The 115343-nt window shown below is 70.4% G+C and carries 104 protein-coding genes, 1 tRNA gene and 2 pseudogenes (2 of these 107 only partly in view); 52 read left to right on the top strand and 55 right to left on the bottom strand.

Annotated features, from left to right (window positions below; all coding sequences use genetic code 11):
- From ACOOHC_RS16325 to ACOOHC_RS16305, 5 genes are all read left to right on the top strand, one after another.
- Nucleotides 1–299: the 3' portion of an AMP-binding protein gene (locus ACOOHC_RS16325; protein ID WP_420451454.1), read on the top strand. Its footprint begins 1210 nt before the window's first position; the window shows 299 of its 1509 coding nt (coding positions 1211–1509); the start codon falls outside the window, past its left edge; it ends in the stop codon at nucleotides 297–299.
- Between the two features lie 170 nt (nucleotides 300–469).
- Entirely contained in the window at nucleotides 470–3268 is a 2799-nt protein-coding gene (locus ACOOHC_RS16320) for an ATP-binding protein (protein WP_420451453.1), read from the top strand.
- Nucleotides 3265–3690 carry a roadblock/LC7 domain-containing protein gene (locus tag ACOOHC_RS16315; protein ID WP_420451452.1) on the top strand — a complete coding sequence of 142 codons (426 nt, stop codon included), beginning with the start codon at nucleotides 3265–3267 and terminating at the stop codon, nucleotides 3688–3690. The genes ACOOHC_RS16320 and ACOOHC_RS16315 overlap by 4 nt, the downstream gene beginning before the upstream one ends.
- Nucleotides 3687–4082: a DUF742 domain-containing protein gene (locus tag ACOOHC_RS16310; RefSeq protein ID WP_420451451.1), complete on the top strand. Its 396-nt coding sequence runs from the start codon at nucleotides 3687–3689 to the stop codon at nucleotides 4080–4082. The genes ACOOHC_RS16315 and ACOOHC_RS16310 overlap by 4 nt, the downstream gene beginning before the upstream one ends.
- Nucleotides 4083–4162: 80 nt before the next feature.
- On the top strand, nucleotides 4163–4804 hold the full coding sequence (locus ACOOHC_RS16305) for a GTP-binding protein (RefSeq protein ID WP_420453816.1): 642 nt from the start codon (nucleotides 4163–4165) through the stop codon (nucleotides 4802–4804).
- On the opposite strand, the gene udk is transcribed toward ACOOHC_RS16305, so the two are convergent.
- A complete protein-coding gene (gene udk / locus ACOOHC_RS16300) occupies nucleotides 4790–5452 on the bottom strand; it encodes a uridine kinase (RefSeq protein WP_420451450.1) in 663 nt (220 codons plus the stop codon). The genes ACOOHC_RS16305 and udk overlap by 15 nt on opposite strands.
- A 99-nt stretch (nucleotides 5453–5551) precedes the next feature.
- Here udk and ACOOHC_RS16295 point away from each other — a divergent pair, with 99 nt between their 5' ends.
- The gene (locus tag ACOOHC_RS16295) at nucleotides 5552–5824 is read left to right on the top strand and encodes a DUF3263 domain-containing protein (protein WP_420451449.1); all 273 of its coding nucleotides are present in this window, start codon (nucleotides 5552–5554) and stop codon (nucleotides 5822–5824) included.
- Nucleotides 5821–6507: a LytR C-terminal domain-containing protein gene (locus ACOOHC_RS16290; protein ID WP_420451448.1), complete on the top strand. Its 687-nt coding sequence runs from the start codon at nucleotides 5821–5823 to the stop codon at nucleotides 6505–6507. The genes ACOOHC_RS16295 and ACOOHC_RS16290 overlap by 4 nt, the downstream gene beginning before the upstream one ends.
- Nucleotides 6508–6558: 51 nt before the next feature.
- Here the strand turns inward: ACOOHC_RS16290 and ACOOHC_RS16285 are convergent, their stop codons facing one another.
- On the bottom strand, nucleotides 6559–7578 hold the full coding sequence (locus tag ACOOHC_RS16285; protein WP_420451447.1) for a glycerate kinase: 1020 nt from the start codon (nucleotides 7576–7578) through the stop codon (nucleotides 6559–6561).
- 87 nt (nucleotides 7579–7665) lie between these two features.
- On the opposite strand from ACOOHC_RS16285, the gene ACOOHC_RS16280 reads away from it, so the two are divergent.
- Nucleotides 7666–7941, top strand: a complete 276-nt coding sequence (locus ACOOHC_RS16280; protein WP_420451446.1) for a MoaD/ThiS family protein — start codon at nucleotides 7666–7668, stop codon at nucleotides 7939–7941.
- Between the two features lie 57 nt (nucleotides 7942–7998).
- Nucleotides 7999–9609: a chaperonin GroEL gene (groL, locus tag ACOOHC_RS16275; RefSeq protein ID WP_420451445.1), complete on the top strand. Its 1611-nt coding sequence runs from the start codon at nucleotides 7999–8001 to the stop codon at nucleotides 9607–9609.
- Between the two features lie 58 nt (nucleotides 9610–9667).
- Here groL and ACOOHC_RS16270 read toward each other — a convergent pair whose 3' ends face one another.
- Nucleotides 9668–10585, bottom strand: a complete 918-nt coding sequence (locus ACOOHC_RS16270; RefSeq protein ID WP_420451444.1) for an aquaporin — start codon at nucleotides 10583–10585, stop codon at nucleotides 9668–9670.
- Between ACOOHC_RS16270 and ACOOHC_RS16265 the strand changes: the two genes are divergently transcribed.
- From ACOOHC_RS16265 to ACOOHC_RS16255, 3 genes are all read left to right on the top strand, one after another.
- Entirely contained in the window at nucleotides 10550–11464 is a 915-nt protein-coding gene (locus ACOOHC_RS16265) for an ATP-grasp domain-containing protein (RefSeq protein WP_420451443.1), read from the top strand. The two genes, ACOOHC_RS16270 and ACOOHC_RS16265, sit on opposite strands and share 36 nt — an antisense overlap.
- Before the next feature lie 40 nt (nucleotides 11465–11504).
- On the top strand, nucleotides 11505–12290 hold the full coding sequence (gene fdhD / locus ACOOHC_RS16260; RefSeq protein WP_420451442.1) for a formate dehydrogenase accessory sulfurtransferase FdhD: 786 nt from the start codon (nucleotides 11505–11507) through the stop codon (nucleotides 12288–12290).
- An 81-nt stretch (nucleotides 12291–12371) separates the two neighbouring features.
- The gene (locus ACOOHC_RS16255) at nucleotides 12372–13031 is read left to right on the top strand and encodes a chlorite dismutase family protein (RefSeq protein ID WP_420451441.1); all 660 of its coding nucleotides are present in this window, start codon (nucleotides 12372–12374) and stop codon (nucleotides 13029–13031) included.
- Nucleotides 13032–13044: 13 nt separating this feature from the next.
- On the opposite strand, the gene ACOOHC_RS16250 is transcribed toward ACOOHC_RS16255, so the two are convergent.
- Nucleotides 13045–14331 (bottom strand): ABC transporter substrate-binding protein, encoded by a 1287-nt coding sequence (locus ACOOHC_RS16250; protein WP_420451440.1) that lies wholly within the window; start codon nucleotides 14329–14331, stop codon nucleotides 13045–13047.
- 24 nt (nucleotides 14332–14355) lie between these two features.
- On the opposite strand from ACOOHC_RS16250, the gene ACOOHC_RS16245 reads away from it, so the two are divergent.
- Nucleotides 14356–16692: a [protein-PII] uridylyltransferase gene (locus tag ACOOHC_RS16245; protein ID WP_420451439.1), complete on the top strand. Its 2337-nt coding sequence runs from the start codon at nucleotides 14356–14358 to the stop codon at nucleotides 16690–16692.
- A gap of 79 nt (nucleotides 16693–16771) precedes the next feature.
- Nucleotides 16772–17467 carry an NUDIX hydrolase N-terminal domain-containing protein gene (locus tag ACOOHC_RS16240; RefSeq protein ID WP_420451438.1) on the top strand — a complete coding sequence of 232 codons (696 nt, stop codon included), beginning with the start codon at nucleotides 16772–16774 and terminating at the stop codon, nucleotides 17465–17467.
- A gap of 4 nt (nucleotides 17468–17471) precedes the next feature.
- Here the strand turns inward: ACOOHC_RS16240 and ACOOHC_RS16235 are convergent, their stop codons facing one another.
- Nucleotides 17472–18341 (bottom strand): PAC2 family protein, encoded by an 870-nt coding sequence (locus ACOOHC_RS16235; RefSeq protein ID WP_420451437.1) that lies wholly within the window; start codon nucleotides 18339–18341, stop codon nucleotides 17472–17474.
- A 96-nt stretch (nucleotides 18342–18437) separates the two neighbouring features.
- On the opposite strand from ACOOHC_RS16235, the gene ACOOHC_RS16230 reads away from it, so the two are divergent.
- Nucleotides 18438–18884 carry a GNAT family N-acetyltransferase gene (locus tag ACOOHC_RS16230; protein ID WP_420451436.1) on the top strand — a complete coding sequence of 149 codons (447 nt, stop codon included), beginning with the start codon at nucleotides 18438–18440 and terminating at the stop codon, nucleotides 18882–18884.
- A 141-nt stretch (nucleotides 18885–19025) separates the two neighbouring features.
- Here the strand turns inward: ACOOHC_RS16230 and ACOOHC_RS16225 are convergent, their stop codons facing one another.
- Together ACOOHC_RS16225 and ACOOHC_RS16220 are read right to left on the bottom strand one after the other, a co-directional pair.
- Entirely contained in the window at nucleotides 19026–19649 is a 624-nt protein-coding gene (locus ACOOHC_RS16225) for a HEAT repeat domain-containing protein (RefSeq protein WP_420451435.1), read from the bottom strand.
- 3 nt (nucleotides 19650–19652) lie between these two features.
- Nucleotides 19653–19976, bottom strand: a complete 324-nt coding sequence (locus tag ACOOHC_RS16220) for a hypothetical protein (RefSeq protein ID WP_420451434.1) — start codon at nucleotides 19974–19976, stop codon at nucleotides 19653–19655.
- Here ACOOHC_RS16220 and ACOOHC_RS16215 point away from each other — a divergent pair.
- The 3 genes from ACOOHC_RS16215 (at nucleotide 19966) to ACOOHC_RS16205 (ending at nucleotide 26650) form a co-directional block, all read left to right on the top strand.
- A complete protein-coding gene (locus ACOOHC_RS16215) occupies nucleotides 19966–21207 on the top strand; it encodes a S16 family serine protease (protein ID WP_420451433.1) in 1242 nt (413 codons plus the stop codon). The two genes, ACOOHC_RS16220 and ACOOHC_RS16215, sit on opposite strands and share 11 nt — an antisense overlap.
- Before the next feature lie 89 nt (nucleotides 21208–21296).
- Entirely contained in the window at nucleotides 21297–23522 is a 2226-nt protein-coding gene (locus ACOOHC_RS16210; RefSeq protein ID WP_420451432.1) for a DivIVA domain-containing protein, read from the top strand.
- Between the two features lie 11 nt (nucleotides 23523–23533).
- Nucleotides 23534–26650 carry a UPF0182 family protein gene (locus ACOOHC_RS16205; protein ID WP_420451431.1) on the top strand — a complete coding sequence of 1039 codons (3117 nt, stop codon included), beginning with the start codon at nucleotides 23534–23536 and terminating at the stop codon, nucleotides 26648–26650.
- Nucleotides 26651–26692: 42 nt separating this feature from the next.
- Here ACOOHC_RS16205 and ACOOHC_RS16200 read toward each other — a convergent pair whose 3' ends face one another.
- Nucleotides 26693–27559, bottom strand: a complete 867-nt coding sequence (locus ACOOHC_RS16200) for a hypothetical protein (RefSeq protein ID WP_420451430.1) — start codon at nucleotides 27557–27559, stop codon at nucleotides 26693–26695.
- A gap of 36 nt (nucleotides 27560–27595) precedes the next feature.
- Here ACOOHC_RS16200 and ACOOHC_RS16195 point away from each other — a divergent pair.
- Together ACOOHC_RS16195 and ACOOHC_RS16190 are read left to right on the top strand one after the other, a co-directional pair.
- Nucleotides 27596–28396, top strand: a pseudogene (locus ACOOHC_RS16195) (hypothetical protein).
- Between the two features lie 28 nt (nucleotides 28397–28424).
- Nucleotides 28425–28760, top strand: a complete 336-nt coding sequence (locus ACOOHC_RS16190; protein ID WP_420451429.1) for a helix-turn-helix domain-containing protein — start codon at nucleotides 28425–28427, stop codon at nucleotides 28758–28760.
- Here the strand turns inward: ACOOHC_RS16190 and ACOOHC_RS16185 are convergent.
- Together ACOOHC_RS16185 and ACOOHC_RS16180 are read right to left on the bottom strand one after the other, a co-directional pair.
- Nucleotides 28704–29351 carry a ClpP family protease gene (locus ACOOHC_RS16185; RefSeq protein ID WP_420451428.1) on the bottom strand — a complete coding sequence of 216 codons (648 nt, stop codon included), beginning with the start codon at nucleotides 29349–29351 and terminating at the stop codon, nucleotides 28704–28706. The two genes, ACOOHC_RS16190 and ACOOHC_RS16185, sit on opposite strands and share 57 nt — an antisense overlap.
- Entirely contained in the window at nucleotides 29348–29944 is a 597-nt protein-coding gene (locus tag ACOOHC_RS16180) for a ClpP family protease (RefSeq protein WP_420451427.1), read from the bottom strand. The genes ACOOHC_RS16185 and ACOOHC_RS16180 overlap by 4 nt, the downstream gene beginning before the upstream one ends.
- Before the next feature lie 86 nt (nucleotides 29945–30030).
- Between ACOOHC_RS16180 and ACOOHC_RS16175 the strand changes: the two genes are divergently transcribed.
- Entirely contained in the window at nucleotides 30031–31023 is a 993-nt protein-coding gene (locus tag ACOOHC_RS16175; protein WP_420451426.1) for an endonuclease/exonuclease/phosphatase family protein, read from the top strand.
- Nucleotides 31024–31055: 32 nt separating this feature from the next.
- Here ACOOHC_RS16175 and ACOOHC_RS16170 read toward each other — a convergent pair whose 3' ends face one another.
- The 3 genes from ACOOHC_RS16170 to ACOOHC_RS16160 all read right to left on the bottom strand — a co-directional run bounded on the left by ACOOHC_RS16170 (nucleotide 31056) and on the right by ACOOHC_RS16160 (nucleotide 34605).
- A complete protein-coding gene (locus tag ACOOHC_RS16170; protein ID WP_420451425.1) occupies nucleotides 31056–32012 on the bottom strand; it encodes a DMT family transporter in 957 nt (318 codons plus the stop codon).
- Between the two features lie 215 nt (nucleotides 32013–32227).
- Nucleotides 32228–33496 carry a DUF222 domain-containing protein gene (locus ACOOHC_RS16165; protein ID WP_420451424.1) on the bottom strand — a complete coding sequence of 423 codons (1269 nt, stop codon included), beginning with the start codon at nucleotides 33494–33496 and terminating at the stop codon, nucleotides 32228–32230.
- A gap of 248 nt (nucleotides 33497–33744) precedes the next feature.
- Nucleotides 33745–34605, bottom strand: a complete 861-nt coding sequence (locus tag ACOOHC_RS16160) for a TauD/TfdA dioxygenase family protein (protein WP_420451423.1) — start codon at nucleotides 34603–34605, stop codon at nucleotides 33745–33747.
- Between the two features lie 120 nt (nucleotides 34606–34725).
- On the opposite strand from ACOOHC_RS16160, the gene ACOOHC_RS16155 reads away from it, so the two are divergent.
- The 5 genes from ACOOHC_RS16155 (at nucleotide 34726) to ACOOHC_RS16135 (ending at nucleotide 38223) form a co-directional block, all read left to right on the top strand.
- Nucleotides 34726–34802 (top strand) — tRNA-Met (locus ACOOHC_RS16155).
- 201 nt (nucleotides 34803–35003) lie between these two features.
- A complete protein-coding gene (locus ACOOHC_RS16150; RefSeq protein WP_420451422.1) occupies nucleotides 35004–35126 on the top strand; it encodes a hypothetical protein in 123 nt (40 codons plus the stop codon).
- Nucleotides 35127–35134: 8 nt separating this feature from the next.
- Nucleotides 35135–35497: a hypothetical protein gene (locus ACOOHC_RS16145; RefSeq protein WP_420451421.1), complete on the top strand. Its 363-nt coding sequence runs from the start codon at nucleotides 35135–35137 to the stop codon at nucleotides 35495–35497.
- Between the two features lie 94 nt (nucleotides 35498–35591).
- Nucleotides 35592–36890 (top strand): ISL3 family transposase, encoded by a 1299-nt coding sequence (locus tag ACOOHC_RS16140; protein ID WP_420450218.1) that lies wholly within the window; start codon nucleotides 35592–35594, stop codon nucleotides 36888–36890.
- Between the two features lie 40 nt (nucleotides 36891–36930).
- Nucleotides 36931–38223 (top strand): hypothetical protein, encoded by a 1293-nt coding sequence (locus ACOOHC_RS16135; protein WP_420451420.1) that lies wholly within the window; start codon nucleotides 36931–36933, stop codon nucleotides 38221–38223.
- 39 nt (nucleotides 38224–38262) lie between these two features.
- Here ACOOHC_RS16135 and ACOOHC_RS16130 read toward each other — a convergent pair whose 3' ends face one another.
- Complete coding sequence (locus ACOOHC_RS16130; RefSeq protein WP_420451419.1) at nucleotides 38263–39411, bottom strand: tyrosine-type recombinase/integrase; 1149 nt, start codon at nucleotides 39409–39411, stop codon at nucleotides 38263–38265.
- Nucleotides 39412–39723: 312 nt separating this feature from the next.
- On the opposite strand from ACOOHC_RS16130, the gene ACOOHC_RS16125 reads away from it, so the two are divergent.
- The 10 genes from ACOOHC_RS16125 (at nucleotide 39724) to ACOOHC_RS16080 (ending at nucleotide 53947) form a co-directional block, all read left to right on the top strand.
- Nucleotides 39724–40970 (top strand): IS3 family transposase gene (locus tag ACOOHC_RS16125; RefSeq protein ID WP_420451160.1). Its coding sequence is split into 2 segments (ribosomal slippage): nucleotides 39724–39997 and nucleotides 39997–40970, totalling 1248 coding nucleotides; the frame shifts between segments, so codons are not numbered across the junction.
- Nucleotides 40971–41047: 77 nt separating this feature from the next.
- Nucleotides 41048–41398, top strand: coding sequence for a helix-turn-helix transcriptional regulator (locus tag ACOOHC_RS16120; protein ID WP_420451418.1), 351 nt, complete (start codon nucleotides 41048–41050; stop codon nucleotides 41396–41398).
- An 85-nt stretch (nucleotides 41399–41483) separates the two neighbouring features.
- Nucleotides 41484–44396: a MobF family relaxase gene (gene mobF, locus ACOOHC_RS16115; protein ID WP_420451417.1), complete on the top strand. Its 2913-nt coding sequence runs from the start codon at nucleotides 41484–41486 to the stop codon at nucleotides 44394–44396.
- A gap of 118 nt (nucleotides 44397–44514) precedes the next feature.
- Nucleotides 44515–47124, top strand: a complete 2610-nt coding sequence (locus ACOOHC_RS16110) for an N-6 DNA methylase (protein ID WP_420451416.1) — start codon at nucleotides 44515–44517, stop codon at nucleotides 47122–47124.
- On the top strand, nucleotides 47117–48295 hold the full coding sequence (locus ACOOHC_RS16105) for a restriction endonuclease subunit S (RefSeq protein ID WP_420453815.1): 1179 nt from the start codon (nucleotides 47117–47119) through the stop codon (nucleotides 48293–48295). Before ACOOHC_RS16110 ends, ACOOHC_RS16105 begins: the two co-directional genes overlap by 8 nt.
- Nucleotides 48292–48978 (top strand): type I restriction endonuclease, encoded by a 687-nt coding sequence (locus ACOOHC_RS16100; RefSeq protein WP_420451415.1) that lies wholly within the window; start codon nucleotides 48292–48294, stop codon nucleotides 48976–48978. The genes ACOOHC_RS16105 and ACOOHC_RS16100 overlap by 4 nt, the downstream gene beginning before the upstream one ends.
- A 45-nt stretch (nucleotides 48979–49023) precedes the next feature.
- Complete coding sequence (locus ACOOHC_RS16095; protein WP_420451414.1) at nucleotides 49024–51531, top strand: type I restriction endonuclease subunit R; 2508 nt, start codon at nucleotides 49024–49026, stop codon at nucleotides 51529–51531.
- A complete protein-coding gene (locus ACOOHC_RS16090) occupies nucleotides 51528–52241 on the top strand; it encodes a M48 family metallopeptidase (protein ID WP_420451413.1) in 714 nt (237 codons plus the stop codon). Before ACOOHC_RS16095 ends, ACOOHC_RS16090 begins: the two co-directional genes overlap by 4 nt.
- Before the next feature lie 31 nt (nucleotides 52242–52272).
- Complete coding sequence (locus tag ACOOHC_RS16085) at nucleotides 52273–53172, top strand: HipA domain-containing protein (protein WP_420451412.1); 900 nt, start codon at nucleotides 52273–52275, stop codon at nucleotides 53170–53172.
- 13 nt (nucleotides 53173–53185) lie between these two features.
- Nucleotides 53186–53947 carry an HIRAN domain-containing protein gene (locus ACOOHC_RS16080; RefSeq protein WP_420451411.1) on the top strand — a complete coding sequence of 254 codons (762 nt, stop codon included), beginning with the start codon at nucleotides 53186–53188 and terminating at the stop codon, nucleotides 53945–53947.
- Between the two features lie 177 nt (nucleotides 53948–54124).
- Here the strand turns inward: ACOOHC_RS16080 and ACOOHC_RS16075 are convergent, their stop codons facing one another.
- The 3 genes from ACOOHC_RS16075 to ACOOHC_RS16065 form a co-directional block, all read right to left on the bottom strand.
- A complete protein-coding gene (locus tag ACOOHC_RS16075; protein WP_420451410.1) occupies nucleotides 54125–54553 on the bottom strand; it encodes a hypothetical protein in 429 nt (142 codons plus the stop codon).
- Complete coding sequence (locus tag ACOOHC_RS16070; protein WP_420451409.1) at nucleotides 54550–54816, bottom strand: hypothetical protein; 267 nt, start codon at nucleotides 54814–54816, stop codon at nucleotides 54550–54552. The genes ACOOHC_RS16075 and ACOOHC_RS16070 overlap by 4 nt, the downstream gene beginning before the upstream one ends.
- 404 nt (nucleotides 54817–55220) lie before the next feature.
- Nucleotides 55221–56519 (bottom strand): ISL3 family transposase, encoded by a 1299-nt coding sequence (locus ACOOHC_RS16065; protein WP_420450218.1) that lies wholly within the window; start codon nucleotides 56517–56519, stop codon nucleotides 55221–55223.
- 282 nt (nucleotides 56520–56801) lie between these two features.
- Between ACOOHC_RS16065 and ACOOHC_RS16060 the strand changes: the two genes are divergently transcribed.
- Nucleotides 56802–57964 (top strand): IS3 family transposase gene (locus tag ACOOHC_RS16060; RefSeq protein ID WP_420451408.1). Its coding sequence is split into 2 segments (ribosomal slippage): nucleotides 56802–57086 and nucleotides 57089–57964, totalling 1161 coding nucleotides; the frame shifts between segments, so codons are not numbered across the junction.
- A gap of 76 nt (nucleotides 57965–58040) precedes the next feature.
- Here ACOOHC_RS16060 and ACOOHC_RS16055 read toward each other — a convergent pair.
- Complete coding sequence (locus ACOOHC_RS16055) at nucleotides 58041–59060, bottom strand: LLM class F420-dependent oxidoreductase (RefSeq protein WP_420451407.1); 1020 nt, start codon at nucleotides 59058–59060, stop codon at nucleotides 58041–58043.
- A 46-nt stretch (nucleotides 59061–59106) separates the two neighbouring features.
- Here ACOOHC_RS16055 and ACOOHC_RS16050 point away from each other — a divergent pair, with 46 nt between their 5' ends.
- The 4 genes from ACOOHC_RS16050 (at nucleotide 59107) to ACOOHC_RS16035 (ending at nucleotide 65209) form a co-directional block, all read left to right on the top strand.
- Nucleotides 59107–60636: a class I adenylate-forming enzyme family protein gene (locus ACOOHC_RS16050; protein ID WP_420451406.1), complete on the top strand. Its 1530-nt coding sequence runs from the start codon at nucleotides 59107–59109 to the stop codon at nucleotides 60634–60636.
- Nucleotides 60637–60661: 25 nt separating this feature from the next.
- Nucleotides 60662–61981: a TetR/AcrR family transcriptional regulator gene (locus ACOOHC_RS16045; RefSeq protein ID WP_420451405.1), complete on the top strand. Its 1320-nt coding sequence runs from the start codon at nucleotides 60662–60664 to the stop codon at nucleotides 61979–61981.
- Between the two features lie 143 nt (nucleotides 61982–62124).
- Nucleotides 62125–63453: an ABC transporter substrate-binding protein gene (locus ACOOHC_RS16040; protein ID WP_420451404.1), complete on the top strand. Its 1329-nt coding sequence runs from the start codon at nucleotides 62125–62127 to the stop codon at nucleotides 63451–63453.
- A gap of 166 nt (nucleotides 63454–63619) precedes the next feature.
- The gene (locus tag ACOOHC_RS16035) at nucleotides 63620–65209 is read left to right on the top strand and encodes a class I adenylate-forming enzyme family protein (protein WP_420451403.1); all 1590 of its coding nucleotides are present in this window, start codon (nucleotides 63620–63622) and stop codon (nucleotides 65207–65209) included.
- Between the two features lie 127 nt (nucleotides 65210–65336).
- Here ACOOHC_RS16035 and ACOOHC_RS16030 read toward each other — a convergent pair whose 3' ends face one another.
- On the bottom strand, nucleotides 65337–65987 hold the full coding sequence (locus tag ACOOHC_RS16030; RefSeq protein ID WP_420451402.1) for an SDR family NAD(P)-dependent oxidoreductase: 651 nt from the start codon (nucleotides 65985–65987) through the stop codon (nucleotides 65337–65339).
- Between the two features lie 617 nt (nucleotides 65988–66604).
- On the opposite strand from ACOOHC_RS16030, the gene ACOOHC_RS16025 reads away from it, so the two are divergent.
- Nucleotides 66605–66967, top strand: a complete 363-nt coding sequence (locus ACOOHC_RS16025; protein ID WP_420451401.1) for a sigma factor-like helix-turn-helix DNA-binding protein — start codon at nucleotides 66605–66607, stop codon at nucleotides 66965–66967.
- The gene (locus ACOOHC_RS16020) at nucleotides 66964–68505 is read left to right on the top strand and encodes a hypothetical protein (protein ID WP_420451400.1); all 1542 of its coding nucleotides are present in this window, start codon (nucleotides 66964–66966) and stop codon (nucleotides 68503–68505) included. The genes ACOOHC_RS16025 and ACOOHC_RS16020 overlap by 4 nt, the downstream gene beginning before the upstream one ends.
- A gap of 271 nt (nucleotides 68506–68776) precedes the next feature.
- Here the strand turns inward: ACOOHC_RS16020 and ACOOHC_RS16015 are convergent, their stop codons facing one another.
- The 3 genes from ACOOHC_RS16015 to ACOOHC_RS16005 all read right to left on the bottom strand — a co-directional run bounded on the left by ACOOHC_RS16015 (nucleotide 68777) and on the right by ACOOHC_RS16005 (nucleotide 72064).
- Nucleotides 68777–69355: a TetR/AcrR family transcriptional regulator gene (locus tag ACOOHC_RS16015; RefSeq protein WP_420451399.1), complete on the bottom strand. Its 579-nt coding sequence runs from the start codon at nucleotides 69353–69355 to the stop codon at nucleotides 68777–68779.
- 8 nt (nucleotides 69356–69363) lie between these two features.
- Nucleotides 69364–71067, bottom strand: a complete 1704-nt coding sequence (locus ACOOHC_RS16010; protein ID WP_420451398.1) for an MFS transporter — start codon at nucleotides 71065–71067, stop codon at nucleotides 69364–69366.
- 190 nt (nucleotides 71068–71257) lie between these two features.
- Complete coding sequence (locus ACOOHC_RS16005; RefSeq protein WP_420451397.1) at nucleotides 71258–72064, bottom strand: DUF1353 domain-containing protein; 807 nt, start codon at nucleotides 72062–72064, stop codon at nucleotides 71258–71260.
- Here ACOOHC_RS16005 and ACOOHC_RS16000 point away from each other — a divergent pair.
- The 3 genes from ACOOHC_RS16000 to ACOOHC_RS15990 all read left to right on the top strand — a co-directional run bounded on the left by ACOOHC_RS16000 (nucleotide 72054) and on the right by ACOOHC_RS15990 (nucleotide 75182).
- Nucleotides 72054–72359: a hypothetical protein gene (locus ACOOHC_RS16000; protein ID WP_420451396.1), complete on the top strand. Its 306-nt coding sequence runs from the start codon at nucleotides 72054–72056 to the stop codon at nucleotides 72357–72359. The genes ACOOHC_RS16005 and ACOOHC_RS16000 overlap by 11 nt on opposite strands.
- On the top strand, nucleotides 72346–73734 hold the full coding sequence (locus ACOOHC_RS15995) for a 4-hydroxyphenylacetate 3-hydroxylase N-terminal domain-containing protein (protein ID WP_420451395.1): 1389 nt from the start codon (nucleotides 72346–72348) through the stop codon (nucleotides 73732–73734). Before ACOOHC_RS16000 ends, ACOOHC_RS15995 begins: the two co-directional genes overlap by 14 nt.
- Before the next feature lie 134 nt (nucleotides 73735–73868).
- Nucleotides 73869–75182 carry an amidohydrolase family protein gene (locus tag ACOOHC_RS15990; protein WP_420451394.1) on the top strand — a complete coding sequence of 438 codons (1314 nt, stop codon included), beginning with the start codon at nucleotides 73869–73871 and terminating at the stop codon, nucleotides 75180–75182.
- A gap of 33 nt (nucleotides 75183–75215) precedes the next feature.
- Here ACOOHC_RS15990 and ACOOHC_RS15985 read toward each other — a convergent pair whose 3' ends face one another.
- Complete coding sequence (locus ACOOHC_RS15985; protein ID WP_420451393.1) at nucleotides 75216–76193, bottom strand: Rieske 2Fe-2S domain-containing protein; 978 nt, start codon at nucleotides 76191–76193, stop codon at nucleotides 75216–75218.
- A 127-nt stretch (nucleotides 76194–76320) separates the two neighbouring features.
- Between ACOOHC_RS15985 and ACOOHC_RS15980 the strand changes: the two genes are divergently transcribed.
- Nucleotides 76321–77742 carry an amidohydrolase family protein gene (locus tag ACOOHC_RS15980; protein WP_420451392.1) on the top strand — a complete coding sequence of 474 codons (1422 nt, stop codon included), beginning with the start codon at nucleotides 76321–76323 and terminating at the stop codon, nucleotides 77740–77742.
- Nucleotides 77743–77772: 30 nt separating this feature from the next.
- Here ACOOHC_RS15980 and ACOOHC_RS15975 read toward each other — a convergent pair whose 3' ends face one another.
- The 14 genes from ACOOHC_RS15975 to ACOOHC_RS15910 all read right to left on the bottom strand — a co-directional run bounded on the left by ACOOHC_RS15975 (nucleotide 77773) and on the right by ACOOHC_RS15910 (nucleotide 92431).
- The gene (locus ACOOHC_RS15975) at nucleotides 77773–78546 is read right to left on the bottom strand and encodes an urease accessory protein UreD (RefSeq protein ID WP_420451391.1); all 774 of its coding nucleotides are present in this window, start codon (nucleotides 78544–78546) and stop codon (nucleotides 77773–77775) included.
- Between the two features lie 64 nt (nucleotides 78547–78610).
- A complete protein-coding gene (gene ureG, locus ACOOHC_RS15970; protein WP_420451390.1) occupies nucleotides 78611–79354 on the bottom strand; it encodes an urease accessory protein UreG in 744 nt (247 codons plus the stop codon).
- A 42-nt stretch (nucleotides 79355–79396) separates the two neighbouring features.
- Nucleotides 79397–80068: an urease accessory protein UreF gene (locus ACOOHC_RS15965; RefSeq protein WP_420451389.1), complete on the bottom strand. Its 672-nt coding sequence runs from the start codon at nucleotides 80066–80068 to the stop codon at nucleotides 79397–79399.
- Between the two features lie 76 nt (nucleotides 80069–80144).
- Complete coding sequence (locus ACOOHC_RS15960; protein WP_420451388.1) at nucleotides 80145–81875, bottom strand: urease subunit alpha; 1731 nt, start codon at nucleotides 81873–81875, stop codon at nucleotides 80145–80147.
- Complete coding sequence (locus ACOOHC_RS15955; protein WP_420451387.1) at nucleotides 81872–82582, bottom strand: urease subunit gamma; 711 nt, start codon at nucleotides 82580–82582, stop codon at nucleotides 81872–81874. Before ACOOHC_RS15955 ends, ACOOHC_RS15960 begins: the two co-directional genes overlap by 4 nt.
- A 31-nt stretch (nucleotides 82583–82613) precedes the next feature.
- Nucleotides 82614–83687: an acetamidase/formamidase family protein gene (locus ACOOHC_RS15950; protein WP_420451386.1), complete on the bottom strand. Its 1074-nt coding sequence runs from the start codon at nucleotides 83685–83687 to the stop codon at nucleotides 82614–82616.
- A gap of 89 nt (nucleotides 83688–83776) precedes the next feature.
- Complete coding sequence (locus tag ACOOHC_RS15945) at nucleotides 83777–84511, bottom strand: sulfite exporter TauE/SafE family protein (protein WP_420451385.1); 735 nt, start codon at nucleotides 84509–84511, stop codon at nucleotides 83777–83779.
- A 28-nt stretch (nucleotides 84512–84539) separates the two neighbouring features.
- Complete coding sequence (locus tag ACOOHC_RS15940; RefSeq protein ID WP_420451384.1) at nucleotides 84540–85952, bottom strand: amidohydrolase family protein; 1413 nt, start codon at nucleotides 85950–85952, stop codon at nucleotides 84540–84542.
- A complete protein-coding gene (locus tag ACOOHC_RS15935) occupies nucleotides 85949–87049 on the bottom strand; it encodes a methyltransferase (protein WP_420451383.1) in 1101 nt (366 codons plus the stop codon). Before ACOOHC_RS15935 ends, ACOOHC_RS15940 begins: the two co-directional genes overlap by 4 nt.
- Nucleotides 87050–87056: 7 nt before the next feature.
- Complete coding sequence (locus ACOOHC_RS15930; RefSeq protein ID WP_420451382.1) at nucleotides 87057–88097, bottom strand: zinc-binding dehydrogenase; 1041 nt, start codon at nucleotides 88095–88097, stop codon at nucleotides 87057–87059.
- A 34-nt stretch (nucleotides 88098–88131) separates the two neighbouring features.
- Complete coding sequence (locus ACOOHC_RS15925) at nucleotides 88132–89163, bottom strand: aldo/keto reductase (protein WP_420451381.1); 1032 nt, start codon at nucleotides 89161–89163, stop codon at nucleotides 88132–88134.
- Nucleotides 89164–89188: 25 nt separating this feature from the next.
- The gene (locus ACOOHC_RS15920) at nucleotides 89189–90562 is read right to left on the bottom strand and encodes an amidohydrolase family protein (RefSeq protein ID WP_420451380.1); all 1374 of its coding nucleotides are present in this window, start codon (nucleotides 90560–90562) and stop codon (nucleotides 89189–89191) included.
- 8 nt (nucleotides 90563–90570) lie between these two features.
- Entirely contained in the window at nucleotides 90571–91173 is a 603-nt protein-coding gene (locus ACOOHC_RS15915) for an HD domain-containing protein (RefSeq protein WP_420451379.1), read from the bottom strand.
- Nucleotides 91174–91252: 79 nt separating this feature from the next.
- Nucleotides 91253–92431 (bottom strand): mandelate racemase/muconate lactonizing enzyme family protein, encoded by a 1179-nt coding sequence (locus ACOOHC_RS15910; RefSeq protein WP_420451378.1) that lies wholly within the window; start codon nucleotides 92429–92431, stop codon nucleotides 91253–91255.
- A 67-nt stretch (nucleotides 92432–92498) separates the two neighbouring features.
- On the opposite strand from ACOOHC_RS15910, the gene ACOOHC_RS15905 reads away from it, so the two are divergent.
- Nucleotides 92499–92957, top strand: coding sequence for a VOC family protein (locus tag ACOOHC_RS15905; RefSeq protein ID WP_420451377.1), 459 nt, complete (start codon nucleotides 92499–92501; stop codon nucleotides 92955–92957).
- A gap of 11 nt (nucleotides 92958–92968) precedes the next feature.
- Here ACOOHC_RS15905 and ACOOHC_RS15900 read toward each other — a convergent pair whose 3' ends face one another.
- The 9 genes from ACOOHC_RS15900 to ACOOHC_RS15860 all read right to left on the bottom strand — a co-directional run bounded on the left by ACOOHC_RS15900 (nucleotide 92969) and on the right by ACOOHC_RS15860 (nucleotide 104124).
- Nucleotides 92969–93907, bottom strand: coding sequence for an ABC transporter permease (locus ACOOHC_RS15900; protein ID WP_420451376.1), 939 nt, complete (start codon nucleotides 93905–93907; stop codon nucleotides 92969–92971).
- Entirely contained in the window at nucleotides 93904–95115 is a 1212-nt protein-coding gene (locus ACOOHC_RS15895) for an ABC transporter permease (RefSeq protein ID WP_420451375.1), read from the bottom strand. The genes ACOOHC_RS15900 and ACOOHC_RS15895 overlap by 4 nt, the downstream gene beginning before the upstream one ends.
- Nucleotides 95112–96743: an ABC transporter ATP-binding protein gene (locus ACOOHC_RS15890; RefSeq protein WP_420451374.1), complete on the bottom strand. Its 1632-nt coding sequence runs from the start codon at nucleotides 96741–96743 to the stop codon at nucleotides 95112–95114. The genes ACOOHC_RS15895 and ACOOHC_RS15890 overlap by 4 nt, the downstream gene beginning before the upstream one ends.
- Nucleotides 96733–98001: a BMP family lipoprotein gene (locus ACOOHC_RS15885; protein WP_420451373.1), complete on the bottom strand. Its 1269-nt coding sequence runs from the start codon at nucleotides 97999–98001 to the stop codon at nucleotides 96733–96735. The genes ACOOHC_RS15890 and ACOOHC_RS15885 overlap by 11 nt, the downstream gene beginning before the upstream one ends.
- Before the next feature lie 125 nt (nucleotides 98002–98126).
- Nucleotides 98127–99326 (bottom strand): aromatic ring-hydroxylating oxygenase subunit alpha, encoded by a 1200-nt coding sequence (locus tag ACOOHC_RS15880; RefSeq protein ID WP_420451372.1) that lies wholly within the window; start codon nucleotides 99324–99326, stop codon nucleotides 98127–98129.
- Between the two features lie 60 nt (nucleotides 99327–99386).
- Nucleotides 99387–100988 carry a hydantoinase B/oxoprolinase family protein gene (locus ACOOHC_RS15875; RefSeq protein ID WP_420451371.1) on the bottom strand — a complete coding sequence of 534 codons (1602 nt, stop codon included), beginning with the start codon at nucleotides 100986–100988 and terminating at the stop codon, nucleotides 99387–99389.
- 39 nt (nucleotides 100989–101027) lie between these two features.
- Entirely contained in the window at nucleotides 101028–103133 is a 2106-nt protein-coding gene (locus ACOOHC_RS15870; RefSeq protein WP_420451370.1) for a hydantoinase/oxoprolinase family protein, read from the bottom strand.
- The gene (locus ACOOHC_RS15865) at nucleotides 103130–103579 is read right to left on the bottom strand and encodes a cupin domain-containing protein (protein WP_420451369.1); all 450 of its coding nucleotides are present in this window, start codon (nucleotides 103577–103579) and stop codon (nucleotides 103130–103132) included. The genes ACOOHC_RS15870 and ACOOHC_RS15865 overlap by 4 nt, the downstream gene beginning before the upstream one ends.
- On the bottom strand, nucleotides 103576–104124 hold the full coding sequence (locus tag ACOOHC_RS15860; RefSeq protein WP_420451368.1) for a VOC family protein: 549 nt from the start codon (nucleotides 104122–104124) through the stop codon (nucleotides 103576–103578). The genes ACOOHC_RS15865 and ACOOHC_RS15860 overlap by 4 nt, the downstream gene beginning before the upstream one ends.
- A gap of 229 nt (nucleotides 104125–104353) precedes the next feature.
- On the opposite strand from ACOOHC_RS15860, the gene ACOOHC_RS15855 reads away from it, so the two are divergent.
- Nucleotides 104354–104878, top strand: a complete 525-nt coding sequence (locus tag ACOOHC_RS15855; protein ID WP_420451367.1) for a VOC family protein — start codon at nucleotides 104354–104356, stop codon at nucleotides 104876–104878.
- 49 nt (nucleotides 104879–104927) lie between these two features.
- Here ACOOHC_RS15855 and ACOOHC_RS15850 read toward each other — a convergent pair whose 3' ends face one another.
- Nucleotides 104928–105671 carry a FadR/GntR family transcriptional regulator gene (locus ACOOHC_RS15850; RefSeq protein WP_420451366.1) on the bottom strand — a complete coding sequence of 248 codons (744 nt, stop codon included), beginning with the start codon at nucleotides 105669–105671 and terminating at the stop codon, nucleotides 104928–104930.
- Nucleotides 105672–105816: 145 nt separating this feature from the next.
- On the opposite strand from ACOOHC_RS15850, the gene ACOOHC_RS15845 reads away from it, so the two are divergent.
- Genes ACOOHC_RS15845 through ACOOHC_RS15835 form a run of 3 tightly spaced genes read left to right on the top strand, consistent with a single transcriptional unit; the run spans nucleotide 105817 to nucleotide 107614 of the window.
- Entirely contained in the window at nucleotides 105817–106317 is a 501-nt protein-coding gene (locus tag ACOOHC_RS15845) for a VOC family protein (protein ID WP_420451365.1), read from the top strand.
- Nucleotides 106308–106841 carry a nuclear transport factor 2 family protein gene (locus ACOOHC_RS15840; RefSeq protein WP_420451364.1) on the top strand — a complete coding sequence of 178 codons (534 nt, stop codon included), beginning with the start codon at nucleotides 106308–106310 and terminating at the stop codon, nucleotides 106839–106841. The genes ACOOHC_RS15845 and ACOOHC_RS15840 overlap by 10 nt, the downstream gene beginning before the upstream one ends.
- Nucleotides 106838–107614, top strand: coding sequence for an HpcH/HpaI aldolase family protein (locus tag ACOOHC_RS15835; RefSeq protein ID WP_420451363.1), 777 nt, complete (start codon nucleotides 106838–106840; stop codon nucleotides 107612–107614). Before ACOOHC_RS15840 ends, ACOOHC_RS15835 begins: the two co-directional genes overlap by 4 nt.
- A 113-nt stretch (nucleotides 107615–107727) precedes the next feature.
- On the opposite strand, the gene ACOOHC_RS15830 is transcribed toward ACOOHC_RS15835, so the two are convergent.
- The 8 genes and pseudogenes from ACOOHC_RS15830 to ACOOHC_RS15795 all read right to left on the bottom strand — a co-directional run.
- The gene (locus tag ACOOHC_RS15830) at nucleotides 107728–109005 is read right to left on the bottom strand and encodes an MFS transporter (RefSeq protein WP_420451362.1); all 1278 of its coding nucleotides are present in this window, start codon (nucleotides 109003–109005) and stop codon (nucleotides 107728–107730) included.
- Nucleotides 109006–109208: 203 nt separating this feature from the next.
- Nucleotides 109209–110216 (bottom strand): nucleoside hydrolase, encoded by a 1008-nt coding sequence (locus ACOOHC_RS15825; protein WP_420451361.1) that lies wholly within the window; start codon nucleotides 110214–110216, stop codon nucleotides 109209–109211.
- A pseudogene (gene add, locus ACOOHC_RS15820) lies at nucleotides 110213–111133 on the bottom strand (adenosine deaminase). The gene ACOOHC_RS15825 and the pseudogene add overlap by 4 nt, the downstream one beginning before the upstream one ends.
- Nucleotides 111134–111351: 218 nt before the next feature.
- A complete protein-coding gene (locus ACOOHC_RS15815; RefSeq protein ID WP_420451360.1) occupies nucleotides 111352–111483 on the bottom strand; it encodes a hypothetical protein in 132 nt (43 codons plus the stop codon).
- Between the two features lie 94 nt (nucleotides 111484–111577).
- Complete coding sequence (locus tag ACOOHC_RS15810) at nucleotides 111578–112471, bottom strand: ABC transporter permease (RefSeq protein WP_420451359.1); 894 nt, start codon at nucleotides 112469–112471, stop codon at nucleotides 111578–111580.
- Nucleotides 112468–113328, bottom strand: a complete 861-nt coding sequence (locus ACOOHC_RS15805; protein ID WP_420451358.1) for an ABC transporter permease — start codon at nucleotides 113326–113328, stop codon at nucleotides 112468–112470. Before ACOOHC_RS15805 ends, ACOOHC_RS15810 begins: the two co-directional genes overlap by 4 nt.
- A gap of 2 nt (nucleotides 113329–113330) precedes the next feature.
- A complete protein-coding gene (locus ACOOHC_RS15800) occupies nucleotides 113331–114248 on the bottom strand; it encodes an ABC transporter ATP-binding protein (protein ID WP_420451357.1) in 918 nt (305 codons plus the stop codon).
- Nucleotides 114248–115343, bottom strand: the 3' portion of a protein-coding gene (locus tag ACOOHC_RS15795; protein WP_420451356.1) for an ABC transporter substrate-binding protein. 119 nt of this gene lie beyond the right edge of the window; only the last 1096 of its 1215 coding nucleotides appear in the window; its start codon lies off the right edge, out of view — the gene reads right to left on this strand; it ends in the stop codon at nucleotides 114248–114250. The genes ACOOHC_RS15800 and ACOOHC_RS15795 overlap by 1 nt, the downstream gene beginning before the upstream one ends.

Raw genomic sequence — 115343 nt, 5'->3', positions numbered from 1 at the left:
TGTACCCGAAGGAGGTCGAGATGGTCCTCGACGCCGTCGCGGGGGTGGACGAGAGCGCGGTGGTCGGGGTCGATCACCCGGACCTCGGTGAGGCGGTGCTGGCGATCGTCGTCGCCGACGGCACCGTCGCCGCCTCCGACCTCGAGGATGCGATGGCCGCGTCGCTCGACGGAGTGCTCGCGCGCTTCAAGCACCCGCGCGCGTACGTGGTGGTCGACGAGCTGCCGAGGAACGCGATGTCGAAGGTCCGCAAGTCGGAGCTGCGCACGCGCCACGCCGCGCACTTCTCGACGAGGTGATCGACGAGGTGATCGCCACGGGTGCCGGGTGGGGTGACGTGGCACCACGAGCGCCCCACGTCCGCGCCGACCGGGTCGCCCGCTCAAGTCCCCGGGTGCCGCGTCCGATGTGAGTCGTGAGCCGGTCCCGTCCGCGGGGCGGCCGTCGCCACCACCTCCGAGGAGCGCACGTGTCACCGAGATCCATCCCGCTGCGACTGAAGCTGGTGGCCGCGCTCGTCTTCCCCATGATCATCGTGGTCGCCCTGATCGGGGTCCGCATCGACGACTCGGCCGACCGGCGCGAGACGGCGACGCGCCAGGCCGACGAGGTCGCACGGCTGCGGGCCGTGTCGGCGGTCGCCGATGCGCTCGGCGCCGAATCGGTCGCGGTGAGCGACCGGACCACGACGGCGGACGACCTCTCGAGGGCGCGCGCCGCGACCGATGCCGCGATCGAGGACATCCGCGCCGACGAGCTCGGGCTCCCCGGGCTCACCCGGCGCACCGTGCTCGCGTCCGCGGCCGAGCTGACCGAGCTGCGCGCCACGATGGGCGACGACCCCGAGCGCATCCGCGCCACCTACGACCTCGAGACGTGGCAGGCCGACGCTCCCGGCGAGGAGGGCGCCGACCCGTCCACCGAGGCCGGCACCGTCAGCGCGGCGCTGCGTCGGTTGAACGTGCTGCCGACCGAGGTCCTCGGCGGGTTCGAGGTCTCCGCCTCGGCGATCACCGACGTCGAGACGGCCCGTCTGCTGCGCGACCACGACCTGGTGCGTCGCTTGAGCGGCGACCAGTTCGTCGAGCTCTCCGCCCTCCTGCGCCTCAGCGGCACCCCCACCCTGATCATCGACGACGGCGTGGTCGACTCGGTGCTCGCGGCGCTGCGGGCGACCGACACCAGCCGTGACCTCGTCGACGACCTCGGTTCCGACGAGCTCGCGTCCGCGCTCGTCGCACTGGGCGAGACCGACCTGGCCGAGCGCTACGCGACGTTCCGGCGCTCGGCGGCATCCACGACGGCCGGGGTGAACCCGCTCGCCGAGGCGACGGGGTTGAACGCGACGGGTGCCGCCGTGGCCGCCGAGTACGACGCGATCGCGGACGAGGTCCTCGAGTCGGTGAGCCGCCAGGCCGACTCCACGGTGTCCGACGCGACCCGCGACCTCGTCCTGTGGGCGCTCGTGGGCCTCTGGGTCGTGGTCGTCGCCGGGTTGACGCTGCGGATCCTGTACCGGGCGATCAAGTCGCCGCTCGAGCGCCTCACCGAGCGCTCGCAGCAGATCGCGAACGTCGAGCTCCCCGGCGTCGTCGCGGCGATGCGCCGCGGCGACATCGACGAGATGCCCGAGGTCGTCGAGATCGAGTCGGAGTCGAACGACGAGATCGGCGCCCTCGTCGAGGCGTTCAACGACATGCACCGCACCGCCGTCCAGCTCGCCGCCGAGCAGGCCGGCTCGCGTCGCGTCGTGGCGGACATGTTCGTCAACCTCGGCCGTCGCAACCAGCGCCTCGTGAACCGCCTCCTGCGCCGTCTCACGGCGATCGAGCAGGACGAGAGCGATCCCGACAAGCTCGCCGCCCTCTACGAGATCGACCACGTCGCCACCCGCATGCGGCGCAACGCCGAGTCCCTCCTCGTGCTCGCCGGCGCCGGCCAGTCGCGCAGCTGGGACCACCCGGTCGAGATGTACGACATCGCCCGTGCCGCGCTGTCCGAGGTCGAGGGCTACGACCGGGTGCGCATCGAGGTGGACGACGTCGAGATCCACGGGGACCTCGTCGCGGATCTCACCCACCTGCTCGCCGAACTGGTCGAGAACGCGCTGTCGTTCTCACCGCCGTCGACCGAGGTGCACCTCGGCGCCGACGCCAGCGGCGACGGCCACGTGGTCGTGGTCAGCGACCAGGGCCTCGGGATGACCGACGAGCAGGTCGCCGAGGCGAACGAGCGCATCGAGAGGGCGTCCGACCAGGCCGAGACCCCGTCGGAGTTCCTCGGCCACTACGTCATCGGACGACTCGCCGCGCGCCACTCGATCCGCGTCGAGCTCGGGCGCGGTGAGCTCGGAGGCGTCGTCGCCCGCGTGGTGCTCCCGGTCGGCTCGGTCGTGCCCACGGCGTCGCAGCTGGTCGCGGCGTTCGACACGACCCCCGCCGCTCCGTCGACGCCGGACGCTCCGGCCGTCCCGCTCGCCGCCGTCCCACCGGCCGCCGTCGCGCCGGCGACTCCGCCCCCGCCGGACGCCCCGTGCGCGCCGCGGCCCGAGGCGCCCCCCGCCGCGCCGTCGGCGCCCGAGCCGGTCGTCGAGTCCCCGCCCGTCGTGGCCGAGCCGCAGCCGCAGCCGGATCCGGAGTCCGAGCCGTCGCCGGTCGCCGCGGACCCGGTGCCCGCGGGGCCGACACCCATCGCGAGGACCGTCGAGGAGCAGCCTCCGCGCCCGCGCCTCGAACCCGCGGCGACCGAGTTCCCGAGCGCACCGTCGCTCGGCTCGATCGCCGCCGGACCGAGCCCGGTGCCGTCTCCGTCGCCGACCCCCTCACCGTCGTCGCCCTCCCTCTCGCCGTCGTCGCCGTCCCTCTCGCTGTCGTCGTCGCCCGTGGTCGAGGCGCCGGCGGCCGAGGCGCCGATGTCGCCGGCCGAGGCGTCGTGGCCGACGCTCCCCGGGACGTCCGACGCGCCCGACGCGCCCGACGCCTCCGCGAGCGCCGACCCCGGCGTGACGGACCTCGTGCCGAGCCCGTCCCAGGACGATCCTCTCTCGGTCTTCGCGGCGTCGCGTCGCACCCCCGGCGCGAACCTGCCCGACACCGGCGTCATCGCCTCGCTCACCGGGTCGATGCGCCTCGACGCGGTGAGCGAACCGGGTGCCGATGCGACCCAGCCCGACATCGACCGCCCCGAGGGTGACCCGGACGCGATCCGGTTCCACCTGTCCGGCTTCCAGAGCGGCATCGCCCGCGCCGAACGAGAGGAACGCCCATGACCACCACGACCGGTCACACCGACCCGGATCTCGATTTCGTCCTCGGACGCTTCGTCGACGACACCGACGGGGTGCGCTACGCGCAGACCGTGTCGGCCGACGGGATGCACCTCGCGTCGTCTCCGGGCGTCGACGCCGCCCGCCAGGACACGTTCGCCGCGATCGCGTCCGGCCTCGCGAGCCTCACCGACAGCTCGGTCGACCTGTTCGGCCTCGGCACGATGCACCGCCAGATCATCGAGGCGACCGACGGCTGGATCCTGCTCAGCCGGATCTCGGTCACCGCCTCGCTCAGCGTCGTCGCCGACCGCAACTCGGACCTCGGCATGATCGGCTACGAGATGAGCCGCCTGTCCAAGCAGCTCGGCGACGCCCTGTCGCCGGCGGTGGTCGATCGCCTGAAGGGCTCGCTGCGACTGTGAGCGCGCCCGACGCTCTCGTCGGCCCGTCGTCGGCGGGTCTCCCGTCGAGCGACGACGAGGCCGGTGGCGAGATCGTCCGCAGCTTCATGCTCACCCGCGGTCGCACCCGCGCCGCCGCTCGCGAGCTGTCGATCGAGACGATCGTCTCGGTCCCGTCGGGCCCGGGTGGCGGAGCCCCCGTCCCCGAGCGCGAGCACCGCCGCATCTGCGACCTGCTCACGGGGCCGATGTCGATCGCCGAGGTCTCGGCGCACCTGTCGATCCCCCTGCGGGCGGCGGTGGTGCTGGTCAGCGAGATGGTCGAGGCGGGCACGCTCGCCGCCGGCGACTCCCTCGGTGACGGCGACATCGACCTCCTGCTCAAGATCCGATCCGCGCTTCAAATCCTGTGATGGAGACGTCCGTGAACACCTCTCAGCTCCCGCCGTCCTCTCAGCCCCCGTCGGCGACGCCCGCACCGACGGCGACGGCCATGCCGCCCCCGTCGATCCGGTCCGAGACCCCGGCCGCTGCGGCGTGCGCGACGACCACCCGTGCGACGCGCTCGGCGAAGATCGTCGTGGCCGGCGGCTTCGGGGTCGGCAAGACGACCTTCGTCGGCGCCGTCTCCGAGATCAGCCCGCTGTCGACCGAGGCGTCGATGACCGCGGCCGCCGCGGTCAGCGACGATGCCAGCCGGGTCGAGTCGAAGACGTCGACGACCGTCGCGATGGACTTCGGCCGGATCGCGGTGAGCGACGACGTCGTCGTGTACCTGTTCGGCACACCGGGCCAGAACCGGTTCGCGTTCATGTGGGACCAGGTCGCGCTCGGCGCGCTGGGGGCGGTGGTGATGCTCGACACCGCACGCCTCGCCGACAGCCACGCCGCGATCGACTACTTCGAGGCGAAGGGGATCCCGTTCGTCGTCGCGGCGAACGGCTTCGACCACTCGCCCGACGGCTCGGCCGAGCAGATCCGCACCGCGCTCACGCTCGGCGCGCACGTCCCCGTGGTGCAGATCGACGCGCGCGATCGCGAGTCGGTCAAGCACGCCCTGCTGACCCTCGTCGAGCACCTGCTCGTGCTGCGCGGCGCGGTGGCGTCGGAGGCCGGCGCCTCAGCCGGGCGCTGACGCCGAGATCGGGTCGATCGCGCCGTCGGGGTCGCTCACCAGCTCGCGCACCCGCGCGAGCAGCACGTCGAGCGCTGGTCGGTTCAGCCCACCTTCGGGGATGATCACGTCCGCGTAGCGCTTGCTCGGCTCGATGAAGCGCTCGTGGGCCGGCTTCACGGTCGTGAGGTACTGCTCGATGACGCTCTCGGCGGTCCGGCCGCGCTCGGCGACGTCGCGCCGCAACCGCCGCACCAGGCGCACGTCGGCCGCGGTGTCGACGAAGATCTTCAGATCGAACCGCTCGCGCAGCGAGCGGTCGTAGAGGACGAGGATCCCGTCGACGACGACGATCCGGTTGGGCTCGACGAGGCGCGTCTCCCCCGACCGGTTGTGCTGGGCGTAGTCGTAGATCGGCACCGGCACCGACGCCCCGTTCGCCAGGGCGGCGAGGTGGTCGTTGAGCAGCGTCCAGTCGAACGCCTCCGGGTGGTCGTAGTTCGCCTGGCTGCGCTCCTCGATCGTCTCGTCGCCGCGGTCGAGGTAGTAGGAGTCGAGCTCGATCAGCGAGAGGTGGTCCTCGCCCGTCAGCGCGGACAGGCGCTCCGAGATCGTCGTCTTGCCCGAGCTGCTCCCCCCGGCGACACCGATCATGAAGGGACGAGGCACGGCCGGGAGTGTAGGTGGGGCGACCGGATGGGCGGACGAGGCGACCGATCCGGGGAGGGTGCTTGCAACCCCCTGCCCGGGCGAGCAACCTGTGCGGTGATGCTCTCCGAACGTCACGCCGCCATGCTCGACTTCGAACGGTCGTGGTGGGACAACGACGACCCGCGCGACCAGGTCATCCGGGCGCGCTTCCAGTGCTCACCCGACGAGTACCACGCGGAGCTCACGGCGGTGCTCGACGACCCCGCCGCGCTCGACCACGATCCCCTCGTCGTTCGTCGACTCAAGCGACTTCGACTGCGCGCCCGCCGTCTGCGCCATGATGGGGTCGACCTGGCGTCGTCAGGCGGACGAGAGGGGCAGCAGGCGTGAGCAACGAGGAGACCGGCTACGGCGGCGCCCGACGGACGCCGCGCCAGGGCGTGGGCGGATCACCGGTCGGCTCGTGGCTGACCGTGGCGCTCGCCGTGGTCGCGGTGGTGATCGGGTTCCTGATCCTGCGCAACCTGGTCGACGACGGGACCACCGCCGGCTCGGGCGCCGGGGTCGAGACCTCGGAGGAGACCACCGACGACAGCATCCCGGCGATCGGTGACGTCACCGTGCCGCCCGAGGAGACCACCACGACCACCACCACCGTGCCCCGCGTGGTCGATGGCGCGTCGGTCATCGTCGCGAACGGCAACAGCGTCGGCGGCTCGGCCGGCGACATGTCGAGCGAGCTGATCGAGGCCGGCTACTCGGTCGAGGACCCGACGAACGCGAGCGGCCAGAACCGCGACGTGAGCGCCGTCTACTACGACGAGGCGATCGTGGGCGCCGATCAGGTCGCGCAGTCGGTGTCGCGCGACCTCGGCGGCCTCGAGGTGCAGGTCGTCGAGACCCCCGCGCCGACGGTGAGCGGCGACCTCGGCTCGGCCGGGGTCCTGCTAATGCTGGGCGACAACGAGGCGGGGCGCACCATCGCCGAGCTGTCGGCGAGCGGCGCGGCGACGGCTCCGGAACCCGCGTCGACCGACGGCGAGTCGTCGACCCCGACCGGCACCGACGCCTGATCCGACGGGCCCCGTCGTCGCGCTCCGTCGGGTCGGATCCGCTCCCGGCGCTCAGCGCATCGCCGCGTCGACGATCGCGGTGGCCGCGCGCTCGATCATCTCCTTGGGGCGCTCGAGCGACGCCTGGGGCCCGTAGAGGTCGCTGAGCACGGCCACCTCCGCCAGGCTCGTCGCGCTCTCGACGATCCCGGGGGCCGCGGCGCCGACGATCGCCGCGGCGGCGATCCCGGCGTCGCCGGCCAGCCCGGCGATGCCGCCGACGACCTTGCCGTCGAAGCTCGACCGGTCGAGGTGGCCCTCCCCGGTGATCACCAGCTCGACGCGGTCCGGGTCGTCGGCGTCGAGGTGGTCGAACAGGTCGAGCTCATCGGCGACGAGCTCGAAGCCCGGGACGAGCCGCCCGCCCAGCGCGGCGAGGGCCCCGCCGAGGCCGCCGGCCGCGCCGCCGCCGGGGACCTCGGTGACGTCGACGTCGAAGTCGTCGGCGAACATCTGCGCCAGCCGGTCGAGACGTCGGGTGAGGAACTCGACCTGGGCGGCCGTCGCTCCCTTCTGCGGACCGAAGTCCCGGGCGGCGTCGCGGAACCGGGTGGTGACGTCGCACGCGACGAGCAGCTCGACCTGCGTGATCCGTGCGATCGCGGTGATCGCACGGATCGCGCCGAAGCCGCCGTCGGTCGTCGCCGACCCGCCGAGCCCGACGATGATCCTGCGCGCACCGGCGTCGAGCGCGTGGTCGATCAGCTCCCCGGTCCCGGTGGTCGTGGCGTCGAGCGGGTCGTTGCCCTCGATCCCGCCGGCGACGACGAGGCCGCTGGCGCGCGCCATCTCGATCACGGCGGTCCCCGCGGAGAGCCTCCATCCGGCCTCGACGGGATCGCCGAGCGGCCCGGTGACGGTGGTGCGGCGGTTGACGCCTCCGAGCACGTCGAGCAGGCCGTCGCCGCCGTCGGCCATCGGGATCTCGACGCAGTCCACGCCGAGCTCCCAGCACGCGTGCCCGATCGCGGCGGCGACCTCGTGCGCGGTAGCCGATCCCTTGAACTTGTCTGGCGCCGCCAGGACCCGCATGGCCGCCGACCCTAACCGTCGACCGGTTCGCCCCGCCCCCGAGCGAATCCCGACCGACTCGGTCGGGTTCAGCGGTAGCGTGCCGGGATGGCTGCGACCGTCCGGATCCCCACCACGATGCGCCCCCTCACGGGCGGAGAGAAGCAGGTCCGGGTCGAGCCCGGCACGCTCGGGTCCGTGATCGACGAGCTCGAGAGCGCGCACCCCGGGATGGGGGAGCGGCTCCTCGACGAGGACGGCTCGCTGCGCAAGTTCGTCAACGTCTTCGTCGACGACGACGACGTGCGCTACCTCGACGGGCTCGACACCGCGGTCGGCGACGAGATCACCGTCTCGATCATCCCGGCCGTCGCCGGGGGCTGATCCGCCCCCTCGGGCGGCCGTTGCTCCGCTGGCACTCGACGGCGTAGAGTGCCAGACATGGCAAAGCTCATCTCCTACGATTCCGAGGCCCGTCGTTCACTCGAGTCGGGCATGAACCAGCTCGCGCACGCGGTTCGCGTCACCCTCGGCCCGCGCGGTCGCAACGTCGTGCTGGACAAGAAGTGGGGTTCGCCGACGATCACCAACGACGGCGTGACGATCGCGAAGGACATCGATCTGTCCGATCCGTTCCAGAAGCTGGGCGCGGACCTCGTGAAGGAGGTCGCGAAGAAGACCGACGACGTGGCCGGCGACGGGACGACGACCGCCACCGTGCTCGCTGCCACCATCGTCACCGGGGGCCTGCGCAACCTCGCCGCCGGAGCGAACCCGATGGCGCTCAAGCGCGGCATCGAGGCCGGTGTGGAGGCCGCCGTCGAGGCGATCCGGGCCAGCGCCAAGCCGGCCGAGGACCGCGAGCAGATCGCGTCGGTCGCGGCGATCTCGGCGGCCGACGAGGAGATCGGTCAGATGATCGCCGACGCGATCGACAAGGTCGGCAAGGACGGCGTGATCACCGTCGAGGAGGGCCAGACCTTCGGGATGGAGATGGACCTCGTCGAGGGGATGCGCTTCGACAAGGGCTACCTGTCGCCGTACATGGTCACCGACACCGAGCGGATGGAGGTCGACTTCGACGATCCGTACCTGCTGTTCGTGCCGGCCAAGATCAGCTCGATCAAGGACCTCGTGCCCGTGCTCGAGATCGCGATGCAGGCCGGTCGCCCGCTGGTGATCATCGCGGAGGACGTCGACGGCGAAGCGCTCGCCACCCTCGTGGTGAACAAGATCCGTGGGACGCTGCGCGCCGCGGCGGTCAAGGCGCCCGGGTTCGGCGACCGGCGCAAGGCGATGCTGCAGGACATGGCGACCCTCACCGGCGCCCAGGTCATCAGCGACGAGGTCGGGCTCCAGCTGGAGCAGGTCACCGCCGAGCTCCTGGGCCAGGCCACGCGCGTGGTGATCGCGAAGGGTGAGACGACGATCATCGAGGGCGCGGGCGACAGCGGCGCGATCGCGGGCCGGATCAACCAGATCCGCGCGGAGATCGACAACACCGACTCCGACTACGACCGCGAGAAGCTCTCCGAGCGCCTCGCGAAGCTGACCGGTGGCGTGGCGGTGCTGAAGGTCGGCGCCGCGACGGAGGTCGAGCTGAAGGAGAAGAAGCACCGCATCGAGGACGCGGTCTCCACCACCAAGGCCGCGATCGAGGAGGGCGTCGTCGCCGGAGGCGGTGTGACCCTGCTGCGGGCGAAGGCGAAGGTCGACGCCGTCGCCGACGTGCTCGAGGGCGACGAGGCCACCGGCGCCCGCCTGGTCGCCGACTCCCTCGTCGGGCCGATCTCGCAGATCGCCGAGAACGCCGGGTTCAACGGCGGCGTCGTCGTCGACAAGGTGCTCGGGATGAAGGGTGACGTGGGACTCAACGCGGCCACCGGCGAGTACACCGATCTGGTCGAGCTCGGTGTCATCGACGCCGCGAAGGTGACCCGCTCCGCACTCCAGAACGCCGCGTCGATCGCCGCGCTGTTCCTCACCACCGAGGTGGTCATCGTCGACAAGCCGGAGGCGGCCGCGCCGGCGATGCCCGACATGGACTACTGAGCCGGACGACCGAACCGGACGACCGAGCCGGAGGACCGACGCACCACGGCGGGCCCGCTCACCCGGAGCGGCCCGCGACCCGATCGCCGAGGTCGTCGACGAAGGTGTCGTCGAACACCGTGTCGTCGACGACCGCGTCGTCGATCGCGAGCCACACGAAGACGGCGGCGACGGCGGCGACCAGCGGTACGAGCACGAAGGCCCACAGCTGCCCGAGCGCGCTCGGATCTGTGTCGGAGAAGATCGCCCACCCGATCGAGCGCGCCGGGTTCAGCCCGCCGCCGTCGACGTGGAACAGCACGAGGTTGGCCAGGCCGTAGGTCGCTCCGGTGAACGCGCCGATCGCCGAGGTCGTCATGGCGCGGCTCGTCGCGGACAGCACCACGACCACGATCACCACCCCGAACACGAGCTCGGCCGCGAGCACGGACCCGAGCCCGGGGTACACGTCGCGATCCCAGCCGTTCGCCCCGTCGGAGAACCGGGTCAGGTCGTCGATGCCGAAGACGAGCGCGGCGCCGAGGACGCCGCCGGCCACCTGGCCGACCCAGTCACCGACCGCTTCGCGCACCGAGATCATCCGCGACATCAGCATCGCGAGGGTGAACGCCGGGTTCGCCACCGCGCCGATCACGCCGATCGCGACCGCCATCGCGACGCCGATCGAGATCGCGAACCCCAGCGCGCCGATCCGTCCCTGGGAGAGCACCACCGAGCCCGGCCCGGCGAGCACCACCAGCGTCGTCGCGACGAGCTCGGTCGCGACGTTGCGCGCGAACGTCGTCGGGGCCGCCGCGCTCGCGACCTCGTCACCGGTCGCCGACACCTGCGGGGAGCCGGCCGGGGGCGGTGCCGCGTCGGGCGTCGTGTCGTCCTGCGTCATGGCGCCACCGTAGTTCGCGCCCCCCGAGCGGCCTCCGGTCACCCGTAGGCTGGCGGGGTGCTCGGGCTCGTCACCGCGGAGGTCGCCGCCCACCTCGATCCCGATCTCGAACCGCTGGCGTCGGCGATGCGCGACCGCCTCGGAGGCGACCGGGTTGAGGTGGTCGCGTGGGACGACCTCGGCGTCGACTGGGAGCGCTTCGACGTCGCCGTCGTGCGCTCGACGTGGGACTACACCGACCGGCTCGCCGAGTTCCTCGACTGGACGGACCGCGTGGCCGAGCGGACCCGGTTGCTCAACTCGCCCGACGCCATCCGGTGGAGCTCGGACAAGCGCTACCTCGCCGAGCTCGCCGCGGCCGACGTCGCGATCCCGTCGACGGCGTTCGTCGCGCCGGGCGAGTCGGCCCCGACGGTCGAGGGGGTGCACGTCGTGAAGCCGACCGTGGGGGCCGGCGCCGACGGTGCACGGCGCTGCGAACCCGACGAGGTGGCCGACCACGTCGCGCTCCTCCACGCCCGGGGGCGGACGGCCATCGTCCAGCCCTACCTCGAGCTGCTCGACGAGCGCGGCGAGACCGGCCTGTGCTTCGCCCGGATCGGGGGACGGCTCGAGCTGGTCAACGCCTTCGGGAAGGGCGCGATCCTCACCACCACCGAGGTCGAGCGCGAGGGTGACCTGTTCGCGAAGGAGCGGATCGACCCCCGCGTCCCGTCGGGGTCCGAGGTCGAGCTCGCCGAGCGCGCGCTCGGCTGCCGCGCCGTGACCGACCTCGACGACGTCTTCTTCGCGCGCGTCGACGTCGCGCCGATGCGCGCCGCGTCGGGCGAGGAGTCCTTCGTCGTCGTGGAGCTCGAGCTCATCGAGCCGTCGTTCTTCTTCGCGACCGGGCCGTCGTCGCTCGAGCGCTTCGCGGACGCGCTCGCGTCCACCGTCGAGAGCGCGGACGCGCGCCCGGCCGCCGGGAGCTGACGTGGCGCGTCGTCGCAGCGAGCGTCGGATCGTCACCCGGGTGGGGCCCGAGCCCGGGGAGCGCTCGGCTGCTCGCCGACCCGACGAGCTGATCGTCGAGGAGCCGATGTCGATCCAGCTCGACGGCACCCTCGTGTCGACGACGATGCGCACGCCGGGCCACGACCACGAGCTCGCCGCCGGCTTCTGCCTGACCGAGGGGCTGCTCGCCGGTGCGCCGGTCGTCAACGTCAGGTACTGCGCCGGAGCCAGCGCGATGGAGTCGTCGTTCAACGTGGTCACGGTCGAGACGGGGGGTCGCGCCCCGACCCCGACCCCGCGCCTCGGGAACGTGTCGTCGAGCTGCGGGTGGTGCGGGTCCGAGCAGCTCGACGAGATGTGCGACCGGCTCGCACCGCTCCCGGAGCCCGGCACCGTCGACCTCGACCTGCTCGGTGCGATCCCCGAGCGGGTCCGCGACGGACAGGGCCTGTTCTCCTCGACCGGGTCGGTGCACGCGGCGGCCGCGTTCGACCGCGACGGTTCGATCCTCGTGACGCGCGAGGACGTCGGGCGCCACAACGCGGTCGACAAGGTGGTGGGGGCGATGGTGCTCGGGTCGCGCGGCCTGCCGCCGCTGCCGGCCCGCGGCCTCGGGCTGTTCGTCAGCGGTCGGGCGAGCATCGAGATGGTGCAGAAGGCGTGGGCCGCCGGGTTCTCGACGCTCGTCGCGGTCAGCGCGCCGACCGTGCTCGCGGTCGACGCGGCGCGGCGGGCAAACCTGGTCCTCGCCGGGTTCGGGCGCGGCGACGGGTTCAACCTGTACTCCCCCGAGCGCCTCGGCTGATCGGCGCCCGCTCGGATCCGGGCGCCGGACCCGACCCCGGCCCCGACCGGGCGTGATCGGGGGCGTCGGTAGGATGGACCGATGCTGATGGAAGAGGGCCTGAGCGTCGTCCACCTGTTCGCGAAGCCCACCCCGGGCACCGATCGCGAGGCGGTCGTGGCGGCGGTGAAGGCGGCGCGCGCCGACGACTGCCAGGTGGTCACGGCCGCGATCCTCGGCCACAAGGCCGACGTCTGCTTCATGGCGCTGTCGACGGACTGGCGCGTCCTGCGCCGGCTCCAGACGGCGCTGCAGCACGCCGGTCTGGTCGTCGTCGACAGCTACGTCTCGATCACCGAGGTCAGCGAGTACGCGTCGGGGATGCCGACGGAGATGCTGCAGGCCCGGCTCCACCCCGAGCTGCCCCCGGAGGGCAAGAGCGCGTTCTGCTTCTACCCCATGAGCAAGAAGCGCGAGGCGCACGCGAACTGGTTCGCGACCCCCTTCGACGAGCGGCGCTCGATGATGATGGAGCACGGCACCAGCGGCCGGACGTTCGCCGGCAAGGTCGTCCAGCTGGTGACGGCGTCCACCGGGCTCGACGACTTCGAGTGGGGGGTGACCCTGTTCGCGCTCAGCCCCGAGGTGCTCAAGGACGTCGTCTACACCATGCGCTTCGACGAGGGATCCGCGCTCTACGGCGAGTTCGGGGCGTTCTACGTCGGCTACCTCGACGACGTCGCCGAGGTCCTCGGTCGCTGACGCCGACGACCGCTCAGGGTCCGACGGTGATCGTCCGCTCGTCGTAGACGTCGGCTCCGTCGGCGTCGAAGCGGTAGAGGTCGAACCGCCCCCGGCCGGGGTCGCCGTCGCGAGCGAGGTCGGTGATTCCGGTGAGGCCCTGGTAGTTGATCTGAAGGCGATCGGCGAGCTGGGCGCGGCAGGTGGCGAAGTCGCGGCACACGCTGCCGCTCTCCGACACCGGCGACATCTGCGCGGCGATCGCGGTCGGCGCGTCGGACCCGCCCTGGACGGCCGAGAGCGCGATCAGGTTGACGCAGTCGTCGATCTGGGGGGCGAACGGGACCGGCAGGTCGTCGAGGCCGGCGGGGCGCACGGTGATCTGGGGCGCGACCCCGACGATCCGGTTCCGGAAGTCCGCGGGGAGCGACGACACGATCGGAGCGTTGCCCGGGCTGCGTGCGGCGTCGTTCACGATCACGGCGGCGGGCGACGGCCCGCGCGCGGCGATCGCCTCGAGGAAGCGGGCCGTGTCGGTCCCCCCTCCCAGCACGATCACCACCTGCGCCTCGCCGACCCCGGCCAGGTCGTCGCCGAGCTCGTCGTCGCCCGCCGCGACCGCGATCACGTCGACGACGGTCGAGCCGTCGGAGGCGAGCGCGTCGCGCACCGCCTCCGCGTACGGTCGGCCGTACGCGTCGTCGACGTGGACGATCGCCATCTGGGTCGCCCCCGTCTCGCGTGCCTGCTGCGCGATCGCCACGGCCTGGAGCGAGTCGGTCGGGATCGTCCGGAAGAACAACCCGTCGTCGGGGTAGTCGTCGAGCGCCATCGCGCTCGCGGCCGGTGAGCAGGTGACGACCTTCGCCGACACCGCGGCGTCGAGCGCGCCGATCGCGTTCGTGGACGACAGCGGGCCGATGATCGCGTCGACGCCGCCGGGCGCGCCCTCGGCGACGAGGGTCTCGATCGCGGTGGTGGTGGCGGCCGGCGTCGTCCCCTCGTTCTCGAACACGAGGTCGACGTCACGACCGAGCACCCCGCCCGCCGCGTTCACGTCGTCGACGGTGCGCTGGGCGGCGGTGGTGACCGCGGTGCTGACGCCCGTCGAATCATCGGGGACGAGGACGCCGATGCGCAACACGCCGTCGTCGACCGTCGGGGCCGGCGGCGCGGTCGTCGTGGTCGCCGCGGTCGGAGTCGGATCTCCCGAGCCGTCGCCGGTGCACGCGGCGAGCGTCCCCGCGGCGATCGCGACGGCGCCTGCGGCCCCTCGTGCACGGCGGCGGCCCGCCACGGCGCGGACGTCTCGGCAAGCCATCCCCGCCACGGTACCCTCGCCTCGGTGAGCCCGACGCTGCGCAGCGACCACGTCGAGCAGGCGTCGACCGGGGCCATCGAGCCGGGGGTGGCCGCAGCGGCGGGCGCCCGCCGGGGACGTGACTACTGCGTCGCCCTGGCGACGATCACCGACCGGTGGGTGATCGAGCTGTTCGAGTCGGCCCTGCGCGAGAACCCGAACGAGTCCCGGGTCGCGCTGCTGGCGGTCGGCGGCTACGGGCGCGGCGAGCTGGCACCGTTCAGCGACCTCGACCTGCTCCTCGTCCACGGAGCTCGTCCGCGGCGCGTGAGCACGGAGATCGAGCCGATCGCGAGCGCCATCTGGTACCCGCTGTGGGACTCGGGGGTCAAGCTCGGCCACGCGGTGCGCCGCGTGGTCGAGCAGGTCGACCTCGTCGACGGCGACCTCGACTCGGCCACCGCCCTGCTCACCGCCCGCTACCTCGCCGGCGACACCGAGATCGCCGCCGAGGTCACCGCCCGCGGTCGCTCGGCGTGGGCCGCCAACCGCACGAGCTACCTGTCGTCCCTGCGCCAGCGGATGCGCGAGCGCCAGGCGGAGTCGGCCGACGTCGCCTACCGGCTCGAACCCGACCTCAAGGACGGTCACGGCGGCCTGCGCGACGTGCAGACGGTGTGGTGGGCGATCGCGTCCGGGCTCGACGTCTTCGATCGCGACGTCTCCGAGCTCGACGACCACTACGACACCCTGCTGCGGGCACGGGTCGCGCTGCACCTCGCGACCGAGCGCCCGGGCGACGTGATGCGCCTCGAGGACCAGGACGCGATCGCGAGCTGCGGCGGCTGGTCCGACGCCGACGCGATGATGGCCGACGTCGCCGAGGCCGGTCGCAACGTGTCGTGGCTGTGCGACGAGGCGTGGAACCGCGTCGGCGACCGCGATCGCGCCGCCGACCGCCCGATCGCGCCCGGCGTCGTGCTGCACGACGGCGAGATCTCGCTCACCGAGGGGGCCGACCCGCGCCAGGCGCCCGCCCTCACCCTCCAGGCGGCCGTGGCGGCGGCTCGCCACGAGTGCCGCATCTCCCGAGGGACGCTGGAGCGCTTCGAGGCCGAGGTCGAGCCGTGGCCCGACCGCTGGCCGGTCGGGGCGCTCAACGAGTTGGTCGCCCTGCTGCTCGAGGGGCACCGGGCGATCCCGGTGCTCGAGGCGCTCGACCACTCCGGCCTCATCGGTCGCCTGCTGCCGGAGTGGGAGCCGGTGCGGTCCAAGCCGCAGCGCAACGCGTACCACCGCTTCACCGTCGACCGGCACCTGTGGGAGGCGGCGGCGAACGCGGCGGCCCTCGTCGAACACGTCGGCCGACCCGACCTGCTCGTCGTCGGCGCTCTGCTCCACGACATCGGCAAGGGCTCCCCGGGCGATCACACCGAGGTGGGCATGGATCTGGTGCGCGAGATCGGTCCGCGCCTCGGCTTCGACCGCCGGGACACCGCGACCCTGGTCGCGATGGTCGAGCACCACCTCCTGCTCTCGGAGATCGCGATGCGCCGTGACATCGCCGATCCGGCCACGATCGACCTGCTCGCCGGGCTCGTCGGCTCGGTGGAGCGCCTCGAGCTCCTGCGCGCGCTGACGGAGGCCGATTCGCTCGCCACCGGACCCTCGGCGTGGGGGTCGTGGAAGGAGGGGCTGATCGACGAGCTGACCGTGCGCACCCGGCAGGTGCTCGGCGGCGGCGACCCGACCGAGGCGGTGTGGCGGCTCTTCCCCGACGCCGAGACGCTCGCCCGCATGGCGATCGGCGAGGTCGACCTGCGCCTCGACGACGACCTGGTGACGATCGTGGCTCCCGACACCACCGGCTCGTTCTCGCAGGTCGCCGGGGTCCTGTCGCTGCACGGCCTCGACGTGCTGACCGCCCGTGCGCACTCCGACGCGCACTCGATGGCCGCCTCGCAGTTCCGCATCCGGCCGGGTTCCGGCGAGCTGCGCTGGGAGCCGCTCGAGCGCGACCTGCGCGCGGGGCTCGCCCACGAGCTCGCCATCGAGGCGCGCCTGGTCGAGCGGGCGATGACCTACAACCGGCGCCGGCGCCAGCAGGCGGCCGCCCCCGGTCCGCCGGAGGTCAAGTTCATCGAGGGGGCGTCCAGCGACGCGACGGTCATCGAGGTGCGAGCCGTCAGCAAGATCGGCATCCTGCACCGGATCGCGAAGGCGCTCGGCGAGATGGGCCTCGACATCCGCCACGCGACGGTGCACACCCTGGGCATGGAGGTGGTCGACACGTTCTACGTGCGCACCTGGTCGGGCGAGCTGGTGAACGGGGTGGAGCACCGGGGTGAGATCCGTCGCGCCCTGCTCCACGCGGTCGGCTGACCGGTTCGGGCGAGGTCGTCGCGGGTGGTCGCCGGCGACCGGGTGGTGCCCCGGCGGACGGTGGCCTAGGTTGGCGCAGGTGACGGCCGACGCACGAGACCTGGCGCGCTGGAGCGAGACGCTCGCCGCGATCGCGCGCACCGGGATGGCGTTCACCGAGAACCTCTACGAGCGCGAGCGCTACGAGGAGGTCCTCCACGTGGCCGGCGACATCAAGGCCGCCTCGATCGCGCTCGAGTCGGCCGACGACGCCCTCGAGGCGGCGCACGAGATCGATCACTTCGTCGGGGAGTGGATGGAGTCGATCGGCGAGGGCGTCCCGGGCTACGTCACGCCGAAGACGGCGGTCGGCGCGATCGTCGGCAACGAGGCGGGCGAGATCCTGCTCGTGCAGCGCAAGGACTCGGGCATCTGGCTGTACCCCACCGGGTGGGCCGACGTCGGGTACTCGCCCGCCGAGGTCGCCGTCAAGGAGGTCAGCGAGGAGACGGGGATCGCCTGCGCCGCCGAGCGCCTGCTCGGGGTCGTCGACGGTCAGCGGATGGGCTTCAGCCGCTTCGGGATGTACATGCTGCTGTTCCACTGCACCGCGACGGGGGGCGAGCTGGCACCGCACCCGCTGGAGACGGCCGACGTCGGGTGGTTCGCCCGCGACGAGCTGCCCGAGGCGACGGCGGGAGCCGGGTGGTGGGCGCCGATGGCGTTCGCCGCGATCGACGGGGAGCGCTCGGACGCGACCTTCGACCCGGTGCGCGCCGACGTCTGGCGGGTCTGAGCTCTCAGTCCTGGTCGCGCAGGAAGTTCTCGACCTCGTTCATCAGCTCGTCGGGATCGATCGGATCCGCGGTCCCGAGATCGTCGCCGGGGGCGTCGGCCTCGTCGACCATCTGCTCGAGGCGCGCGACGTACTCGACCATGTCGTCGTCGTCGCCGATCATCGCGGCGACGCGCGCGTCGTACTCGGCGGCGGCCGACGCGAGACGGGTGAGGGGCGCCGGGGTGCCGAGCATCGAGCACGCTCGCTCGACGAGCGCCATCGCGGCCTTCGGCGACGGGAGCTGGGACGCGTAGCCGGGGACCGCGGCCCACAGCGACGCCGTGGGCAGCCCGGAGCGGAACAGGGCGTCCTGCAGGACGCCGACGATGCCCGTCGGGCCCTCGTACTGCGAGCGCTGGAGCTCGAAGCGCTCGACGAGCGCGTCGTCGGAGGCGGTCCCGAACAGCGGGACCGGTCGCGAGTGGGGGACGTCGGCGAGCAGGGCGCCGAGGGAGATCGCCATCGTCGCCCCCGTCTCCTCGGCCACGCCGACCACCTGCTCGGTGAACCCCCGCCACCGCAGGGCGGGCTCGGGACCGAGGAGCAGGATCACGTCGGTCCCCGGCAGCGAGGCGGACCACAGCCCGACCGTCGGCCACACGATCGAGCGGTTCCGGTCCTCGTCGAGGCGGACCTGGGGACGCACCGTGGCGAAGTCGGTGAAGACCTCCGGGTCGATCTCGGCCATGGCGTCGGCACCCCAGGACTCGATCATCGTCCTCACCGCGCTCGACGCGGCGTCACCGGCGTCGTTCCACCCGGTGAACCCGGCGATCAGCACGGGGCGATCGAGGCTCGGCTCGGCGAGCCATCGGACGTGCTCGGTTCCCACGTCCACAGGCTACCCGTGCGCCGCCGCCGTCCCGGACGGACCGCCGTCCGGCGTCGTCGGTCCGGCCCGGTCGGTCCGGTCTCGTAGGATCGCTGCGTGACCGAGACCGAACCCGGCGTCGAGATCGAGATCGCCTCCGACGTCGACGACGAGCTCGTCGACGCCTTCGCGCGCCTCGTCCCCCAGCTCTCCTCGTCGTCGCCGCCCCCCGACCGGTCCCTGCTCGCCGAGCTGATCGAGGGCGACGACACCGTCCTCTTCCTCGCGCGGGCGGACGGGGCGATCGTCGGCAGCCTGACCCTCGCCCTCTACCGCATCCCGACCGGACTCAAGGCCTGGATCGAGGACGTCGTGGTCGACGAGTCGGCCCGCGGGCGCGGCGTCGGTCGGTCGTTGAACGCCGCCGCCCTCGACGAGGCCCGACGGCGCGGGGCGAAGAACGTCAGCCTGACCAGCCGACCGTCACGCGAGGCCGCGAACCGCCTGTACCAGCGGATCGGCTTCGCCCGGCGCGAGACCAACCTGTACCGCTACGACCTCTGAGCCACGACCTCTGAGCCGCGACCTCTGAGCCACGACCTCTGAGCCACGACCTCTGACACGTCCTCGGTCTGCGACGCGTCGTCGGTGACGATCGCCGGCGCCAGCGGCCGGGGTCCGGCCACCGGTGCGTCGCCCGGCACGTCACAGAGCACGGTCGAGGTCCTCGGCGGACTGGCGGACCTGCCAGTCGCGATCCTCGAGGGCGCGCGCGATCGCCTCGGCGACCTCGGCGGCGCGCTCGTCGTGGTCGACGAAGGGTGCGAGCGCGAGGACCGCCCGTCGCCGCACGGCCGGCTTGTCCCGGGTGCCGGCGACGATCGCGTCCAGACCGCGCGGGTCACCGATCGCCCCGAGCGCCGCGATGGCCGATTCGCGCACGAGCGCGACGTCGGAGGTCGTCGCGAGCTCGACGAGGCGCTCGACGACCGCGTCGCGGCGCGACTCGTGCTCGCCGCACGCCCAGGCGGCGATCTCCACGACGCGCGGATCGTCGTCGGCGAGCGCGCCGAGGAGGTCGACGGACGGGTGGCCGGCGGAGATCTCCGCCGCTCTGCGACGGACGTCGAGATGGGGGTCGGCCAGCGCCGCGGCGAGGTCGGCGTCGGGGAGCGACCCGAGCCGTTCGAGCGCCCCGAGCGCCACGGCTCGGACCTGGGGCGCCGGATCGGACAGCCCGGCCCGGGCGGTCGCCGCGTCGCCGCGGTGCCCGGCGACGGCGACGGAGCGTCGACGCCGCTCGGTCTCGGGGTCCGACGGGGCGAGCACGCGCTACGACCTCAGCAGGTCGGTCAGGGTGACCACGACGTAGGTCGCCCCGAACGCGATGATGATCGCCGACGTCACGCCGATGACGACGGCGAGGCCGGCGCTGGCCACGGCCGCCCACAGCCGGCGCAGCGGGTTGGGTGAGCTGTACAGCGGAACCGTCGCCTCGGCGATGCCGATCGGGACGCGCGGGCGGCGCGACCTCGGTTCCCTGCGCTGCGGGCGCGGCACGGCTCTGGCAGTCTTGCGCCAACCCGACAGCACGAGGGCTGCGATGGCCAGCGCTGCCATCCACGCGGCAGAGGTGGTGAGATCCGTGACCGACACGACGACATCGATGGTACCCACGCCGACCCGCACGCCGGGTGGCACCCGTCGCTGGGCGCTGGTGCCCGCCGTGGCCGCGATCGTCGGGCTCGCCGCGATCGCGATCAGCTCGATCGTCCCCGCACGCATCGTCGCGACGGCCACGAACCCGCGCCTCGGCATCGACCAGGCCGCCCCCTACGCCCGGGTGCCCGCCTCGGCGGAGTCGGTGAACGAGCGGATCGTCTACGGCGACCTCCCCGACGACGTCGAGGTGCACTCGACGGGGGGCGACTTCCTGTTCGTCACCGTGAGCGCGCCGGCCCAGTCGCTGCTGTCGTGGCTCGTCGGCCGTGACGAGCCCGTCGTCGAGCTGCTGACCGAGGAGGGACGCAACGGGCGGCTGACCTCGAGCCAGAACCGCCAGATCGGCCTCCAGCAGATGCGCACCGCGACCCAGGAGGCGCAGTACGTCGCGCTCCTGGCCGCCGGCTACGAACCGACGATCCAGCCGGGCGCGGTCGTCGTGGCGGACGTGCTGTGCGCCGTCGTGGCCGAGGACGGGTTCACCTGCGCGGAGTCGTTCCCGGCCGACGAGGTGCTCGACCCCGCCGACACGATCCTCGCCGTCGAGGGGAACCCGGTCGACTCGGTCGAGGACCTCGGCGCGCTGCTCCGGGAGCGCCGCCCGGGCGACCTGATCGGGCTGACGATCGAGCGGCCGGACGCCGGGGTGCGCGACGTGGAGGTCGAGCTCGCCGCCGACCCGTTCGACCCCGCACGCACGATCATCGGCTTCCAGCCCTTCGACACCCGCACCGTCGAGCTGCCCTTCGACGTGTCGATCGACACCGCGGCGGTCGGCGGGCCGTCGGCGGGGCTCGCGTTCACCCTCGCGCTCGTCGACGAGCTGACCGAGGGCGACCTCACCGGGAGGCGAGACGTCGCGGTCACCGGAACGATCGGCCTCGACGGGACCGTCGGCGCGATCGGCGGGCTGGAGCAGAAGGTGAGCGCCGTGCACCAGCACGGCGTCGAGGTGTTCCTCGTCCCGGAGAGCCAGATCGAGCTCCAGGAGGACGATCCGACGACCGCCGTGGACGACGCGGTCTGCCGGCTGGCCTGCCTGGAGGCGGCCGGGGAGGGCAGCGTCGAGATCATCCCCGTGGGTTCGCTCGAGGACGCTCTCGCCGCGCTGCGCGAGCTCGGGGGCGACCCGATCGAGCTCGTCGAGCCCACCGCCTCGGGCTGACCCGCCGCCGTCGCGCCGCCAGCCCGCCGGCCCCGCCACCGGGCGCGGGCGTCCACCACCTGGTGAGCGCGGGCGCGTACCGTCGTGACATGGCCATGTCCTTCTCCCGACCCGACCCGGCGTCGCCCACGCAGGTCGCGGGCGCGTCCTTCTCCACGGGCCGGCGCGGATTCGACCAGAACGAGGTCCGCGACTTCCTGCGCATGGTCAGCGCCGAGCTCGGTCGCCTCCTCGAACGGGAGCGGTTCCTCGAGCGCGAGGTGGAATCGGCGCGCTCGAACCCGGACATCTCCTCGCTCGAGCTCGACGACGGCGCCCTGACGCGCCTCGTCGGCGACGAGACCGCGCGCGTCCTCAACGCGGCGCGCGAGAGCGCGAACGAGATCCGCGATAAGGCCGAGCAGTCGGCCGCGCGCATCCTGATGGAGGCCAGCGAGGAGGCCGCGCGCCTGCGCGAGGAGGCCGAGATCGAGTCGTCGCGCCGCCGTGCCGACGCCACCGCCGACGCCGAGGCCGAGCTCTCGATGGCCAAGCAGCAGGGCCGTGAGATGGTCAACGAGGCGCGCGCCTACCGCGAGCGGGTCCTGGGCGAGCTCGCCCGTCGTCGCGAGCTGGCCCGTGAGCAGATCGAGCAGCTCGTGCAGGGGCGCGACCGCCTGATGCAGGTGTTCGAGCGCGCTCGCCTCGTCGCGGTCGACGTGGTCGCCGAGATGCAGCCGCTGGGCGAGCCCGACGAGTACGTCAACCTGCAGCCCTCCACCGGCCCCGTCCCCGTCATGGTCGCGCGCGCCGACACCGACGACTCGGCCCCCCTGACCCGTCCCGACCTGCCCGACGACGCCGTCCCGGCCGACGAGGATCCGGTCGACGAGGCCCTCGCCGAGGACCCGGTCGACGACGCCCCGGACGAGACAGCAGGCGTACCGGACGAGACCGCGGGCGTGCCGGACGAGACCGCAGGCGTGCCGGACGAGACCGCAGGCGTGCCGGACCCCATCGACGCCGACGAGCAGCAGCTCGACGACGCGGCTCCGGGCATCGACGCCCCCTACGACGTCGACGACGAGCGCCCCGACACCGCCCCCCTCGGTTCGGCCGCGATCGAGATCGATCAGGAGATCGAGCCGGAGGCCGACGGTGCCGTCGCGCCGGATGACGTCGCCGATCCGCACGACGTCGCCGATCCGCACGACGTCGAGGACCCGGCGGCGGCCGAGCCGGAACCGGAGCCCGATGCCGTGCGCGACGAGTCCGCCGTCGTCGACGGGTCGCCGGACGCGGACGCGGAGGCGACGCCATCCGACCCCGACGACGGATCGGTCGACGACGTCGTGGTCGACCTGTTCGCCCGCCTGCGCGCCGACACCGTCTCGGCCGAGGACCCGGTCGCCGACGACGCACCCCTCGACGACCCGACCGCCGAAGCACCCCTCGACGTCACGCCCGCCGAGGACGCACCCGCCGAGGACGTGCCCGCCGAGGTGGCGCCCGCCGAGGTGGCGCCCGCCGAGGTGGCGCCCGCGGAGGTGGCGGCGATCATCGACCTCGACGCCCCGGCCATCGCGGAGGTCCCGATCGGCCACGACCACGCCGCCGGTGACGAGGCGGGCGAGGGAGCCACCGACGGTGACGACCCGGACGCCATCGAGACCCCCTTCGACCGGCGCGAGGCCGACCTCACCCCGCTGATGGTCGCCGGCGCACGCAAGCTCAAGCGCGTGCTCGCCGACGAGCAGAACGAGGTGCTCGACGCGCTGCGTCGCAGCGACCCCGCCCGCAGCCTCGACGACCTGCTGCCCTGGTCGAGCGACCACGCCAAGCGGTACTCGTCGGTCATCTCCGACGACCTCCTGCTCGCGGCGAACGCCGGCGCGGCCACGATCGACCCCGAGCGCGTCACCACGCTGTCGCGCGCCCAGGGACGCCAGGCGGTCGCCGACGCCTCCGAGCTCGTCGCGGCGCGCCTCGTCGAACCGCTGCGCGACCGGCTCGAGCGCTGCGTCGCCGATGGCGACGGCGACAACCCGACGATCGCGAAGAAGGTGCGCTCGACCTACCGCGAGTGGAAGACCCGCCACATCGACGACCAGCTCGACGACATCGTGCGCACCGCCCACGGGCGAGGCCTGCTGGCCGCCGTGGTCGCCGACACGCCGGTCGAGTGGACCCCCGACCCGTCGCAGCGTGCGTGCCCGGACTGCGACGACAACCGCCTCGCCGGCGCGGTCGCGGCGGGCCAGCCGTTCCCGACGGGCCACGTCAGCGCACCGGCCCATCCGGGGTGTCGCTGCATGTTGATCCCGGCGCCCCGGTAATCTCGGCGCAGATGCGGCGCGCCACGGACCTCCCGGTCGATCGTCCACGTCGCCGCCTCAGCGGCCGCGGGGTCCTGATCGCGATCGGCGCGCTGGTGCTGTTCGTCCTGGTCTTTGGACGGGCGATCGCGCGCTTCTACGTGGACTTCCTGTGGCACGACGCGCTCGGCCGCAACGACGTCTTCTGGGGCGCGATCGGCGCGAAGGCGACCCTCTTCGTCGGGTTCCTCGTGCTGTTCGCGCTGCTCGCGGGGATCAACCTGCTCATCGCGGATCGCACCGCGCCGGAGTCGTTCCCGGCCAACGTGCACCCCTACGTCGAGCGGTTCCACGAGATCTTCGGGCGTCGCCTCCGCCTCGTGCGCTACGCGGCCGCCGGGTTCTTCGCGCTGATGCTCTCGGCGCCGGCGATCGCGCAGTGGCAGGAGTGGCTGCTGTTCCGCAACTCGCAGAGCTTCGACACCGCCGACGACCAGTTCCAGCGCGACGTCGGGTTCTACGTCTTCGAGCTCCCCTTCCTGACGTTCGTCCTGGACTGGATGTTCGCGGCGGTCATCGTCGTGCTGCTGCTGACGATCGCGGCCCACGTGCTCAACGGCGGGGTCGTGTTCGTCTCGCCGGTGCCGGTGATCCGCAACGCGACCAAGACCCACGTGGCGGTCCTGCTCGCGCTGCTCGCGATCCTCAAGGCGGGGGACTACTGGCTCGACCGCTTCGAGCTCACCAACGCACGAACCGGGATCGTGCAGGGCGCGACCTACTCGGTGGTGCAGGCGCGCCTGCCCGCGCTGATGCTGCTGATCCTCGTCGCGGTGCTCACCGCGCTGCTCTACCTCTCGGTCGCCCGCACCGGGTCGTTCCGCGCCCCGATCATCGCCTCGGGGTTGTGGCTCGTCATCTCCATCGTCGGCGGGCTGATCTACCCGGCGATCGTCCAGGGCCTCGTCGTCAACCCCGACCAGGAGAGCCGCGAGGCGCCGTTCATCGAGCGCAACGTCGCGGCCACCCGCCTCGCCTACGGCCTCAGCGAGGTCGAGGAGCGCACGGTCGAGTTCGGCGACCTCACGGCGGAGGAGGTCAACGCCGACGTCGAGGCGTTCAACAACGTGCGCCTGCTCAGCCCGGGCCCGCTGCTGTCGCGGTTCATCTTCGACCGCGGCGACGAAGCCGGCCTGACGATCAACGACCTCGACGTCGATCGCTACGCGCTGCCCCTGACGAGCGAGCGGGGCCGTGAGCAGGTGCTGGTCGCGGCCCTCGAGCTCGACCTGGCGAACAACCCGAACCAGAGCTGGCCGAGCCTCCACCTGATCAACACCCACGGCTGCGGCCTCATCGCCGCACCGGCGAGCGCGGTGCGACCGAACCTGCGCCCGGCCTACGTCGTGCCCGAGCTCGAGCGCCCCGAGCTGTACTTCAGCCCCGAGGTCGGCGGCTACGCGATCGTCAACACCGATTCGGTCGAGAACGCCTGCGACGGCGTCGACGACGTCGGCGACGAGGGGAGCGGCGAGTACTCGGGCGACCAGGGGGTCGGGCTGAGCTCGTTCGCCCGGCAGGCGTCGTTCGCCCTCGCCTTCCTCGACTACAACGTCGTGCTCACCGGGGCGACCACCGACGAGTCGCAGATGCTGTGGGTGCGCAACGTCAACGACCGCCTCGAGAAGCTCGCCCCGTTCCTGTCGTACGACGCGGATCCCTACCCGGTCCAGCTCGACGGCCGCGTCGTGTGGGTGGTCGACGCGTACACGACGACCAGCCGCTACCCCTACGCCGAGAGCGTGGGCGACGTGCAGGTGTCGTCGGACTCCGGGCTGTCGCCCAGCGACAACTACGTGCGCAACAGCGTCAAGGCCGTGGTCGATGCGTACACCGGTGACGTCACGCTCTACGTCGTCGACGACGTGGACCCGATCATCCGAGCCTGGCAGAGCGCGTTCCCCGACCTGTTCACCGACTTCGACGAGATGCCCGACGCGCTGCGCGAGCACCTGCGCTACCCCGAGGACCTGTTCCGGGTCCAGACCGACCGCTACTCGAAGTACCGGATCGCGCCCGAGGACTTCTTCCGCCGCGAGGGCGCCTGGTCGGTCGCGCAGGCGCCCGGCGACTTCCCGAACGAGCGGACGACGACCGCGACCGGTGTCGAGGCGCCGACCGCGGCGTCGACGACGTTCGCCAGCGAGTCGAACGTGCGCCGGTTCACGCCGTACTACACCTACTTCGACACCAGCCTGCCCGACGAGGAGCGCGACGAGGAGTTCGTGATCTTCCGGCCCTTCGTCGAGTTCTCGACGGCGGACCAGCGCACCCAGCTGCAGGCGTACATGACCGCTTCGTCGGACCCGGACAACTACGGCGCGCTCACCTCCTACGTCGTGCAACCGGGCGCGGACGGCCAGCTCCCCGACGGCCCCATCCGCGTGGCGTCCAGCGCCGAGACGACGACGGAGATCTCGTTCCGCATCTCGCAGGACAACCAGGACCAGGGAGGCACGCGCGTCCGCTTCGGCGACCTGCAGCTCGTGCCGGTCGGTGATGGGCTCATCTACGTGCGGCCCTACTACGTCAGCGTCGAGACCGAGAGCGCCCTCGTCGGCGAGGCCACCGAGTTCCGCCGCGTGATCGTCACCTACAACGACGTGTCGGTGCTCGCCCCTACGATCGGACAGGCGCTGGCGAACCCGGAGCTGTTCGGAGCCGGGTTCGACGCCGAGATCTCCGACGTCGTCGGCGGCGAGGTGCGCGGCGACCCGGAGGATCCGAGCGCAGGCGACGACGACACGTCCGGCGAGGACTCGGTCGTGCTCGACGAGAACGCCGAGGAGGCGCTGCTGCGCCTCGACCGGCTCCTCGCGGAAGCCGACCAGCTGCGCCTGGACGGTGATCTCGGCGGCTACCAGGACAAGATCGCCGAGGCCAACGAGGCCGCCCGCGCCGCGATCGACGCGCTCGGGCTGGAGCCGGTCGACACCGGCGCCGGTTCCGACGAGGAGGCGACGGCGGGCTCGACCCCGGACTCGGATGACGGATCGGGCGAGGCAGCCGGTGACCCCGACCCCGCCCCCGAGACCGAGACCGCCCCCGAGACCGACCCCGAGAACGAAGAGGTCACCTCCGGCGGCTGACCCGGCGCCCGCCGAACCGGCTCGCGGCTCGGCACCGCCGGCTCAGCGGGCGCCGGGTCGACGGAGGCGGTCGGCGACCTCGGCGAGGTCGCGCCGGAACTGGATCGCGTACCGCGCCTGCTCACCGGCCAGCTTCTCCTGGCCGTCGGTGACCTGCTCGAGGCGCTTGTCGAGCAACCGCTCGAGCTCGGCGACGAGCTCGCCGCGCTCGGCGGCCGGGTCCCCCCCGGCGTCGATGTCGTTGCCGAGCTCGGTGAGCTGGTTCGCGAGCTCGGTGCTGACCTGGCCGATCCGCGCGTCGAGGGTGGCGACCTTCTCGGCGATCTGGCCAGTCCGGGTGCGCAGCTCGTCGTCGACGTCGCGCTCCTCGGCGGCCTCCACGCGGACGGACAGCTCGCCCAGCGCCGCACACGTCTCGTCGGTGCGCCGAGCAGCGTCGGTGGCGACGAGCGCGATGTCGGCGATCTGCTCGCGGTGCACCGCCAGCGACTCGCCGAGCGAGCCCAGCGTGGACCGCAGCTCGTCGAGCGCCGCGGTGGCGCGCTCGGGTTCGCCCGCCGCGCGCTCGACGGCGGCGCCGAGGTGGTCGATCCGCACCGCCAGCTCACCGACCCGCTCGACGTCCGCGCGCAGCAGCTCGACGGCATCGACGCTCGCCGCCTTCGACACGGCGACGTCGATGGAGGAGGCCACGGTGATGATCTGGTCGCGCACCGTCCCGACACCCTCCTCGACCGCGCCGACCTGGGACAGCAGCCGCTGGTTCTCCGCGTCGAGGCGACCCACCTCGACCGACAGCCGGGCCTTGACGTCGTCGGCCTCGTCGAGGCGGGCGCGCATCGAGCGCAGCTCGTTCCGCATCGTCTCGAGCGCCTGCTCGGTCTCGGCTCGTCGGTTGAAGAGTCCCATGTCCCGGTGCGAAACCTAGTCCACCACGGTCCGGCGATGGCCGGACACCAGACCCCGAAGAAGATCCACCTGGACGAATCCGAGATGCCGACACGGTGGTGCGACGTGGTCGCCGACCTCCCGACGGCACCACCGCCGCCCCTCCACCCGGGCACCCACGAGCCGGCCGGCCCCGACGACTTCGCCCCCTGTTCCCGATGGCGCTCATCGAGCAGGAGGTGACGACCGAGCGCTGGGTCGACATCCCCGGCGGCGTGCTCGACGTGTACCGGCTGTGGAGGCCGAGCCCGCTGTTCCGTGCCACCCGCCTCGAGCAGGAGCTCGACACCCCCGCGCGCATCTACTACGAGTACGAGGGGGTGAGCCCGGCGGGGTCGCACGAGCCGAACACCTCGGTGCCGCAGGCCTGCTACAACCACCAGGAGGGCGTCACCGAGCTGACCACCGAGACCGGCGCCGGCCAGTGGGGCAGCGCCCTCGCCTTCGCGACCGCGCAGTACGGGGATGGCGCCGCTGGCGTCGCACGTGTACTCCGAGGGACTGGTCGAGGCGATCGCGATCCCCCAGCGCGAGTGCTCCGCGAGCGCGATCCGGTTCGCGAGGACCGAGGGGATCGTCCCCGCCCCGGAGCCGACCCACGCGATCGCTGCGGCGATCCGCGAAGCGCTGGCGTGCAGGGAGTCGGGTGAGGAGAAGGTGATCCTCACCGCGCTCTGCGGCCACGGGCACCTCGACCTCGCGAGCTACGAGAAGTACCTGTCGGGCGAGATGGTCGACGACGACCTCGCCGACTCCGAGATCGCCGAGGCGATGAAGTCGGTGCCGGTGCTGACGTGAGCGGGTGCCGAGGTGAGAGGCTGCGAACGTGAGCGACGTGATCCCGTTCCCCACCGCACCGCGCGATCGCACCGTCAAGGAGGCGTCCGAGCCGAAGCTGCGCGACGTCCTCGGTGACGTGCTGCGCGACGAGCGTCGGGAGCAGGAGCGCACCCTGGCCGAGGTGGCCGGGGCCGCGGCGGTCTCGCTGCCCTACCTGTCGGAGGTCGAGCGCGGGCGCAAGGAGGTCTCCTCCGACCTGCTCGACGCGATCTGCGGCGCGCTGGGGATCCCCCTCGTCGAGGTCCTCGAGCGGGCGGCCGACCGCCTACGCGTCGAGGGGCGGGCGCAGCGCGGTCCGGGCGTCCAGCTCCTGGCGGCCTGACGGCACGGGCTGGGGGACGAGGTCGGCGGCGCCCCAGTCGACGACCTGTTCGCCGGTCAGCACGAGCGCCCGGTCGGTGTCGGCGCGCACGCGCTCCACGTCGTGCCCGGTGTGGCGGGCGAGCACCGACTCCGCCTGGGACCGGACCCGCTCGATCTCGGCCGCCTCGAGGGCGAGGTCGCTCATCGAGCCCCGGGTCAGCTCGGCGTGGGGCTGGTGGAGCAGGACGCGGGCGTGCTCGAGCACGGCGCGCTTGCCGGGCGCCCCGGCCGCGAGCAGGACCGCGGCCGACGACGCGGCCTGCCCGACGCACAGCGTCGACACGTCGTTGGCGACGAAGCGCATCGTGTCGTAGATCGCCATCATCGCGGTGAACGACCCGCCGGGGGAGTTGATGTACAGCTGGATGTCCTGCGCCGCTCCGTCGCTCGCGAGGTGGAGGAGCTGGGCGACGACGACGTTCGCGACCCCGTCGTCGATCGGTGTGCCGATGAAGACGATGCGGTCGCCGAGCAGGCGGCTGTAGATGTCGGTGGCCCGCTCGCCTCGGGCGGTCGACTCCACGACGGTCGGGATCGTGTAGCTGCTCACCGCGCCACCCCGATCCGACGCACGAGGCGGCGGGGCAGGACGTCGTCGAGGGTCGCGACGACGTGATCGACGAAGCCGTACTCGCGCGCCTCCTCGGCATCGAACCAGCGGTCGCGCCCGACGTCGTTCGTGACCTGCTCGATCGAGCGGCCGGTGTGGCGGGCGATGATCGCCCGCATCCGATCGACGGTGGCGACGAGGTTCGCCGCCTGGATGGCGACGTCGGAGGCCGACCCGCCGAGACCGGCCGATCCCTCGTGCATCAGCACCTGGGCGTTGGGCAGGGCGAAGCGCTTGCCGGCCGCTCCGGCGCACAGCAGCACCTGGCCCATGCTCGCCGCGAGCCCGGAGGCGACGGTGACCACGTCGTTGGGGATGAGCTGCATCACGTCGTAGACGGCGAGCCCGGCGAGCACGGAGCCGCCGGGGGAGTTGACGAACACGCAGATGTCGGAGTCGGGATCGTCGGCGGAGAGCGCGAGGAGCCGAGCGATGACCGCGTCGGCGGACTCGTCGCTCACCTCGTCGCTGAGCATGATGATGCGGGCGTCGAGCAGTCGGTCGGCGACCGGGATCGGGGTGGTGGAGGCCATGGCGCCAGGATCACCGCGTGGCGCCGTGCCGAGGGTCGGTTCTGCTGGAGGCAGAACGCCCCGCCGATGCGCGCGAACGTGGGTGCGTGCCGCAGCTCCGGGTCGCCACGTTCAACCTCGAGAACTTCGACGAGACCGTCCCCGGTGACGAACCGTCGCTGGAGCGCCGGATCGAGCTGATGCGGCCCCAGATCACGCGCCTGCGCGCCGACGTGGTGTGCTTCCAGGAGGTCCACGGCCAGGAGCGACCCGGCGAGCCGCGCGCTCTGCTGGCGCTGCGCGAGCTCCTCGTCGGGACCGACCTCGAGGACGCGACGCTGGTCAGCACCCGCCCGGCCGGGGACGCGGTGTTCGACGTCCGCAACCTCGTGGTGGCGTCGCGCTTCGCCGTCCTCGACGCGACGCAGTACCGCAACGACCTCGTCGCCGAACCGCTGTACCGGCGGCTCACCGCGGACCCGCCCGACGACGAGGCGGTGCCGATCGGGGTGGAGCGGCCGATCCAGCACGTGCGCCTCGACATCGGCGACGCCGCGAGCCAGCGGGTGCTGCACGTGATCAACGTGCACCTCAAGTCGAAGAACCCGACGAACGTGCCCGGCGGGAGGATCGACCCCTTCACGTGGCGCACCGCGAGCGCGTGGGCCGAGGGGTTCTTCCTGTCGTCGATGAAGCGGATGTCCCAGGCGCTCGAGGTGCGCTGGCTCGTCGATCGGATCTTCGACGACGACCCCGCTGCGATGATCGTGGTCGCCGGCGACTTCAATGCGGAGCCCGACGACGTGCCGGTGCAGGCGATCCGCGGCGACGTCGAGTCGACCGGCAACGGCGCGCTCGCGACGCGGGTGCTGGTGCCCGTCGCGCGGTCCATCCCCGAGCCGGCCCGCTTCACGCTGCTGTACCGGGGCCGGGGCGAGATGATCGACCACATGCTCGTCAGCCGCTCGCTGCTGCAGCACCACCGCACGTCGCAGATCCACAACGAGCTGCTCCACGACGAGTCGGTCGCGTTCGCCGTCGACGACAAGTTTTCCGAGTCCGACCACGCCCCGATGGTCGCCGAGTTCGTGACGCCGTAGCGCTCGCGGCGCGCCGCGGCGCCTGCGGTGCCTCAGACGGCGGCGTCGTGGGCGGCGGCGCGCTTCATCGCCTTGCGCTCGGCACGTCCCTCGGCGGACTGGCCGCGCACGATGACGGCCAGCGCCCCGATGACGACCGCCATCGCGACTCCCTGGCGGATGCCGACGGCCTCGTCGAGGAACACCCAAGCGATCAGCGCGGAGAACACCGGGATGAGGAGGGTGAACGTCGAGCCGACCCACAGCGGGATGCGCACGAGCGACCAGTTCATCAGCACGTGCCCGACGACCCCGGCGCCGACGGTCATCGCCGCCAGCCCGGCCCAGTTGGACCAGGTGGGCCACGACATGTCCTGACCGAACGCGAACCCGAGGGGGGTGACGATGACGGCGGTCCACAGCGCGGTGCCGGCGGTGAACTCGGTCGGCGAGACGTGGCCCTTCGAGCGCTTCGAGGCGATGAAGTACGCGCTCCACGAGAACATCGCGGCGACGGCGAGCAGGTCGCCGCGCAGGCTGCGGATGCCGTCGCCGGTGGAGGTGGTGACGACCACCACGACCCCGGCGAGGGCGACGATCGACCACAGCGCGTCGCGGCCGCGGATCCTCTCGCCGAAGAAGCGGGCGGCGACGACGCCGACCAGCACGGGTTGCAGCGCGCCGATGATCGTCGCGTTGACGATCGTCGTCGCCTTGACTGCGCTGAAGAACAGCGAGATGTCGGCGCCGAGGGCGATCCCGCCCCACGCCGAGGCGCGCACCACGTGCCAGGTCATCCGCGTCCCCCGGGCGCGCAGGAACAGCACGATGACGACGGTGAACAGCCAGAACCGGTAGGCGCCGATCGCGAGGCCGCCCATGTCGATCCCCTTGGCGAGCACCGTCCCGGTCGACCAGGCGCACACCGCGATCGCCGCGCCGATCAGCCCGGCGGTCAGGTCGCTCGACCCGCTGTCCGCCGTGGTGCCGATGCCGGTCTCCTGGGTCACCGGCGCACGCTACTGGCCCCCGCCGCAGGTCCGTCCCTTCACCCGCTCCACCACGACCCGATCGCTCCGCCACGACCCGAGCGGTGCCCGACACCGGGAGGATCGCGCTCGCGGTCATCCCGGCACCGCCGTCTCACGACACCGTGCATCGGGGCGCGACAGGTGCCGGCGAACGGCGGCGACCGGGTCGAGCCGATGCGCACGTCGGTCACGGTTCACCGTGCGGATGCGTGCGCCGGATCGGCCGCGGGAGAGGGTGCCGACGGGAACTGCAGCGTCGGTGCGGGCAGGGCCAGCCCGACCAGGGGTGGCCGAAGGGTCCGTTCCGTTCCGTTCTCGTCTCGCAGCGTGAAGTGCCCGGCCCCGTGGGGCTCGAGTCTCCACCGGTGCTCGTGGAGCACGTGGTGGTGGTGCCAGCAGAGGAGGATCAGGTTGTCGTCGGTGGTGGGGCCGCCATCGACCCAGTGCACGGCGTGGTGGGCTTCGCACCCGGCGGCCGGCGTCGTGCAGCCGGCGACCCGGCACCCGTGGTCGCGCACGACGAGGCGGTCGAACTGGAGGTCTCCGACGGTGCGTCGGCTGCGGCCGTGGTCGATGACGGTGCCCGCGGTGTCGGTGACGTAGCGGTGGATGCCGGCGTCGCACGCCATCCGCCGGATCGCCTCGGCGGGGACCACGACCCGGTCGTCGTTCGTGTCGATCACCCCACCGCCGATCCCCGACGCCAACGTGTCGTAGCCGATCGTCGCCAGCACCTTGGGTGCTCGACGTGAGCGACCGGGAGCGGGGTTCGCCTCGGTGGAGGTGATCGCCATCTTCGCCATGGTGACGAGGGCGTCGGCGCGTCGCTGCGGGGCGCTGCGGTCGTCATCGTCGGTGGCGCGGTGCGACAGCGAGCGGACCGCTTCTCGGACGAGAGCGAAGCCCTCCGGGTCGAGCGTGCCGTCGATGCGGCCCATCCCGTCGAGCATCGGCGACAGGTGAAGCTCACGCCGGTCGTAGCGCTCCCGTGCGGCCCGCTCCTCTCGGTCGGGATCGGCGTGCATCCGCCACGTGTCGAGCAGCATCTTCACCTCGCGGTGGGGGAGCGTGGTCGCCCACCGGCACAGCATCGCCTCGTCACGAGCGAAGGTGATGGCGACCGTCGGATCCCACGCGTCGCACAGGAGCCGCAGCGACCCCTCGGCGAGATCACCGCGTGAGAACGCGTCCTTCACGATCGGGAGGTGCTGGATGCGGTCGGCGAGGCGGATCGTGACCCGGCAGTGCCCGATCGCCTCGTTGGTCGTGGAGGCCAACCAGTCGGCGGGCGAGCGGTACCCGTGCTGGAAGCACCGCCCCGACTCGACGGCGGAGCGGACTTCGTCGAGCTGGGCGGCACGCACCCTGCGCAACGCACGCGTCGTCTCGGTCACCTCGGGCGTCGGCCCGGCGACGCGCGCTGCCACCGCTGCGTCGCACGCCTCGACCACCGACCTGTCCATGTCGAACAAGCGTACGATCGGGGTGCCACGGGGTTCGGCGCACGAGGGGACGCCACGTCTCCGCCGAACCCGCCGTCGGCGACGGTCGTGCCGCGGCGTCCGTCGCGAGTCCGCCTGCGTGCGCCTCCACGACTCCGCATCGACGGTGGAGCAGCCCGTCCGACGAGGGGCGACGACCTGCCGGAGGTCGCCCGCCGCGACGGTCGCGCTCGGTCAGCGCGCTCCACGAACGACCGTGCCGCGAGAGCTCAGCGGGGGCGGTCGCCCTGGACGGTGATGCGGCGCATGTGGCGGCGGTGGCCGGCGTAGTCGTGGAGGGCGTAGTGCTGGACGCTGCGGTTGTCCCACATCGTCAAGGTGCCGGGCTCCCAGCGGACGCGGCAGGTGAAGCGCTCGTGGGTGGCGTGGGTGAGGAGGAACTCGAGGATCGCGTCGGACTCGGCGCGGGCGAGGCCGCGGATCCGGGTGGTGAAGGCCCGGTTGACATAGAGCCCCTTGCGGCCGGACTCGGGGTGGGTGCGCACGACGGGGTGCTCGACGGTGCGGGCGGCGAGGTCGGAGTTCTTCGTCGACATCTCCGCCGACTTGGTCGACTGGCCGCCCTCGGCGTACTGCGGGCCGGCGGTGTGCACGGCGACGAGGCCGTCGAGCATGCCCCGCATCGTCGGGCTGAGCGCATCGTAGGCGGCCTGCTGGTCGGCGAAGAGGGTGTCTCCGCCGGTCGGCGGGAGCTCGACGGCGTAGAGGATGGATCCGAGGTCGGGTTCGTCGAGGAAGGTGACGTCGGTGTGCCAGCCGCCGCCGAAGTTGATGCGGTCCTCTGGGACGGTGACGACGTCGAGCAGCTCAGGGTGGTCGGCGTTGCCCTCGACGAAGGGGTGGGTGTCGAGCTCACCGAAGCGTCGCCCGAACGCGAGCTGTTGCTCGGGCGAGAGGTCCTGGTCGCGGAAGACGAGGACGTGGTGCTCGACGAAGGCGGAGCGGATCGCGGCGACGGCCTCGTCGTCGAGGTCGGTCGACAGGTCGATCCCGTCGACCTCGGCTCCGTGGACGCCGGAGATCGGCCGCACCTCGATGCCGGCAGGGTTCAGGTGCGTCGTCGTGGTCATCGCCCCAGCCTCGCGCCACGCGTCAGTCGGGCGACAGGCGGAGACGCGTCGAACGCTGCGCGTGAGTGCGCTGCCGACGGTTGCGCGATCACGTCCGCACCCGTATCATCATCGTCACGCCGCGGGGTGGAGCAGTTCGGTAGCTCGTCGGGCTCATAACCCGAAGGTCGCAGGTTCAAATCCTGCCCCCGCCACCAACGAAAGCCCTGGTAGATCGCAAGATCTGCCAGGGCTTCGTCGCGTCACGGGGTCGTTCTTCTAACCATTCTTCTAACCATGTGGTTAGAAGATCGGGGTGCGAAATCGCGATTCGCGAGGAGTTTGGCGGTCGGCCGGGGTCGCGCGAGTCGCGCCCGACGCCGGCGAGAGGAACTGTCCCGGCGAGTAGCTTGCGCTCCATGGACATCGCCACCGGGAAGCTGAGCCGATTGCGTGAGGCGCAGCTGATCGACGCATTTGAGCGCGAGGAGGGGAGAGTGCTCCTAGGCGACGATCTGACGGATGGCGCTACGGACAAATGAGTCGTGTATTGCATGACCTCGGTGAGCTCATCTTGGACGGGGGAGAGGTCGACCTCGGCCGCTTCGAGGGAGCAGACACCGTTGTGCTGAGCGCCGCAGGGTCGGCTCGGAGGTCAATCACCTATGACGAAGATGGAGCGTTCTTCGACGCGGGGACAACCGTCGATTGGCCTATGGAGGTCGTGCTTCGCAATAGGCCGGCGTCTGTACAACGCATCGAGGTGGAACTGACCGGTGACCTGGTGCTCTGCCTCGGGTACACGCGTGAGGAGTGGAAGCATCCGCGCAACAGGTACGAGGACCACGCTGTGTTCGTTCACGAACTCCTGCTTCACTCAGCTGAGGCTCACAATGTGGCTCTTCGCGCTTGAGCGTGGTGGTGGTTTCTTGAGCATCCACTGTTGAGGTCCCGTGGCCTCGCAAGTCTTGCGGTCTTCCACAACTGCGAGACGAGGAGACCACGGGATGATTGAAGGTAGCAACGCGGACGCGCTGCTCGGGCTGATTGGTGTGCGGATCTGCGCTGTCGAGGTCGGCGTCGAGGTGACGATCACGATCGAGACAACCAACGACCGGGTCGGGTGCCGCTCGTGCGGAGTGATCGCGAAAGCGCACGGCCGTCGGCGTGTCAGGGTGCGCGATCTGGCGACGTGGGGACGAGCGACGGTGCTCGTTTGGGTGAAGCGGATCTGGCGCTGCCGCGAGCCGCTGTGTGCGACGGTGACGTGGACCGAGACCCTCGACGCGATCGCGTCTCGGGCGTCGCTGACCGAGCGGGCCGGGTTCGAGATCTGTCGCCGGGTCGGCGAGGACGGCGACTCGGTCGCGGCGGTCGGCCGCGACTTCGGTGTCGGCTGGGCGTGCGCGATGAACGCCGTCAACGTGCACGGCCGACGCCTCGTCAACGACCCCGATCGAATCGGCCATGTCACCAAGCTCGGCCTGGACGAGACAGCGTTCCAGCGGCCATCGAAGCATCGCGGTCACACGAGCTACATCACTGGTTTCGTCGACCTCGCCCGACCGCGACTCCTCGACGTCGTGTTGGACCGGACCGGTGCTGCTGTTGATTCCTGGCTCGCACAACAACCCGCTGGTTGGCTGGCCGGGATCGACCAGGTCGCTCTCGATCCGCACCGCGGTTACGCCAACGGGCTCACCGCGACCTTGCCCGACGTGGTCGTCGTTGTCGACCGGTTCCATGCTGTCGGGCTCGCCAACCGCGCTGTTGACGACGTGCGCAGACGGGTGCAACAAGACACCCTCGGGCACCGAGGCCGCACCGGTGATCCGCTCTACGGCATTCGCCGACTGTTGCTACGCGGCTACGAACGCCTCACCGAACGCCAGCTCGAACGCGTCGAGGCGGGACTGGTCGGTGACCGCTACGGCGAGGTCGGAGCAGCCTGGCTGGGCAAGGAACTCGTTCGGGAGATCTACACCGCCGGCACCCTCGCTGAGGCCCGCCAACGACTCCACGTCTTCTACACGTTCGTGGCTGACGCCGAGGTCGGCGAACTCGTCCGCCTCGCCAAGACAATCAGTTCGTGGGAGACCGAGATCCTCGCGTTCCACACCACCGGCGGACTCTCCAACGGGCCGACCGAGGGCATCAACTTGCTGATCAAGAAGATCAAACGAGTCGGCCACGGCTTCGCCAGCTTCGACAACTACCGACTCCGCCTCTTGCTCCACGCAGGCGTCGACTGGCACACTCACCCCACCGCACGACTGCGAAGCCACCCACCACGCTCAGCCGCGTAGAGCCCACAATGTCGCAGTCTTCGGGCCGGCACCGGGCGAGGTGATCGTCGACGGACCGGTGCTCGGGGTGATGGTCGGCTACATCGAGGCTGGTGGAGAAGACAAGAGCGGATCGGGATCGCGATTGAACCGTGTCACATTCGTACAGCCACCTCGACCTGCGTCGCTGGGCAACATCGTCGCGGACATCGTTGCCCTACCGGCCAGCACTCAGCTTCTCGACCTCACGAGCCCGGGTCCGAATGAGGGCGGGTGGCACTTCGGGGACGTAAGCATCGGGCAGATTGAGTCTTCCTCGCCCGGATTAGTCGTTCGGGCAAACCGAACGATCATTATCTCGAAGCTTCCTGACGACTGCACCGTCGAGATTGCAGGAGAGGACTCGAAACTGGTGATGGGGCGTGAAGCTGAACGGGCATCGGGCGTCGACTTGAAGGTCTCTGCTCCCAAGCTTCACCTTGTGCGAGGTGTACTGGATGGCGTATCGCTCATCGCAGTGACGGAGCTCGAGGTCGGACCAGCTCCAACCAAGGAGGGTCAATCCTCTGCGATTGGAAGGGCGTATGAGTCGGCGCTTGGCGAGGTGGTCGGAATGGCGATGGCGACGAGGGTGACCGGGGAGGTCGACAGTCTCATCATCCACGAGGGTTGCACGGTTGCGGGCGACGCGCTTCAGGGCTTCTGTGCTCGCCAGTTGGCAGTCGCCGAGCAATCGGAGGTCTCGGGACTTGCCGCTCAGCCACTGTCGATCCCAGCAATCACTGGTTTGGCCCGTGCGAGTCGGAGCGGGTTGTGGGTCCCATGGAGCAGCCGAGCAGCGCGTCGCCAGTTCGAGAGGGAGGCGCTCAGTGCCCAACAGGCCAGCGAGGTCGAACTCGGTCGGCTGTCGAACCGGCGCGCTCTGCTCCTTGAGCATGCCGTTGCCTCATCGGAATCTGGGCACGTGCTGTCTGTCCTTCAAGAAGCGGAGAAGGACTCGCGCCGGAGGCTGCTACCTCTTCGGAGTCGGGAGCGGCTACTTCTAGAGACGTCTCGGTGGATGGTGGGCTACGGAGAACGAATCGGCTGGCCGCTCGGGGTAGACGCTCTTCTTCTCGCGGTACTCGCGGGGCTCGATGTGGGATGGTCGAACCTAACGAGTTCGGATTGGTGGTCAGGGTTCGCTCACGTTCAGCGGTACGAGAGTGCGTTCGAGTTCGCGCTTCCTGGCATTGACGTGCTGGGAATCGAAGCATCGGAGGGGCTCTGGGGGTTGTTGGCGAAGCTCGTCTCTGTGGTCTTCATAGCAACGGCCGTGAGGGCCGGCTTCCGCGTTCTGCGGCGGCACGAGTAGCTCAAGCTCGTAATCTTCGACTGCTCGACTAGACGGTGCTTAGTCAAACACGGCAGCGCTGAACGCCATAGCAGCGTCGGCTTGCATGCCGGGGAGGACGTGTTGGTACACGGTCATCGTGAACGCAGGGCTGCTGTGGCCGAGGCGCTCGCTGACGACCTTCACGGGGACGTTCGCCTTCAGCAGGATCGAGGCATGCGTGTGGCGGAGGTCGTGGAGGCGGATGCGGCGGGGGCCGTGTTCGGCGACGAGTTGGTCCCACATTTTCGAGAAGCGGTCGGGGTGGACTGCCTCACCGGTCTCTGGGTGCGTGAACACGAAGTCGCCCTCGTTGCGCGTTCCGTTCGCCATCAGCTGCTCGAGCTGTAGCCGGCGCCAGGTCCGCAACACGGCGACCGTCCGTGGGTCGAGGTCGATCGTGCGCCGGCTCGTTGACGTCTTCGGCGCACCGACCTCGGCGTCGTAGCCGACGGAGAGCAGCTGCTGGTCGACGACGAGTCGAGCCTTGTCGAGGTCAACCTTGCGCCACGTCAGCCCGAGTAGCTCGCCTCGCCGCATCCCACTGTTCGCCGCAAGGTAGATCGGCGCGAACCAGGCGGTGTCCTCGATCGCATCGAGGAACGACCGCAGCTCGTCGGCCGACCACACCTGCTGCTCCTTCGCTCCGGCGTGCCGCACGGTCGGCGGGTCGGCGAGGTCGGCGACGTTGCGGTGGACGGTGCCCTTGCGGTGAGCGTCGGCGAGCGCCTTGCGGAGCATGCCGTGGATGTTGCGCACCGACTTCGGCGCGAGCCCACCGCCGGCGCCGTTGAGCTTGCCGTCGACGAGCAGCTCGGCGTACAGCGTGTCGAGGTCCTCGGGCTGGAGCTGACGAAGCTGGATCGCCCCGATCCTCGGTGCCACGTGCAGTCGGACGTTGTTGCGGTACGAGTCGAACGTCGACCGACTCAGCTGCGACTTCTTCAACGGCAGCCACCGGTCGGTCAGGTACTCCGCGAGCGTGATGCGGTCCGGCGACCGGTATTCGCCGTCGTGCTGACGCCTCGTGATCTCGGCAGCGGCGCGCTCGGCCTCCTTGCGGGTGGCGTAGCCGTCGTGCCAGTCGCGCTTCGCCTTGCCGGTCGCCGGGTCGATGCCGCCGTACACGACGACGTAGTAGCGGCCGCCCTTCGGTGCGATGTGAGCCATGTGGACGTCTCCGATCGGTCGTGCGCGCCCCTCGACTCAACGTACCGAGATCGGGCCGTCGAGGGAAGTGGTCGCATTTCTCATGTAACGCGCGGAGCCGAGATGGGCCTTCGTGAGTGGGGTGAACAACGAGGAGTTCCGATGGCCCGAATCGAAACGATCTGCAACGCAAGCGCTCTTCGGCGGTGTGTCAGGAGGGTGATGTTGTCAATTCGCGTTGAACCCGTTGCCTCGCTCCTGCGCCGCACACCGATCGTGCCCTTGAAGCGCCCCGGGATTCGTGGAGGCTCTGTTCCTTGAGAGGATGGAGTGATGCCAAGCAAGTATCCCGACGAGCTGCGCGAGCGTGCCGTTCGGATGGTGCTCGATCACGAGCACGAGTACGGATCCCAGTGGGAGGCGATCTGTTCGGTCGCCGAGAAGCTGGGCCCGAAGGCCGAGACGGTCCGGCTGTGGGTCCGACGAGCTGAGACCGACACCGGTCGCCGGCCCGGCGCCACCACCGACGAGCTCGCGGAGCTGAAACGCCTGAAGCGCGAGAACGCTGAGCTGAAGCGCGCCAACGACATCTTGAAGGCGGCGGCGCATTTCTTCGGGGCGGAACTCGACCGCCGATCAACGAAGTGATCCGGTTCATCGACGAACACAAGAACAACCGCAGCGGACAGTTGCGGTGGGGTATCGAGTCGATCGCCAACACGGTTGGGATCGCCCCGTCGACGTATCACGCCGCCAAGAAGCGCCCGCTGTCGGCACGTGCGGTTCGTGATGCGGAGCTGCGCCCGCAGATCCTGCGGGTGTGGGAGGAGAACCTTGCGGTCTACGGCGCCGACAAGATCTGGGACCAACTGAACAAAGACGAGGTCCGAGTCGCTCGCTGCACCGTCGAGCGCCTGATGCGCGACATGGGCTTGCAGGGCTGCCGGCGGGGACGGGTGTGGATCCGCACCACCGAAGGCGACGATGCACTCGATCGGCCGGCGGATCTGGTGGATCGCAAGTTCGTAGCGCCGGCACCGAACCGGCTCTGGGTGGCGGACTTGACCTACGTCAAAACGCACTCGGGCTGGGTCTACGTCGCGTTCATCGTCGACGTGTTCTCCCGCATGGTCGTCGGGTGGCAGGCCAGCCGATCACTCAAGTCGGATCTGGCGATCGACGCTCTCGAGATGGCCGTGTTCAACCGGAAACGCCAGGGCGCGGACCTGTCGGAGCTGATCCATCACAGCGACCGCGGAGTCCAATATTTGTCCGTTCGCTACTCCGACCGCCTCGCCGACAACACCATCGTCGCGTCGGTCGGCTCCAAGGGCGACAGCTACGACAATGCCCTCGTCGAGTCGTTCAACGGGCTCTACAAGTGGGAGCTGATCTACAAGCAGGGTCCCTGGCGCGGTCTCGACGATGTCGAGTTCGCCACCCTCACCTACGTCGACTGGTTCAACCACCGACGTCTCCACGGCGAGATCGAACCCGGCCCCGGCTTCACCACCCCGACCGCATTCGAGACCGCCCACTACAGTCAAATCGTCCCCGCCAACCCGGCCGGGACTCAATAACCCCGGCCTCTACCAAACCCGGGGCGCTTCACCTGGCCGTCCGCATCGACACGTGTGTCGAGCTGCTGGAGGCAGCCGTGAGCGACACCCGGCAGGAGTTCCTGACCGTCGAGCAGACGGCCGCCGTGTGCGGCATCGGCCGCACGTCCGCGTACCAACTCGCCCGGCGCGCCGCCGACCACGGCGACGGCGACTTCCCCGCCGTCCGCTTCGGCAAGCAGCTCCGCATCCCGCGCCGGAAGCTCGAAGACCTCATCGGCGGACCCATCACCCTCCCCACCGATCCACCGACCGAACCCGATCCCACGACCACCCCACCGACCACCACCTCCAACAACGACCACCACCGAACCACCACACCGAACAACAACAACACCACGACCACCACCCACCCCCACCAACCACAACTTCCACTCACCACACCATGACCACCAACCGAACCAACCAACCCCTCCACCCAACCAAAACAGACGAGTGCACAGTCGCGTCTGGGAACCGATCTGGGAGCCGGTGATGACCGTCCGGGTGTCGACGCTGAAGGGCCTGGGAGCCGGGCGCTACTACGTCGAGAAGCTCCCGCGGTACTACCTCGACGCCCACGAGCCCCGGGGCCAGTGGCTCGGCAACGCCGCCCTCGAACTCGGCCTCCGCGGCGAACTCGACGACGAAGACTTCCTCACGATCATGGACGGGCGCGACCCGAACCGGCCCGACCGCAACCTCGGCCGAGAGTACGGCGACACGTCGGTCCGCGGCTTCGACGTCACCTGCTCGGCACCGAAGTCCGTGTCCGTACTCTTTGCACTCGGTGACGACGGGGTCCGCCAGCGAGTCCTCCAGTCACACGACCGAGCCGTCGAAGCGCTCGTCGACTGGATCGAACGACACGCTCACACCCGCTACCGCATCGGCGGCGAGGTCGCCGTCGTCGACGCGCAGGGAATTGTCGCCGCGCTGTTCCGGCAGCACACGAGCCGCGCCCTCGACCCGCAGATCCACACCCACGTCGTCATCCCGAACCGGGTCAAGTCACCCGACGGCCGGTGGCTCGCCCTCGACGCCCGACTCATCAAACGCGACCAGCGAACCCTCTCCGCGCTCTACCACGCCGCCCTCCGAGCCGAACTCACCCAGCACCTCGGCGTCCGCTGGCGCGCACCGGAGAACGGCATCGCCGAGATGGCCGACGTCCCCGACATCGTGCTCACCGAATACTCGAGCCGCACCAACGACATCCGCCACCGCATCGACGCCAAGCTCGACCGCTTCGTCGCCACCATGGACCGCGACCCGACGCCTCGGGAGCGGTGGCGACTCGAACGCGAGGCCGTACTCGACACCCGACCCGGCAAGGAGCCGAACGTCAATGCCGCCGTCCTCCACGCCGAATGGCGCGAGCAGGCGTGGCAACTCGGCACCTCGCCGGAGGAGATCGTCGCCGAGGCCATCGGACAGGTTCGTCCACGACGTTCGCTCGACCAGGACGAGACCGCGGCACTGGTCGACCGAGCAATCGCGGCGATCAGCGAACGCCAATCCACGTGGCGACCGACCGAGCTGCAGCGCGAACTCGCCGGCCTGCTGGCGACCGACCTCGGCATCGACGCCGCACGCGTCATCCACTCGCTGGATGAACTCGCCGACTGGATCGCCACACACCGCTGCGTCGACATCTCCGCGCCGGTCCCGACCGACGCGCTGCTCCGTCGCGATGGCCGCCCGATCTCGGAGTCGGCCGTCGACCGGGCGCTGACGACGCAGGCCATCCTCGACCAAGAGCACGATCTCCTCGACTGGGCCGAACGCCGCCTCGATGCTGGCGGCGACATCGAACCCGCAGCGATCGACCGCTTCGAAGTCGACCTCAACATCGCCCAAGCCGACGCCGCGTCGCGCGTCGCCGGCGACGAGCAACTCGTCCTCATCGTCGGCCCCGCCGGCACTGGCAAGACCACCGCCCTCCGGCCCGCCGTCGCCCAGCTCCGAGCCGACGGGCGCCCTGGCTTCGGTGTCGCGCCTTCCGCCGGCGCCGCCGAGGTCCTCGAAGACGAGACCGGTGTCGCCGCCGACACCCTTGACAAGCTCCTCATCGAGCACTGTCTCGACCGACCGCCCGACCACCGCTACGACCTGCCCGCCGGGGCAACTCTCATCGTCGACGAAGCCGGCATGACCTCCACGCCCAAGCTCGCCGAACTCGCAGCCCTCGCCGACCGCAAGCAGTGGCGAGTCGTGCTGGTCGGTGACCCGATGCAGTTCTCCGCAGTCGGCCGAGGCGGCATGTTCGGCCTGCTCGTCGACACCTACGACGCCGTCGAACTCGACCGAGTTCACCGCTTCGACCACGACTGGGAACGCGACGCCAGCCTCCAGCTCCGCCGAGGCGACGCCGACGTAGCCGAGATCTACGACGACCACGGCCGACTTCACGGCGGCACCGAGCACCGCATGCGCGCCGCCGCGATCACCCGATGGTGGATCGAACGAGAAGCCGGCCGAACTGCGATCCTCATGGCACCGACCAACCACGCCGTCGACGAACTCAACCACTACTGCCAGCTCGTCCGCATCGACGAGGGCCAGCTCGATCCGACATCGCCCGGCATCAAGGCCGGCGTTCACACGATCTACGTCGGCGATGAGATCGCGACGCGAGACAACGACCGACGTCTCCTCACCGATCGGGGGAGGATGGTCCGCAACCGAGCCGAGTGGACCGTCACCGCCATCCACGTCGACGGATCGATCAGCGCGGAGGGTCGCAGCGGTCGCGTCCGACTCCCGAAGGAGTACGTCGCCGAGCACGTCGACCTCGCCTACGCCCGCACCGGTGCCGGCGCTCAGGGCCGCACCGTCGACGCCGCCATTCTCTACCTCGACGGACCCACCGACGTCCGCAACCTCTACGTCCCGATGACCCGCGGGCGCTCGACCAATGAGGTGTTCGTCGCCACCACCGGCGAGCAGACCGCCCTCGACGTCGTCGCCCAGTCCATCGCCACCGACTGGATCGACCGCCCCGCCACCGCCCGACGAGCCGAGCTCAGGAAGGTCGACGACATCCGACTCGAGATTGCACGATCGCGCCAGACCCGACGGAGCGACACCGCCCGTCCGGTCGTCGATCGTCATGCCGCGCCGAGCGAGCCGCCCAGGTATCGGCCGAACAAGCGGTGGAGCGAGCTGCGGCAGACCGAGCGGACACTCGCCAAGTGGACGGGGCGCGGCCCCGCGGACTACCTGCCCGAGCGCGATGTCGCCCCCGATCACGAAGCGAAGTCGTGGAGCGAGATGACCGAGATCGAGCGTCTCCGTGCCGAGCTGTCGAGGTACGCGCCTGCCCCTGATGGACGGCGAGCCGTCGACGATGAGCTGCGGCGAGCACCTCGGCAGGAGTTGCCTGAGATCGACCTTCCAGGGCTCTGATCCCGCGACGGTGAGCGCCATCGGGGCTTCCATGCAGTGCTCTGTTTGGTGGTCGAGGCGGTACCGGCGGGCACCTCGCTTCTCGGTGCTCCGCTTACCGACCGCGTACTCTCAGAACGTGCTCACCCTCCCTCAACTCGAACGCCATCTCTTCGCCGCCGCCGACATCCTGCGCGGGAAGATGGACGCCTCGGAGTTCAAGGAGTACATCTTCGGCGCACTGTTCCTGAAGCGGTCGAGCGACGTGTTCGACGTCGAACGGCAGAAGGTGATCGCCGACCAGCTCGCTAACGGCCGGAGCCAGGAAGACGCCGAACGTCGTGCCGACGACCCCGACTACTACGAGCGTGCGTTCTTCGTCCCGCCGGCGGCTCGCTGGGAGCACATCCGCGACAATCTCCACCACCAGGTCGGCGACGGGTTGAACAAGGCACTCGCCGCACTCGAAACCCACAACCCGGCCCTCGAAGGCGTGCTGCAGCACATCGACTTCAACCGGCGGGTCGGCACCACCATGGTCACCGACAAGAAGTGGCGCGACCTCATCGACCACTTCTCAAAGTACCGGCTCCGCAACGAGGACTTCGAGTTCCCCGACCTGCTCGGCGCCGCGTACGAGTACCTGATCCGTGACTTCGCCGACTCGGCCGGCAAGAAGGGTGGCGAGTTCTATACGCCTCGCCAGGTCGTCCAGCTCATGGTCCGCCTCGTCGACTCGCAGGCGGGCATGTCGATCTACGACCCGTGCTCGGGTTCGGGCGGCATGTTGATCTACGCCCGCAACCACGTTGCCGACAACGGCGGTAACCCGGCCGACTTGTTCCTTGCCGGGCAGGAGGCCAACGGCACCACCTGGTCGATCTCGAAGATGAACATGCTGCTGCACGGCATCCGCGACGCTGACCTGCGCAACAACGACACCCTCACCGACCCCGAACACACTCGTGACGGCGAGCTGATGCGGTTCGACCGGGTGATCACGAATCCGCCGTTCTCTCAGAACTACGACAAGACCCAGCTCGCACACACCGAGCGCTTCCGATACGGCTACACCCCCGAGGGCGGCAAGAAGGCCGATCTCATGTTCCTCCAGCACATGCTCGCCGTGCTGACTGCCGACGGCATCGTCGCCACCGTCATGCCCCACGGCGTGCTGTTTCGCAGCGGCGAGGAAGGCAAGATCCGCCGGCGCATCATCGAAGATGACCTGCTCGACACCGTCATCGGCCTCGGCCCCAACCTCTTCTACGGCACCGGCATCCCTGCCGCCATTCTCATCCTGCGAGCCAAGGGGTCCAAGCCGCCTGCACGCCGCGGCAAGGTGCTGTTCATCAACGCCGACCGCGAGTACGCCGAAGGCCGGGCGCAGAACTACCTGCGTCCCCAGCACGAGCAGAAGATCGTCGCCACCTACCGAGACTTCTCCAACGCGGTCGGCTTCGCCAAGGTCGTCACCGTCGCCGAGGTGGCCGAGAACGACTTCAACTGCAACATCCGCCGCTACGCCGACAACGCCCCGCCACCCGAGCCCCAAGACGTCCGAGCCCATCTCCACGGTGGCGTCCCGGTCGCTGAAGTGGAAAGCGCCCGCAGCGAGTTCGTGGCCTACGGAGTCGACCTCGACAGTCTTTTGACGGAGCGAGGCGATGCCTACTTCGATCTGCTGCCCCGCGACCACATAAGGCAGACGATTGCCGAACAGACGGCCGATCGTGATCGGCTGGTGTTCGGGCGACTGGACGACGCCTGGAATGCACTTGAGTCGGACCTTCGTGAGGTGGAAGGCGCGGGTAGCCTTGTTGGGCGACGTGATCGCGTGCTCACCGAGGCCGGAGAGGCACTTTCGGAGATCGGGCCTCTGGACCGGTTCGAGTCAAGAGGGCTGGCGGCCACATGGTGGAACGAGGCGCAGTTCGATCTGACAACGCTCGCGAGCAGGGACGCGGCGGCCGTGATCGCTGGGTGGGTCGCGAGTGCGATCGCCGTCTTGGAACCAGATTCGGGCGAGGTTGAGAAGTTGGTCGAGGGCATCAACGTCTTCGACATGCGCGGAATCGAGCGGATCGCTCCGGGTCATCGGCGGCAACTCGACGAGCTCGAAGGCCGCATCGCGATTGTTGAGTCCGCGATGGAGTCGTTTGAGTCCGAGGGCGAAGGCGGAGCGGTGGAGGAAGACGAGATGCCCCGTTCAAAGCAGCTGAAGGCCGAACTGAAGCAGAGGAAGTCGGAAGCGAAACCGACCCTCGATCGAATCAAGTACCTGCGCCGCGGCCCTGGAGTGAAAGATGGCGGCTCGATCAAGGCCAGGGCCAAGGCAGGGCTGCGGACCGCTGACCTCGAAGCCGAACTCGCCGAACTCGAAGCCCTCGCTCCTGATCTGAACGATGCGATAGCGCGGATCGAGGCGGAGCTGTCGCCGTATACCGCGCTCGAACAGGAGCGTAGGCACCTCCGGAAGGCTCGCAAGGAGCTTGCTGCTCGAACGACGGCAGTGCTGCGGCAGAGGGAGGCTGAGACAACCGCCCCGATGGAACTGGTGCTCGAAGAGTTGAGGACCAGCTTCAGCTCACTCGTTGCCGAGGCACTCGCTGCGCACGGCCGCTCATTGATTCTGAGAGTCGACAACTGGATTGAGAAGTACGGCACCACGCTTCGCGAGATGGAGGCGACGCGCGCCGAAGCCGCCACGATTCTTGACAAGCACCTTCTGGAACTCGGCTATGCCTGACTGGATAGAGCGTCCTTTCGGCGAGCTCGCCGGCGTCCTACGGCGCGGCACGGCACCCACCTACGTTGACGTGAGCCCAGTTCGAGTAATCGGACAGCGGTGTATTCGGAACGAGGGCTTCGATGCATCCGAAGCCCGACCACACGACCCCCGGGTTCTGGCTGTCGTGTCACCTCAGGCGGGTGATGTGCTTGTGAACTCGACCGGAACTGGGACAATTGGCCGCTCGTGCGTGTTTCGCGAGAAGCATGGCGAGTTCGTAGTCGACGGCCACGTGACACTCGTCCGTCCGGCGGATTCCGAAGCCGACGGGCGCTTCTTGAACGAGTTGGTGCGGTCACCCGACGGCCAACGATTCCTCGAGTCTCATTGCTTTACCGGTTCCACGAATCAGATCGAGCTGTCGTGCACGCAGCTGGCAGAGATGCCTGTTGTCGTGCCGCCGCTGGAGGAGCAGCGGCGGATTGCAGAGATCCTTGACACGATCGATGAGACCATCCAAGCCACCGAAAGTGTCATCGCCAAGCTAGAGCGTGTCCGCTCGGGTCTTGCACACTCGCTGTTTGGCGCAATCGAGGCTCCAAGCGCACGCCTTCGAGACGTTGCCTCCCTCACCTCGGGCTCGACACCGTCTCGCAGCCGCGATGACTACTGGAACGGCTCGATCCCTTGGGTGAAGACCGGCGAAGTCCGAGGGAACGTCATCGACGGTACGGAGGAGCTGATCACTGATCGCGCTCTCTCGGAGTGTCCGCTTGACGTGTACCGGGTAGGAACGGTGCTCGTTGCCATGTATGGCCAGGGCACTACCCGGGGCCGGGTTGCGATGCTCGGTGTGCCTGCGACGACCAATCAGGCCTGTGCCGCCATCACGTCTGCGCCGGAGGTGCTCGATGAGTCGTACTTGTTCGAGTTCTTGAAGTACAGCTATGACGCGCTCCGGTCACTCTCACATGGTTCGCACCAGGAGAATCTCAGCACCAGACTCGTAGGCGACTTCGAGCTTCCCGTTCCGCCGCTAGCGGAACAGACTCAGGTCGTGACCGTTCTAGATTCGGCTAGCGCTCGGCTGACGGCGGAGAAGGCCGATCTTGAGAAACTCCGCCGAGCGCGCGCGGGGCTTGCCGACGACCTTCTCTCCGGCCGTGTGCAGGCGGCGGTGGACGCGTGAGTCTGGGCCCAGAGTGGGAAATGGTCGAGCGGCCACTTCTCGATCATCTCGCCTCGCTCGGTTGGGACACGTTGATCTGGGGTGAGCAGCAGCCGAGCGACGATTGCGATCGATCGTCGGAGCGTGACGTTCTCCTGGAGAAGCGGCTCCGGTTGGCGTTGTGGCAGTTCAACCTCGGGCCCAACAACGTCGAGTGGCTCGATGAGGCTCGGATCAACTCGGCGATCGCTGAGCTGCGGTCGATGCCGGCCGGGGCGAAGTTGCTCGAGGCGAATCGGTTGTCGACGGAGCTTCTGCTCGGTGGTGTGACGGTCCCTGGCCTCGATGGTTGGGACGGTGGTCGGGATCAGACGATCAACTACATCGACTGGGACGATTGGTCTGCGAACGACTTCTTGGCGGTGTCGCAGTTTCGGGTGGCGACGCCGGGACAGGCGAAGGACATCCGGCCCGATGTGACCTTGTTCGTGAACGGCATCCCGTTGGTGGTGATCGAGGCGAAGCCGCCGGGCAAGGAGAGCGCCATCGCCGACGCCATCGATCAGCTTCGCCGCTACGCGAACCAGCGTGGCAGTCAGGTGGCGGAGGGGTCGGAGCAGTTGTTCTGGACCAACCAGTTCACAGTCGCCACGACCGGTGAGCGGGCCGAGGCGGGGACGTTCTCGGCGCAGGCTGAGCACTAGCTCGCTTGGAAGGACCCCTACCCGACCTCAACCGAGGAACTGGCGGTGTCGCTCGGCAAGTCGGCCGATGAGGTCACGCAGCAGGAGGTACTGACCGCAGGGATGCTGGCGCCCGAGCGGCTGCTCGACATCGTCCGGCACTTCACGCTGTTCATGGAGCTCGACTCGGGACCGACGATCAAGCTGGTCGCTCGCTATCAGCAGTACAGGGGCGTCAGGAAGGCGGCCCAACGGCTGCTCACCGGCACGACGAAGGCGGCCGATGGGCACGTCGATCGGCGTGGCGGGATCGTGTGGCACACCCAAGGGTCGGGCAAGAGCCTGACGATGGTGTTTCTCATCCGGGCGATGCGCAGCCACCCCGAACTGCGGCGGTTCAAGATCGTGCTCGTCACCGACCGCACCGACCTACAAGACCAGCTCGGCGACACCGCTGCACTCACGGGCGAGACGGTGAAGGTCGCACGCAACGCCAACCAGGTGAAGGAACTGCTGAGCCAGCCCGGCCCCGGCGTGGTGATGGCGATGATCCAGAAGTACCGCGACACCGACAACGGCGGTGGCGACGGACTGTCGGGCAGCGAGGCGTTCGGCACGCTCAACGAGGACGACTCGATCCTGGTGATGGTCGACGAGGCTCATCGTTCTCACGGCTCGGCGCTTCACGCCAACCTGATGAACGCACTCCCGAACGCGGCCCGTATCGGGTTCACCGGCACGCCGATCATCATGGGCAAGCGAAAGAAGACCCTTGAGATCTTCGGTGGGTACCTCGACCGGTACACACTCACCGAGTCGGAAGCCGACGGCTCGACGGTGCCGATCTTCTATGAAGGCAAGACCACCGATGCGGCCGTGGCGGGCGCGTCGAAGATGGACGACGTCTTCGCCCGCTGGTTCTCCGGGCTCACCGACGACCAGCGCGAGCTCCTCCAGAAGAAGTACGCCACCACCTCCCAGGTGCTCGAAGCACCCGAGATGATCGCCGCCAAGGCCCGCGACATCCTGCGCCACTACGTCAGCACCGTCATGCCCGACGGCTTCAAGGGCATGATCGTCGCTACCAGCCGCAAAGCCTGCCTCCGCTACTTCGACGCCCTCAACGTCGCCCGCGACGAACTCGTCGACGAGATCGAAGCCTTCATCGCAGACGACGATGGACGCCCGTACGACCAGCTCGACATCGACGAACAATTCCTTCGCAACGCTGTCGGGCAGCTCGACCTGCTGCGCGACCTCGACTTCGCCCCGGTCATCTCGGCCGACCACAACGACCCGCCCGAGTACCACCTGTGGAGCGACAAGCTCCGCCAGAAGGTGCGCACCAACCTGTTCAAGCGGCCGCTCGGCCCGGTGACCGACAAGACCGACCCGCTCGCGATTCTGATCGTGAAGTCGATGCTGCTGACCGGGTTCGACGCACCGCACGCTCAGGTGCTCTACCTCGACCGGCTCATCCAGGAAGCCGAGCTGCTCCAAGCGATCGCCCGTGTCAACCGCACGGCACCGAAGAAGTCGTACGGGTTGGTCGTGGACTACTACGGCGTCGCCGGTCAACTCACCCAGGCTCTCGCCGCCTACACGAGCACTGACGGCGAGATCGACCCCGACGTCGATGGCGCACTTCGCCCGCTCGTCGCTGAAATCGCCAAGCTCGACCCGCAGCGTGAACGCATCCGCCAACTGTTCATGCAGCGAGGCGTCGACCCGTCGACCGACACGATCGAGGACTGCATCCTGCTCCTCGAAGACGAACGGCTTCGCGCAGAGTTCGACGTTGCGCTCAACCAGTTCATGACCACCTTCGACACCGTGCTGCCGCGCCCCGAGGCGCTCCCGTTCGTCGATGCGGTCAACCTGTACGGCGAAATCCAGGTTCTCACCCGCCGCCGCTATCGAGACGATGTCGACGGTGACTTCGACCCGCACAAGTACAAGGAGAAGGTGCGTCGCCTCATCGACCAGCACATCACGGTGCTTGACCTCTCGCAGCGGATCGCCCCGATCAAGGTCACCGACGCCGAGTTCGCCGAACACGTCCGCGGAATCGTGTCGCCACGCACCAAGGCGTCGGAGATGGAGCACGCAATTCGGCACCACATCCGTGAGCACCTCGACGAAGACCCCGCCTACTACGACCGGCTCTCCCAGCGCGTGGACGAGATCCTCGACAAGCTCGAAGACCGCTGGGAACAGATCGCACTCTTCGAAGAGATCATCAGCGAGATCAACGCCGGCCGCACCGACGAAGAGGACACTGGCCTCGATCCCACGACCGAGCTTCCGTTCCACGGGCTGATGGCCGAGCGCGTTGCCAGCTCCGATGGAGCAGCGGCCGATGCCTTGACCGAGCTGACACGGTCGCTCGTCGCCGACGTGCGAGGGCAGATCGCCGTGGTCGGGTTCTGGGAGAACAGCACCAAGCAGGACGAGCTGCGGAAGGCCGCGAAGCGGAAGCTGGACGACAGCAACCTGTTCGCATACGACGATCTCGACGAACTTGCCGTCGACCTCGTTGCTCTCGCCAAGGCGAACCGCCAGAGGTTGCGATGAGCGCCGGCATTCATGCACTCGACTCGCTCACTGCCGGCGACCTCGTGTTCACGATCGCCCCGCCCACCGATCGGACGACGCTGGAGATCACCGTCGACCGCGACGCGTCACTCATCCTCCGCGCGCCGACCTGCGCTTCGCGGGAACGCGTCGAGCGGTTCATCGAATCGAAGCGACCGTGGGTGTACCGCAAGCTTGCGGAGAAGGACGCGCTCGTCGCTCCACCGATCCGCAAGCAGTTCGTCGACGGAGAGGGCTTCGCCTACCTCGGACGCAACTACCGGCTCAAGATCGACGACACCATCGACGGTGTTCGCCTCGATCGTGGCCGATTCCTGATGTCGACCCCGACCGCCGACGGCGATGCGGCGATGCGGCGGTGGTACGTCCGCACGGGGCAAGCATGGCTTCAGCGGCGCGTCGAACCGTGGGCCAGCCGAATGGGTGCGACCGATGTCGACGTAGCGGTGCGCGATCTTGGATACCGCTGGGGCTCGACGAGAGGCGAGACGCACATCAACATCCACTGGGCGACGCTGCAACTTGCACCGAGCCTGATCGACTACGTCATCGTGCACGAACTTGCCCACCTCAAAGAGCTGAACCACACCGACCGCTACTGGGCCGAAGTCGCCCGCGGCATGCCCGACTACGAACGGCGACGCGAGGAACTCACCACCGCCGGCGTGAAGATCTGGACGTGTCGATGATGGTCCGTCGTACCGAAGCCAGAGCTCAATCGTGAGCAACGCAGGGTTTCCGGACGTCGACATCGGTGCATGGCAGATCGAACACGTCGAGGCCCTCGGTCGGAAACGAAAGATGTGGTTGCTGGACCCCGACGGCGACGCCTGGCTGTTCAAGCAGACCACCGAGAATCGTCACTCCGACGGCACAAGGTACTGGAAGGGCGACGACTGGGCGGAGGTCGTCGTGTCTGCCGTAGCCAGCGAGATGGGGATTCCTACGCCGACCTATCGACTTGCCCACCTCAACGAGTCAGGCAGTTCATCGCGCGGGGTGATCAGTCGGAAGATGGTAAACGACGACGAATCGCTGATCGAAGGCAACATCCTGCTGGAGGAAGTCGGCGTTCGGGCAGCAGGCGTTCGAGACCGAACGGGTTACACGCTCCAGAACGTGCGGCGGTCGCTCCAGGAGGTTGCGCCGCCGGTGGGCAACAGCAGGATGACCTCGTGGGATTGGTTCGTAGGTTTCGTCGTTCTGGATGCGCTCGTCGGCAACACGGATCGTCACCAACAGAATTGGGCAGTGATTCAAGCCTCGACGCGACGCCTCGCCCCGACGTTCGACCATGCGTCGAGCCTCGGATTCTTGCTCGACGATCAAACTCGGCTTGATCGGCTGCGAACGGAGGACGCTGGATTCAGCGTTGGGACCTACGCGGCGAAGGCGTCCAGCAAGTTCGACGGCAACCCGAGCACGCTGGCGATTGCCGAATCGGCTCTGGAGATGGTCGGACCGACGGTACGTGACCACTGGATCGGACACGTCGAGGCAGTCCAGTCCTTGGATCCGATTCTTGCGGAAGTGCCTCCATCTCGGATCTCCCCAGCGGCTGCTTCGTTCGCTGCAGCGGTGTTTCGAGCCAACCGCACACAACTGTGTGACACCCCCTGATTACTCTGAAACCATGAATGCGCCGGAAGTCCGCTACATGTACGTCGCCTGGCGACGTCCCGACCGTCTGATCGTTCCGATCGGGCGGCTCGCCGAGCGCACCGTTGACGACGATCGCGAGTACGAGTTCGACTATCTCAAAAGAGCTGAGATGGAGGAGGACTTCCGTCCGCTGCCCGGCCTGCCCGACCTCCATCGTTCCTACACGAGCCCGACGCTGTTCTCCGTCTTCGCGAATCGACTGATGCCGACCAACCGGCCGGACTACGCCGAGTTCATCGGGCAGCTAAATCTTCACGACGATGCTCAGCCGTTTGAGATTCTCGAACGAAGTGAGGGCACGCGTGCGACCGACCGCATCGAGGTGTTTCCAACCCCGGTGAGGTCAACCGCCGGAGATCTCACGACGACCTTCTTCGCTCGGGCAATTCGGCATGTGCCTGGTGCCAGCGAAGCGGTCGAGTCGCTCCGTGTCGGCGATGAGTTGCACCTCGTCCGTGAGCCAACCAACGCGGTGAACCCGCTTGCGCTGATGCTCAACACGCGGACCGGTGCGCAGGTCGGCTACGCCCCTGACTACCTGCTCCCGATGCTTCATGACCTTGAAGACGAGAATGGTGCAGCACCGCAGGTCACCGTCGAACACATGAATCTGCCGACGGCACCGCCGCACCTCAGGCTGCTGTGTCGGCTTGCCGCCGCCTGGCCGGATGGCTTCCAGCCGTTCTCAGGCGCTGAGTTCATGCCGCTCGTCGAGCAATCCGTCCGTGCGTAACTCAGGTGGCACGGCCATTGAACGGTCCGGGTTCAACCTCTTAGCCGCACGTTGAACTCTGCGACGGCAAAGTTCAATTCCGATCTAGTCGGCCTCTGGGTGCTGTGCTGGGCTATTGATGCGTCCATCTGGTGGGCGCCACGGACGCATCCATCGCGCTCGTCCGATCGGTCGAGGTCAGATTGATCGCTTGGCATCGATTGCAGGTCGCAATCGGACGGCGATGAATTGTTGCATCGACTGTGAGAATCGTTGATCGGTAGCGCGGGTGGACTCGCCAACCCGGCGCAAACCTGAGGGCAGCCCAAGATGGGTCAGCGCCCGATGACTGACGATGTCGTAGACGAAGTAGCTCTTCGCTTCGGGGTAACCCTCGTAAACCACCCGAAACGTCCCCCCTTTTACCTTGAGATCGATCCAGGCCCGGCCGCCCTTGGTAGTGCCTTGCCGAAGCGCGTCGTCTGGACTGTTCAGCCGCTTCGGAATTGCTCGCCGAAGACGCTTGAGGACGTCGTCGCTCGTTGTGGCGATTGTCCGATCTACCCGTGGCCCGTAGGCCACCTTGGTTCGCTCACTGGGGCGGTCGATCATGCGTGGAGCGCTCACTCTTCGTACTCCTCCCAGACCGCCATACCGTCGTCGCGAAAGATCTCGGAGGGAACAAAGAAGCCGAGGCTGTCTCCTTCGTGGGTTAGCTCGGTTACCTTCGTCGGGTCCGAGAGCATCTTGTCGAGCATCTTTTTCGGTGCCCTGGTCAGCTCGGACCGGGCGATCGCCTGCGAGTTCAGAAGGTTCTGTGCCAGCGGGTCCTCTCTTGCGGGCTCAAGTCCACTCGACATTGATAGGTCCTCTCCTGCGATGCGGCGCACGGAGCGCCCGAGCTGCCGTGGTTACCATAGGCGGCGATGGTGGCACCGTCTCCACCCGAGGACTCGTTTGGGGCTCGATTCAATGAGGCTGTCGCGCAGGTGGTTGACCCTCGACTTCGCTCGGCGCTTGAAACTGTTGCGGCAAGGGGCTTCACGAGCCGTCTTAGCGGCCTGGATACCGTGATCCTGAGACTCCGTGCTCTCGATCGGATCCGATACGACGTCATCGAAGTGGCGAAGCTGCATCGTTCGTTGGGTGGCTTGTCTCAAGCAGCGACCACAGCCGACGTCCGTCATCTCATCGAGACCGAGGCTCCGTCCGTGTCCTGGCTTCCGGACGTGCTCGGAAATGAGCGAGCCAACGCTGCGGAATGGATCGTCGCCTTCGTCGCTGTTATCAGGCTCTACGCGGCTGAGCGTGGTGGGTGGCTTCGCAGTCGTGCGGTGGGGTGAGTGTGCCAGTCGACGCCTGCGTGGAGCAAGAGGCGGAGTCGGTAGTTGTCGAAGCTGGCGAAGCCGTGGCCGACTCGTTTGATCTTCTTGATCAGCAAGTTGATGCCCTCGGTCGGCCCGTTGGAGAGTCCGCCGGTGGTGTGGAACGCGAGGATCTCGGTCTCCCACGAACTGATTGTCTTGGCGAGGCGGACGAGTTCGCCGACCTCGGCGTCAGCCACGAACGTGTAGAAGACGTGGAGTCGTTGGCGGGCCTCAGCGAGGGTGCCGGCGGTGTAGATCTCCCGAACGAGTTCCTTGCCCAGCCAGGCTGCTCCGACCTCGCCGTAGCGGTCACCGACCAGTCCCGCCTCGACGCGTTCGAGCTGGCGTTCGGTGAGGCGTTCGTAGCCGCGTAGCAACAGTCGGCGAATGCCGTAGAGCGGATCACCGGTGCGGCCTCGGTGCCCGAGGGTGTCTTGTTGCACCCGTCTGCGCACGTCGTCAACAGCGCGGTTGGCGAGCCCGACAGCATGGAACCGGTCGACAACGACGACCACGTCGGGCAAGGTCGCGGTGAGCCCGTTGGCGTAACCGCGGTGCGGATCGAGAGCGACCTGGTCGATCCCGGCCAGCCAACCAGCGGGTTGTTGTGCGAGCCAGGAATCAACAGCAGCACCGGTCCGGTCCAACACGACGTCGAGGAGTCGCGGTCGGGCGAGGTCGACGAAACCAGTGATGTAGCTCGTGTGACCGCGATGCTTCGATGGCCGCTGGAACGCTGTCTCGTCCAGGCCGAGCTTGGTGACATGGCCGATTCGATCGGGGTCGTTGACGAGGCGTCGGCCGTGCACGTTGACGGCGTTCATCGCGCACGCCCAGCCGACACCGAAGTCGCGGCCGACCGCCGCGACCGAGTCGCCGTCCTCGCCGACCCGGCGACAGATCTCGAACCCGGCCCGCTCGGTCAGCGACGCCCGAGACGCGATCGCGTCGAGGGTCTCGGTCCACGTCACCGTCGCACACAGCGGCTCGCGGCAGCGCCAGATCCGCTTCACCCAAACGAGCACCGTCGCTCGTCCCCACGTCGCCAGATCGCGCACCCTGACACGCCGACGGCCGTGCGCTTTCGCGATCACTCCGCACGAGCGGCACCCGACCCGGTCGTTGGTTGTCTCGATCGTGATCGTCACCTCGACGCCGACCTCGACAGCGCAGATCCGCACACCAATCAGCCCGAGCAGCGCGTCCGCGTTGCTACCTTCAATCATCCCGTGGTCTCCTCGTCTCGCAGTTGTGGAAGACCGCAAGACTTGCGAGGCCACGGGACCTCAACAGTGGATGCTCAAGAAACCACCACCACGCTCAAGCGCGAAGAGCCCCATTCACCGAGCCGCTTATGACTGCCAGCGAGGGCCTATCAGCGGATCCCCTGCAGGCTTTTGAAAGGGCACTCGTTGAGGAGGGTGTCCCGCCGGAAATCGGGGTCTGCTGCACGTTTCGGTGACATCTGATCTGGCTTGCCCTCGGGGTGGGCCTGGAAGGATGTTGCTATGCCGAAGCCATACCCGAAGGAGTTCCGCGACGATGTCGTGAGAGTCGCCCAAACCCGTGAGGAGGGGGTGACGTTGGAGCAGATCGCGAAGGACTTCGGGATCCACCCGATGACCCTGTCGAACTGGCTCTCCCAGACCGCGGTCGATGCCGGCATTAAGCCTGGCAAGACAACGGCCGACAACGCCGAGCTACGCGAGGCGAACAAGCGGATCCGGTTGTTGGAGGAGGAGAACGAGGTGCTCCGTCGAGCTGCTGCGTATCTGTCGCAGGCGAATCTGCCGGGAAAAGGATCTACCCGCTCGTGAGCGAGCTTGCTGCTGACGGGATTCCCGTCACGGTGACGTGTCGGGTGTTGAAGCTCTGCCGCCAGGACTACTACCGCTGGCGCAACCACCCGGTCACCGACGCGCTGCTCGATGAGGCGTATCGCACCAACGCGATCTTCGACGCACACGCCGATGACCCCGAGTTCGGGTATCGGTTCCTTGCGGACGAGATCCGCGCTGCTGGGTTTGACGCGTGCGACCGGACCGTGTGGCGGATCTGTCGTGACAACGCCTGGTGGTCGGTGTTCGGCAAGAAGAAGAGCAAAGCGTCCAAGCCCGGCGCGCCCGCTCACGACGACCTAGTGAAACGCGACTTCACCGCAGCCGGACCCGACGAGTTGTGGCTCACGGACATCACGGAGCACTGGACGCGCGAAGGAAAGCTCTACCTGTGCGCGATCAAAGACGTCTGGTCGAACCGCATCGTTGGCTACTCGATCGACTCGAGGATGAAGGCCCGCCTCGCCGTCAACGCGATCGACAACGCGGCTGCTCGACGAGGCGGTGACGTGGCCGGCTGCATCCTGCATTCCGACAGGGGATCGCAATTTCGTTCCCGCAAAGCCCAGCGGGCGTTGGTCCGTCATGAGATGGTCGGATCGATGGGCCAAGTCGGCTCAGCGGGCGACAACGCCGCCATGGAATCGTTCTTCTCGCTACTCCAGAAGAACGTGTTGAACAGGCGCACCTGGACCACCCGAGAAGAGCTCCGGATCGAGATCGTCACCTGGATCGAACGCACCTACCACCGACGCCGGCGACAGCCCCGCCTCGGCCGATTGACCCCGATCGAATACGAGACCATCATGAACCCGACCACCAAGGCCGCCTAACAAACCCAACCTGTCACCAGATCGTGCAGCAGACCCGAGCGCGATCGCGCCGTCGTGCTCAGAGGAACCGAGCGAGTCAGGAAGGGCTCAGCGACGAGAGGACCTCGGCGGCGGTGTCGTCGCCTGCGGTGGCAGGAACGATGCAGACCTGATCGGCACCTGCGTCGCCGCAGGCGCGAACACGCCCCATGATCTGCTCCGCAGTTCCGATCCCCGCCACCGCGTCGGCGAGCTCGATCGGCATCGCGGCGAGCACCTGCTTCGGCCCGACACCGGAACGGGCGTACTCCACGAAGTCGCCGAACCCGGCGTTGGTGAACATCGTTCGATAGCCGGGCTGGCCGATGTACGCGACGAGGCCCCGCATCACCTGTGCCACCTGTGCCTCGTCGTGGGCCGCCGCCATCCACACGCTGAGCGACGGCGACTCCCGACCGAGCTCGGCCGCACGCCGATCGATTCGTTCCCGAACCACCGCGATCTGGGCGGGTGTGGTGTGGGCGAGCACCACACGGTCAGCGATCTCGGCGGCGAGATCGACCATTCGTGGCCCGAACGCCGCCATGCCCAACGACACAGGTGAACCGAGTCCGAGGCGCAGACGGAAACCTTCGGAGCGCACGTTCGCGAGGTCGTAGCGAGTCCTCTCGCCGCTCAGGATCTGGCGGAGCGCGGTCACCGTGTCGTCGAATGCCTGCAACGAGGCGGCGGTCTCGACGCCGTGCCACGCCGACAGCACCGTCGGCGATGATGCTCCGAGCGCGAGAGCACTCGGTCGGCCACCGATCTCGCTCACGGACGTGGATCCCATCGCGAGCGCCACCGGGTCTCGCAGGGTGACCGGCAGAGGACCGATCACGAGTCCGATCCGAGACGTCTCGCGTGCGATCGCACCCGCCAGCGCGAACGCGTCGAACGTGGCCATCTCTCCGATCCAGAGCTCTTCGAACCCACAGGCGTCCGCCGCTCTAGCGACCTCCATCGCCTCGTTCGGATCGCGATCCAGCCAGTACGGCAGGGCGACCGCGAGGGAGGTCTCTGTCGTCGGCAGGGCAACCGTTCGGCCTCCCTGCGCCGACTGATGTGAAGCTGACATTGTGTTACCGTCGCATGTGGCGCACGCACCGCGCAAGGAGGACCTCATGCAGTTCGTACCCGACATGATCGTGAACGCTGCGAGGCGCTTCCCGCAGACGCGATCGGTCACAGACGGCGAACGTTCGCACACGTTCGCCGACACCCACGAACGCGCGACTCGACTGGCTGCCGCTCTTCGAGCACGCGGGCTGGCACGGGGCGACCGAGTCGCCCTCCTGGCCGTCAACGAGATCGAGTACACCGAGATCCAGGTGGCCTGCCAGCGGGGCGGGTTCATCCTCGTGCCGTTGAACTACCGCCTCGCCCTCCCCGAGTTGGCGTACCTCGTCGACGACAGCGCTCCCCGAGTCCTGATCGCGGGAGCCGGGTACGTCCGCGAGGCTGACCGACTGGTGGTCGAGCAGAAGTTCTTCCTCGGCGCGCACGGCGTCGGTACCTCGTACGACTCACTCCTGGACTCGGCGATCGAGGAACGCGACACGACCTTCGACGCGCTGGACGCGACGGCGGCGTGCACCATCCTCTACACGAGTGGCACCACCGGGCGGCCCAAGGGTGCCGTCCTCACCAACCTCTCGATCTGGGCGCGTCAGGCGTCGTTCAGCGTGGAGGTCGCGGCGCCGCCCGGCTCCAGGTTCCTCCAGTGCCTGCCGATGTTCCACATCGCCTCGAACCTCGGCTACCACTTCAGCTACACCGGCTCGACCAACGTCTTCCTCCCGCAGTTCGACGCCGAAGGGTTCTTCGACCTGCTGGAGTCGGAGCGCCCGACGCACATCCTGCTCGTTCCGACCATGATCAACATGCTGCTGAACCACCCCCGGATCGGACGCGCCGACTTCTCGTCGGTCGAGATGGTCCTCTACGGCGCATCATCGATCGCGCCGGCGATCCTGAAGTCGGCGATCGAAACGATGAACTGCGGTTTCCTCCAGTTCTTCGGGATGACCGAGACCTCGGGATGCTCGATCCTCCGCCCGTCCGACCACGATCCGGAGCGGCACCCCGAGTGGCTCGCATCGTGCGGAACCGACGCCATCGGCTTCGAGACGCGCGTCGTGGACGACGCCGACGACGAGGTCGACGCCGACGTCGTCGGCGAGATCGTCACGCGCGGACCAGGGGTGATGTCGGAGTACTGGCGGAACCCGGATGCTTCCGACGAGGCCATGCGCAACGGGTGGATGCACACCGGCGACCTCGGCGTGCGCAGCGTGGACGGCTACATCTACATCACCGACCGCAAGAAGGACATGGTCGTCAGCGGCGGCGAGAACGTCTACCCACGAGAGGTTGAAGATGCTCTGTACAGCCATCCCGACGTCTTCGAGGTGGCGGTCATCGGTGTCCCGGACGAGCGGTGGGGAGAACGAGTCCACGCCGTCGTCGTGCTGCACGATTCCGCGATCGAAGACGCACGCTCGCTCTCCGATCACGCTCGGGAACGGCTCGCCACGTACAAGATCCCTCGAACGTTCGACTTCGTCGACGAGCTCCCGAAGAACGTCACGGGGAAGATCCTCAAGACCGAACTGCGCTCCGCGCACCACCGGGCCGCGACACTGATCGATTGAGCGCCTGGCACACTCGGAGCCTGCGATGCTCGACGACGAGTCCGACACCGACGCCCGACGGCCGACGCCGGTGACCCGTCGTCGCACCGAGCGGGTCCGCCGTGGCGATCGAGCTGCCACGGCTGCCACGTCGCACGGTGAACGTTCGCGACAGGCGCTGCTGACCGCCGCCGAATCGAGATACCGCGAGCACGGGTTCCAGGCGACGCGACTCGCCGACATCACCTCTGACGCCGGTCTCACCACCGGATCGCTGTATCGCCACTTCTCCGGGAAGGACGACGTGCTGGCCGTTCTGTTCGAGCAGTACCGCACGGAGCTCGACGATGCGCTGGAGTCCGTGGATTCGCTGGCCGGCGCGTGCGCTGCGTGGATCGAGACCAGTCGCGAGCACACGGGCCTCCTTCGCTCGGCCCAGGAGGCGCTGCGACCACATCAGCCCCACGCCGAGCGGTGGGCGACGGCGCGAGACGGTTGGGAACGCCGGTTCGCGACGTTGCTGCCCCAACGGCTGATCGGCCCGAGCCGCACGGTCGCGGCCGCCGCGATCGTCGACGGCCTCGAGTACTACACGCTCGCCGAGGCCGCCGGTTGGTTCCCACCTCGCTCCACCGATCACGTGGGAGAACAGGTCGCCCTCCTCGTCCGGTCGGGCCTCTACCGCGAGCCGAGCCGCAACGAATCACCGTCACCGTCGCTCCCTGCCGGCATCACGCTGGATCGAACGTACTTCGCATGGGAGGTGTCCGACGGGCACGCCGTGCCGAACTCGGCCCGCGGTCGACGCACCTGGGAGAGCATCCGGACCGCTGCGATGGAGGTCTTCGCCGAGATCGGCTTCCGTGCGGCCACGGTCGCCGACATCGCCGAGACCGCCGACGTGTCGCCAGCGACCGTGTACCGGTACTTCCGGGACAAGGAGGATCTGCTCCTGAACCTCCTCACCGCCACCGAGCGGGAGCTGGTCGAGCGACGGATGTACCCGCTGGATTCGTCAGGACGCCACCCCGTGCGGGCGGTCTACGAAGGCTTCATCGCGCTGCACCGCGACCGAGCAGGCGTGTTCCTCGCCTGGAGCGAGCTGAACATGCCGGGGACGGAGTACGAACGAGCGTGGATCGACATGCACGAGATCCTGATGTCCCAGATGGACAAGGTGTTCCGAAAGGGCAAGCGCAACGGTCTCATCGCTGACGAGGTGGATACGCGCCTGATGACTGAGTTCTACGGCGCGATCCACGAGCGCTCCGCGTACACGCGGGTGGCACTCGGACGTGGACTCGCGGTGAGTGACCGTGAGGTCGCCGAGGTCATCGACGAGATCTTCAACGGCGGCCTGGGCTGATCGATCCGACCGTCTCCGCTTGACCACTCCGCGCACCACGATGGTAATGTGCCGTTATATTCACACGAGGCGTGCGACCAGCAGGTGTGGTCGTCCGTCGTGCGCATCGGTGGGGACCGGTGCGCTCGATGCAGGGGGTACGGATGACCATGGAGACCACTCGTCGATCGATCCAGGCGGCCACGTGCGCTGTCGTCCTGAGCGTGATGGCAGCGTGCGGAAGCGACTCCGACTCGAGCTCGTCCGATGCCGTCCCGGACACCGCGATCACGACGGAGAGCGCCGCTGCGACCGACCCCGGACCCCCCGATGCCGATCCGGGGACCGCGGAGGGAGGAACCGCCGAGACCACGGAGGCACCCGGCGAATCCACCGCGCCCAGCGAGATGAGCGGCGACCCGTTCCTGATCGGAGTCCAGAACCTGGAGGGTGATCCGGCCGGATCGTTCCCCGAGTTCACGGTCGCCATCGATGCCGCCACCGAGTACATCAACGCCGAACTGGGCGGTCTCGGTGGGAGGCCGATCGAACTCGTCGAGTGCAACAGCTTCGTCTCGCCGGACGACTCCCAGCGCTGCGCGAACGAACTGTCCGCAGCGGATGTCGACCTCGCGATCTCGACCATCAACTTCTTCGGGAACCATCTGTCGATCTTCGAGGGCTCCGGCATCCCGGTGGTGGTGCTGCGGCCGATCACCGTCGCCGATTTCACATCGCCGGGGGTGTACTCGATCGGCGCAGGCGGCGGTTGCCTGGGCTCCCATACGGGGCTCGTCCAGTTCGTGACCGGCGAGATCGAGGACCTCGAGGACATCGACGTCCAGCGGGTCGCGGTCCCGTGGGCGGATACACCCCCCGGCGTGTTCTGCTACAACGATCTCGAGGCCAAGCCACTCGACGTCATCGCAGGCACGACGCCGGGCGAATCCGCACGGGCCGGCGAGAAGTCCGACCTCGAACACATCGGCGTACCGATCGTTCCGGCATCGCCCGACGTGACGCCGCAGGTCACGGAGATCCTCGACTTCGAGCCCGACGCCATCATGTTCTCGGCGCAGGGCGCCGATTGCTGGAACCTCGTCGACGGCTTGGGTCGACTCGGGTGGACTCCCGACCAGACGCCGCTGGCGTTGTCCGGCGCGTGCACCGACTTCGCGGCGATGGACGCAGCCGGCGATCTCGCCGTCGGCATCTACTTCACAGGCACGACAAACAGTCTGCTCAGCTCGCCCGACGGCATCGACGGCCAGCACCTCGAGGAGGTGACCACGTATCGCGAGAAGGGCGCCGAGTACGGGATGTCGGATGACGACCTGTTCAAGGGCTTCGCTGCTCAGGGCTTCTCCGGCATGATGAACATCTGGGAGATCGCGAACACGATCGAGGGTGACATCACCGGTCAGGCGATCAGCGATGCGTTCGCAGCGACGGACGGAAGTTCCTCTGCGTTCGGTGGTTCACCGCTCGACTGAAGCGGCGCGCCCGAGCCCTACGTGGCGGTGTGCAGCTCCGTGATCAGCATGTCGCGATGGGACGGCGAGCAACTCGTGCCGGTCGTCGGCGAGATCGACGGCATCGATCTGGTCGCCGGAACCGAGCTGCGCCCGAACTGACCGACCGCAACGACGAGGAGCCTCCATGTTGATCGGAGAGATCGCTCGCCGCAACGCCGAGTACTTCGGCGACAGCGACGCGCTCATCGTGCCGGGGGCCCGGACGTCGACGTGGAGCGACGTGGATGATCGGTCGACTCGCTCGGCCAACGCCCTCGTGGAACTCGGCCTCCAGAAGTCCGACCGCCTCGCGATCTTCTCAACCAACAGGGCGGAGTACATCGAACTGTTCTTCGCCACAGCCAAATCGGGGATCATCGGAGCTGCGACCAACGTTCGGCTGTCGACGACCGAGGTGGCCGGCTACCTCGGCTACGTCGAACCGAGAGCGATCGTGGTCAGCGCTGACCAGGCCGAGGCCGCACGCCGGTTCCTCTCCGTCGTCCCATCGATTGAGTTCGTCATTGGCGTCGGTGACGACCACGGGTTCCCCCTCGACTACGAAGAGCTCGTCACCGCCGGCTCCTCGTCGCCACCGCGGGCCGAACTCGACGACACCGACGTCTACCAACTCGGTGCCACGAGCGGGACCACCGGGGTGCCCAAGGGCGCGATGCTCACGCATCGCAACGCCATCGCTGCGATGCTGAACTGGATGGCCGAGATGCCGATCGGCGACGGTGACACCAATCTCCAGTGCATCCCGATGTTCTTCAACCCGGGCGGTCCGGCCCAACTCCATCCCGTGATGATGAAGGGCGGACGCTCGATCATCCACGCCGGTTTCGATCCGGCTCAGTTCATCGCCGCTGTCGCCGAGTTCGGGGTCACGCACACCACCGCGGTGCCGACCATGATCTCGATGGTGCTGGACCACCCCGACGCGCCGACCCACGACTTCACGTCTCTCAAGGCGGTCGTGACTGGCGGGTCTCCGGTTCCGCCGGAGCTGTTCCGGCGAGCCCGAGAGACGTTCGGAAGCGCAGTCTTCCGTCCGTTCTTCGGGATGGCTGAGACGTACTCGTGCGGCCTCGCTCTGCGACCGGAACACCTCGACGGGGCGGACGCACCCGCCCTGCGACGGCGACTCGCGTCCGCCGGCAAGCCCCATCCGTTGATGCAGGCACGGATCCTGGCCGATGACGCGAGTGAGGTCCCCGCGGACGGCGAGACGCCGGGTGAGCTCGAGCTCCGCGGGGACACCGTGTCGCCCGGCTACTTCCGCATGGGCTCGGAGACCTCTGCGTCGCGACACGACGGGTGGTTCAAGTCAGGTGACATCGCCGTCAAGTCGCCCGACGGGTTCATCTCGATCGTGGACCGCAAGAAGGACGTCATCATCACCGGTGGGATCAACGTCTTCTCCAGCGAAGTCGAGAACGCTCTCATGGAGCATCCTGCGGTCGCCCGGTGCGCAGCGATCGGAGTTCCACATCCGCGGTGGGGCGAGGCCATCCACGTCGTCGTCGTCAAGCACCCCGCAGCCGAGGAGCCGAGCAGCGAATCCCTGATGGAGTTCGCCGCATCGATGCTCTCTTCGTACAAGAAGCCCAGGTCGATCGAGTTCGTGGCCGAACTGCCGGTCGGTGGGACCGGCAAGGTCCTCAAGCGCGAACTGCGCGAACAGCATGCCAGCCAGAATGGGATCGTGAAGCGGCCGTGGAGCCGTAGCTGATTTCACAGTTGACGGAAGCTGCTCGATGGAGGCATCCGTAGTGCGCCGTCCAGCCGAATCGTCTTGCCGTTGAGCATCGGATCGGAGATGAGGTGTGCTGCGAGCGCTGCGAACTCCTCCGACGTGCCTAGTCGTCCCGGGAACGGCGTCTGCTCGAGCAACCCTCGCACGTAGGGAGCCGGCATCGGTGCAGACATGGGGTCTCGAACGTGCCGGGGGCAATCGTCATCACTCTGATGTCGAAGCGTCCGAGGTCGCGTGCGAGCGGCAGCGCCATTCCGACGATCGCCGCCTTCGAGGCCGAGTACGCGACGCCACCGTTGACACCGTCGAAGGCAGCCACCGAACTCGTCATCACGATGACACCACGCTCGCCTGACTCTGTCGGTTCGGCTTCGGCCATCGCCTCCGCAGACAGACGAACCGTGTCGAACGTTCCCGTCGGATTCGTGCGGATCACCCGCTCCCACCCCCTCAGATCATGCGCGCCTTTCGACCCCACAGTGGCTCGAGCCCACCCCATCCCTGCAAAATGGACCAGCGTTCGCAACGACCCACCCCGATCTTCCGCTCGAGCGACCGCTGTCCGCATCCCGGCCTCGTCATCCACGTCTGCCGACGCGTGGACACCGCCTATCTCCTCGGCGACGGTCTCGCCCTCGTCGCTCAGGACGACGATGATGACGAGTGCGACATCCGCTGCGAGGAGGCGGGCCGTCGCAGCCCCGAGACCGGACGCACCTCCTGTGACCGGCGCCGTTCGTCCTGTGACGTCCACGATCATCTCCCTTCGAGGACAGCAGCCAGCTTGGCAGCGCCGACCGCACGGCGAGCAAGGGACGAGGCTCGTGTCCAGGGTCCCTCTTTCGGTGCACCGTGCTTCGCAGCATCGATCGGCAAGGGTTCGCGACAGTTCTCCGCATCGTCCTTCGACGAGACGTCAGTTCAGGCACTCGCCGTTCTCGTCGATGGTGCGCCCCTCGGGATCGTCGGGGCTGCCGACGGACGCACCGAGCACCTGAGACGACGTCGACGAACTCGAACTCGCGATCCTCACCTGGGTCTACTCGTTCAACACCGACCGTCCTCACAGCCCCTGGGCGACGTCCCGCCCGACGAACTCGAAGCAGCCTTCTCCGCCGCACAACAGACCGCCCCGTCCGGTGCTGCACCCCAACCACCCGAGCTCACCACAGACCCAGGGCGACTCGGTCCGATGTTGTGGTCCGGCTCCATGCCGTACGATCTCGGTGTTGGGGGCTTTGACCTGTTGTGAGGGGTCGACGGCGACATCGCGACGAAGACGGCTTCGCCCGTTTCGTCGCGGCCCACGAACGGCGGCTGAGCCAGGCGCTCACCTCGCTGTTGGGCGAGGTCGTCGGAGGAGAGGCTGCGGTGGAGGCGCTGTCGTACGGTTGGGAGCATTGGTCGCGGGTGTCGGCGATGCGCAACCCGGTCGGCTACCTGTACGTCGTCGGACGGGATCGGGCCACCCGTCATCGACGGCGACGTCGAGATCGTCCGACCGAGCAGCCACAGACACCCTCCACCGACCCGTTGATGTGGTACGAGCCGTCATTGCCCGAGCTCGTCGATCAGTTGAGTGAACGTGAGCGGCAAGTCGTCATGCTGTTGTACGCGTTCGAGTGGTCGATGAGCGAAGTCGCCGAGCTGCTCGACGTGTCCAAGAGCACCGTCCAGACTTACGCCGAGCGCGGCCTCGACAAACTCCGCACCGGACTGGGGGTGACGACATGAGGGTCGAGGAGCAACTCCGTGCCTACGGCCGAACGATCGAGCAGCACCGCTCTCCGATCGAGGCCACGGAGATCGTCAACGACGAGATCGTGGTGGTCGACGGCGCCGCCGGCCAGGCACGACGCCGGAGCAGCCGTTGGATCAACGCCGCAGCGGCTGCTGCGGTCCTGGTCGCCGGCACGATCGGCCTGCTCGCACTCGCAGGCAATGATCGCGAGCCGTCCGCCCCGCTGATCGACTTGCCATCCCCCGTACCGACGATCCCACCCACGACCACGCCTGCGACGACACCGGCGACGACGACCACCCCCGGGACGACGCTGTCCACGATCACGCCAGCCACCGAGCGTTCGGACACGACGACGACCGGACCGCCGACGATGGCGTCCGTCCTGTCGGACGTACTGGGCGCCGATGCCGCGGCGATCGGCGAGACGGTCACCTTCGACGACGGCGAGGTCGCTCGCGTCGACGCCGTGGCGGTCGACGCCCGAGCGCGCAACGACCTCTACACGTCCGACGACGACCCGGGCACGGTCACCGAGCTCGAGATCGAACGTTGCCTCGGTGACGACGCTGCGACGAACGTCGATGAATCGTCCGAGAGGCCCTTGTACACGATGGGGTTGAACCACGAGCGGTTCGTGACGGCGGACCAGTGGATCGCGGTGCTCGACGACGGCACACCGGTCTCCGCCCGACCCGCCTATCACCCCGTCCTCATGCTCGAGCCAGGCGGATGCGTGCGGGCGTACCTCGCGATCCCGACGCCCGATGACACGAACGTCGTCGGATTGCTGCTGTTGCCCGATCGTTGCTGCATCGTAGCGACCGACGGAGAATTCTCCCGGCGAGCCGTGTCACCTCAGGACGTGGCGCGAGCGCTGGCCGGGTGGGATCTGACCGCCGAACCGCGAGCGATCGACGGACCGCTGCGACCGATCGTACCGCCAGCGACCGTTGCGATCGGCGAGCCGATCGAGACCGGGTACTCGCTCTACGACATCACCGTGAACGAGGTCATCGAAGATGCCGCCCCGCGACCCAACGGCTTCGATCTCCTCGGAGCCCTTCGACCGGAACTGCCACCCCAGCCCGAACCCGGACGCGAACTGGTGGAGGTGCGAGCCGACATCTGCATCCCTCCGGACCGCCCCGACTTCGCCAGCTTCGCTGACCGCACTGAATTGCACTGGCTCATCGTCACCGATGACAACTACATCGGCACCGCCACACCCGAACGACTCAACGGCACCGCCGGTGCGAAGGAGTGGGATGCCTCCGGCAGGGGCACGTGGCTGGACCCGCCCATCAACGGCATCGGCAATCTGCTTCCCGACGGGTTCGTCGAGTCCATCTCGAGGGGTGACTTCGAGGGCGTTCCATCACGTCCCGAACCGGGCGAGTGCCTCAGCGGCTACGTGCAGATCGACCTTCCCGTCGACGCGGTGCTTGTCGACATCGTCGTCGCCTACGGCCAAGGGATGGGCGAGTGGTACGGCGAGGTCGGCCGCGTCCGCATCAACGACCCAGGTTGACGCCGCCCCGCCCGCACGCTGCTCGTGAGCCCGGCCAGAGAGGTGCTCGCTCGAGTCCGCACCGGCCGCTCCGAGGTCCCGGGGCCGGAGGACCCGCCGCCCGATCCGGGGTGCCTCCACGCCCGACGCACGAAGGTGGTGGCGACCGGGACGAGGTAGGCGAGCTCGAGCCAGGTGGTCCGTGGCGAGAGGTCGCTCGTCCCCTTCAGCAGGGTGCCGAACCACGAGCTCGGCGGGATCTGGGCGGACACGTCGAACGCCGCCGAGCCCGTCAGCTCGGTGCAGCCGGGGCGACGAGAGCAACGAGTCGGCTCGCGAAACCGGCGTCGATCGGTTGGCGGGTGAGCAGGCGCCGGTACACGAACGGACCGATGGTGGCGTCGATCAGGACCTCGATGTCGGCGTCGGCGTCGATGTCGCCTCGCTGCGCGGCCCGCTCGTAGATCCCGCGCAGCGGGAGCCGCCGGACTCGGACCCAGTCGTCGAGCGAGGCCTGGATCGACCGGTCGTGGCACGCCGCCTCGATGAGGTGGGGGAGGACGTCGTTCATCGAGCTCTGCTCGAAGCGCGCCACGATCTGCTCGAGGAACCGGTCGAGGTCCCCGCGCAGCGAGCCGGTGTCGACGTCGTCGATCGGGCTGATCGCGGAACGGAGCGCGTCGAGCACGAGCTCCTCCTTGCTCGACCAGCGCCGGTAGATCGTCGCTTTCGAGACATCCGCCCGCCGTGCCAGCTCGTCCATCGACATCTTCGCGATGCCGACCTCGCCCGCCAGTTCGAGGGCGGCCGTCAGCACCGCTCCACCCACCTGCTCCGAGCGGGGTCGTCCACGCTTGGCCGGCTCGGTCATCGTCGCCATCATGGCGTCGGCTCGGCCGATGTCGCATACCGGGCCCCCGCGGGTGCGGCCGCACCGACGCTCGCCGGCGACCCTCCCGGCGCCGACACCGCCCCCGGCCGGGCGACCGCCGCGTCCGCGGCGTCCGATCCGACCGCTCGAGCGGGGAGGTAGCGCCAGACCATGACGGCGGCCGCGGCGATGACGACCAGCGAGACGCGCAGCCCGAACGACATCGCGTCGACGAACGACCGGTCGACCGCTGCCAGGAACTCCTCCGATCGTGCGCCCAGGCCGATGCCGATCCGTTGCGCCGCTCCGAGCGAGGACTGGGCCGCCGCGTCGGCCGTCGCGTCGAGCCCGAAGCGCCCGGCGGTCGCGCTCACGCTGTCGCGGTAGACGCTCGACACCGCCGAGCCGATGATCGCCACGCCGAGCGCGCCCCCGACCTGGCGGGTCGTGTCGTTGATCGCCGAGCCGACCCCGGCCTTCTCGCGCGGCAACGAGCCCATCACCGATTCGGTCGCGGGAGCCATGGTCATGCCCATGCCGGCGGACATCACCACGAGGAACGAGATGACCACGACGTAGGGCGTCGCGGGTTCGATGAACGAGAGCAGTCCCAGCCCGGTCGTGATCAGCACGAGTCCGGTCAGGACCACCCGCTTGGTCCCGAGCCGTTCGACGAGTCGCGCCGACATCGGAGCGACGAGCATCATCGTGACGGCCTGCGGGAGCAGCCGGACGCCTGCCTCGAGCGGGCTGTACCCGTGCACGAGCTGCCAGTACTGGGTCATCAGGAACAACGATCCGAACATGGCGAAGAACACCAGGGTGATCGTCCCGCTCGCCGCGCTGAACCGGGCGTTGCGGAACACCGCCATGTCGAGCATCGGATGAGCGGTCCGCAGCTCCCAGACGATGAACGCGACGGACGCAGCGCCGCCGATCGCGAAGCCGGCGAGCACCGGCCCGTGGGTCCACCCGTCCGCGGGTCCCTCGATGATGCCGAACAGGAGGCCGGCGAGCGCCACGATCGACAGCAGCGCACCGATCGGGTCGAGGGCACCCTGCTCGGGGTCGCGTGACGTCGGCACGACGAACGCACCGAGGGCGAGCGCCGCCAACCCGAGCGGGATGTTGACCCAGAACACCGAGTGCCACGAGAAGTGCTCGAGCAGGAAACCACCCGCCATCGGGCCGACCGCCACGCCCAGTCCGGAGAAGCCGGCCCAGACCGCGATCGCCCGTCCTCGCTCCTTCGGATCGCGGAAGACGTCCATCAGGATCGACAGCGTCGCCGGCATGATCATCGCGCCGCCGATCCCCATGAAGGCGCGCGCCGCGATGAGCTGCGTCGCGGTGGCCGACAACGCGGCCGCGATCGATCCCAGCCCGAACAGGACGATCCCGATCTGGAGCGCGCCCTTGCGGCCGAACCGGTCCGACAGGCTGCCCGCGGTGAGGAGCAGACCCGCGAACACCAGCACGTAGGAGTCGATGATCCACTGGATCTGGCTGTTCGTCGCGCCGAGCTCGGTGATCAGCGACGGGATGGCGACGTTCAGGATCGTGTTGTCCATCACGATGATCAACAGGCTCATGCACAGCACGCCGAGGATCAGCCACCGTCGCTCGTGCACCCGCTCGTCGAGATCGTCGACGCGCACGTCGCGTCCGTCGATGGCCCCGTGGCGATCGTCGTCGATGGTGATGTCCGCCATGGGGCGCTCCTCTGCTCGGGTTCCGTTTACGATACTGAACCGATCAGTATCGTAATCTCGATGACCGATGCCTCGACGAGGGCGCGACTGTGACTCCTGACCCGATGTCGGTGACCGTCCTGGGATCGCTGACGACGCTCGTCGCGCTCCCGGCGGCCGTCGCGACCACGGATCGCTGACCGGCTCCGGCTCATCGGGCGACGTGGGCTCGCTCGGCCCGACGGAGCAGCGTGGAGCACCATCGGCCGATCCCCTCGACGAGGGCGTAGATCGCGAGGAACGGGATGGCCATCGCCGTCGGTGCGAGGAGGGAGGGGACGCCCACGAACGCGATGATCAGGGCGGCGGCGGCCTGGCGACCCCACAGGGCCGCGGCGGGGATCGGGAGCGCCGCCGCGGCCAGCACGAGGCCCCGATCGCCGACGAGCGCCCCGGTGGCGAGCAGCCCGACACCGACGATCGCGATCGCGATCCACAGCACCATCGCGATCCGCCGGAGCGGCCCGGCGTGCATCCGGGTGCGGAAGGCGACCGCCGCCCACATCAGCCACCGGCGGAAGAACGGGACGCCCAGCTCGCGCAGCATGAACCGGAAGTACCGGTCGATGGCCTGCTCGCTCACGCCCTCGGGACGACCCGGGTCGTCGCCGAACGGCTCACCGATGAATCGGTCGTGGATCAGCGCGGCCGGGGTGTGGACGCCGTAGGAGTTGATCCACCAGCGCAGCGGGCCGGGGATCGAGGCCAGATCGGTCGATCGGAGCGTCGTCGCGTCGACCGTTCGGATGCGCCGATCGCTCTCGGGGTCGAGGCCCTCCAGGCCGGTCGGTCCGTGGTAGCGCACGGTCGACGCGAGTCGGAACGTGCACCGGTCGATCTGCTCGAGCCGGATCGCCGGCCGATCGTCGTCGCACGGTCGGATGCTGAACCCCCGCCACGGATCGCCGCCGTGCCCCCTGACGCTGATCGCCGGTTCGATCGGTGAGATGACGGTCATCGGCTGCCCCTTCCCTTCCCTCGATCGGAAGAGGGCGACGGAGACGACCAGATACGCGGATCTCCGGGATCAGCCCGCGCCGCGGTCGTGGGGTCGCGACCGCGGGGTCGCGGTCGTGGGGATGTGGGAACCGGCGAGCGGCGAGTCGGGTTCCGACGCCCGGTCGCACGTCGAGGTCTCGACGCGCAGATCCCGGCGCGACGACCCGGACGTCGCCCGGCCGGACCTCGCCGGGACCTGCGGGAGTAGTGTTCGCGGCGTCCGGAGGAGGGGGTTCGTCGATGTTGACCGGTGAGCAGTACAGGGAGTCGCTGCGCGACGGGCGCGCCACGTACTTCGAGGGCGAGCGGATCGATGACCTGCCGGGTCACCCGCTGCTCGGCCAGACGGTCGACGCGACGGCGCACGGCTACGACCTGCACCACGATCCGGCGCCCGACGCCCGCTCCCCGCTGCTCGCGGTCCCCCGATCGTCCGACGACCTGCGCGCCCTGATCCCGCTGCTGCACGAGGCGGGGATGATGGCCCACGTCACCTCGACGTCGATCCAGACGCTGAAGACCGCGGCGGGCCGCATGGACGGCGTGAAGCCGGACTACGTCGAGCGGATGGGCGAGTACATCCACGAGGCCCAGCGCGACGACGTGCGCATCACGCAGTGCATCACCGACGCCAAGGGCGACCGGTCGAAGAAGCCGGCCGACCAGGACGACCTCGACAGCTACACCCGCGTCGTGAGCCGCGAGCGGGACGGCGTGGTGATCCGCGGCGCCAAGCTGCACATCACCGGCGCCTCGTTCGGCCACGATCTGCTGACCATCCCGACCAAGGCGATGAAGCCCGGTGAGGAGGACTGGGCGATCGGGTGCATCGTGCCGGTCAACGCCGACGGCGTGAAGATCATCAACACCACCTACGCGCCGCGCCACGACGACGCGCGGATGTTCCCCGTGTCGGGTGCGCACCACTACCCCGAGGGGTTCGTCATCTTCGACGACGTGTTCGTGCCGAACGAGCGGGTGTTCCTCGACGGCGAGACCTCGTTCGCCGCGGTGTTCGCGCACAGCCTCGGGCTGTGGGAGCGACTCGGCGGGTTGTCGGCGTTCGTCGAGGAGGCCGACCAGCTCGTCGGCCTGGCCCAGCTCGTCGCCGAGGCCAACGGCACGGCCGGGATCTCCCACGTCAAGGAGAAGATCTCCGAGATGATGATGCACGCGACGCTCATCCGAGCGTCGCTCGAGGCGGCGATCGAGAACTGCAGCGTCGGCCCCGACGGCGCCGCCTTCCCCAGCGAGCTGTTCGTGAACGCCGGCAAGTTCTACGGCGCGGCGAACTACAACACGGTCGTCCGCCACCTCCACGACATCGCCGGGGGAGCGGTGCTCACGTCTCCGGCTCCGGCGGACTTCGAGAACACCGACGTCGGCGACCTGGCGCGCAAGTACATGTCGACCGGCCGCGACGTCGACGGCGAGTACCGGGCCCGGCTGATGCACGCGATCCGCGACCTCACCGCCGATGCGTACGGAGGGTGGAAGGCGGTGACGAACCTGCAGGCCGGCGGGGGGCTCTACGCGCAGCGGATCGTCACCCGGCGCCACTACGACCTCGACGCCGCGAAGCGCAGCGCCCTCGCGGTCGCCGGCCTCACCGAGCACGACGTCGACTGAGGCGTCGGGCGGTCGCCTCGGACCGCTCATCGCGTCGAAACACGCCCGACACCTCGCGGTCGTAGCGTCCGGTTCGTGTCCGCCCCGATGCACCGGCGCCGCGACGTCCCCCGCCGGCGCGGGGGCCCGGCGGCGTGAGCGACCTCGCGATCGTCGGGGCGACCGTCGTCGTCGGTGACGGCGGCGACCCCCGTGCCGCGACCGTGGTCGTCGACGGCGGGGTCGTGAGCGCGCTCGCGGACCCCGATGCCCCCGTCGAGGCGGACCGGGTGATCCGCGCCTCGGGCTCCGCGGTGCTCCCGGGCTTCGTCGACGCGCACACCCACGTCGCGTCGAACCTGCTGCTGCGGGGCCTGCTCGAGGACGTCGAGCTGTTCGAGTGGCTCGCGACGATGTGGCGGCTGAAGCGGGACTTCGACCACGAGACCCTCTACTGGGCGTCGATGTGCGGGCTGGTCGAGATGGCCCGCTCGGGGATCACCTGCTTCAACGAGCACTTCGACGCCTACGCCGTGACGCCGCAGGTGCGTGCCCTGTCCGAGGTCGGTCTGCGCGCGACCCTCGGGTACGGCTTCGCCGACGGCGGCGTGTACGCAGCGGTGTCCGATTGGTCCTGGGCGGCGATCGACGACTTCGACGCGGCGTCCGCCGGCGCCTCCGGGATCGACGGCGACCGCGTCCGCCTCGCCCTCTCGCCGCACGCCCCCTACTCGTGCAGCGAGGACCTCTGGCGGGCGGTGCGCTCGCTCGCGGACGATCGTGGGCTGCCGATCCACACCCACGTCGCGGAGGGGCTCAACGAGACGGCGTACGTGGCCGAGACGTACGGACGGACCACGGTGGAGTGGCTGGACGACATCGGGTTCCTCGGCCCCGACGTCACCGCCGCGCACTGCACCCAGCTCACGGCGAACGACGTCGCCCTGCTCGCCGAGCACGACGTGAAGGTCGCGCACTGCCCCGTGTGCAACGCCAAGCTCGTGTCGGGGACGATGGATCTGCGCGCGCTGTTCGAAGCCGGGGTGACGGTCGGCCTGGCGACCGACGGACCCGCGAGCCACAACACGATCGACACCTTCCAGGAGATGAAGTTCGCGGCGATCGTGCACAAGCAGGCGACCGGGGACCCGACCTTCCTCACGACCCGCGAGTGCCTCGGCCTCGCGACCGCCGGGGGAGCGGCCGCCATGCACCGCCCCGAGCTCGGCGTGATCGCCGTCGGCGCTCCCGCCGACCTCGCGATCGTCGACCTCGACCGACCCCACGTCGCACCGGTCTACGACGTCGAGGCGACCCTCGTGTACGCCAGCCGAGCCGACGACGTGACGCACACCATCGTCGGCGGCGAGGTCGTGTACGGACCCGACGGTGTGGTCGGGGTCGACTCCGAGCGCGTGGTCGCCCGGTTCCGCGAGCACGCGCTCGCGCTGCGCGACCGCTGCCTCTGAGCCGACGGTCGTCTGAGCAGCGAGCCCCGGTGGTCAGCCGAGGAGCGCGGCGAAGCGACGGCGCCACTCGACCGAGGGCCGGTCGGACTGCACGCTGACCGTCGCCCGCTGCTCGAGGGGGAGGACACCGCGCACCTTCTCGAGCATCGTCTTGTCCTCGGCGCCGATCGCGCGATCGAACACGATGACCTCCTCGCCCGGCACCGAGAAGTCGTCGTTGCGCCAGATCACGAACGTGAAGTACGCGGTCACGTCGTCGATCGGGGTGGAGCAGAGCAGGATCAGGTGGTCGAGGCCGGTCTCGTAGTGGATGGTGCTGCGCACGGTGAACGGGAGGTGGAACCCCGTCGACATCCGGCGCGTGATCACCGCCCCGTCGAGCCCGGAGGCGACGGCGCCCTGCTCGTTGCGCACCTCGACCTCGTACTCGTACCCGATGAAGTCGTCGTCGAGCGGCTCCATCTCGATGGTCGGCACGTCGGTGTTCTGGGCGATGCCGAAGGTCCCGATGTGCACGTAAGGGAAGTGCGAGATGTCGAGGAAGTTGTCGGTCATGCGCGTCACCGACGTCGACCACACGTCGACCCCGGAGTTGATCCTCCGGTACGCGTCGTCGTCCTCGGCCGGCATCGCCGGGATGTCGGCGACCGGGTCCCCGAGGCACAGCCAGACGAGGCCGTAGCGCTCCGTGGCGCGCACGGTCGGCAGGTGGGCGGCGGGAGGGACCGGCCGGCCGGCTCCCGACGACGGGATCTCCACGCACCGGCCGTCCTCGCCGAAGCGCCACCCGTGGTAGGGGCACTCGACGCACCCGTCGCTCACGGAACCCGCGCTGAGCGGGGCCTCGCGGTGCGGGCAGCGGTCGGGAGCGGCGACGAGCTCGCCCGACGACGCTCGCCACACGACGAGGTCGCGACCGAGGAGGCGCACCGCGAGCGGGCCCGGTGCGACGTCGTCGGACTCGGCGACGACGTACCAGTGGTCGAGCAGGGCCGGGTTGTCGGTCAGCATCTGGCGGACTTCCTCCGTCGCGATCGTCGGCGACCCGGTCGCATCGCGCCGGTCACGCAGCTCGCGGCCCGGTCCGCCGAGGGGCACGGATCCACGAACGATGGTCTGATGGTCTTACCATACCGGCATGGAACCGAACCGCTCGGCCGATCCCGATCCCGAGATCGTGGTCGTGATCGAGGTCGAGGTCGAGGTCGAGGTCGAGACCCTCGTCGTGGCGGACACGGTGCTCACCATGGAGCCCGGCGCCGCCCCGCTGTCGGGGTCGGCGATCGCCGTGGCCGGAGACCGCATCACCTCCATCGGGCCCGCCGACGAGCTGCGCGCGGCCCACCCCCACGCCACGATCGTCGGCGGGCCCGGCCACCTCGCGCTCCCCGGCCTGATCAACGCGCACCAGCACCTGACCGGCGACCGCCTGATCCGCTCGATGATCCCCGACGACCTCGAGCCGGGGCGCTCGATCTTCGAGTGGGCCGTGCCCGCCCACGCCGCCCACACCGGCGACGACGACGAGCTGTCCGCGACGCTGTCGCTGATCGAGGCCGCGTGCAACGGCATCACGTTCACCGTCGAGGCCGGGACGGTCGCGCACCCCGACCGGGTGCTCGCCGGGTTCGACGCCGTCGGGGTCGGAGGGACGCTCGGTTCGTGGGGATGGGACGTCTCGGGCCAACCGTGGGCCGGCGACACCGTCGAGGAGGTCCTCGAGCGCCAGCGCGAGGTGCAGCGGCTCACCTCCGCGCACCCGCGCGTCGACGGGTGGGTGACCCTCGTCGGCCACGACCTGATGAGCGACGAGCTGGTCGCCGCGGCGAGCGACCTCGCGCGCGAGGCCGGATGCGGGATGACGTTCCACCTGTCGCCGTCGGACAGCGACACGGCCAGCTACCGGGAGCGCACCGGGGAACCGCCGGCCGTCCACCTCGGCGGGCTCGGTGCGCTCGGGCCCCACGTGCTGCTCGGACACGGCGTCCACCTGTGCGACGACGAGCTGGACGTGCTGCTCGCCGCCGACACCGCCATCGCGTCCTGCCCGTGGGCGTACCTGCGGCTCGGGCAGGGGATCACGCGGGCCGGCCGCCACGTCGAGTTCGTCGAGCGCGGGGGCCGGCTCGCCCTCGGGTGCGACGCCGAGAACGCGAGCGACGCGATCGACGTGCTGGGCGCGGCCCGCCTCGCCGCCGGGCTCGCGAAGGACGTCGCGATGGACCCGACCGTGTTCGGCGCCCACGCCGCGCTGCACCACGCGACGCGCGGCGGCGCCCAGGCGCTCGGGATGGCCGACGAGATCGGGACGCTGGCCCCGGGGATGCGCGCCGACATCGTGGTCGTCGACACGACCGGACCGGAGTGGGTCCCGCTCTCGCCCGATCCGGTGCTGCAGCTCGTGTGGGCCAGCGACGGCCGCTGCGTCCGCCACGTCGTCGCGTCCGGGCGCCTCGTCGTCGAGGACGGCGAGCCGACCCTCGTCGACCGCCCGGCGCTCGCCGCCGAGGCCGCCGAGCGCCATCGCCGCCTCGTGCGCGACGCCGGCCTCGGCAGCTGATCGTCGCCCCGGGAGCCGGGTCGGGCCTCCTCAGGGGAGCCGGTCGCGCAGGTCGCCGGGCGACGTCGTCGGCGCGGGCGCGGACAGCTCGGGCGCGATGTCGCGGACCAGGGCGCGCACGCTCGGGCGCTCCGCTCCGAGCGCCAGGACGACGAACGCGTCGGCGGTGACCGGCAGCCGTGCGGCCCGCGAACCGTGCCCGACGATCGAGCGTGGCCCGCCCGCATCGGTGCCGACCACCACCGCGCACAGCAGGTGGCGGGCGGCGCCGACCGAGATCGCGCTCCCTGCGCCGGCGACGTGCGGGCCGAGCGTCTCGTCGTGGTGGACGACGGGGGCTCCGCCGCGGACGACCCGCACGACGAGGCGCAGGCGGCCCGACGGCTCCCCCGACCGGCCGAGCGACACCTCCTCGACCAACCGGCACGACGCCGACGCATCGAGGTCGACGGAGGTGGTCACGGTGTGGTCCGAGCCGGCGACCGACACGGTCGGCTCGCCGATCCAGTCCAGGTGGCCGCCCGGACCGACCCGGCAGCGCACGTCCATCGTGGACGGTCGCGCGGTGGGGCCCGGGAGCACGATCGTCGACGCGACGGTCCCGACGCTCGCCTCGGCGCGGGCGTCGACGTCGACGTCGAGCGCGAGCTCGTCGCCGCCCACCGGTGCCGCGGCGGACGCCGAGATCAGGATCCGCCCGGCGCACGCGCGGATCGCGAACGGCGGTGCCGAGGTGCTCGATCGCAGCACCGACCCCCCGGTGCGCGCGTCGTGGCCGACGCGCAGCGCGCCCCGCGCCCTCACCGGTGCGCCCCCTCCGTCGGCGGGGTCGGGCCCGCCGCCCCGGCGCCCGTCGCCAGCGCGGCGATCACCCGTCGACCGGGAGCGATCCGACGCGAGCCGCGACCTGCTCGGTGACCCAGTCGGCGACGGCCTGCGCGCCCGAGCGGTCGACCAGCGACGTCGCCAGCACCGGCCCGTCCCCGCGTCGGGAGCGGGCGTCGCTCAACATCCGGTCGACGTCGGCGCCGACGTGGGGCGCGAGGTCGACCTTGTTGACCACGAGCAGGTCGGCCATCGCCACCCCCGGGCCGCCCTTGCGGGGGACGTCGTCGCCGCCGGCGGTGTCGAGCACGAAGATCTGGACGTCGACCAGCCCCCGGCTGAAGATCGCCGTGAGGTTGTCGCCGCCCGACTCGACGAGGGTGACGTCGACGCCCCGGCCGTCGCGGTGGAGCGCCTCGAGCCGCTCGACCGCGTCGAGGTTCGCGGCGATGTCGTCGCGGATCGCGGTGTGCGGGCAGCACCCGGTCTCGACCGCGACGATCCGATCGGAGGCCAGCACGGCCGCGGCGCGCAGGGCGTCGGCGTCCTCCGAGGTGAAGATGTCGTTGGTCACCACCACCATCGACAGCCGGTCGCGCAGCAGCGCGCACAGGGAGCCGACGAGGGTGGTCTTGCCGGATCCGACCGGGCCGCCGACCCCGACGCGCAGGGTGCGACGGGGTCGGTGGAGCGTCGCGCCGGCGAGCGAGGGTGCGTGCGCGTCGGGACCGTGACCGTGGCGGTGGTGGCGGTCGGCGCCGTCGTGGGCGGTGTCGTGCGGTGGCATGGTTCGGAGGTCCTCGTCGATCGTGGAGCGGGGTGGGGCGGGTCAGGCGACGAACAGGCGGGCGTCCCAGCCGGCGTGGTCCTGCGCGAGGATCTCGGTCAGGGTCCCGCCGTCGGCCGGCAGCCGCGACGGCGTCGTCGCCGCCCACCCCTCGGCGTGCGCGGCCCAGTCGTCGATCCGCCCGGCGGCGCGCGCCTGGGCGCCGGCGACGTCCATCGGGTCGAGGCCGAGCAGGCGGACCGCCGAGGTGGCGACCGCGGCGCCGAGGTGGTGGAGCGCGATCGACGCCGCGTCGCGGGGTGAGCCGCCGGCCGCGGCGACCAGCGCGCCGAGCACCACCGGCTGGTGGGGGTCGTCGGCGGAGGTCGCGAGGGCATCGACCGCCGGCGACCGCCAGATCGCGGACCCGGCGCGCAGGAGTTGGCGCCCGAAGCGTCGGCTCGCGTCCCGCAGCGCGGGGGACGCGATGCGCGCCGACAGCTCGGCGGCGACTGCGTCGAGCTGGGCGGTCGTCGGATCGACGATCCCGGCCACGTGGGCGGCGAACGCGGCCTCGACGACCCCGGTCGTCGCGAGGCGGCCCGCGAGGTAGCGCTCGAGGGTCGCCACGTCGTGGACGTCGCCGAGGCGCACGGCGGCCTCGACCCCGGCGGAGTTGGTGTGGCCCCCGGCGGGGAACCTCCCGTCGACGAGCACCATCAGCTCCGCCCTCACGCCGGCTCCCGCCGCCCGATCGGGTCGCGCCGCGTCGACGGGTGGGTGCCGCCGCCGGTCGGTCGTGCGCCGCCCATCAGTAGAGGAAGTAGCGCTGGGCCATCGGGAGCGCCTCGGCGGGATCCTCGGTGACCAGCTCGCCGTCGATCCGCACGGCGAACGTGTCGGCGTCGACGTCGATGTCGGGGGTGGCGTCGTTGAGGACCATGTCGGCCTTGCCGATCGAGCGGGTGTCGGAGATCTCGACGAGGCGGCGGTGCACCCGCAGCCGGTCCGCCAACCCGTCGTCGAGCGCCGCCGAGGACACCCAGCCGAGCGACAGCCCCGGGGCGACGCCCGGTGCGGCCCCGAACATCGGGCGCGGCAGCTGCGGCTGCGGCGTCGGGATCGACGCGTTCGCGTCGCCCATCTGCGCCCACGCGATCATCCCGGCCTTGATCACCACGTGGGGACGCACCCCGAAGAACGCGGGGTCGTGCAGGACGAGGTCGGCGAGCTTGCCCACCTCGATCGAGCCGACGTCGGCGGCGAGCCCGTGGGCGACGGCCGGGCAGATGGTGTACTTCGCGACGTAGCGCCGCGCCCGCAGGTTGTCGGCCGGCCCGTCGGTCGCGTCGCCGATCGACAGGGCGCCGCGTCGCCGCTTCATCACGTGGGCGGTCTGCCACGTCCGCAGCACGACCTCGCCGATGCGACCCATCGCCTGGCTGTCCGAGCCGATCATCGAGATCGCGCCCATGTCGTGCAGGATGTCCTCCGCGGCGATCGTCGACGGGCGGATGCGGCTCTCGGCGAACGCCAGGTCCTCGGGGACGGAGGGGTTGAGGTGGTGGCACACCATCAACATGTCGAGGTGCTCGGCGACGGTGTTGATCGTGTGGGGGCGGGTGGGGTTGGTCGACGACGGCAGGACGTTCGGGTGCGACGCGACGGTGACGATGTCGGGCGCGTGGCCGCCGCCGGCGCCCTCGGTGTGGAAGGTGTGGATCGAGCGGCCGGCGATCGCGGCGAGCGTCGAGTCGACGTAGCCGGCCTCGTTGAGGGTGTCGGTGTGGATCGCGACCTGGACGCCGGACGCGTCGGCGACGGTCAGGCACGCGTCGATCGCGGCCGGCGTCGTGCCCCAGTCCTCGTGCAGCTTGAACGCAGCCGCCCCCGATCGGAGCTGCTCGTGCATCGCCTCGGCCCGCACCGTGTTGCCGGTGCCCATGAGCGCGACGTTGACCGGGTGGTGGTCGAGCGCCTCGAGCATCCGCTCCAGGTACCACGACCCCGACACGGTCGTCGCCTTCGTCCCCTCGGCGGGGCCGGTGCCGCCGCCGATGATCGTCGTGATCCCCGTCGTGAGCGCCTCGTCGAGCAGGGTCGGTGAGATGAGGTGGACGTGGCAGTCGATCGCGCCGGCGGTGAGGATCTTGCCGTTCCCCGCGAGGATCTCGGTCGAGGGGCCGATCACCAGCGCCGGGTCGACGCCGTCCATCGTGTCGGGGTTGCCCGCCTTGCCGATGCCGACGATCCGCCCGTCCTTGACGCCGACGTCGGCCTTGACGACGCCCCAGTGGTCGAGCACGACGGCGCCGGTGATCACGAGGTCGGGGGCGCCCTCCGTGCGGGTGCGCGTCGACTGGCCCATCGACTCGCGGATGACCTTGCCGCCCCCGAAGACGACCTCGTCGCCGGCGGCGGGCCCTCCTCCCGAGCGGTCCTCCGTGACCTCGATGCGCAGGTCGGTGTCCGCGAGGCGCACCCTGTCGCCGACGGACGGGCCGTACAGGTCGCGGTAGCGGGACCGCTCGATCCGGCTCACGTGGCGTTCCCGGCACCGGGCGCGCCCGCCGCATCGCCCGACGCGGCGTCGAGCGGCCCGGCGGTCTCGCCGCGCAGGCCCGGCACGACGCGGGCGCCGACGAGCGCGACGAGGTCGACCTCGGTGACGATCCCGGGCTCGAAGCGGATCGCGGTGCCGGCGGCGACGTCGAGGCGTCGACCGTGGGCGGCGCCGCGATCGAAGTCGAGCGCCGGGTTGGCCTCGGCGAAGTGGTAGTGCGACCCGACCTGGATCGGGCGGTCGCCGGTGTTCTCCACCCGCAGCGAGGTGACCTCGCGCCCGGCGTTGATCTCGATCGCGCCGCCGTCGCCGGTCACCTCTCCCGGGACGATCGGCGTGGCGCGCTCGCCGGCCGGGCGCGCCGCTCCGTCGACCGCCGGCGTCGGCTGGATGGGGTCGTGCAGGGTGACGAGCTTGGTTCCGTCGGGGAACGTCGCCTCGACCTGCACGTCGTGGATCATCGCGGCCACCCCGTCCATCACGTCGTCGGTGCCGAGCACGTGGCGCCCGGCCTCCATCAGGTCGACGACCGTGCGGCCGTCGCGGGCCGCCTCGAGCACCCAGTCGGTGAGGATCGCGACCGCCTCGGGGTGGTTGAGCTGCAGGCCGCGCTCCCGACGGGCGCGGGCGACGTCCGCCGCGACGTGGATCATCAACCGTTCCTGCTCGTGGGGGGAGAGGTGCATCGCTGCGATGTTCGCGGACGGCGCAGCCGGCTCAGCGATCGAGGATCGAGCGGGGGACGGCGGCGTGGCAGCCGACGACGCCGTCGACGACCTGGGTGACCCCCATGTCGACGGCGACCGAGGCGAGCGAGTACGCCTCGTCCATCGTGAAGCCGCCCCGGTCGACCAGCAGCTCGAGCATCTGCTCGGCGGCCATCGCCATCGCGCCCCCGAGGCCGTCGACCCCCTCCTCGACGCCGCCGGAGAAGCCGTGGGTGTACCAGTGGGTGTCGGTCCGCAGCAGGGGAGCCCGCACGGCGAGGTCGTCGGCGATCGAGAGGCGCAGCGTCACGTCGAGCGACGCCTCGATGGCGGTGCCGCAGATCTCCCCGTCGCCCTGCGCGAAGTGCGGGTCGCCGACGTAGAAGCGGGCGCCTTCGTGGAACACGGGGTAGTGCACGGTCGCGCCGGGCCCGAAGCGCCAGTTGTCGACGTTGCCGCCGAACACCCCGGGCGGGATGCTGCTGACCCGGCCGCCCTCGGGGGCGACGCCCATCACCCCGAGGTGGGGGCGCACGGGGACCCGGACGTCGCGACCGAACGGCTGGCGGGCGGCCGGATCGGGCTCGGAGATCACCCCGGGCAGGTCGTACAGCTCCAGGGCGGTGAAGTCGAACCCGAAGACGGGGGTGGCGAACTCACCGAAGCCCGGGCCGTCGGCGTCGGCGGGAGCCGGATCGAGGAGCTCGTAGATCGTGATCCGCTCCTTGCCCATCCTCTCGTGGAACAGGCCCCAGTGCGCGGCGCAGTTCGAGCCGTGGGCGAGGCGCGGTCGCATCGACAGCAGCTCGACGCGCAGCGTGTCGCCGGGCCGCGCCCCGCGGACCTCGATCGGTCCGGTCATGATGTGCACGCCGGGGGCCCGGCTCGCGGGCGCGATGCCGTCCCAGATCGCACGGATCCCGTCGTCCATCAGCAGGTCGGGGGCGTCGCCGGAGTGGTGGGTGATCGCCTCGATCGTGACGCTCTCGCCCGGTTCGACCGACATCACCGGGGCCTCGTCGGCGTCGAGGTACCCCCAGAAGCAGGTGTCGGGCGTGGCGGTCAGGCGCGTCGCGTCGCTCATGGTGGTCTGACCATAAGACCAGCCCGGGGCGAGTTCAACGGCGGCGTGTGAACAGTGTGTGACGCCGCCGCCCCGAGCGCGGCGTCGTGTCACCAGATGCCGACGAGGCGCCCGGCGAGGTAGAGCGCGGCACCGATCATCACGACCCGCACCGACCTCTCGCCGCCTCTCACCGCGATCTTCGCACCGGACCAGCCGCCGGCGGTGAACCCGACGGCGAGCACCAGGGCCGGCGCCCAGACCACGTCGCCCTGCACGACGAACACCGGCAGGGCGATCGAGACGACGACGAGGTTCACCAGCACCTTGACGCTGTTCGCGGTGACGAGGTCGAACCCGGCCCGCGTGAGCGCGGCGAGCATCACGAGGCCGAGCCCGGCCTGGAACGCTCCGCCGTAGACGCCGATCGCGAAGAACACCGCCACGGTGACCCCGACCGGCCACGGCTCGGACCCCGCCGCCGGCTTCGGCTTGAAGATCGTGAGCAGGATGATCGGGATCAGCAGGAACCCGAAGATCGTCTCGAAGGTCTCGTCGGCGACCTGGCTGATCGCGACCGAACCGACCAGCGAGCCGACCACCGTCGGAGCCACGACCGGGGCGGCGCCGCGGAACCCGTCGACGCCGGCGCGGCGGAACGACACCACCGCCGCGCCGCTCGCGGTGAGGACCCCCACCCGGTTCGACCCGTTGGCCTGGTTCCCGGGCACGCCGGCGAGCACCAGCAGCGGGACCGTCAGCGCCGAGCCGCCCCCGGCCATCGTGTTGATCACGCCGGCCACCACCCCTCCCGCCAGCAGGAGGATCGCCTCGCCGAGCGTCATCGCCGTCGTCCCGTGCGCTCGTGGTGCCTCACAGGATCGGGTACTTCGCCCGGTCGGGCAGCCCCGAACGGACGACGATCCGCTCGCCGCGACGTTGCGCCTCCGCCCACAGCGCGTCCTCGTCGATCGTGGTCACGCGCCCGTCCTCGACCACCACGCGCCCGTCGACGAGCACCGTGTGCACGCCACGGCCGTCGGCGGACCACACGAGCTGGTTCATCACGTTCAGCAACGGGCGCCACTCGGGGCGATCGGTGTCGTGCAGCACCAGGTCGGCGCGCTTGGCGACCTCGATCGAGCCGATCTCGTCGGCGAGACCGATCGCCTTCGCCCCGCCGATGGTCGCCATCTCGAACGCCGTCTCCGCCGGGAACATGTGCGGATCGGCCCGGCCGTCCTTGAACAGCCCGGCCACCAGGTACGTGGCGCGCATCATGTCGGAGTAGTTCGACGCGTTGTTGCCGTCGGTGCCGATCGTCAGGTTCACGCCACGCTGGACCATCTCGGGCATCTTGCCGGTCCGGGTCACCCCGTAGCTGACCTTCAGCGCGGTCGTCGGGCAGTGGGCGACCGTCAGGCCGTGCGCCCCCATGATGTCGATCTCGGTGTCGTCGACGTGGACGCAGTGGGTGATCGCGCAGTCCTGGCGCAGCACCCCGAGCTCCTCGAGGTGCACCATCGGCCGCTGGCCGAACTCGGCGAGGAAGCCGTCGGGGTCGACCCTCGCGGGCGACATGTGGAAGCTCATCCCGACGTCGAACTCGTCGGCGAGCTCGCGCGCCGCGGTCCACAGCGGATCCGAGCAGGTCGTGTGCCCGACGACGGTGGCCCACGCCCCGAGCCGACCGTCGGCGACCGACCGGTGGGTGTCGAGCTGGGACCGCAGCCGCTCGATCGCCTGATCGGTGGTGGAGCGGTACGCGTCGGGCTGCGGGGGGAGGTCCCACACCCACGCGCCGACCCGCCCGCGGATCCCGGTCTCGGCGAGGCCGTCGATCACCTCGTCGAGGAACCGGATCGTGCCGGCCTCGAGGAAGCTGGTCGTGCCGGTGCGCAGCATCTCGGTCGCGGCGAGCACCGCGGAGCAGCGCTCGTCGGCGGCGTCGTGCGCCGCGTACAGGCCGGTCAACCAGACGAAGACGTTCTCCTCGAACGGGGTGTCGTCGGGGACGTACCCCCGTGTCAGCGGTTCGCCGGTGATGTGGATGTGGGTGTTCACCATGCCCGGGGTGAGGACGAAGCGCTCGCCCCCGAGTCGGCGGCGTGGCGCGTACCGCGCGCCGAGGTCGGCGGTCGTGCCGACGTCGACGATGCGTCCGTCGTCCACGGCCACCGAACCGTTCCGGATGATGTCGCGGGTCTCGTTCATCGTCACGACGTACCAGGCGTCGACCAGGACGTCGATCTCGATCGGCTGCCGCGGGCGGGTCGGTTCGTTCATCGCGTGGATCCTCGTTCGTCGAGTCGGGTGTCGCGCCGGGACGCGACGAAGACCTGCTGGAAACCGATCGGTTCGATGACCCGCACGGCGTCGAAGCCGGCGTCGGCGAGCCATCGCCCGATCTCGTCGTAGGTGCGCGTCGAGCCACGTCGCGTGCTCGCCATCATCGTGACCCCCATCATCAGAGCGTGGGCGGCCCGGGAGCGCTGCTCGTCCACGAAGTAGTCGCCGAGGAGGACCCTGCCGCCGGGAACGAGCGCGTCGTGGGCGCGCTGCACGAGGTGACGGGTCCCGTCGGCGCCCTCGGTCCGGCACACGTGGCCGAGCACGACCAGGTCGAAGGCGCCCGGCTCGAGCTCGACCTCGTGGAAGTCGCCCGGTCGGAGCTCGACGCGATCGTCGAGCCCGCGCTCGGCCACCGTGCGTCGTGCCACGTCGATCACGCCGTCGAGGTCGTTGACCACCGCGGTCGCGCCGGGGTTGGCCTCGAGGATCGCCGCCGTCCACGGCGCCCCGCCCGCACCGAGATCCAGCACGCGGGGTGCCTCGAGGGCGCTGTAGCGCAGCTGGAGGTCCGCACGCACCGCGCACCGGTGGATCGTCGTGAACGTCGCCTCGACCAGCGGGACGTAGAACCGCGCCGGTTCGTCGTCGATCGGGTCGGCGGGGGCACCGCGGCGCACGGTCTCGGTGAGCCCGGACCAGTTGGCGAGCGGACCCGGAGCGACGGCGACGAGCGCCGCCATCGACGCCGACGAGTCGCTGACGAGGTAGCGCCGCGCGGTGTCGTTGAGCTCGAACACCCCGTCGTGGCGGTCGAGCAGCCCGATCGCCACGACCCCCTCCAGCAGGATCTCGAGGTGCGTCGACGACGCTCCGATCCGCTCGGCCAGGGTCTCGGCGGTGGTCGGACCGATCTCGGCGAGGAGGTCGAACACGTCGAGCTCGATCGCCGAGCACAGCACGTGGAAGCGCCCGAAGCCCTCGATGACGTCCCACACCGGCGCCGCCGCCGGCGGCGTGCGGTCCGTGAAGGGGCGACCGGTGCGGGCCATCGTGTGGCTCTTCTTGAGCTCGGGGTACGGCGAGTCGGCCATCGTCCGCTCAGCCGTTCGGACGGAGGAGGATCTTGCCGAAGAAGTCGCTCGACAGCATCTGCTCCTGGGCCGTCGCGGCTTCTTCCAGCGGGTACTCCCGCTCGATGGCCACGTGGAAGGCGCCGTCGCAGAACGCCTGCCACGCCGGGGCGAACTCCTCCGGTCGGTAGTCGTCGGAGCCCAGGATCGCGATCCGGTTGTGGAACAGGAACCCGAGGCTGGGGATCACCGCCTCGTCACCGCTCGTGTTGCCGCAGGAGACGAGGCGCCCCCCGCGGGCGAGCGCGGAGATCGAGGGGGCGAACAGCGCGGCACCGACGTGGTCGAGCACCATGTCGACGCCCGCGCCGTCCGTGATCTCGCGCGCCCACCGGGTCACGTCGCCTTCGCGGTTGTTCAGCACGTGGTCCGCCCCCAGCTCGAGCGCCCGGTCGAGCTTGGCCGCGGACCCCGCGGTCGCGAGGACGGTGGCGCCGGCGCGCGCGGCGAGCTGGATCGCCGCGACGGACACCCCGCTGCCCGCGGCGTGGACGATCAGCGTCTCGCCCTCGGTGAGCCCGCCGACGTCGAACAGCGCGTGCGACGCGGTGAGGTACGCCGTCGGGAACGTGGCCGCGTGCTCGATCGGCACGTGGTCCGGGACGTGGAAGACGTGGCTCGCCGGCACGAGGCACCGCTCGGCGTAGCCGCCGTCGAGGGTCGCGCCGAGCACCCCGAGGTCGCCGTGCACGTCCCTGCGGCCGCCGAGCGCGGAGCGGTGGTCGACACCGATCATCGACGGGTTCACCACCACCCGATCACCGACCGCGACGTCGGTGACGTCGGTGCCGACCGCGAGCACGCTCCCGGCGATGTCCATGCCGGCGATGTGGGGGAGCGCGAAGCCGTCGAGCGCGAACCAACCGTTGCGCTGGACCACGTCGAGGCGGTTCAGGGAGCAGGCGTCCACGCGCACGACGACGTCGACGGTGCCCGGGTCGGGGTCGGGGACGTCGACGATCTCGACGACCTCGGGTCCACCGGTGCGTTCGTATCGGGCGGCCTTCACGGGAGGGCTCCTCTCCGGTCGTTCGGCGTGCGGATCACGACGGGTCGGCTCCGCGCGCCCGGCGTCGTCGCCCGATCGCGAGCCCGGGTGGATCCCAGCCCCGGTCCGCGGGGTCGAGGTCGGTCCCGGGGGCGACGACGCGGTCGATCGCGTCGAGGACGTCGTGGTCCAGGGTGACGTCGGCGGCACGGAGCAGCTCGTCGAGCTGCTCCGGCGTGCGTGGCCCGATGAGCGCGCTCGTCACCGCCGGGTGCTCGACGACCCAGGCGAGGGCCATCTCGGTGAGGCGGAGGCCGGCGTCGGCGGCGATCGGCGCGAGCGCCTCGACGGCGTCGTGCTTCGCGTCGTCGTCGGCGTCGAAGTGATCGGGGTTGGTCTGCGCCCGCGACCCGTCCGGGGCGTCGAGGTCGCGCCGGTACTTGCCGGTGAGCCACCCCCCCGACAGGGGGCTCCACACGATCACGCCCATCCCCTCGCGCTCGCAGACCGGAAGCACGTCACGCTCGATCCCGCGGCACAGGATCGAGTACGGAGGCTGCTCGGTGTGAGGGGTCGCGACGCCCCTCGCGTCGGCTCGTCGGCACGTCTCCACGATCTCCTCGGCGGGGAACGTCGAGGTCCCCCACGCCAGGATCTTGCCGGCGCGCACGAGGTCGCTCAGCGCGTCGATCGTCTCGGAGACGTCGGTCGTCGGGTCGGGGCGATGCACCTGGTACAGGTCGATCCGGTCGGTCCGGAGGCGGCGGAGGCTGTCGTCGACGGCGCGGTTGATCCACCGGCGCGAGTTGCCGCGCATGTTCGGGTCGTCGCCCATCGCGTTGTGGAACTTGGTGGCGAGGACGACCTCGTCACGACGACCGGCGAGAGCCCGCCCGACGATCTCCTCGCTCTCGCCGAGCGCGTAGACGTCGGCGGTGTCGACGAGGTTGATCCCGGCGTCGAGGGCGGTGCGGATGATCCGCTCGCACGACTCGTGGTCCCGGTTGCCCCACGCTCCGAGCACCATCGTCCCCAGCCCGAAGGTGGAGACGCTGATGCCCGTGCGCCCGAGCGGTCGGTGCCTCACGTCGCCTCTCCCACGCGGCGCGCGGTCATCGCCCGTCCCGTTCTGGCCAGCACGTGCGCCGTTCGACGCCGGCGCGCTCCAGCAGCGACGCCTGGCGTGAGGTCGCCTCGGCCGCCAGCGCGTCGACGTCGATCGAGGTCACCCGTCCGTCGGCGACGACGCGGCGGCCGGCGACGAGCACGTCGCGCACGCTGCGACCGTCGGTCCCCCAGACGAGTTGGAGGCCGACGTCGCCACGCGGCGTCCAGCCGGGGGTGTCGGTGCGGTGGATCACGACATCGGCCTGCTTGCCGACCTCGAGCGAGCCGATCCGGTCGGCCAGGCCGATCGCACGGGCGCCGCCGATCGTCGCGAGCTCGAACGCGTCGTGCGCGCCGAAGCGGGTCGGGTCGATGCGGCTGTCGCGAGCGAGGCCCGCCGCGAGCGCGGCGGTGCGCAGGACGTCGACCACGTCGCCTGCGTTGGTCGCGTCGCACCCGAGCGCGACCCGACCCCCGCGCTCGACGATCTCCGCGTGGCGGCCGTGGGCGCACACCCCCTGGCCCAGTCGCAGGTACGCCCAGGGGCAGTACGCGAGGGCGGTGTCGGTCTCGAGGAGCAGGTCGACCTCGTCGTCGTCGAGCCAGACGCCGTGGGCGATGAGGAGGTGCTCGCCGAGCACCCCGAGGTCGGCGAGGTGGACCACCGGCCGGCGCCCGGTCCGCTCGAGGTACCGCTCGGGATCCGACGACGTGGGCGACAGGTGCATCGTCATCCCCGTCGAGAGCTCGCGGGCGAGCTCGGCGCCACCGACGAGGAGCTCGTCGGACGCCAGGTCGTGGCCGACCAGGGTCACCCACCCCTCGACGAGACCGCCGGTCGGGTAGGACTCCACGACCGATCGCTGGCGGTCGAGGACCTCGTCCGTGGGGGCCGTGAAGGGCCCCTCGTCGATGTCCCACCCCCACACCCCGATCGTGGCGCGCAAACCGATCTCGCCCAGCGCGCTCGCGACGGCGTCGGCGTGCGCGACCGTGCCGGCCTCGACGGTCGTCGTGACGCCGTTCGTGAGCGCCTCGACGGCGGACAGCGAGGCCGACACGTGGTCGTCGCGGTGGGTGTGGGCGCCGTGGACCGGGACCGACCACTCGAAGATCGAGGCCCCGGGGGCGAGGAGGTCCGGGATGCAGCTGCGGATCAACGGGTCGCCGGTGAGGTGCTGGTGGGCATCGACCATCCCCGGCGTCACCACGCAGCCGCCGGCGTCGATCACGTCCGCGCCGCGGTGCAGCTCCGTCAGCTCGGAGGTCGAACCGACCCCCACGATCACGTCGCCGTCGATCGCCACCGAGCCCCCGACCCAGACCTCGCGATCGGGGTTCATGGTGACGACGTCGCCGCCGCGGATGATCTGGACCACGACGACGATCAGCCGCGGCGCGGGCGGCGCGAGAACACCTCGCGGACGAGCGGCTCGAAGTGCTCGAGCGGCGAGGTGTCGTAGTCGGGGTCGAACGCCGTCTGATCCCACACGTCGGCGAAGCGCTCCGCCGTGTCGTAGTGCTCGTGCCCGAGGTGGGCGCGGCGCAGCTCGGGGTCCATCCCGATGCGCTCGTAGTAGTGGCGACCCTGGAAGTCCTGGTGGTACCGGACCACCCAGTAGGCCTCGTCGCTGACCCACGGCCGCAGCATCTCGGCCGCGATCGCCGGGTGGTTCATGTTCGAGAACGTCTTGCCGACGTCGTGGCACAGCGAGGCGATGATCATGTCGTCGTCGGCGCCGTCGCGCTCGGCGCGCGTCGCGGTCTGCAGCGCGTGCTGGAGCTGGCTGACCGCGAACCCCTGGTGCAGCTCGTCCATCGAGCGCAGCAGGCGCATCATCCGTTCGCCGACGCGCGCGAGATCGTCGTCGAGGTGACCCTCGACGTAGGTCATGTAGTCGGTCGAGAACTCGGCCATGCTCGAGCCGATCGGCCCGTCGAAGCCGGGGGCTCCGGCGCTTCGGTCGGTGATGTCGTGGGTGGTGCTCATGCGGTCGCCTCTCGTGCGGTCGGGGGTGCGGGTCGGGTGGTGGTCGGCGGTGGCGGTGGCGGTGGTGGCGGTGGCGGCGTCAGCGGTCGCCGACGAAGCGGTCGGGGAGCCCGCCGGTGGTGCCGGCGGCGCGCACCCCGGGCGGTTCGTAGGGGAAGTCGGCGGCGACGGCCTCGTCGAGCCCGACCCCCGACCCCGGCGAATCGGGGACGGGCAGCATCCCGTCGGTGATCGCGTCGAGGCCGAGCGGGGCGCCGGTCCCGAAGGTGTCCCACACCGGCACGAGCGTCGGCGGGTACTCCACCGTGCGGATGGCGGGGACCGTGGCGGCGAGGTGGAGGTTGGCGGCGAGCGAGACGGGCCCGGCGCACACGTGGGGGACCACGCGGACGCCGAAGGACGCCGCCGCCTCGGCCATCCGTCGTGCCTCGGAGATGCCTCCGGCGGTGGAGGCGTCGGGTTGGAGGACGTCGAGCTGTCGTCGACGCATCGCCTCGATCGCGTCCGAGAGGCCGAAGAGGTGCTCGCCGTACGCGACCGGCACGGGTGAGCGGGCGACGAGGGCCTCGATCGCGGCGCGCTCCCCCTGGGGGATCGGCTCCTCGAGCCAGCGGACGTCCAGGCGCGACAGCGCGTCGGCGAGCAGGCGCGCGGTCGGGAGGGTGTAGGTCTCGCTGGCGTCGACCATCAGCTCGATCTCGTCACCCAGCTCGCGCCGGAGGTCGGCGAGGGTGTCCAGGTCGTCACGCCACTCGGGACCGGTGCGAACCTTCACCTTGCGGATGCCGCGGTCGAGGAGCGGGCCCAGGATCCGGAGGTGGTGGGCGGCCGGGCCCTCCTCCAGGAACGCGGACGAGGCGTAGACCTCGATCTCGTCGCGGACTCGACCGATCGCCGCGCTGATCGAACGGCCGCCCCGACGGGCGACGAGGTCCCACAGCGCGATCTCGACGGCCGAGCGTGCCTGCGCCGCCACCCACCCGTCCCCGAGGCGCCGCCTCGTGAACAGGCGCATCCGGTCGGCGAGCGGGTCGACGGCGTCGAGGCGCTGCCCGATCACGAGCGGGGCGAACACGTCGTCGACGACGGTGGCGAGGACCGATGCGTACGAGCAGCCGTAGCTGTCGCACGCCTCCCCCCACCCGACCGCGCCGTCGTCGGCCGTGACCTTCACGAACAGGAACGACATCCGCTCCCGGTCGGTCCCGAAGCTGACGCCGATGGGCTCCACGGCCACGATCGCGGGAGCGGAGGTCACGTCACGACGCTCGGCCCGCGACGACCGCGGTGGTCTGATGGTCTGACCATCCAACTAGATTAGCGGCATGGCCCCCTCGACCCCGACCTCCCTGCTCACCCACATCGCTCTCCCCGTCCGCGACCTCGCCGCGACGCTCGCCTTCTACGCGCGGTACACGACGCTCGCGGTGATCCACGAGCGGCTCGACGACGAGACCGGGATGCGCACGGCGTGGCTCGCCAACGAGCGCGACCGGACGACGGACGAGGCCGCCCGCTTCGTGATCGTGCTGATCGAGGGCAAGCTCCCGACCGCCATCACGGGGGACATCGAGGAGTCCTACGGTTTCCTCACCTCGATCAGCCACCTCGGCCTGTCCGTCGAGTCGCGCGACGACGTGGACGCGATCGCCGAGATGGCGCGCGAGGAGGGGTGCCTGCTGCTCGGTCCGATGTACCGCAACGAGGTCGTGGGCTACATCTGCATCGTCACCGACCCCGACGGCAACAACCTCGAGTTCTCGGTCGACCAGGTGCTCGGCTGAGCCGCGGGGAGTCACTTCAGCCCACGGATGAACGGCTGGGCCAACCCGTCGGGCGGGCGCACCCGAGCGGCGAACACGGCCATCACCAGGATCGTGACGACGAAGGGCAGCGACGACAGCAGGTCGCCGTTCACCTGGTACCCGAGCCCCGGCAGCGACAGGCGGAACGAGAGCACGACTCCGAACAGCAGGCACCCGGCGATCGTGCCGCGCAGGGTCCAGCCCCCGAAGATCACGGCGGTGAGGGCGATGAACCCGCGCCCACCGACGATGGAGTCCTCGAACTGGCCGACCGCCGCGAGCGACAGGTAGGCCCCACCGATCCCGGCCGTCACCCCCAGCACGCAGATGCCCTGGCGACGCCGACGGTTGACGTCGATGCCCGACACGTCGGCCGACTGCGGGTTCTCCCCGGCGGCACGCAGCTCCAGCCCCCAGCGGGTGCGGTACACGAGGAACCAGCACGCCGGCACGACGAGGTAGATCAGGTAGAAGAGCCAGTCCCGGTCGAACAGCGCCGACCCGACGAGCGGGATGTCGGACAGGACCGGGATCGTGTTCGACGTGGACTGGCGCGTCGAGAAGTCGAGCTCGGAGGCGAGGAAGCTGGCCAGGCCGAGCACGAGGATGTTCAGGGTCAGCCCGACCACGAACTGGTTCGCGGCGAGGCGATGGCTCATCTGCGCCTGGACGACGGCCACGACGAGGCTCGCGGCGATCGCGATCAGCAGGGCGGTGAACTGGCTGCTCGTCCGGTCGAGCCCGACCGCGGCCGCGAACGCCCCGGCCAGGAACATCGCCTCCACGGAGATGTTCAACGTGCCCGACTTCTCCGCCACCCACTCCCCCGACGCGCCGAACGCCAGGAACACGGCGAAGGTGAAGGCGTTGATGTACGCGGCCTCCGACGTCGCGACGTCGGCGAGGGCGCCCAGCAGGTCGGCGATCACGCCCGGTCCCCCGCGGCGGCGATCTCGCGGCGGCGAGCTCGCAGGAACAGCAGCGCCGGGGGGATCAGCAGCGCGAGCACGAGCAGGCCCTGGACGACGTCGGTGATCCGTCGCTCCACCCCGGTGGCGGCGAGGAAGCCCGAACCGGTGCGCAGCGAGGCGAAGACGACCGCCGCCACCAGCGCCGCCGCGACGCGCTGGCGTGCGACGAGCGCGACGAGGAGGCCCGTCCAGCCGATGTTCGACGGGAACCCCGGCACGAGGGTGTAGTTGCCGAAGTCGCCGCCGGCGAGCATCGCGGCGCCGGCGAGGCCGGCGAAGCCGCCCGAGATGAGCATCGCGGCGCCGCCGTAGCGGGAGGCGGCGACCCCGGCGCGCTGCGCGGTCCGCGGGTTCTGGCCGAGCATCCGCACGCGGAAGCCCCAGACGGTCGCCGAGAGGACGACGCCCACGAGCACCATCATGGCGATCGCGAGCAGCGCGGAGGTGGGGAACACGTTCCCGAACAGGGTCATCCGCGGGATGCGGTCGTCGGGGGCGAGCTGCTCGCTGATCTGCTGTCGGTTCGCACGGCCCTCGGCGGGGCTGAGCAGGAGCCACTCGTTCTTCAGGCCGTACCCGACGAGCTGGGTCCCGACCGTGACGAGCAGCAGGGTCGTGAGGACCTCGGGCACGTTGCGGCGGTACTTGAGGACGCCGGCGATGCCGGCCCAGAGCGCCCCGCCGACCGCTCCGGCGACCATCAGGGCGCAGATCACGACGGGTCCGGGCGCCGCGAGCTCGGTGCCGACGTACGCGGCGAAGGCTGCGCCGAGGAACAGCTGGCCCTCCTGACCGATGTTGACCAGACCGGCGCGCGTCGCGACGATCGTCCCGAGCGCCACGAGCAGGAGGGGGATCGCGACCCCGATCGTCACCCCGATCCGGCCCGGCCCACGGACGCTGCCGTCGAGGAGGGCGGCGAAGACGGCGGCGGCGTCGCCGTCGGTCACCGTCACGAGCACGGCGGACAGGGCGAGCGCGGCGGCGATGCACGCGACGTACAGCACGACGGTCTCGATCATCGTCGCGAGGCGGCCGGAGCCGCCGCCGGCGCGGTCGGCGTCGGGTGCCGCGACGTCCGGTGGCGCGTGCTCGTGCTCGTGCTCGTGCGCGCCGGGCGTCAGCGACATCGCGTCGACGTCGGCCTTGTCGAATCCGGTGCTCACGCCGCCTGGCCCCCCATCAGCATGCCGATGCGATCGAGGTCGGCCTCGGAGCGGTCCATCTCGCCGATGATCCGTCCCCGGGAGATGACCACGATGCGGTGGGCGAGGTCGAGGATTTCCTGGAGCTCGCTCGAGATCAGCAGCACGCCGACCCCGGACTCCGCCGCCCGCCGCAGCCGATCCGTCATGTACTCGATCGCACCGACGTCGAGGCCGCGGGTGGGTTGGGCGGCGACGAGGACGGCCGGCGACGCCGACAGCTCGCGGGCGAGCACGACGCGCTGCTGGTTGCCGCCGGACAGCGACGACAGCGGAGCCTCGGGCCCGCTGCAGGAGATGTCGAAGTCCTCGATCAGCTCCTCGGCACGACGACGGATGGCCGACCGGTCCATCAGGCCCCGCCTGCGGAACGACGGGGCGTCGATCAGGGTGAGGTTCTCGGCGATCGACATGTCGAGCACGACGCCCGAGTCGTGCCGGTCCTCGGGGATCACCCCGACGCCGGCGGCGGCCATCGCGCCCGCCCGACCGGTCTGCACGACCTCGCCCGCGACCCGGACGACCCCGGAGTCGATCTCGACCAGGCTCGACAGCAGGTCGCCCAGCGGCCGCTGACCGTTGCCCTCCACCCCGGCGACGCCGACGATCTCGCCGGCGCGCACGACGACGTCGAGATCGTCGAGGAGGGCCCGCCCGTCCCGGGTGCGGACGGTGACGCCGTCGAGGGCCAGCACGGCCGGGGCGTCGTGGACGTCCGTGGAGGGGACGTCGGTCCCGTCGGTGGCCGCGTCGACGACGCCGAGGGCGACGCGCTCCGAGCGCAACGAGACGCTGCGCCCGACCATCGACGTGGCGAGCTGGGAGGCGGTCACCTCCGAGGTCAACGCGCGGTCGACGACCGCGCCGCGGCGCATGATCGTCACCTCGTCGGTCGCGCGCAGGATCTCGTCGAGCTTGTGGCTCACGAGCGCCACGGCGCGACCTTCGTCGTCGACCACCTGGCGCAGCGTCTCGAACAGGCGCTCGCTCTCCGCCGGGGTGAGCACCGACGTCGGTTCGTCGAAGATCAGGATCGACGGGTCCCGCCGGAGGCACTTGATGATCTCGACGCGCTGGCGAACGCCGACGGGGAGGTCGCCGACGACCGCGTCGGGGTCGACGTCGAGTCCGTAGCGCTCGGAGATCTCACCCACCCGCGAGCGCACGTCGGCGGGTCGAAGGGAGCCGGTCTCGCCGAGCGCGACGTTCTCCCAGACGCGGAGGGGCTCGACGAGGCTGAAGTGCTGGTGCACCATCCCGATCCCGTGGTCGGCCGCGTCCGTCGGGCTCCGCAACCGAACGCGGCTGCCGTCGATCGAGACGACGCCCTCGTCGGGCACCACGAGGCCGATCATGATCTTCATCAGCGTGGACTTGCCGGCCCCGTTCTCGCCGAGCACGCCGTGGATGCGTCCGGGGCGCAGCTCGAGATCGACGTGGTCGCACGCCGTCACGGCTCCGTACCGCTTGGTGACCCCGTCGAGCCGGATCGCGGCGCGCCGGGGGTTCAGGCGCAGCCCGGCAGCGTCCGGATCGAGCGATCCGGACGCTGCCGGGGACTTCGAGGACGTGGGGACGTCACTCGCCACCGAACGCCTCGCCGGCGATCTGGCCGAACTGCTCGTCGAGCTCCCCGCTCGCCACCGTCGCGTACGCCTCGTCCATCTCCGCCTGCTGCTCGGGCGTCGCGTCGCAGATCACGGCGCCGGCCACGTCGGGTTCCTCGCCCGGCGAGTAGGTGATGATCTCGCCTTCGGTCGCGCTGCCGTCGAGGATCTGCGGGAAGATCTCCCGCACGTAGTCGCCGCCGTCGAAGCGCACGGCGATGTCCCACGTGAGATCGCCCTCGCGCGTGCAGACGTCGGACGCACCGGCGCTCAGAACGATCTGGCCGCCCTGGTTCGCGAGCTGCACGACCGGCTCGTGGGAGCCGCCGAGGTAGGGGTAGATCGCCTCGGCGCCCTGGGCCGCGGCGTTCTCGTAGGCGGCGGTCGCGTTCTGGACGTTGTCGAAGTCGAACGGGAAGTCGCCGGCCGGCACGTAGTTGAACTCGAACGACTCGTCGACGGAACCCAGGCCGAGCTGGTAGGAGAGGTAGTGCTGGATCTCGAAGCCGAGGTCGCAGCACCCGATGAAGGTCACCGAGTCGCCGCCGCTGTCGCGCAGCAGGATCCCGGTGGCGACACCCGCGGTGTACGCGATGCCAGCGCCGTTGTCCTGGCTCTGCAGGTAGAACTCGCTCTCGGGGAAGCCGGCACCGCAGTTGCAGTACCAGAAGAGGTCGGAGTACTCCTCCGCGAGGTCGGGCATCGGCTCGGCGATCTCGCTGGCGCCGACGATGACGATGTCGACGGGCTGCTGGGCGAGGTTCGCCAACTCGGTGGCGGCGTCGGCGGCCTGGATGTTGTCGACGACGATGACGTCGCCGAACCCGTTCTCCTCCGAGAACGCCTCGGCGGCGTCGACGACGGCCTGGTAGTAGGCGCCGTCGTCACGCGGGCCGGCGGCGGCGATGCCGATGCGGATCTCCCCGTCACCGTTGGCGTCGAGGTCGGGGGCGTCACCGGAGCCGCTCTCGCCGTCGACGGGATCCTCCGCGGTCGTGCCGGCGGGCACCGTGTCGTCGGACGTCGTGCCGGCGGGCACCGTGTCCTCCGCCGTCGTGCCGTCGGACGCGGTGTCGTCGGACATCGTGTCGCCGGTGGCGGGAGCGGTGGTCTCGTCGGGTGACGCGTCGTCGTCGCTGCCGCAGGCAGCGGTGACCATCGTCAGGGCGGTGAGCGCTGCGACGGAACGTCGGGTGAACGATCGGCGTCGTCCTGGATCGGTGTGGTTCGTGGTGAGCATCGCTCGGTTCCTCCTCCTGATTCGGTCTGATGGTCAGACCATTTCGAGATGGTAACGCACCGACGTTTCCCGAGTGTTACGACTCCCGACCGTCTGCGATGGTGCCCGAGACGGCGCGGTGCGCTCTACCCGGCGTCGGCCGCGGCGCGGTAGCGCTGGACGAGCCAGCGGTTGAACCGGACGTGGCTCTCCTCCTGCCACGAGTACCGGCCGCGAGGTGCGAAGCGCGAGCGCAGGCCGCGCTGCACCTTGGTGGTGGCGTCGGAGTCCTGGTCGACGAACACCTGCACGCCCACGTCGGCGAGCTTCAGCTTGTGCTCGAACAACGGGTCGTCGAGCGCCGAGGGGTGGAAGATGTAGCCGATCTCCACGTCGATCGTGTTCGCGCTCTTGGGACGGACCAGGAAGAAGAACGCCTGGTCCGGCGCCGTGCCGAGGCACAGGGTCGGCGGGACGAGCGCGAACGTCGAGCGGGTCCGCTCCTGCTCGGTGAGCTTCGGGAACACCGGCATGATCGACTGGTGGGTGGCGTTGAAGCCGCCGTCCATCACCGTGTAGCCACCCGTGCGGAAGATGACGTTCGAGGCGTCGTCCCACCCGGTCGGGAAGTCGGTCATGTCGCTCGGGCAGAAGTCCTGCACGTACTGGTGCAGGCGGTTGGCGTGGTAGCCGTCGTTGAAGTTCTCGAACATCACCTTCCAGTTCCACGGCATGTCCTCGAGCGTGAAGGTGCCGGGGCAGACGGCGTCGGCGAGATCGTAGTTCTCGATGAACGGCTCGTAGTCCCCGAGCGTCGGTGCGAGGGGGGCGGCGTCGGGGTCCATGTTGAAGAACACGAAGCCCTGCCACTCCTCGACCCGGAACCGCGGCAGGCCGAAGTCGGCCTTGGCGAAGTCCTCGGTGCGCTCCATCGCCGGGGCACCGAGGAGGCGACCGTCGAGCGCGTAGGTCCAGTGGTGGTACGGGCACTTGAACGTGGTCGAGTTGCCGCTGCCGTCGCAGACCTGCATCGCCCGGTGCTGGCACACCGCCGACACGGCCCGGAGCTCGCCCTGCTTGTCGCGGCACACGATCACCGGCTCGTCGCAGATGTCGACGGTGAACCAGTCGCCGGGGTTCGGGATCCGCTCGACGCGCCCGGCGCAGATCCACTCGCGGGCGTAGATCGCGTCGCGCTCGACGGCGAGGACGTCGGCGGAGGTGTACAGCTCCGCGGGGAGCGTCGAGGCGCTCGCGACGTCGACGATCGAGTCGTCGAGCGCAGCGAGGAGGTCGGGTCGCAGACCCCGGGTCGAGGTGGACTCGTTCGGTTCGGTGATGGTCACGGTGTCGGCTCCTGGCGGGGGTGGGCGAAACGGTTCGCGGCGGTGCCGGTGCGACGCGGCTCAGTCGGTGGCGGTGCCGTAGCCGCCGCCGCCGGGCAGGTCGAGGCGGACGTGGTCACCGGGCTGCAGGGTGATGCGCTCCTGGGTGGTGATCTTGCCACCGTTGACGCTGAACGCACCCGCGGCGCCGGGCTCGCCGCCGAAGATCCCCTGCGGAGCTTCGGCGAGTCGGCTGGTCACGGCGTTGAGCTGCCACTCCCGGGTGGTGTCCACCTCGAACTCGATGGTCTGCCCGAGGCCGCCGGTCTGGGCGCCGCGCCCTCCCGACCCGGGTCGCAGGGCCTTGGTCGTGAAGCGGATCGGCGCGGACGCCTCGACCACCTCGATCGGGACCGCCGCGACCCCGGTGGGGTAGGAGCAGGCGTCGAGCCCGGCCTTCGTGGCCCGGCCACCGACCCCGCCGGCGTAGGTGAACATCGCGGTGATGAACGGGCTGCCGTCGTCGTGGTTGCCGCTCACCTGCATCGTCCAGACCGCACCGGAGCCCTCGGCCATCGCCGCGTCCGGCCGCACCTGGGCGAGGGCCTTGAGCAGCGCGTTGGGCAGGAACATGCCCACGACGTGTCGCGCGGTGCACGGCTGGGGCGACACCGCGTTGAGGATCGACCCCTCGGGAGCGATCATCTCGATCGGGGCGAGGCTGCCGTGGTTGTTCGGGATGTCGGGGCTCAGCACGGAGCGCACCACGAAGGTCGTGTAGGCGTGGCTGTAGTTCCGCACCACGTTGATGCCCCAGCGGCTGGCGTCGGAGGAACCGGTGTAGTCGACCGTGATCGAGCCCGCGTCGGCGTCGACGATCAGGGCGCAGGCGATGGTGATCTCGCTGCCGTCGGCCAGGTCGAGCAGCGCGCTCGACTCGTAACGGCCCGACTCCAGCTCGCGGATCCCGGCGCGGGTGGCCTCCTCGGAGCGCTCGATGATCTCGTCGGCGAGGGCCTCGATGTCGTCGACGCCGTGGTGGTCGCACAGCGCGAGCAGGCGCTGGGCGCCGATCTGCCCCGACGCCATCTGGGCGTGCAGGTCGCCGGCCATGTGGTCGGGCTGGCGGACGTTGGAGAGGATGAACCTCCACACGTCCTCGTTGCGCTCGCCCGCCACCATCAGCTTGACGATCGGGATCCACAGACCCTCCTCGAACACGTCCCGTCCTCCGGCGCCGATGCCGTAGCCGCCGACGTCGGTGTGGTGGATGGTGGAGCCGAACAGCGCGATCAGGCGACCACCGCGCCAGACCGGGACGAGGACGGTGACGTCGAGCAGCTGGCCCGCCGTCTTGTACGGGTCGTTGGTGATGAGGACGTCGCCCTCCTCGATCGAGTCGATCGGGTGCTCGTCGAGGATGTTGCGCACCGCGACGGCGAGGCTGTTGATGTGGCCGGGGGTCCCGGTGACGGCCTGGGCGACCATCCGGCCGCGTCGGTCGAACACGGCGTTGGCGAGGTCGCCGGCCTCGCGCACGATCGGGCTGAACGCGGAGCGCTGCAGGGCCTTGGCCTGCTCGTTGACGGTGGCGATCAGGCTCTGCCAGCAGATCTCGAGCTCGATCGGGTCGAACCCGTCGGTCGGCGACGGCGGCGCCTCGGTGCGATCGGTGACGGTCATGGTCGGCCTCCTCGGTGGCGCGTCGGGCGGGTGGTGGGATCAGGCACGGATCGACCCCCGGGTGGCGATCAGGCTGCCGTCGGCTCCGACCTCGACGTCCCAGCCCGGTCGGATGACGGCGGTCGTCTCGCGCTCCTCGACCACGCAGGGGCCGGAGAAGGTCGCGCCCGCGCCCAGCCGGTGCCGCTCGTACACCGGGGCGTCGACGGGCGTCATCGCACGCCCGAACACCATCGGGCGGTGCGCGACGGGCCGGGCGTCGCCGCCCGCCGCGACCCCTTCGGGCGTGAGGTGCTCGGCGTCGGCGGACACGGAGAGTCGCCAGGTGACGACCTCGACGCCGACGTCGGGGATGGCGAGGCCGAAGATCCGCTCGTACTCGGCCTCGAACGCTGCGAGGACCGCGTCGTCGTCGACCGGCCAGGCGGATTCGTCACCGGGCTCGGACTCCCCGACCCAGACGGTGACCTCGTTGCCCTGGCCGGCGTAGCGGCAGTCGACCCCGTAGCGGAACCGGACCGCGTCGTCGGAGGACCCGGCGGCCGCCAGCACGCGCCGGCCCTCGGCGCGCAGGTCGTCGAGCAGGTCGTCGCGCTCGGCGGGGTCGATCGCGTCGAGGCGCCGGGGCATCGAGCGCGCGAGGTCGATCCGCACCGGCGACACCAGCGTGCCGAACGCCGACAGGACGCTCGCGTTGACCGGGAACACCACGGTGTCGGACTCGAGCAGCTCCGCGACGCCGCAGGCGTGGACCGGGCCGGCTCCGCCGAACGCGATCATCGACACCCCACGCAGGTCGACCCCCTGCTCGACCGCGTGCATCCGCGCCGCGGCCGCCATGTTCTGGTTGACGATCTCGTGGATCCCGGCGGCGACGCCGACCGCGTCGAGCCCGAGCGCCGCGCCGATCTGCGCGGCCGCGGCGTGCGCGGCGTCCCCGTCGAGGGGCATGTCTCCGCCGAGGAAGGCACCGGGGTCGAGCAGGCCGAGCACGACGTCGGCGTCGGTGACCGCCGGGACGGTGCCGCCGCGGCCGTAGGAGACCGGCCCCGGCTCGGCTCCGGCGGACTCGGGGCCGACCTTGAGCAGGCCGAACTGATCGACCCACGCCAGCGAGCCGCCACCCGCGCCGATCTCGACGAGATCGATCGACGGGACCGACACCGGGAACCCGGACCCCTTCTTGAAGCGGTAGGCGCGCGCGACCTCGAAGACGTTGGTCAGCTCGGGTTCGCCGCCGTCGATCAGGCACGCCTTGGCCGTGGTGCCTCCCATGTCGAAGCACAGCAGGCGGTCGACGTCCAGGCGTTCGGCGAACCAGGTGCCGGCGAGCGCGCCGGCCGCTGGGCCGCTCTCGACGAGGCGGATCGGGACGCGCGCCGCGTCGTCGGCGGACACGACGCCGCCGTTCGACAGCATCATCAGCACCGACCCGCCGAAGCCCTCGCCCGCGAGCCACGTCTGCAGCTCGTCGAGGTACGGCCCGATGACCGGCATCGTGGCCGCGTTGCACGCCGTGGTCACCATCCGCGGGTACTCGCGGATCTGCGGGGAGACGTCGGCGGAGATGCACACCGGGACTCCGAGCTCGCGCTCGACGAACGCCGCGACGGCGCGCTCGTTGGTGGCGTCGACGTAGGAGTTGAGGAGGCAGACGCCGACCGACTCGACCTCCAGCGCGCGCAGCTCGTCGACGACGGCGCGCAGCGCCTCGTCGCCCGGGGCCAGCACGACGTCGCCCGTAGCGGCGGTCCGCTCGGCGATCTCGACGGTCCGGTCGCGCGGGATCGGCGGCGCGGGGAACTCGATCTGCAGGTCGTACATGTCGTAGCGGTGCTCGTCGCGGATCAGCAGCGTGTCGCCGAACCCGGCGGTGGTGACCAGCCCGGCGCGCCCCGTCTTGCCCTCGATCAGGGCGTTCGTGATCAGCGTCGTCGCGTGCACGATCGGGGCGGTCACGTCGCTCGGTCGCAGCTGCGCCCGCTCGAGCACCCGGCCGACCCCGGTCCGCACCCCCTCGAGCGGGTTGCGTGGCGTCGTGAGCGTCTTGTCGACGACGACGTCGCCCGAGTCGGCGTCGAGCAGGACGACGTCGGTGAAGGTTCCGCCGATGTCGACGGCGAGGCGCCAGTCGGGGGAGCTCACGACGCCGCTTCGCCCGCGCCCGGCACCCGGGTCACCTCCGGCTCGGCCGTGGCGCTGCGCAGATCGTCGCGCGGGGGGCTGAACACGTCGAGGATCCAGCACTCGTCGAGCTCGTCGTCACCGACGAAGACGGAGTCGCCGTGCCACACCCGCTGGGGCGCCAGGTAGATCTCGCCGGCGCGCAGGACGGTGCGCGCGTCGTCGTCGACGTCGCCGATCCGGAAGTCGAGCGCGCCGCGCACGACGATGCCGAGCTGCTCGTGCTCCTCGTGCTGGTGCATGTAGGAACCCGATGCGCCGCCGTCGATGCGCCAGAAGCACAGCTGCAGGGCGTCTCCGGTGATCACCCGGCGCCGGAACCCGGGGCGCGTCGTCTCCTCGAAGGCGTCGTCGTCGAAGAAGTGGCAGTACTGGTCGGAGAGCGAACCGGCGTCGACGGCGGTCACGACACCGCTCCGTCCGCCGTCGCGCCGGCACCGTTCGAGCTGCACGCCGGCTCGACGTGGGTGGTGGACGACGTGTCGGCTCCGAACCGCGCGATGTCGGCGTCGAGGTCGAGCGGGCGGACGATCGCCTCGCGCTCGTCGTCGCCCCACAGCTCGGGGGGCGTCAACCACATCACCTCGAACTCGATGCCGTCGGGGTCCGCGGCGTACAGGCTCTTGTTCACCCCGTGGTCCGACGACCCCTTGAGCGCCCCCGCGGCGGCGAGGCGGCGCTGGTGCTCGCGCAGGTCGCCGAGCGTCGGGACCTCCCACGCGAGGTGGTAGAGCCCGACCTGGTCGCGCCCGGCGGTGCTGTCGCCGGCCTGCCCGCCGATCGAGAAGCACGCGAGGTCGTGGTGGTTGGGCGAGCCCGGCGCACGCAGGAAGGCGAAGGCGCCATCGGGGTGGGCCACGATCGTCTCGAAGCCGAGCACCTCGGTGTAGAACGCCTGCTGACGGCGTGCGTCGCGGACGTACAGCACGGCGTGGTTCATTCCGGTGATCATCGATGGTCCCCTGGCGGTCGACGGGCGCCGTCGACGCCCCGGAGCGGGGCAGGATCGGTCGGCGCGCTCGTCATCGGTCTGATGGTCAGACCATAGCGGCGCCTCGAGGTCACCGCAAGGTCGATGGGGCGGTGACGGATGCTACGGTCTGACCATCAGACCGATGTCGACGCCGCCCGGACGTGCTCGACCGACACCCGCTCACCGACACCCGCTCACCGGAGGCCCCGTGACCTACCCCAACGCCCTCGTCTTCGTCGACTTCCCCGTGACCGACGTCGACGCCGCCAACACCTTCTACTCCGAGGTCTTCGGCTGGGAGGTCGAGGAGCGCATCCCCGGGGTGTTCCACCGCATCGTCCCCGGTCAGAACTTCCGTCTCGACGACGGGTCGCAGGGGCCGACCGGCAACCTGCACATGGGGATCTCGAACGCCGCGAACATGCGCCCCCACCCCGACAGCGCTCCGCCGCCGCCCCACGAGATCGGTCCGGGACGGGGAACCCGGGCGTGGATCCTGGTCAGCGACGACGACTCCTTCGAGGGGATCCTCGAGCGCGCCGCGGCGCACGGCGCGGAGGTGCTGTGGACGAACCACTTCTGGACCGAGTTCGGCGGAGCGAACGCGTCGTTCCTCGATCCGTGGGGGAACCAGCTGATGCTGTGGAGCCACCCGGAGGGCGCCGAGCAGGACCCGCAGACCCACGAGCTCGTGGGTGACTGGCAGCTGCCCGACGGGTGGACGATCGAGTGACGACCGGCTGATCGGCGTGGCGCAGGCGGGGGACCGACCCGCGGTGACGTCACACGAGGCGGTCGATCAGGCTCCGCTCGACCGCTCCCAGGTGGGCGATGCCCTCGGACATCGCGACCTCGGTGTCGCCGGCCGCGACGGCGGCGGCGAGCCGGTGGTGCTGGTCGGCTGCGTCGCTGACGATCCGGTCGACCTCGGTGCGGTTCGCCTCGTCGGCGAGCAGCGACTGCAACCCCTCCGAACGGAACAGGCGGGCCATGACCTTGCCGTGGACCTCGACGAGGAGCGGGTTGCCGCAGGCGCCCGCGAGCGCGGTGTGGAACTCGCGGTCCAGCTCGCGGAACGCCGGGAGGGCCATGTCGGCGGCGAAGCGGTCCGCGAGCGCGGAGATCTCCGCGCGCTGGGCGTCGGTCGCCCGCAGCGCGGCGAGCTCGATCATCGGGACCTCGAGCAGGCGGCGCGTCTCGAACAGCTGCTGGACGAACTGCTTGCGCTCGTCCACCTCGTCGAACGTGACGTCGGGGAGCTGCTCGGCCACGTACGAGCGGTTGCCGCGCCGCACGATCACCCCGAGCGACAGCAACCCCTGCATCGCCTCGCGCACCGAGGTCCGCGCCACCCCGAACTGCTCGGACAGGGAGCGCTCCGAGGGGACCTGGGCGCCGGGCTCGAGCGCCCCGGACGAGATGCGCTCGAGCAGCCGATCGCGGATCTGGGCGCTGAGGGTCTCACGGTTGACGGGAGCGAACGTCTCGCCGCCGTCGGAGCGTGGCGTGGTCGACGTGCGGCTCATCGGCGCGCGACGGAGATCGCCGGCGGCGGGGCGGACGGTCTGACCATCTGACCGACTGTACCCCTTCGGGGCCGGCCGGACAGGGGGTCGAGCGCCCGTTGCCTCCCGGTGGTCAGACCATCAGACCTTTGCTACGGTTCGCTCCATGACCGACACGATCGAGGAGACCGGCGACGAGATCGCGACGCACGAGCTGCGCCCGGCGTCGTCTCGGTGGACCCACATCGCGCTGCGCGTGACCGACATCGACGCGACCATCGACTTCTACCGGAGCTACACCGACCTGGAGCTGCTCGACCGCCGCGAGGACGACGACGGGTACGGGGCGTGGCTCGGTCACGCCGATCAGAAGGAGTTCCCGTTCATCCTGGTCCTCGCCCAGTTCTTCCCCGACCGCGACCCGTTCGCCCCGGCGCCGCTCGCCAAGATGGCGCCCTTCAACCACCTGGGGATCGAGCTGCCGACGAAGGGCGACGTCGACGCGATCGCGGCGCGCGCCGAGGCCGACGGGTGCCTGGCGATGCCGGCGACGACGATGCCGGACCCGATCGGCTACATCTGCATGCTCGAGGACCCCGACGGCAACCTCGTGGAGTTCTCCTACGACCAGGGCGTGTACGAGACCGTGCGCGAGAGGTGGGGTTGAACCCAGCGGCGCCCGACCCCTCGGGCGAGGTCGGGGGCGACCTGGGGGTCGCGCTCGCCTACGTGGCCGCCCTCGGCGGCGACGACCCCGCCGCGGTGGTGGAGCTCGTCGGCGACGACTTCCGCAACGAGCACCACGCCGAGCTGGGGTCGGGCTGCGTCGGTCGCGAGGAGTACGCCCGTCGGCTCCCCGGCTTCTTCGCCACCTTCGCCGATCGCCGCTACGACGTCGTCGAGGCGGCGATCGGCGCGCTCGTCCGTCCCGACCCCGATCCGGGCCGCAGCGCCGCCTCCGACGTCGGTCGCGGTAGCGACACCGGCAGCGACACCGGCGCGGTCGACGGGGCGGAGGCCGGATCCGAGGTCGTCGTGCGCTACCGCTTCGGGGCCGACGTCGACGGCGTGCGCATCGACATCCCCGGGGTGATGTGGATCAGCGTCCGCGACGGGCGCGTGGCGCGCCGGCTCGACTGCTGGGACTCGCTCACCTTCCACCGCCAGACCGGGACGGCACCGTCGCCGTGACGGGCCCCGACCCCGCCGAGGTGACGCGGCTGCGCCGCTGCTGGCGCGACGGCGCCACGGCGCTCGGGCTGTGGTTCTCGACCGATTCCCCGGCGGGGGCCGAGGCGCTGTGCGAGCTCGACGTCGACTACGTCGTGATCGACCTGCAGCACGGGCTGATCGAGGTGTCGGGGGCGATCTCGATGATGCGGGCGATGGCGCGCTCCGACGCCACGGTCCTGGTCCGCGTCCCCACCGCCGAGCCCGGCATCGTCGGGCGGGTCCTGGACGCCGGCGCCGAGGGGGTGATCGTCCCGATGGTCGACGACGCCGACATCGCCCGATCCTGCGTGCGCGCCGCGAGGTACGCCCCGCACGGCCAGCGCAGCTACGGACCCACCCGATCCCGGCTGACGGGAGCATCGACGGAGATCGCCGACGTCGACGCCTCCACGATCGTCGTCGCGATGATCGAGACCACCGATGCGGTCGCGAACGTCGAGGCGATCGCCGCGGTGCCCGGCATCGACGCCCTCTACGTCGGGCCGTCGGATCTGAGCATCACCCTCGGTCTGGGACCGGGCGTCGAGCAGGCCGACGAGCGCTTCACGCACGCCCTCGAGTCGGTGCTGGAGGCGTCACGGCGCCACGGCGTCGCACCGGGGATCCACGCCGACGCCTCGATCTCGGCGACGCGGGCGGCGCAGGGGTTCGCGATGGTCACCGCCGTGTCGGACGTCGCGGCGCTGGTCGACGGCGCCCGGCGCGCGCTCGACGCCGCGCGACCCCGCTGACGCCGCGTCGGCCACCGCCCGGGCAGCCGACGAGCAGCGCCGAGATCGCTGCCGCGGCGTCGGGCCGGCGCCGCGACGAGCGCGTCCCGTCGAGGGCCGACCGCGTCGGCGCGTCATCCGAGTCGATCGCGGCGGAGACCTGCCACCGCCAGGACGAGAGCGACGGCGGGGAGGATCATCGAGATCCACAGCGCGGCCCGGTAGCCGTCGGTGAGCGATCGCACGAGCGCGAACGACGCCGGCCCGATCGCGCTCCCGATCACCATCGCGCTCATCTGCGCTCCCGAGATCGCCCCGAGGTGCCGGCGTCCGAACACCTTGGGGATCGCGGCCGAGGTGAGCGCCGAGAAGCAGCCCTGCGAGGCCCCCCACGTCACCACGGCGATGACCGCGACCCACGCGGTGTCGAGCGCGCCGACCGCCGGGTACATGGCGAGCTGGGCGACCGCCATCGCGGCGGCGACGCGCAGCGGGCTCACCCGGTCGACCAACCACCCGGTGGTGAGCGTGACCGGAACGCTGACGAACGCGATCGGGACGAAGATCCGCACGATCTCGTCGTCGGTGAGCCCGAGCTCGGAGCCGAGGTCGACGATGTGGAACGTGATCGCCGTGCTGGTCGACGCGAGCGCCGCGACCGGGATCGTCAGCGCCCAGAACCGCACGTCGCGCAGCGCCTCGGACCGGTCGGGGTCGTCGTCGGTGCCGACGACGGGAGCGAGCGGCGCGACGTCGTCGCCGACCCTCGAGGCCGCCCCCGGACCGCGCCGGCGGGTGCCGCCGTCGATCTCGATGCCGGCCGCCTCGGGGCTCACCCGGTAGAGCGCGACGACGACGGAGCCGACGCCGACGACGAGCACGACCGCCAGGATCCGCCACGCCGTGCGGTACCCGTCGACGTCGATCAGGGCGAGGAGCAGCGCGGGCGCCGCGGCGAACGAGAAGCTGGCGAACGCGCTCGACAGCGCGGTCACCATCCCGCGCCGCCGCTCGAACCACTGGGCGATCATCGTGCGCGAAGCCAGCGTCAGCAGACCCTGCCCGCTGAATCGCAGGCACCCGAACCCGATCGACATCACGCCGATCCCGACGACGGTCCCCATCGGCCCGACGACGCTCAGCCCGACGAGGGTGGCCGCGAGGCCGATCGTCGCGCCGAGCGCGACGACGCGCGATCCCCACCGGTCGATCGCCCGCCCCCCGGCGCCGAGCAGCAGCCCGCTCGTCCCGGTGCCGACGAGGTAGGCGATCGCGAGCTGCAGGCGTGACAGGCCGGTCGTCGCGATCAGGTCGTCGGTGAAGACGCTGACCCCGGCCGTCTGCCCCGGGACGGACGCGATCGCACCGATCGTCCCGGCGACCACCACGACCCACCCGTAGTAGAACGGCACCCGACGCGGATCGAAGGGGCGGGTCCCGGGAGACCGCCTCGCCGGCCCGGAGCGACGCTCCTCGTCCGCGGTCAGCACGCGCACGCCGGGCGGTGGGGGAGCATCGGGCGCAGGCTACGTCCGCCTCCGCGCGCCCCGCCCGCCGCGTGACGTGGGACCGCGACCGCCGGTGCCGCGGTGGGCGGCATCGCCGCGCGCACCCCTCAGCCGCCGAACATCGCGACGAGCTCGTCGCGGAACGCCTCGACGTCGACCGACAGCGCGCACCGCCACGGGGCGAACCCAGCGGCGAGGTTCTGCTCGGAGCCCTCGCCGGCGCGCTCGAAGAACGGCTGTCGACGGTCGGCGATCGTCGATCCCCACGCCGGGCCCGGCGTGTCCTGCACGGCGAGCGGGAGCACGGGGCCGTCGACCATCGCCGGGACGACCGCGACCATCGCCGCGAGCAGGTCGTGGCACGGGCACTCCCCCTCGACCGCGCAGAAGGTGCCGCCGAAGCGGCGGTAGAAGCGCAGCGGGTCGCTCAGGAACGCACCGGCGTCGGTGCGACGCCCGTCGACCAGCGCGAACAGCTCGGTGGTGAACGTCGCCCGGTGGGTGACGTCGAGCCCGACCAGGGTGGCGTCGGTCCACCCGCCGGTCACGACGCGCTGCGCCGCGCTCGGGTCGTTGGCCACGTTGGCCTCGGAGAAGGGCTGCGCGTTGCCGCACGCCTCGACCACCCCGCCCATCACCGTGATCGACGCGACGCGCGCCGCCAGGTCGTCGACGTCGTCGAGGGCGTGGGCGAGGTTGGTCAGCGGGCCCAGCGTCAGGATCTCGAGCCGCCCGCCGTGGTCGTCGACGAGGCGACCGATCAGCGCGCTCGCGTCCGCGCCGAGGTCTCGCTCGCTCGGCTCCGGCCGGAACGTCTCGCCGAGGCCGTCGGTGCCGTGGATGAAGTCGGCCGGCCGCATCAGCGGGGCCGGTCCGTACGGGACCGCCGCCCCGATCGCGACCCGGACGTCGTCACGTCCGTGGGCGTCGAGCACCCGGCCCACGTTCGCCGCCGCGACGTCGGGAGCGACGTTGCCGTGCACGATCGTCACCCCGACCACGTCGACGTCGCCGCGGTCGAGCAGCCACCACAGGGCGGTCGCGTCGTCGATCCCGCCGTCGGTGTCGACCAGCAGGGGCCGCCGACCCCGGCCGACCGTGCCGGGCCGGGTCACGCCAGCCAGGCGTCGATGCCGGCGACGGCGGCCGTGCGAACGTCGTCGGGGGCGCCTCCGCACTCGATCGACGAGCGCGCGATCGACGCCATCTGGGCGTCGCTGCAGCCGAGCTCGGCGCGGCACAGCTCGTACTCGTCGAGCAGTCCCGGCCCGAACAGGAGGGGGTCGTCGCCGTTGATGCTGCACCGCACGCCGGCGTCGAGCAGCTGCGGGAGCGGGTGGCTCGCCAGGTCCGGGACGATGCTCAGCAGCAGGTTCGAGGTCGGGCACACGTCGAGGCAGATGCCGGCCTCCGCGATCCGCTCGACCAGCCCCGGCATCTCGACCGATCGGACGCCGTGGAGGATCCGATCCGCACCGAGCACCTCGATCGCCTCGACGACGTGGTGCGGTCCCTCGAGCTCGCCGGCGTGGGGAGTCGACCGCAGACCGTGCTCCTTGACGAAGGCGAACGCGTCGGCGTACGGGGCGCCGGGGTGGCCGACCTCGTCGTTGTGCAACCCGAAGCTCACCGCCCCGTCGGGCTTCATGTCGACCGCCATGCGCGCCAGGCGCATCGCCTCGGCGGGGGAGTCGTACACCCGGTCGACGGCCGGCATGTAGCCGACCGCGATGCCGTGGCGGGCCGCCGCGGCGTCGAAGGTCTCGATGACGAACGACCAGCACGCCTCGTCGGATTCGAAGCGGCTCCGGTGGTGCGCGGCCCAGAACGTCAACTCGACGTAGACGGCGCCGTCGGCGGCGTTGTCGGCGCACATCTAGTCCGCGATGCGCTGCCAGTCCTCCGGCTGCCGCAGCACCTCGGTCGCGAGCTCGTAGGTCGAGCTGAACGCGGTGAAGGAGCCGTAGTTCCCGATCACCGGCACGTCGAGGTCGTACTTCGCGGCGAGCTCGGCCAAGGTGGTGGGACGCATCCCCGCCTCGAGGTGGAGGTGGAGGTGCGCCTTGGGCAGCGCGGCGAGGTCGCGGACCTCCACCGCCCCGGCGGGCCCGGTGGTGGTCCCGGTGCCGGTGCCGGTGCCGGTCTCGTGGGTGGACGGTGCGTCGGTCATGTCGGATCCCCGGTTCGGGTTGCCAGCCGGCCGGCAGGTGCCGGCCGATCTCGGAGTGCTTCGAGTCGACGGGAGCGGCGTCACGCCGCCCTCGCCGGGGAGAGCTGGAAGCACGCGTCGAGCGACGCCGCCGCCACGGAGCGGACCACCTCGTCGCTCCACCCGAACGCGTCGATGCAGCGGCGGTACTCGGCGACGAGGTCGGTGCCCACGAAGGCGGGGTCGTCGGCAGCGTGTCGACCTCGAAGCACCCCTCCAGGTGGACGTGCACCTCCGCCTTCGGCAGGGCGCGCAGCGCGTCGTCGTTCACGACGGGCGGCCGCCCCCGTCGCCGAAGCGCCCGACCACGACCCCCTCGACCGCGCCGACCACCGCCACGAGCACGATCGAGAGGAACGTGACCACCACGACCGCGGACCACAGCCCGTTGTAGTCGCTCGAGGTCGTGGAGCGCAGCATGAAGTCGCCCAGGCCGTCACCGGTCGAGAGCCACCCGTTGATCAGCGCCCCCAGGATCGCGAGCGGCGCGGTCACCTTCGCCGCCGCGAAGAACGACGGCAGCGCGGACGGGAAGCGGGCCTTGAGGAAGAACTGCCACGTCGAGGCGTCGAGCGCCGTCAGCAGGTCGTGCTGCTGCGGGGTGAGCGAGCGCAGCCCGTAGGTCATGAACACCAGCGTCGGGAACCACACGATGATCGACACGATCACGATCGAACCGCGCGTGTCGCGCCCGAAGACGTACGCGAGGAACGGGATCATCGCGACGATCGGCACCGAGCGCAGGGCGAGCGCGATCGGCATCACCGCGCGCTCGACGGCGCTCGACAGCACGAACAGCATCGCGACGGCCGTGGCCACCGCCGTGCCGACCACGTAGCCGACGAAGGCCTGCTGGATGGTCACCGCCGTCTGCTCCCAGATCTCGGAGCGACGCCCGGGGGAGCGCTCGTCGCCGAACAGGTAGCCCCACACGTCGGCGGGGCTCTTGCCCACGTAGCTGCCCACGTCGACGATGCGCAGGAACAGCACCCACAGCGCGAGCAGCAGGACGGTGGTCGCGACGAAGGTGACCGCCGTCGTCGCGACGCTGCGCAGCGCGGTGCGCCACGGCGAGGCGGCGGCATCGGCGTCGGCCGCGGCGGCGTCGACCGCAGCCGCGTCGACCGGCTCGCCGACCGGGCGATCCTCGAGCGCGGTCACGATCCGACCCCGCTCCCCGCCCACGGCGTCAGTCGTCGGCCGACGAAGGCGATCGCCGCGTACCCCAGCCCGGCCATCGCCGTCGCGAGCAGCGCGATCGCCCACACCCGGTCGGTCTGGACGTTGCGCTGGGCGTTCACCAGCGCGACGCCGAGCCCGGTCTCGACCCGGCCGAGGAACTCGCCGATGATCGCTCCCAGCACGGCCGCCGGGGCCGAGATCCGCAGCGCCGTGAAGAAGGGGGGCAGCGCCGCCCGGAACCGGACCCGCCGCATCTGGTCCCACCGGTCGCCGCCGAGGGCGCTCACGAGGTCGAGGCTGGTCGGATCGGCCGAGGTGAGCCCGACGATCGTGCCCACGAGGGTGGTGAGGACGACCGACAGAGCGGCGAGCGCGATCTTCGGGCCGCTCCCGTCGAGGGTCACCTGGAAGATGGGCCCGAGAGCGATGATCGGCAGCGAGGTGACGGCGACGGCGATGCGCATCGCCCAGCTCTCGAGGAACGGGAAGACCACCGCGAGGATCCCGATCCCCACCGCGATCGCGTTGCCCCACAGCCACCCCCACGCCGCGGCCGAGGCGGTCGAGGTGATGTGGGTGGTGTAGGTGCTCCATCGCCCGAGCAGCTCGACGACCACGTCCGAGGGCGGTGGCATCACGGCGTCGCTGTCGAACGCGAAGCGGCCGACCAGCTCCCACAGCACGACCACGGCCGCGACGAGGCCGACCGACGACCACGGGACCCGGCGCCGGCGCGGCCCGGGGGCCACGGTCGGGCCGCCGACCCCCGTCGCCACCGGTTCGGCCCCGGGCGACGCGTCGGGGGAGGTGTCGTGGGGCGCGTCGGTGAGCGACACGGTCAGCCCCCCGTCAGCTCGTCGTCGTCGAACGTGCCGAACAGCAGGTCGGTGATCCCGTCGACGAGGTCGCGGAACTCCGGTGATCGCTGCAGGTCGTGGGTCCGCGGTCGGGGGAGGTCGATCGCCACGACGGCCGCGATCCGGCTCGGGCGCGGCGACATGATCGCGACGACGTCGGCGAGCAGCACGGCCTCGTCGATCGAGTGGGTGACGAGCAGCGTCGTCGTGACGCGCTGCATCCAGATGCGCTGCAGCTCGAGGTTCATCCTCCGACGGGTCATCTCGTCGAGCGCCCCGAACGGCTCGTCGAGGAGCAGCACCGTCGGATCGGTGATCAGGGCACGGGCGATCGCGCAGCGCTGGCGCATCCCTCCCGAGAGCTGGGCGGGGCGGGCCCTCTCGAACCCCTCGAGGCCGACGAGTCGGATCATGTCCGCGATCGCGCCGTCGCCGACCTCGACCCCGGTGACCTCGAGCGCGAGGCGGATGTTCGCCTCCACGCTGCGCCACGGCAGCAGCGCCGCGTCCTGGAAGGCGATCCCGAGGTGGTGGGCACGGCGCGCCACGTGGGGCGGTTCGCCGTTGACGAGTGCGCGCCCGCTCGTCGGGGTCTCGAGGTCGGCGAGGATCCGCAGCACCGTCGACTTGCCGCACCCCGACGGGCCCAGCAGGGCGACGAAGCACCCCTCCGGGGCGTCGAGGTCGACCGACTCGATCGCCTCCACCGAGCCACGGCCGAGGCGGAACGTCTTCGACAGCCCCGAGATCGAGATCCCCGACCCGGCGGCTGCGCCGTCGTCGACCGATCGGGGAACGACCGACGCCCCGGGCGTCGGGCCGGGTGCGGGGTCCACGTCCGACGAGCCCGACGCGGCGGTCGTGGCGGTGGTGGTCGTCGAGCCGGTTCGGGTCGCCATCAGAACGAGGGCAGCTCGTACGTCTCGGAGACCCCGGGCTCGTAGCCCTCGTACAGGACGATCCCGTCCGCGTAGACCTCGTCCATGATCTCGTTCGTGTAGTAGCTGCGGTCGATGGCGAGGCCGAGCAGCTCGAGGGTCTCGAGGTTCGTCTCGATGTCCTCCTCGCTCATGTGGAAGATGCCCTCGGTCTCGAACTCGGAGCCGCCCTCGATGAACTGGGCCTGCAGCTTCGACTCGTTCTCCTGGCTCTCGGGGATGAGGTCGAGGTCGGCGCCGTAGATCTCGAGCGTGTACTCGATCCCGAGGTCGATGTCGGAGATGGCGTGCTGCCACCCCTTGGTGATCGCTGCCATCGCGGCGACGACCTCGTCGCGCCGGTTCTCCAGCGCGTCGTCGGTGACGACGTAGAGCTGCTGGTACAGGTTGAACCCGAGGTCGGCGAGGAGCAGCACGACGGGCTCCTCGCCCCGGGCGAGCTGGACCCACGGCTCGTTGGTCGCGAACGAGAAGAAGCCGTCCATCTCGCCGGTGTCGAGCGGTGACGGGTCGAAGCCCGCCGGGACCCGATTGACCTGGTCGCCTCCGGTGCCCTCCTCGATGCCGGTGATCTCGAGCAGCGCCTGCCACACCGCGTCGTTCGCGGCCTGGACGCCGACGGTCTTGCCGCGCATGTCCTCGGCCGAGCGGATCGGGTTCCCGTCGGCGAGCGACAGGATGCAGAACGGGTTGGTCTGGTAGTTGCAGCCGATGATCTTGATCGGGGCGTCGTTGTTCAGGATGGCACCGGCGACGATCTCGGAGCCGGTGTAGGTGATCAGCGCCCGGTCGGACAGGATCAGCGCCAGGGTGTCGACGTCGGGTCCGCCGACCACGAGGTCGCTGCTGGCGAACCCCTGCTCGGCGAAGTACCCCTGCTGCTCGGCGATGTAGTCGCCGGCGAACTCCGCGTTCTTGAACCAGGACAGCTGGATGGACACGTCGCCGAACTCGGCGTCCGCTCCCGCGGTGCCGGCGGCGGCGCTCGTCTCGCTCCCGGCCTCGGTGGATCCCGTGGTCCCGGGGGTGGTCGGCGAGGACTCGCTCCCGCTCTCG

This window comes from Ilumatobacter sp. (assembly GCF_965215205.1).
GTDB lineage: Bacteria > Actinomycetota > Acidimicrobiia > Acidimicrobiales > Ilumatobacteraceae > Ilumatobacter_A.
Note: the sequence above shows the minus strand (reverse complement) of the source record. Positions and strands in the feature narration are given on the sequence as shown.

Coding starts and splice junctions, on each gene's coding strand:
- ACOOHC_RS16035 (WP_420451403.1), top strand. CDS start 63,620: ATGTTGATCGGAGAGATCGCTCGCCGCAACGCCGAGTACTTCGGCGAC.
- ACOOHC_RS16080 (WP_420451411.1), top strand. CDS start 53,186: ATGAATGCGCCGGAAGTCCGCTACATGTACGTCGCCTGGCGACGTCCC.
- ACOOHC_RS16130 (WP_420451419.1), bottom strand. CDS start 39,411: ATGGCTCACATCGCACCGAAGGGCGGCCGCTACTACGTCGTCGTGTAC.
- ACOOHC_RS16200 (WP_420451430.1), bottom strand. CDS start 27,559: ATGGGACTCTTCAACCGACGAGCCGAGACCGAGCAGGCGCTCGAGACG.
- ACOOHC_RS15845 (WP_420451365.1), top strand. CDS start 105,817: ATGACCGACACGATCGAGGAGACCGGCGACGAGATCGCGACGCACGAG.
- ureG (WP_420451390.1), bottom strand. CDS start 79,354: ATGCCACCGCACGACACCGCCCACGACGGCGCCGACCGCCACCACCGC.
- ACOOHC_RS16255 (WP_420451441.1), top strand. CDS start 12,372: ATGCTGATGGAAGAGGGCCTGAGCGTCGTCCACCTGTTCGCGAAGCCC.
- groL (WP_420451445.1), top strand. CDS start 7,999: ATGGCAAAGCTCATCTCCTACGATTCCGAGGCCCGTCGTTCACTCGAG.
- ACOOHC_RS16180 (WP_420451427.1), bottom strand. CDS start 29,944: ATGGCCTCCACCACCCCGATCCCGGTCGCCGACCGACTGCTCGACGCC.
- ACOOHC_RS16005 (WP_420451397.1), bottom strand. CDS start 72,064: ATGACCGTCATCTCACCGATCGAACCGGCGATCAGCGTCAGGGGGCAC.
- ACOOHC_RS15955 (WP_420451387.1), bottom strand. CDS start 82,582: ATGCACCTCTCCCCCCACGAGCAGGAACGGTTGATGATCCACGTCGCG.
- ACOOHC_RS16165 (WP_420451424.1), bottom strand. CDS start 33,496: ATGGACAGGTCGGTGGTCGAGGCGTGCGACGCAGCGGTGGCAGCGCGC.
- ACOOHC_RS16305 (WP_420453816.1), top strand. CDS start 4,163: ATGCCGCCCCCGTCGATCCGGTCCGAGACCCCGGCCGCTGCGGCGTGC.
- ACOOHC_RS15995 (WP_420451395.1), top strand. CDS start 72,346: ATGTTGACCGGTGAGCAGTACAGGGAGTCGCTGCGCGACGGGCGCGCC.
- ACOOHC_RS15940 (WP_420451384.1), bottom strand. CDS start 85,952: ATGAACGAACCGACCCGCCCGCGGCAGCCGATCGAGATCGACGTCCTG.
- ACOOHC_RS15935 (WP_420451383.1), bottom strand. CDS start 87,049: ATGGCCGACTCGCCGTACCCCGAGCTCAAGAAGAGCCACACGATGGCC.
- ACOOHC_RS16040 (WP_420451404.1), top strand. CDS start 62,125: ATGACCATGGAGACCACTCGTCGATCGATCCAGGCGGCCACGTGCGCT.
- ACOOHC_RS16205 (WP_420451431.1), top strand. CDS start 23,534: ATGCGGCGCGCCACGGACCTCCCGGTCGATCGTCCACGTCGCCGCCTC.
- ACOOHC_RS16065 (WP_420450218.1), bottom strand. CDS start 56,519: ATGATTGAAGGTAGCAACGCGGACGCGCTGCTCGGGCTGATTGGTGTG.
- ACOOHC_RS16050 (WP_420451406.1), top strand. CDS start 59,107: ATGCAGTTCGTACCCGACATGATCGTGAACGCTGCGAGGCGCTTCCCG.
- ACOOHC_RS16020 (WP_420451400.1), top strand. CDS start 66,964: ATGAGGGTCGAGGAGCAACTCCGTGCCTACGGCCGAACGATCGAGCAG.
- ACOOHC_RS16000 (WP_420451396.1), top strand. CDS start 72,054: ATGACGGTCATCGGCTGCCCCTTCCCTTCCCTCGATCGGAAGAGGGCG.
- ACOOHC_RS15945 (WP_420451385.1), bottom strand. CDS start 84,511: ATGACGCTCGGCGAGGCGATCCTCCTGCTGGCGGGAGGGGTGGTGGCC.
- ACOOHC_RS16055 (WP_420451407.1), bottom strand. CDS start 59,060: ATGTCAGCTTCACATCAGTCGGCGCAGGGAGGCCGAACGGTTGCCCTG.
- ACOOHC_RS15875 (WP_420451371.1), bottom strand. CDS start 100,988: ATGACCGTCACCGATCGCACCGAGGCGCCGCCGTCGCCGACCGACGGG.
- mobF (WP_420451417.1), top strand. CDS start 41,484: ATGACCGTCCGGGTGTCGACGCTGAAGGGCCTGGGAGCCGGGCGCTAC.
- ACOOHC_RS15860 (WP_420451368.1), bottom strand. CDS start 104,124: ATGATCACCGGAATGAACCACGCCGTGCTGTACGTCCGCGACGCACGC.
- ACOOHC_RS16090 (WP_420451413.1), top strand. CDS start 51,528: ATGAGCGCCGGCATTCATGCACTCGACTCGCTCACTGCCGGCGACCTC.
- ACOOHC_RS15980 (WP_420451392.1), top strand. CDS start 76,321: ATGGAACCGAACCGCTCGGCCGATCCCGATCCCGAGATCGTGGTCGTG.
- ACOOHC_RS16010 (WP_420451398.1), bottom strand. CDS start 71,067: ATGGCGGACATCACCATCGACGACGATCGCCACGGGGCCATCGACGGA.
- ACOOHC_RS16315 (WP_420451452.1), top strand. CDS start 3,265: ATGACCACCACGACCGGTCACACCGACCCGGATCTCGATTTCGTCCTC.
- ACOOHC_RS16210 (WP_420451432.1), top strand. CDS start 21,297: ATGGCCATGTCCTTCTCCCGACCCGACCCGGCGTCGCCCACGCAGGTC.
- ACOOHC_RS15850 (WP_420451366.1), bottom strand. CDS start 105,671: ATGAGCCGCACGTCGACCACGCCACGCTCCGACGGCGGCGAGACGTTC.
- ACOOHC_RS16295 (WP_420451449.1), top strand. CDS start 5,552: ATGCTCTCCGAACGTCACGCCGCCATGCTCGACTTCGAACGGTCGTGG.
- ACOOHC_RS16250 (WP_420451440.1), bottom strand. CDS start 14,331: ATGGCTTGCCGAGACGTCCGCGCCGTGGCGGGCCGCCGCCGTGCACGA.
- ACOOHC_RS15950 (WP_420451386.1), bottom strand. CDS start 83,687: ATGAGCGACGCGACGCGCCTGACCGCCACGCCCGACACCTGCTTCTGG.
- ACOOHC_RS16160 (WP_420451423.1), bottom strand. CDS start 34,605: ATGACCACGACGACGCACCTGAACCCTGCCGGCATCGAGGTGCGGCCG.
- ACOOHC_RS15905 (WP_420451377.1), top strand. CDS start 92,499: ATGGCCCCCTCGACCCCGACCTCCCTGCTCACCCACATCGCTCTCCCC.
- ACOOHC_RS16045 (WP_420451405.1), top strand. CDS start 60,662: ATGCTCGACGACGAGTCCGACACCGACGCCCGACGGCCGACGCCGGTG.
- ACOOHC_RS15915 (WP_420451379.1), bottom strand. CDS start 91,173: ATGAGCACCACCCACGACATCACCGACCGAAGCGCCGGAGCCCCCGGC.
- ACOOHC_RS16105 (WP_420453815.1), top strand. CDS start 47,117: ATGCCTGACTGGATAGAGCGTCCTTTCGGCGAGCTCGCCGGCGTCCTA.
- ACOOHC_RS15800 (WP_420451357.1), bottom strand. CDS start 114,248: ATGGCGACCCGAACCGGCTCGACGACCACCACCGCCACGACCGCCGCG.
- ACOOHC_RS16285 (WP_420451447.1), bottom strand. CDS start 7,578: ATGCGGGTCCTGGCGGCGCCAGACAAGTTCAAGGGATCGGCTACCGCG.
- ACOOHC_RS16280 (WP_420451446.1), top strand. CDS start 7,666: ATGGCTGCGACCGTCCGGATCCCCACCACGATGCGCCCCCTCACGGGC.
- ACOOHC_RS15885 (WP_420451373.1), bottom strand. CDS start 98,001: ATGCTCACCACGAACCACACCGATCCAGGACGACGCCGATCGTTCACC.
- ACOOHC_RS16140 (WP_420450218.1), top strand. CDS start 35,592: ATGATTGAAGGTAGCAACGCGGACGCGCTGCTCGGGCTGATTGGTGTG.
- ACOOHC_RS16015 (WP_420451399.1), bottom strand. CDS start 69,355: ATGACCGAGCCGGCCAAGCGTGGACGACCCCGCTCGGAGCAGGTGGGT.
- ACOOHC_RS15985 (WP_420451393.1), bottom strand. CDS start 76,193: ATGCTGACCGACAACCCGGCCCTGCTCGACCACTGGTACGTCGTCGCC.
- ACOOHC_RS16150 (WP_420451422.1), top strand. CDS start 35,004: ATGGACATCGCCACCGGGAAGCTGAGCCGATTGCGTGAGGCGCAGCTG.